Below are 115343 nucleotides of genomic sequence, written 5' to 3'. Positions count from 1 at the left end.
ATGAAAAAGTTACGGATTCCATTATAAGCCTTATTCAAGAAAAGGCCCATATAGTCAACCAAGAGCTTACGGATAAGTATTTGCAAGGTATGGATACAATGCTCTTTGTAAATATGATTAAAAACCTGGGCCCGGGATCCTCTTCGGCCAGCTTGGAAATCAACCTTTTGCCAGGGGAAGAACGCCCAGATGGTATCCGTTCAGATATGGTAACCACCAGATTGCGAGAACTAGTTGGACCTGTGATCGGTGTTGAAAGTTTGATATATGGGTCCGGCGGTAATTTTGGGGGTAGCCCTGTTTCCGTATCCTTGTTGGGAAATAACATTGCCGAGTTAAAAGCCGCGAAGGAAGAACTGAAACAGGCAATGGAGGCCAACGCCAATTTAAAGGACGTTACCGATAATGACCCTGCCGGTATCAAGGAAATAAGGTTACAACTAAAGGAAAATGCCTATTTGTTAGGATTGGACCTTAGAACGGTGATGAACCAAGTAAGAGGTGGATTCTTCGGAGCGCAAGCACAACGTTTTCAGCGAGGCCAAGATGAGATTCGAGTTTGGGTCCGATACGATAGAGAGAATAGATCTTCAATTTCGGATTTGGATGAAATGAGGATTTTGGCACCAAGTGGAGATCGTATACCGCTTAAGGAAATAGCAACCTATACTATTGAAAGAGGAGATGTGGCCATCAATCACCTTGAGGGAAGAAGGGAAATCCAAGTATCATCCGATTTAACGGACCCTGAGACCACTAGTGGAACGGATGCCATGTTATGGATACGAAACGAAGTTTTGCCAGAAATTTTATCAAAATACCCTTCCATTACACCTTCTTACGAAGGACAGAACAGGGAAGCCAATAAGCTGATCGGTTCTTTAGGTTTTGTTGGGCCAATTGTAATATTCCTGATTTTTATAGTAATCGCCTTCACCTTTAGAAGTATCAGTCAGCCGTTGTTGTTGATTTTTATGGTGCCATTTAGTTTGACCGCTGTGGCATGGGGGCATTGGATACATGGATTCCCCATCAATGTACTTTCCATGTTGGGAATTATTGCCTTGATCGGGATTATGGTAAACGATGGGTTGGTGCTCATAGGTAAATTCAACATTAACCTGCGCAGTGGGATGACGTTTGATGATGCACTATATGAAGCCGGCCGTTCCCGTTTTAGAGCTATATTTTTGACTTCCGTTACTACCATTGCCGGTTTGGCACCATTGCTTTTGGAAAAAAGCCGTCAGGCACAATTCCTTAAACCTATGGCTATTTCCATTGCTTATGGTATTGGTTTTGCCACCATATTGACATTGCTCATGCTTCCATTGCTGTTATCTTTCGGTAACAATGTGAAGGTTTTGGCCAAAAGGTTATGGAGTGGAGAAAACGTTACAAAAGAAGAAGTGGAACGAGCCATTCGTGAACAGCAGGAAGAAGAGGAAATGGAAGCGGATAGCTTTGCTTTAAACGGAACTGGTGCTAAAAATGTTACCTATAATGGGGAAGAAACCTCAAAAGTTGTAGAAGAAGAGACCACATAATGAAAAGTATTTTTTATACCCTATTCTTAACATTGGTTTTGGTTGGCCCTTTGGCCAATGCACAGGACCAGGTCCTAAGTAAGGAAGAAGCCATTGATTTGGTCCTGGAGAACAACCTGGATATCCAGGTCGCTCGGAATACCAAATTGATTGACGATAACAACGCAGATATTTTAAATTCTGGTTATTTACCATCGGTGACAGGGAATGCCAGCGGGAGTATAGATAAACAAAATTCCGAAGGGGTTTTGGGCAATGGTGATACTAGAACAGCCGAGGGAGCCGAGACCAGAAGGTATAGTGCTGCTGTAAACGTTAATTACACGTTGTTCGATGGACTTGGCAGATATTACAATTACAAAAATTTCAAGGAACGCTCCCAACAGTCGGAACTTGAAGTGAGGCAGACGATAGAAACTACCATTTTGCAATTGTTTACCGTGTATTATGAAGTGGCCCGCCTTACCGAAAATACAAATACCCTGGAGCAGGCATTGGAAATTTCCAAGGATAGGCTTAAAAGGGCACAGTATCAATTTGAGTTTGGACAGAATACAGGTTTGGATGTATTGAATGCGGAAGTGGATATTAATACGGACAGCATCAATTTATTGAACTCACGTCAACAACTGAGAAATACCATGCGGGACCTGAACCTGATCTTGAATCGGGATCTTTCCGCACAATTTGCCGCAGATACTACTGTTGCTTTTGTTTCTGAACTTCAAATGGAAAGCATGTACAATGAAGCCAAATTGAACAATGTAAGGCTTCAGATCGTAGAAAAGGACCTTAATATGGGACTCAACGATATTAGGGTGGCCAAAAGCGGTTACTTGCCTACCATTGGTCTTACGGGTACTTACGGTTGGAACGAGTCCAATAACAACAGTCCGCTGGCCTTTGTGTTGCAAAATACGTCCACAGGTGTAACGGGAACAGTTAATCTCACTTGGAATTTATTCGATGGCGGAACTACCATCACAGGCATAAAAAATGCCAAAATTGCCTATAAAAACCAAGAGATTGCCAAAAAGCAGATTCAATTGGAGGTGGAAAGGGATATACGTAACGCTTGGGACAGTTATACCAACGCATTATATGTGTTGGAGGTCCAGGAGAAAAACTTGCAGACGAATCAAAACAACTTCAAGAGAACCGATGAGCGCTACAAACTCGGACAGGTAACGTCCATTGAGTTTAGACAGGCCCAGTTAAATCTATTGAATGCAGAATTGGCCAAAAGCCAAGCCAAATACAATGCAAAATTGGCCGAACTTCAAATGCTTCAAATCAGCGGCCAATTGCTCAATGTGAATTTTTAAGTCATGTACGAGCATTTTTTTCAATGCCCTTACTGTTGGGAAGAAATTTCCTTTCTATTGGATAGTTCAGTGGCCGAGCAGACCTATGTAGAGGATTGTGAAGTGTGCTGTAACCCCATAGAAGCAACGGCCAAGTTCAACAATCAGGAACTGGTTTATTTTGACATCAAAGAACTAGGGCAATAAAAAAGCCGAAGGTATAAAGCTCCGGCTTGGTCTATTCAATTTTTCCAAAATTTTGAAATTGGTTTGATATCGGTGATTTATTTCTTTTGTCTACTGATAAATCCTTACGTAATCGATTTCAAAAATGTCTTCTGTAAAATTTGCTGGCACATCACCACCAAGGTTACCTCCTAAAGCAATGTTCAAAATTAAATAATGCTCATGATTGTAGGGTTTGTTGGTTGAGTTTGGCAATTCAAAAACCAAAGTGTCATCCACATAGGTTTTAATGCTCTCACTATCCCATTCCATGGCATAAATATGATATTCCGATGATGCTTGGGCAACAGCGGTTTCCCCCCCTGTGTCCATATATTCTTCGGTGTTGAGGTCACCCCAGTGGAAGTGGGATATTGTTTGGTTTTTGTCCCAACCGGTTTGTTCCATAATGTCTATTTCCCCGCACAAAGGCCAGCCAACACTACCATATTGGTCCCCAAAATAGTTTCCGGTTTCATCTACATTGGCTCCGAGGGTCCAAATAGCTGGCCAAGTACCAGCAGTACTGGGCAGTTTTGCTCGAACCTCTACACGGCCGTAGGTAAAGGCAAGCTTTGCATTAAGCCTGGCAGAAGTGTACTCTTTTGTACTTCCATTGTAGGAATATTGTTCTTTGATAGCCTTAATTTTTAAAGTTCCGTCGCTCACGAATGAATTTTCTTCCCTATCCGTATAGTGCTGTAATTCCCCATTATGCCAACTACCGTTGTCGGGTGGAATTACTTGATGGTGCCATTTTTGATTGTCTGGGCTACCTTCATATTCAAATTCATCTGAAAATACTAAGGTGGCAAAAGCCTCATCAGACTTGAACACATCCACTGGATAACTCTCATTGATAAACGCTCCGGATTGCGAATAGGCCCATACAGCTATATTGTATGTATTTGTGCCGTTTTGTAGAAAAGTGTATTCCATTGTTCCTGTTTCACTAGCAATTTGGTCGCCATTTCCAAAACGAAATGCATACCGAACAGCATTGTTGGCAGATGCGGAGACCACAACAGTACCCGAACCATTTCCGTTTGGATTATTTGTGTCGGAGCCGATAATGGAAATATCCACATTTAAATTGGTGGGAACATCGTTGGAATCGGAGTCTCCTGAACTGCAGGAAAGCACAAATACCAAGGATAATACGGATATATTGAAAATGCTCATTTTAAATAGTTGAAAGATGTTTCTGTTATTTTTCATAGAAAGAAGGATTAATGCTCCTTTCTTAAAAAGAAAGGAGCCCATCCATTAATTAACTAAACTCAAATAAATTTAAGATTTGTTTTCTACTTATTACTTGTGGAAATACACATTATCTACAAATACGGTCATAGATCCAGCAGGTTGACCTGCGTAAATCAGTTGAGCAATATTTGCTTTTGTAGTCAGTCCCGTAAAGTCTGAAAGCGGAATGTCCAATGAAATCCAAGTGCTTTGTTCCGGGTTGGCTATGGTAATTTCATGCTCCACATCATCGTCGCCACCAAAGGCCCCGTCTGCACCAAAATCCACAAGTTTTATTCTGATTTCAGTAGCGTCTGCTGTCCAAACATCAGTATGGAAATGGGTCATATCCGTTGCATCTATTTGGTTGGCGACCGTTTCGATCCCTACAAAATTCAACTCGCTATACTTTTTAACATCGTCTCCATCCACGATAATGTCTTCCAGTACCGCAGCAGACCAATCTGTCCTCCAAGTATCAACCGGAACGTTGGTGTAAGCGTTGCTGAAAAGCGATATCACATCTGCTTCCACGACTGTAGGAGCTATTGCAGCAGTCGTTGGCTCTGTTGCAGGTGGAGCATAGAAGTAAATGTTGTCCAAATAAATGGTTCCGTTACCATCAAACTTTAGTTGGATTACATCGGTTAAATCTACAATATCGGAGAATTCGGTCAATGGTATATCCACGCTTACCCATTCTCCATTTGTTATCGCAAAGGAGTGTGCAGTTTCAGCGGGACCTGAGCTTATAAGATATCCGTTGAGTTCGGAGGAATCGGCTGTCCAGTAATCAACGTGCATCATTGTCATTCCAGATACGTCCAATGGAGCTGCAAACTGAGTTCCTTGATAATTAAGGTTTTCATACTTCAACGTATTATTTCCATCGATTACTTCCTGTGTAACTACAGTGGCCTGCCCCCAATTCGGGTTAAAATCGGTACCGTCCACATTGGTATAGGCATCACTGAATACCGAAATTACATTGGCTTCTGCTACTGTTGGTACTGGAGCTCCTGATATTGGTTTGTTGGAAACCCCTGCCTCATTATAGAAGAATACATTGTCTACAAACACAGTGTTTGCTTTGGAAGGTACTCCAACAAAAATCAATTGGGCGATATGTCCTCTTGTGGTCAAACCTGTGAAATCGGAAAGAGGTATATCTAAAGTCACCCATTCTTGCTGAGCTGGAGCTTCGAATACCAATTCGTGCTCTACATCATCTCCACCATCGAAAGCGCCATCAGCTCCAAAATCAACCAATTTTATTCTAAGCTCTGTGGCATCACCTGTCCAGATATCGGTTCGGAAGTGGGTCATGCCAGTGGCATCGATAGGAGCGGATACTGCTTCAACGCCCACAAAACTCAGTTCACTATATTTCTTGACTGCATTGCCCTCAATTTCTATGTCTTCCAATATCGCATCGGACCAGTCGGTTCTCCAAGTATCCACAGTGACATCGGTATATGTATCGCTAAACAAGGAGATGACTTCAGCTGGGTCTATTGTTGGGTCCGGAGCAGGAACAGTAGGTGTGCCAGTTTCAACCGGTTCCTCGACCTCACCGCCTTCGCTCATCACAATGTCATCAAAATAGTGGGTGCTTTCTGAGCTTTTTTCACCATTAAAATCAAAGAACAATACCAATCTGTCGAATTTATCGGAATCGCTAGGTGAAAAAACAAACGACAATTCCTCCCATTCTCCTGACACAGTTGTGGTAGCTTGTACTTCTTTTGAGATTGAACCATCGGCACTATCCTCAAATTTTAGTAATACAATTTGATCTGCAGCTGGTGAGTATACTTTTATTTTAACCGTCTGCATTACCGTAAAGTCCACTTTGCTCGCTAAATCAAAAAAGAAACCAGACCAAGGCTCAACACTTGGTGTTTGTGTATACGCCACAACGGTCTCAGAGGTATTGATGCCCGAAGGATCGGGGTTTTCCACGTATTCCAGTGCAAGTGATCCATCAATTTCCCCAAAAAAGGATACTTCTGGTCCACCACATTCAAAATCCAATCCATCTGCCAGCTCTGGTACTATAGTTGTGAACGTACAACCATCACCTGGCTCTGGTTCCGGTTCCGGTTCTGGCGGAACGTAGGCTGAGGGTGGGGGTAGATCATCCTCGGTTTCGCAAGAAATAATTGTGCCCAAAATACCTATGGCCATCAACAGGAACAAGATAGGTAACCTTGCATTGTTGCGGTTCTTGTTGTTATTATACTTTTTCATTTTTCAACGTTATAAGTTAATTCTAGTTTGCGCTCATTTAGTTATACCCATCGTTTTGTGGGTAATTGGGTCCTAAAAGGTCCATCTGTTGCTGTGGAATGGGCCAGTTTTGCATGTATTCCCTTAAGATGTCCTTTGGGTTTCCTTCTGGGTAGGACTCATTCATATTGTCATTGTTCATATGATCCAATAAGAAATCGTAGAGTAGTCCGGTTCTTTTCAAGGTATACCATCGTTGACCTTCGAATGCCAACTCCCTTGCCCTTTCATCCAAAATGGTCTGAAGGTCAATGCTGTTTACAGGAGCAGCATTCGCCCTTGTTCTTACCTCATTTAAGTATTCCAATGCTTTGGAGGAGTTGCCCAGCATCATATGCGCTTCAGATCCAACCAAATAGGTTTCGGCCAATCTGTAGATCATGATGTTCTTGAAATGGTTCCTATCGGTTGGCTCAACGGTTTCATCAAAAAACTTGATTACACCGGGGTTTTGCCTTCTGTAGTATAGCATAAACTCATTTTGGTCCGTCTCACTGTTTTCATACAGGTCAAGAGGGTCGCCTAATTCTTTTCCTTCGGGCAGGGCGGTTTCATCATTGTATGCATACTCAAAAATGTAGTATGTATTGTTCTTTCGATCATCGTTGGGATCTTCATTCAGCAAGCCTATGGTATATTGGTTCAATGAAATAAATCCGGCGCCTGCACCACCATTTTCGATAGATTGTACAAGACCTGGAGCATCTGCGTAAGAGGATACCATGTTCCAGTTCATAATATGCGGGCTTCCCCCACCAATGGTCTCTCTTTCAAAATTGATAGCAAAAAGGGTTTCTGGATGATTGAGTTCTCCCGCAAATACCTCTGCTGTAGAAGCTGTCAAGCTGTGACTTCCACTTGTGATCACTGCGTCGGATTGGGCAGCGGCTTCGGTCCAGTCGTTTTCCCACATGGCCACTTTGGCCCTAAGGTGCCTTGCAGCTCCCTGTCCCCATCTTCCAAATTGTTCTGGGGCATAGTCCAAATTAGCAATTGCAAAGTCCAAATCGGAGCGGAGGAGAGAGAATATCTCATCCACAGAGGATTTGTCCTGAGGTACATCGAATGCATTTTCTGGAGTAGTGGGTTCTGTTGTGATAAAGATGTTGTTGAAAAGACGATAAAGGGTAAAGTATGCATTGGCCCTCATACATTTGGCCTCTGCGATAATTTGATTCTTTCTACCTTCCTCTATTCCTTCCAAGTTTTCTGCTCCTTGGATTACGGCATTGGCCCGGTCAACTATTCTATAAAAATGGACCCAATAAGCATTAATGCCGGAAGCGGTTCCGTAATCGCCCAGACTGGCACCCCACAGTAACCGGCTATAAAGGGAAACTTCCCCTGTAATCCCAACTCCAAGGTCGCTCTTGGCCTGTAGAATAAGTGGAATGGTCCCGTTCAAGCTCAAATCTTGATAGATGTTTCTGTTTAGGGTGTAAAGGCCAACAACGGCATTTTCCAATCCCTCGGGAGTAGTGTAAAGAAAATCAACTGAAGTGTCCGATAATAATTCGTCTTCCAACAAATCTTTTTCACACGAGGTGAGCGTCGCAATAACAAGCAAGATTGTCAGTGCCTTTTTTGATTTTAAATAGTGAAATATGGTTTTCATGACAATTTTTTTAGAATCCTAATTTTACACCTAGGGTTATGTTTCTTGTTTCTGGGAACGCAGATCCTTGGTTGTTAGCCAAAGGTGTTTGTTCCGGGCTGTATGATTTAAAATCGGTAAATGTGAACAGGTTGGTTCCGGTTACATATACTTTTGCCCTTTGTAATCCCAGTTTGGAAAAAGCATCTTTAGGAATGTTGTATCCTAATGTCAGCGTTCTTAATCTTAGGTAAGAAGCATCTCTTACTGCAAAAGGGAATAGGTGCAGATGTGTGTCCGGTTTTGGTCTTGGGTACTCGGTAGAAGGGTATTCAGGGGTGTAATACTTTGTCCTAATACCATTTATAGCACCTTTCCAAAGCTCTCCATTGGCAAGAACCGGATTCAGCTTTGTTGCTCCTTGTACAATATAGATATCCGCAAACAGGTCGAAGTTCTTGTAAGTGATGGTGTTGGTAATAGAACCGTACCACTCTGGATCCGTATTGGTAAAGATATTGTCGCGGTCATCTATTTGTCCGTTTCCATCTTGGTCGATTACACGTACATCGCCAGGTTGGGCCAATGGGTTTCCAGAGCCTTCGATATCATCGCCTACTTGATAAATCCCATCATATTTGGGCAACCAAATATTGTTGATGGATTCACCTACGGACAATCTTCTTCCAGAAGTGTCGGTAATGTCAATCGGGTTGCCATTGTCATCCAATTCCCCGGTCAATGAAATCACTTTGTTTCTATTTCTGGAGAATACCATTCCCAAGGACCAACGAAAGTTTTCCTTACGGATGATGTTAGAGGTCAAAGAAGCTTCGATACCTTGGTTCTGTAGTTCACCGGAGTTAAATCGAATTACGTTGAAACCAGTGGTTCCGGCAATGGACCTGTCCAACAAAAGGTCGGTTGTATTGGCCTTATAGTACTCAAAGGTTCCTTCAAAAAAGTTGTTGAACAACCTAAAGTCCACACCTGCGTTCAAGGTGGTCGTGGTTTCCCATTTTAGGTCGGGGTTGGGCAATCGCGATGATGCCGTTGCACCGGACACTGTTTGATCTCCAAAAATGTAGGGTAGGTTATCCGCAACACCCAGAGATTCCAATGGATTGATTCCTTGGTTTCCTGTTGCACCATAACTGACCCTCAATTTCATTTCGTTTATGGCATCCACATTTTCCATAAAGGGTTCATTGTGCATTTTCCATGCTACCGAAACTGCCGGGAAAAAGCCCCACTTGTTGTTCTCTGCAAAAACCGATGCACCATCGGCACGGGCAGTGGCTTCCAAAAGGTACCTGTCCAAATAACCATAACGGAGCCTTCCCAAGAAAGAGAGTAATCTACGTTGAGATACGTTTCTAACGTTGTTCAGTAAATTGGTGGCATTTCCGTTAAAGCGCAATGCATCGTTGGTAAAGCCGGATTTGTCCAACTGCGTGTATTCCGTCCGCTGCTCATCAAAGGCTTGCACTGCCGTCAGGTCCAAGCTATGGTCATCATTTATTTGAGGTGTATAGTTCAGGATGTTTTCCACAAGCACTTGCTTAAAGAGTGTGTTGGATAAAACCCCGATTCCATTGATCCCTTCATCTCCTACGGAATGAAGGGATGACCTATATACGCCTTGGTTAGTGTTACGGTTCCTTAAAAAAGTTTTAAGGGTATAGCTTAGGTTTGGTGTAATATCATAAATGAGGCTCAGATTAACATCCGTGAGATTGATTTTGGTCTCATCCACGGATTCTCTCTGGTCCCACAACGGGTTAACTGCTGTATTTGATGGGCCTAAGTAAAATTTCTGAAGCTCACCATCCGCTGTGTATGGTTGTGCCAACGGAGTTATTGTGGTAAAATTGATTCCGCCTGTTTCACGGTCTTGTTTTGCATTTTGATAGTTGATGATTCCTCGGAACATCAATTTATCCGTAAGTTTTTGCTCTAAGTTTAGTTTGAATGTGCCTCTATCAAAACCTGAATTTGGGATAATACCTTCTTGTGAAAAATAGTTCACACTGGAGAAGACCTTTGTTTTTTCATTACCTGCAGAAAAGCTGAGGGCGTGGCTTTGGATGATCGCATCCTGAAGTACCAAGTCTTCCCAATCCACGAAGTTTTTGTTTTCTATGGCCTCGAGCTCAAAAGGAGAAAAGATGTTTTCATCGTTTAAGTAGGCGCCTGTGAACCTGTTCCTATTAGCCTCTCTTCTTAGGTCTATGAATTGCTGCCCGGTATACTGGTTAAAGTTTTTGGTAAGAGTCTGTACAGTAGTATATCCGTGGTAGTCTATAGATGCTTTTCCAACTTTACCTCTCTTGGTAGTCACCAAAATCACACCATTGGAGGCCCTTGACCCATAAATGGCGGTCGATGAAGCATCTTTTAGAATTTCGATGTTGGCGATATCGTCCGGAGCAACATCATTTAAGTTGTCAAAAGGTAATCCGTCCACAATGATCAATGGGGAGTTTCCGCCCGGTGCAACGGATACATTACCACGGATTACGATATTGGAGTTACCACCTGGTCTGGCGTCACCCAAGTTTACTTGGACACCGGCAGCTCTACCTCGCAACATTTCCGATACGTTTGTCGTGGGAACATTGGTGGCTTCTTCAACTTCAACACTGGCCACCGACCCTATTACGTTACTTTTCTTTTGTGTACCATATCCAACAACAACAACCTCGTCCAAGGCCTGAGTATCCTCCTCTAAAACAATATTGATTTCTTCTTGGTCGCCAACTGTAACTTCTTGGGTCAAGAATCCAACATAGCTAAAAACCAAAGTGTCATCATTGGAAACGTCATCGATGGTAAACTCACCATCAAAGTTGGTTACCACACCATTGGTGGTTCCTTTTACGAGTACGTTAACACCTGGCATGGGTCCCATATTGTCAGAGACGGTACCGGTAACGGTTTTTGTTTGTGAATACCCATAAGAGGTACATAAAAGTACCAATAAGGTTAAAATGCCATATCTCATTTTGAGTGAATTTGATTTGGGATAAATGTAGTCGGCTTAACGTATTCTTAACAAATGAACCACCTCTATAAAAAATCTACATTTTCAATTTAATAGTGTTAAAATTGATTTTTTATCACTTAAACCCTATAAAATATGAGGATTTGAAAATATTTATAGGTCTAGTGATAAAGTTGGACATAGGGGTGAAATGTCGTTTTTTATCCGATCGTAGTGTTATTGTAGGGGTAATTTTAAGATTTGTAGGGCGATGACGGGCAAAAGTAGAGTTGCCTAAAAGTTTAAAATGTAGTCTATAAGGTTATCGTGATGGGGCAAATCGAATTTTTTCCGCAGTCTATACCTTTTCATTTCCACACTTTTTACAGAAATGTTAAGCAGCGGGGCTATTTCTTTTGAGGATAGGTTGAGTCTTAAATAGGCACATAAACGAAGGTCGTTATTGGTAAGGCTATCGTGTTTTGCTTTTATTCTTTTTAAAAAGTCCCTATCCGCATTATTGAATGCATCTTCAAAAAACTTCCAGTCGTCCTCGCTGTTTATATTGTTGTCTATTTCCTTAATTACAGTTTTTATACTTCTGTCCTTATTTGGAACTTCCTTAAGTTGGGATTTTAGCGAAGAAAGGAACTTGTTCTTTTTTACAAGGCTCATGGTGGAAATGGCCAGCTCCCGGTTTTTATTTTCTATTTCGTTTTGGAGTTTCTCAGTCTGTATTTTAGCTATACGCTCTTTCTCTTCAAGTTCCCTGCGTTCTAACTCTTTTTTGTTTCGTTTTATCAACGACTCTTGCTTTCTCTTATAGTAACTCTTGTAAAGCCTATGTATCAAAACAAACAGTAGGAATAAACCAATCGTGTATAGTGCTAGAGCAAGGTTAGAAAGATACCAGGGCCGTGATATCGTGAAACTGTACGAAGCCGTGTTTTGGCTAATACTGTTGCCGACCATCGCCCTTACCGTAAAAGTGTAGTCGCCAAATGCTAAATTTTTGAATGTAGCCTCGGACGATTCGGACCATTCGCTCCATCCATTGTAGAGATTCTCCATTTTATACTGGTACCTTACCTCAGTATATTTATCGTACTCGGGAACACTAAATTCGAATCTTACGTTGTTGTTGGCGTATTTGAACTGTTCATTATTACTGTTTATAGGTGCCTTTGAGGACAATTCTTGATACCCACCATAATAAATGGAGTTTATATGTATTTCCTTGTCGGATGATTCAACTTTGGCCAAGTCTAGCGATACATAGCCGTTGGAACTTCCGATCAAATATTTGGACTCAGCAATTTTGGAAATATTTTCAAATCCAGAAACTCCCAAATTCGATCTAATATCGCTAGGTATGGAAATGTTGGAGGAATTTAATTTGTTGCTCAAGGTGCTTTGGGAAACATATTGGATACCACTATTAGTGAAGAACCACAAACGCTGTTCTGATTTTTCGGGAATTATGATGCTTATCTGCCCGTTATTGTTTGCAAGAACCATTTGGGTCAATGTACTATCAATTTTAATATCATTTTCGTTTTTTATGGTATAGACCCCTGAGTTGGTCTTGTAATGTATCTGGTCCTGAAAACTGAAAATGTTGGAACTGTGGCCAAACCCTTCCTTGTTTATAACTTGCTTTGTTTTCCTAAAGTCGGATTGTAATTCAATAAAATATAACCCCTTTTGTTCGTGGTTTACAACTACTTCCAAAGAATCTAATTCAAAAAACCTACTGGAAACCGTAAACCCTTCAATTGAGTTTCGAAAAGTCCAAGAACCTTTTTTCTTTTCTAGGATACTTAGTCCGTTATAATTGCCCTGCAATAAAAGATTGTCATGGTTTTGTATTGGTTTTATGCCCCAAGTACCTGGAAAATCCGAAATAAGTTCGGCCTCATCATTTTTTACGACAAAGGTTCCATTGTTGTGTCCGCAAAAAACCGTGGAGTCCAAAAGTTGTAGGTTCCAGACCTGACCTTCCGTCCCATCAATCATTCGGAATGGATTTGAAGACTCTGTTTTTCTATAGAACAATCCTTGGTTGGTGCCAAGGTAGAGGTACCCATTATGGTTCAAGGCGGAATATACCAGACCTAGATTTCCCAGTTTGTCGACATACTCATTAAAAGGAGCGTATAAATTTATGATGCTTAGGCCATTGTCCAAACCTAGCCATAGGTTATTATCGGAATCTTCAAAAAGCGATAGTACGGTATTATTGTTAAGGCCTTTCTCCTGATCAATATTTTCAATAATGGAATCTCCATTTTGTGAGAGATGGTAAAATCCGTTGGAAATGCTTCCCAATATAAAAGAACCATCATTGAGTTGAATACTACTATAGAGTTTGATGTTTATGGTATCCATCGCCGTTTTCCATGGCTCAAGGGACTCTGAATCGAATTTGTAAAAACGGGAACCTTCCGTTACCGCTAAAATATCATTGTCTATCCCATATAGCCCAACAATGGGTTCATCCGTAAAAACGGGATCATTGCTCACTAATGCAGATTCGCCATTTTGAATGGTGAAAAGCCCTTTTCTGGCAATTTGAAAATATACATTGTTGTTAACTAAACTTAGATTGGCCTTGTCGGAATTCGCTTCAATAACTTTAAAGGTATCTTCGGCATGATCATATATATAGATCCTGTCCAAAGATTGGAAGAGTACCCATTGCTCCAACACAAGAATATCCCAAAACTCTTCGTCTTCGGCCATGGGTATTTCCATTTTTTGGGATAATGAGGTGTAAACAAGTTCACCATTATCCTGTTTGGTCCAATAGCCGAATTCGCGATAGGAGCCTGTATAAATTTTATCTCCAGCTGCTTTTACCGACCTTATAATGGGGGAAGTAGGCAATTTGTACTGATGCCATTTGCTACCATCGAACTCCAAAAGACTGGTATGGTTGGCTATATAAATATTGTTTGATGGGGATTGTGTTATTGCCCAGTTCTGAAACTCACCATTGTATTCTTTTGTGGTATAATTTTTTATGGGAGGCAGTTCTTGACCCAGCATTGTTGAGCAAAGCAAAACCAGTAAATAAAAAATATGTGGCCTCAATATGGATCAGTTTAATTGTACACCAAAAACATAAATTTAAGCACTATTTAATAATTGGTGTTTTTACAATATACAAAGTATTTTACATGGAATTCAAAGTTTGGGCAGCGAGGTTGATGGGATAGGTTTCTTCAAGGTTTACTGGAAGTAGGTGAAAAAGGGAGATTGTTCCCAATACCGATTTACCCCTATTTCTTTTTGCTTTTCTGGGTATACAAAATTGCAATCCCGATGCAGGCGCCAATAAAAGCCAAAATACTTCCAACAACACTCGCGTAGTTGAAACCAAGCCCAAATACCATGGGCAACCCCCCTAAATAAGCTCCTGAAGCATTTCCCATGTTAAAAGCACTTTGGTTCATGGAAGAGCCCAGTTTCTCTGCACCTTTGGCCGCCTTTATGATTGCAATTTGAATAGGGGCCGTAATGGAGAAGGTAATAACCCCTACAATAAAGCTTAGCACAAATATGGCAATCTGGTTACTGGCAAAAATGGAGTTCAAAAAAAGTATGGTGGTCATGCTGAGCATACTAATGACGACTGATTTTACAGGGTTGAAGATTTCTACCATTCGTGCACCCAAAAAGTTGCCAAAGAACATTCCTACCCCCGCCACTATCATGATGTACCCAACATTTGCTTCTGGGAGTTTAGTTACATTGATCACCAAAGGTGCAATGTAGCTATACCAGGCAAAAAAGCCTCCCGTACCAACTGTTGTCAAAATGATCAAAGCCCATAGTTTTTTATTGCGCAGTCCAGGCGATGGACTTTGTGATTTGGGATTGTCCGCCTCTTCCAATTCTTTTTTTGGCATCCAAAAATAGAGACTGGATAAGGTTGCGATTCCTGCAATCCCGACAAGCATAAACGAATAGCTCCAATGTAATTCTTGACCAATATAGGTTCCCAGCGGTACACCCAGAATATTGGCAACGGTCAATCCGGAAAACATTATGGCCATGGCTTGTGCGGACTTTCCAGGTTTGGCCAAGTAGCCCGAAACTACTGCTCCAATACCAAAAAAAGCACCGTGGGGCATGCCGGATAAAAAACGGAACAACATCATCACCCAATAGTTGCCAGAAAAAGCGGACAGCGTATTGAACAGCGTAAACCACAGCATTAGAAACAACAAGGTTTTTTTGGGATTTAGATTGTTTGTGATTCGTGCCATTACAGGAGCACCAATAACCACACCTAAGGCATAAATGGCGATAAAATGGCCTGCTTTGGGAATTGATATGTCCAACGAATCCGCAATGTTGGGCAGAATCCCCATGATCACAAATTCAGTAAGACCTATTCCGAACCCTCCTATGGCAAGAGATAAAAGGGCTTTTTTATTGGTAGATTGAGGGGTATTGTCCAAGCTTGTTTTCTTAAGGTGCAAAGGTAAGCCCTAAGAATTGAAAGTGGCGCAAGGATTTTTGCTTAATTCTATTTTGAATTACCTCACGCAAAACTAAAGAAAACAGCCTTGAGGATTGGACTAATTCAAATACATTCAAAAAATGAAACAAATACTTTTGAAAAGATATTTTGGGTTTCAAGGCTGTTTTGAAGATTGTTTTTTTTTAGTTACCTCTAAACTACATCAACACCTGGTTTTTTTCGGAAATCCTCAACAACGAGTACTCATCCCGACCGATAAGAACCATTTTTACGACAAAACAAAAGACCCGCTCCAATTGGAACGGGTCTTTCTTTTGAACAATATGTAAAAATCAATTGATACATGGAGATGGGTTTGGGCCAAACGGACCCAGTACTTCACCCTCCGGTGTCTCAATAGTGTAAACGTGTTCTTCTTCAAAAGCCCCACTCGTGTATGAAATCACCAATTCACTTGTACCTTCGGGAACATCAACATTGAATGTTGCTGCATCACCGGCGGTAAAGGTGTAATCCGTGGCTACGCCGTCGATTTCGAAAGTCACAAAGGCACCATCCCAGCCATCACCAAAAAGGTCTTGCATTTCTATAATCCATGTGCCGGGTACTGTGGTTCCCGAAATAGGGGAGCACTTTACCAAAACGATAAAGTTAAACGCTTGGAGTTGCTCTGGTTGGCCCGTTACGGTGGCACTATAATTTTCTACAGTGGTCTCTGTGCCGTCAACCCCTGTTGATTTCCCTAAAAAACGGATAAAATCACCTCCAGAAATGTCATCTACCGTTATGCCCAAAGCACTTGCGATGTCCGTATAAGGGATGGAGATATCACTTGGAAACTCCGTAATCGTCGCCAGTTGTACAGTATCTGTGGAGACACCTCCTGATTCCAAGGTTACGCTCAGTTCCCAAGAAGCGACATTGTCGCTTGGGTCGTCAACGGTCCCTGAAAAAGTGGAAGAGGCAAGGTCGCCTTTGGCCACAATGGTCTCGTCCAAAAGGATTCGCACATACGGAGCAGCCGAATCATCGAGTTCGAACACATTGAGGGGATTTTTGTCACTGTCCTCGCATGCAGCAATTCCCAAAACTAGGAGAACAAGACCGAATATATATTTAAAGTTACTTTTCATCTGTATTGTTTTTTAGTTAGAAATCAATCAACGAATCCTTCAGGGTTTGTGTCCCAGAACACTGGGGTACTTGGAGCACTTTTCTGTGTGATGTTCGTGTTACTGTCCGCTGCTGTCTGTGAGTACCACATAGATCTTAGGAACGTTCCTGGGTCAGGTGTGGTAAATGCAGGGGTGAGATTGTCCGGTTGACCGGTTCTTCGGTAAGTGTTGTAAGCTTCTATACCATTGCACCACAGTGCTATAAAATATTGCTCTACAATAATGCGGAGTTTGTCCGTATTGTCCCCAGCATCGTAGCTGGCCAATATTTCGGCAACATGATTGTCGATTGCCGTTGCATTTGCCTCGTAACCCGTACCACTGGCCAACGATGCTCCGAAGTTTGCGACGGTACCCATGGATTGTCTGATTCCTGTTTCCAGATAATCCCTTGCATTTCCTGTTGTATTCAATGTCAACGATGCTTCTGCCAACATGAAATAGGTGTAGGAAGACATTAGGATAGGTGAAATACCTGCGCCTGCCAAGCCTTCGTTAACTGCGCTGGAACCGGATACATTTCTAAAGGAGTTATCATCAAAAGGACCTCCAACGGGATATGTGCCATGTAATGTTCTAAAGGCATCATCTGGTGGAATACCATCGTCATCCAAGTGGTTTCTTCCCCAATATCCGCTCAAGCCATTGGTAGAGGGTACCAAACAATAAGGTTGGGTAGGGTCCCACCACGCTGGAAGGGATATTTCGGTAACACATTCTTTGGTGACTACATCTGCACCCGAAAAATCCGATTGTTGTCTGTAGAAGTAATACCTGATTCTTGGGTCGGGCTCACTGTACTGATTGGCCATCAAATCCATATAATAGTTGGAAGTGTAAAAGTCGGAACTTGGCCCGGCACCATCATAATTGGCATCAAAATAAGGATGTCTACTATCTGGTGAGGCATTGTTGGTGCCCCACTGGAAGAAGAAATCATCGGAAGCATCCAAAATCAGTTGGTTACCACTGATCAACTCGTTGATTCGAGAAGTGGAGACCGATGCCCCAAAACCTTCGGCACTGGCCAAACGAGTTTGCAAGTAAAGTTTAAGGCGCATGGTATTGGCCACTTTCTTCCATTGTCCTTCGTTACCATTGTAGAAAAGATCATCCAATGGCAATGAAGTTTCATCTTTGTTGAGATTGGCTATGGCATCAATCAAAAGTTGGTCTGCGGCCTGATAAATGGAAGCTCCTGAATCCAAGGAGGGATTTAGTATGCCTTCGCCACCTGCCACTGCTTCTGAGTAAGGTACATCTCCGAAGAAGTCCACCATGGACATCATAATGTACGCCTCTAAAATTTGACCGATGGCGATATGGGTATATTGCCCCGCTTCTTCAGCCAAGGGATTCATGGTTCTGATATCAATCAATGCTCGTGCATAAACGTTGTCCCAAACCCTATCAAAATCCGATGGGTCGTAATTCTCACGATAGGTCGGTCCAAAACCGTGTTGCATTCTCACCGGCTCCATACCAAACTGGCTGAGGCCGTTTTCCGCACGTCCCTCTTCACCAGAGTGGATTTGTGCTGTCATCAGCTGTATTTGATTCAAAAAGAAATCAACGCTTGCCTGCGACGGATTTAATGCGTTAGGACTCTCCACAACATCCAAAGAGGTTGTCTCACAGCCCAACATAACTGTCAGTGCAGCGATTAGGAGACTTAGTATATTTGATATTTTTTTCATAATATATTTTTTGATTCTGTTAGCTGCTATTAAAATGATGCCCTTACGGTAAGACCATATCTTCTTGTAGATGGTCCAGTGAAGAAATCAATCCCTTGTCCGTTACCTACACCGGTACTAGATGAGTTGGTGTCGTAGCGGATATCATCCGGGAAGTTCACCGCTTTGTACCATAGGTTGGAACCGGATAGTGTTAAGGATAAGCTGCCAAAAGGTGTTTTATCCAACATTTTCTTTGGAATGGAGTATCCTAAAGAGGCTTCCTGTAAACGAATGGTTGTTCCGTCAAAAATATTTACCTCGTTGATGCCACCGGCGAAAAAGGTGTTGAACCCAAACTCGGTGGAAGATATGGCAACATCGTTCGGTGTGCCATCGGCAAAAACACCGGGTAGCACATAATTGGACTCTCTGTGAATCGGGTCATCGGCATCAACCACTCCACGACCAATCAAACCTGCTGTGGTCACGGAATAGACATCACCTCCGTGACGATACTGTAGGTTCGCCGATAGGGTGAAGTTCTTGAACGTTATCGTTGGGATAAGTGCTGTGGTCCAATCGGGGTTGGGATCACCTATTTCGGTAATGTTATTGTCCACTAAATAGCGCCCGTTACTACCTACCACTTTGTTTCCATTGTCATCTCTTTGAATAGTGCTTCCCAAGAGTACGCCAAATGGCCTGCCTTCCACGGCATAGTTTGCTGCTTCACCGGAAACGGCAAATGTCAAAAGGATGTTATTTGTGCCTTCGGCCAGGTCGGTTACGGTAGTTTCACTGGCTGTAAAGTTTCCAGCGAGATTAAATCCAATACCATCTTCACTTTCTCTAAGAATATTCAGATCATAGTCGGCCTCAATACCTTTGGTTTCTACTTCACCAATGTTCACAAAAGTGGAACGGAAACCGGTTGAACTATCCAAAGTACGATTGGTGATAAGGTCTGTAGTCGATTTTTGGTACAAACTCAGATTAAAATTAAGTCTGTTGAACAAACGCGTATCCAAACCAATTTCCAACTCCTGTACTCGCTCTGGAGATAAATCCCTGTTGCCCAGCACATCGGAAACGGTATTTCCGGAAACAACATTTCCGTTGAGGTCCACAAATGTTCTTGCACCCAACGATAGTACATCCCTTGTGTTAAATGGGGTTGGGAAACCTGCAGAGGATCCATAACCCACCCTAAGTTTGGCGTAGTTCAGTACATTGCCCTGTAAGGCTGGAAAAGCTGTTGTCGGGATAAAGGAAAGACTGGCTCCAGGATAGAACAATGAATTGTTTTCCCTTTCCAATGTGGAGGACCAATCGTTTCTTCCTACAACATTTAAATAGAGCAAATCTTTATAGGATAATGTGGCATCCAAATAAACACCGACCAAGTTTTCTTCAAAATTCTGGTTCAGGTTGCTGCCCGAAAAGGAGTTGACCGATGAAGGTGTTGTAAAGTTAAAGTGCTCCAGTACACCAAAAACCAATTGTCCCTGACTTTCTATACCATCTTGTGCATAGGTATCCCTTCGACTATTGGCACCAAATGTTGCGGTAAGATTCAAATCTTCGGAAAGACTTTTTTCTGCACTCAAGATAAGGTCGTGGTTCCAAATGGAATTTCTTACGGAGGTTGTTCTCAAAATACCCAATGTAGGTCCGTCGACACCACCTCTGTTCTGTCCGTAGAAGTTCAACTCGGTATAAGTATCCAAACCAACACGGTAGGTAAGGTTCATCCAGTCGTTTATAGCATAGCTCATGGAAACATTACCTGTAAAGCGGTCGGTTTCCTGAGATGTTTTTGAGTTGGCTACGGTCCAGTACGGATTTTGGATGTCGTTTCCAGATCTGTAGTAAAGACTTCTACCATCCGCTGCTTGAAACGGAATATTGGTCAAATCCACACTTCTTGGCGTGTAAAGGACATCACCAAATATGGCGGAACCATTAAATGCGGCACCACTACCTGTACTTACAGCATTAGGAGGGGATTTATATCCTGTTCTTGCAAAATTGAAGACTCCAGATACGGTCAAGTTATTTGACAGGGTAGCATTACCACCCAAACTAAAGTTGTTACGGAGCAATCTGTTGCCCGGGGTGACCCCTATGTCTTCGGTACGTCCGTAGTTGGCGTTATAGTTTACTTTTTCTGAACCTCCGCGAACATTTACAGATGAGCTGTACACATAACCTGTCCTAAAGAATTCCTCTACACCATTATATGGCTTATATGGGTATTCAGTATTCAAAAGGTCTTCGTAACCGGCTATTAACGTTGGGTCTGCAATATAGTTGAACGGGTGTCTGAGAAGTGCCACACCGTTGGCCCCCGTACGAATAAATTGTCCCGCTTGGGCTATTCCGTCATCATCGGTACGATCAAAACGTGGTCCCCAGTTACTAAAGAAAAATCCGAAGCCTTGGTGGAACCCACCTCCGTAATTATCTTGGAATTTTGGGAGTACTGCATTGGACATAAATACCGATTGGGTAACGGATACCTCGGTTTTAGAGGGTGCATCTCCAGTAGCGGCACCTTTGGTGGTAATTAAAATAACCCCGTTACGCCCTCGGTTACCATATAATACCGTTGCACTTAGTCCTTTTAGTACACTTACACTTTCTATATTGTTTGGGTCGAGGTCCAAGAATCTACTGGATTCTGTATTTCCATCCAAAAAGTTGGTTTGTGTATTGGTTCCGGAATCAAACGGAATACCATCCACAATAAACAAGGGTTGGTTGGATTGTGTTGCGGACGAATACCCTCGAATGATGATGTTGGTACCTGAACCGGACATACCGTTGTTCGAGGTAATGTTCACCCCGGCAACTTTTCCGTTCAAAACACGAGCTACATCAGCTTCTGGTCTTGATTCCACTTTTTCTGATTCCACTGTGGTCACCGAATATCCCAGGGAGCGTTTCTCTCTAACAATACCCTGTGCAGTTACCACCACTTCTTCAAGTTGGGAAGCGTCTTCTTGCATTTGCACGTCCAATGTACTTGCTGCGCCAACACTTATTTCCTGTGTTCTTTGTCCCAAATAGGAAAATACGAGCACGTCTCCCTCATTGGCTTCAATGGCATAGTTGCCATCAAAATCGGATTGTGTGCCCCTTACGGTACCCTTTACAATAATGTTTACACCGGGCAAGGGTACCCCTTCTTGGTCGGTGACCGTTCCGGTAACCGTTTTTTCTTGAGCATGGGCAAATGCTATCGATAGACACATAGCCATCAGTGCTCCAAACAGTTTCTTTACTTTCATACGAATAAAGTTTTGTTAGTAATTTGACATGAGTTAGGGCAACTGAGAAAGGTGGACGGCGCTAGGAAAATGATAGCTAATTCAAATAATACTTCTGGGAAGTGAACAAAACTCAATGGATTTTGTTTTTTAAGAAGTAGAGCCTCTCACCGCCCTACCTTTACAATTGCATAACAAATCAACTTATAAGCGCATTGTGTCAGGTACTTTTTAAACGGCGAGAACCTTAAAAAAAGGGATGCCCATAGGGAAGTACCTTTTTTAACAGATACGGATAGATATGGTGACCATTTGATAATAGGGTGTAAAAAAAACCTCTTGGAATTCCAAGAGGTTTTTGCAAATAGCTTAAACTATGTAGGGGGCGCTGCTACGCCACCTGTACTTCGTGTTGCCTGACGAATCCAATATTTGTAGCAGCTCTGTAATCGTTGGGACTAAGCCCTGTGATTTTCTTAAAGGCACTGTAAAAGCTGTTTTTACTATTAAAACCAACTTCGTACATAATGGCCTTTACGCTTAAAGAGGGTTCAGAAACCAATAGCTTTTTTGCCTCCCTTATTCTATATTCATTTAAAAAAGAATAAAAGTTTTTGGAGAAATAGGTGTTGATCACTTGGGATACCTTATATCTATTGTCTTGAATATGGTCCGAAAGGATATCCAAACAAATGGTATTGTTCCTGTAAATCTTATCTTCCTCAAAGGCTTTTTTAATTTTACTGCGAATTACCAAGGCTTCTTCTTCCGTTAATCCAGACTTCTTGTACTTTTCATGACTGTTTACAGGTTGGAGTGTCTGGTCCTCCTGCCCCTTGTACTTAAAAACGAATTGTTTTAGTAGTCGTTTCATATGATTGATGATTTTTGATTGATGACTACTAGATTAGCTATAAAATCCTTGTTTTTCGGTGTTCCCGATAAGAATTTACCCTTGTTTTAGGGTGTTGAGGTATTCGCTTGGGGTAAGTTGGGTGTCTTTTTTAAAAGCTTTGTTGAAAGATACTTTGTTATTGTACCCAACTTCATAGGCAATGTCAATAATGTTGAGTTCGTGTTCTTTTTCAAGAAGTTCTTTGGCCTCTCGAATACGATGGGAGTTTACAAACTCCCTAAAGCTCATATTAAAGTGTTCATTGATCAGCTGAGATGCATTATGGCGGGTGGTATCCAGTTTATCGGCTACCATATCCAAGTTGATGTCGTTGTTCCGATATAATTTTTCTTTTTGGAAAAGGTCGCTCAAGTGTTGCTTGAGTTCTTGGGAAAGGCTCTCCGTGAGTCCGGATTTCACGTATTTTGGGAATAAACGGTTGGTATAGGAGTAGCGTCCACTAAATACGTCGGGCTGCACGTTTGCCGCGTACCCGATATAAAGGACCATGGTACTCATCAAAACTATGGGTGCGTGATAGAATATACCACTGTTTATACCAGCAATAATATACGCTCCATAAACTAGATACACCGCTACATAGCTAACATGGATCAAGTAGATGTTTTTCTGCCAAATCCTGGTTTTTTTATTTAATCCTTCTTTGTTTTTGGTCAGAATCCAATGCACAAATAAAGCATAAACACCCAAAGAAATTGCTTTTAAAGCAACCAATAATAATAGTTTGGTCGAGTCTCCTGGGTTTAAGCCTTCTTCCAGTCGCTGCAACATTTGTGTTACCTTTTGGGAACCGGAAAAGCCATAAACTGTGAAAAATAAATATATGGTAAGCACAACGGCAGGTAAAAAGTGCCAAAGATCTTTTTTGTTAAGGTCGCTTGATTTGGATACCCTTTTGTAATATAAAAAAAGGAGCGGGCCATATAAAAAGGAGGACCAAGTGGACATGAGGTAGGTATGTGGAAACTCGAATACATAATTGGTTTGGTTGACACATATGTTTAAAATAAACAGAGAGTGAATAAAGACAAAAGTTGCAATAAGAATCCGGGCCTGCTTGTCGATCTTTTTATTGATCAACAGGACAAAAGTGACATAAAAACCAATTAAGCAAACAAAAAGGTAAAAAATGGACCAACCTGTGAATTTCGGTAATATGGTTCCGGATAGTTTTTCGAAGCTTTTTTCGCTTCGGATACTATCAAAATCCTCATGCAACAAAAATGTCGGCTGAAAATCTATTTTAAAATAGTCATAAATGTAAGAGATGGACTCTTCTGTATTGTCCAATGCGGCCTCACTAAGTGCCAACTTTTTTAGAATATGGATTTTCTCTTCCTTATTGGTTGCCTCAAGATTCTTTTTGTATAGGAAAACCGCTTTTTCAAAACGGTGGATATTGAAATAGTAGTCGGCCCAATCCAGGGAATCCTTAAAAGTTTCAGCGGTAGGCGTAGGTATGCCTGCATAACCACTGCTAACGGTAATGCCAAAGGCCAACATGGAGTTTAGCCATAGAAACAGTAAGACAATATAGTTGGTTAATTGTCTCATTTTTGATTGATGATGAATTAGGCATCAACAATTTATGAAAATAAGACGTTAAAAACGTTAACAAACTATTAAACTAGGTAAGCCCCGATAAAAGTTTACCTTTCAAACACGAGTAATAGCAAGGTTTTCTAAGGTAACCCATAAAAAAAGCTAAGAAAATCTTCTCAGCTCTTTTAAGGCGATTTTTTATAAAATCTTAATCATCCTTCATAAATGAATATGTGATGTTTTTTGGAATTTCGGGAAGTGTTGCATATTCAATCTCCTGCGGATAGGTCTTACCATCTTTATCTTTAAAAACTTTTTTGATTTCATATTTTACGACGTTCCAACCCTCTTTAAACTCCAGATTATAGGTTGTATTCTTCTCATAAATTTCCTCTTGGTTAAGTGCGTAAGCTTCTTGTTTACAGTTCCCTTTAACCGAACCCGGTTGACCCACAAAATACCAGTCTACATAATATCCCGGTGAAAAGGCATAGGTGCCAATATTCATTAAAGATTCTGCAAACGCTGCTGAGTTTACCGCAAAGAAATACCCCAATCGTTTTTTTTCACTCATATTCACTAACATGAATGCTCCCATTTGGGATAATTTTGAAATGGGTTGGTTGCCGTTTTCCACCATTAGGGAATCTCCAAAACAGTTGAACAATTTGTCAACGGTCATAAGGGATGCCGTCCAGCCATCGTTATCCTTTTTGTTTTCTTCTTCCATTTCCTTTTTTATATCATCCAAAAAATTGGGGTTTAAAGGAATTTTGAAGTTACCTTGATCATCAACGGAACCGATTACTTTTGGTTGCATCAGACCTGTTATAATGTCCCCGGAGCCAACTTCCCAATCGAGAATGGTTCCTGTAAAATCTTGTTGGGCTATTACGAATTGTACGATCAGTAAAAGTGGCAATAATAAGGCTGTTTTTTTCATATCCTTTAAAGTGTTGTAAATAGAATTGTTTAAGAGGTTTCCTGATTATTGATTGCCAAAAGTGGAATAATCAGCTTTTTTAATCGAGAATGGTTGCTCTTCCAATTGTACACAAGTCATCGTCATGTTGTTTTTGTCATTCTCTTTGTCCTCCATGATCATTTCCATGACCAAACCTTCATTGTCGCCTTCTTTTAACCAATCTACTTGGAAGCCCTTGGGCATCTGATTGCTCTTACCGTATATGTCGCTAAAACTTACTTCGGTATCAAAAGTATTGTAAAGGGTAAACTTGTATTTGTCATTTTCCATCACATAGCCTTTACAGTCATACCCCAGTACTGTTTTACCAGCTATTTCGGTCATGGTGTAATTGGAAATATCCATATCCTCGTTCATTTCCTCTACATTGATATCATCAGGGATTTTTGTCACGGAGGCGAATTTATTTCCATCGTTCTCCATAAAGATGACCGTTAGTAGCTTGGACATATCATAAATCATGAACATATCCATGCCTTGGTTCATTTTTGCACCCCAGTAAGGCGCATCTTTTTTCAGGTAATATGCAATGTCCATATCGCTTTTGGACCTGGCAGCATCAATTTTCATTTTATATACCCACTCAAATTGGTATTCATCGGCAACATCATCCATGTTTCCCATTTCTCCACCTATTGGTACAGGGCTGTTTTTGTTGAATTCAGGATCCAACATTTTGTCCATTGCCTTACTGGCCTTTTGGGCAGCTTTGTCGGCAACTTTATCCGTTACGGTCCGCTCAACTCTATCGGAAACTTTTTTCTTTAGTTTTTTAAAGAATTGGGCGTTAGCTCCTTGTGCAACAAATAATACAATCAAGATTGAATAAATAACTTTCTTAGTGTTCATTGTTCTGAGGTTTTAATTTTTAGTGTTCCCTGTATTTTTCAATTACAGGAGTATGGTTAATTTTTCACCATCAAATGATTAAAAAACAAATAGATATCCATTTGCATTAACCTCCCATTAAGCGATCAGGTTCGTGATAAGTACTAAAGTCCAATTTGTTTTTTAACCGTGACCCTTAGCGAGATTTCAAGAGTATTTGGAGACACCATAAATCAAAAAATGAAATTATGACTCTTTGAAAAATCGCATGGTCAACGGTTTAATATTGTGTTTGTTCGGTAGGATTGGAGGCTGTTCGAAACATCAATGTATTTAGATTACTATATATTTTTATAGTCAATGGCTTACTACAATAATAAGCACCATTACCCATTAGTGATATGCAATATGTAACAATTGATGGAAGAAATGTAACAATGGTTTGTTATTGATTATGAATGGATTGGCTGTACTCCAATGGTGTTTTGTTGTAAGTCTCCTTAAAACATTTTATAAAATAGGAAGGGGTGTTAAAGCCAACGGAGTAAGCAATCTCATTTATATTGGCTTTTGAATTCTCCAACATGGCCAAGGCTTGTTTCAATCTTTGTGATCTTATAAAGTTAGAAGTTGATAGGTTGGTATAGGCCAATAATTTCCGATGCAATTGCATTCGGCTGATTCCAAGCATTTCACTTAGTTTGGCGGCATTAAAATCTGAATTGGAAAGTTCTTTGTCCAAAATCTTTTGAATTTTGTTCAAAAAGGCCTCCTCTGCAGAGGTTATGGAAATGTCATTTGGTTTTAAAACAAACTCCTTACTGTATCTATCACGAAGAGCTTTTCTTACTTCAATAAGGTTAGCCAACCGTTTTTCCAAAATCGGCAATTTGAAAGGTTTGACGATAAAATCGTCCGCCCCGGATTTTAAGCTTTTAAGTTCCTGTTCTTCGCCTACTCCTGCCGTAAGCAACACAATTGGGATATGACTCGTTCTTTGGTCCTGTTTTAGTTTATTGCACATTGTAATCCCATCCATTACCGGCATTTTAATATCGGATAAAATTACATCCGGGATCAACCGTAATGCTTCCTCAATTCCGAATTGGCCATTTTTAGCTTCATAAATGGAATAGTTGGTCTTAAGCGAGGACTTTATAAAATCCCGTACATCTTTATTGTCCTCCACCACAAGTAAAATGGGGAGCCCATCCTTTGTTTCCTCCAAATTAGAAGACCGATTTTCTCCTGGCCCATTATTTTCTACCATTAATTTTGGAACCTTTTTTGGAACAGGTACAATATCATTTGGTGAGAACGATGTTTTGCCTATAGGAATCTGAACGGTAAACTCAATGGTATTGTCTTCTTTAGCCGAAACATCAATACTTCCTTTGTGTAATTGCACCAGTTCCTTGACCAATGATAACCCAATTCCGGCTCCCTCAGCGTACTCATTGTTTTGGTAGAACCTGTTGAATAACTTATCTAGGGGTATTTCGGAAATATCATCTACCGAATTTCGGATTTTAAGAAACAGTGTCTTATCCTTTTTCGATGCGTCCAGTTCACAGATGCCATTTTCAGGGCAATATTTGAGTGCATTGGAAAGTAAATTGGTAACAATTTTTTCTATGATGTCCTCATCAAACCATGCCTTTGGGATTGATTGAATATTGTAGGAATACTGTATTTTTTTAGCACTTGTCTTGAATTCAAAAGAGCTGGCTATAAAGTTTATGAGAAGACCTAAGTTGCCCTGGTTGATTTTTAACTTTAACCTTCCCTTGTCGAGCTTTGCAAGATCAAGTAGTTGGTTCACCAAAGACAAAAGACGACTGGTATTACGTTTTATCATGGAAAACAAGTTGTAATCGGCATCGGATAGATTGCCTTCCCGCAATTTTGCTTCGGTCGGTCCCGAAATTAATGTCAAAGGGGTTCTAAACTCGTGGGAAATATCTACATAGAGCTTGGATTTTAATTGTTGTTCCTTCTCCAATAAAGAGGTTTTCTTTTCCAGTTCCTTTGTTCTTTCCGCTACGAGTTCGGAGAGTTCCTCGTTTAATTTTTTGGAGACCTCTTCATTCTCCTTAAGCTGCTCAATATATTTTTGCTTTACCTCATCCTTTTCTTTTTCGATTAAACTAAACTTGTATCCAAGCCCTAAGGAAAAACATATCATTTCCAAAAATGTACCCAATTGGGAGGCATTAAAAGTGTAAAAGCCCAAAAGATGATGGGAAGTAACGTTTTCCGAGAAATTATGTCCTTGTGCGGCATAAACTCCTAAAATGGAGAAGGCAAACAGAAATAGGTTGGCAAAGAGCACATAGTACCTCAAATTTGACTTGATTACCAAAAATGCCCTGATCAATGCCATTAAAGTATAAAGGTGCATGGGTATCATCACAAAATGTTGGTACCGTTCCACAACCTCCAATTGATCGGTAAAAAGGGTAAACAAAAAAATGAGTCCGGCAATCGTGTACAGTAACTTGGAAAATATATTGAGCCTGGACGCGAAGTCCCTGTCATATTTTTCAATCTCCGCAAAAATATTGATGAACTTTACATACACACCCGTAATGACCAATAGAAGAGGGGTGAGTAAATAGTAGTAATAGGATTGCCCCAAATTGAACAAATCAAACTTTACAACGGAATCTGTTCTCAGGAAAAAGTAAATAGTGAAAATTATGAGGTAAACTGCGTAGTATAGATAATCTTTTTTCTTGTTTTGGATATACAACAACAGCATATAAAACCCCATGACCAAAAAGGCCCCCAGAAAAAATACAGAGGTGAATATGGCTTTGGAGGCAGCTCTATATTCGTTTAGGGTGAATAGTTGTGCGCCTGACTGTTCTTGTGAAAACACAACAGTGCAGCAAAACAAAAGCAATATGGATAATAGTGTTTTTACTTTTATTTGTAAGCCTGCAATTTTCAAAGTACCGGTTTGTGTGAGGATTTGATTGAAATTTTAATCGATTATACACCAATTGGTGCAAAATCAATGCATTTACATTCCTTATAAATGTAAAAAATAAAAACTGGCTTATTTGTTAGGTAGGATTTTCTATAAAGGAAAAAGCCGTCAACCTGCGCTGATGGCTTTCTTTGTAGCTAGTAACGGTTTAGATTGTGGCAATTGTTTATTTGAACTTTTATTCAATAAATTTTATGGGTTGTCTGTTTTTATTACTTAAGTCTTAATTCCTCCTTTAATTCAAAATGATCAGCAGTTTTATCATACCTTTTCAATATACGTTTTGCATTATCAGGGATATATGCTTTGTTATAGGATTCCCCTGCAAATTTTTTCACTGAATCAAGGGAATCGAATTGAAGAACAAGGAAAAACTCCATCTCATCATTTTTCTCCATTGTGGAAATACTAACTTTTTCCAATCCATCAACTCCCTTCTTTTTTACGGCTGGAAAAACCTCGTTAATTAACAAAGCTTCATAAATTGAGGCATTTTCCAATGTAGTCCAGCCTTTCCACGTACGTATTATTTTCATCGTTTATTTAAACTTTTTGATTCCGAGCAATAGTATTCCTTTATTCGCGCGCCGATTTAAACTCACTGCCATCGTACCATTTTGGAAAATAATCTTCGGTGGCCAATTTCAATCCGACCTCAAAAAGTAACTGTAGGTCCAATTGCACTCCACTTAATTCCGTAGTTTCAGCATCGTATTCATCGGATGGCTGATGGTACTTGTGCAAACGGTAATTATCGTTATACTTTTTTATACCATCAATGCTAATATCAAATCCTTCATAGGCACCACTTGCATACAAGGCAGGGATTCCGATTTTGGCAAAATTAAAATGGTCCGATCTAAAGAAGTATCCCTTTTCCGCCTCTGGATCAGGGATAACGTACCTATCTTGTTTTTCGGCAGCTTCCTTGGCATATTCATCCATTTCAGAGTGACCATAACCAGTAATGGTCAAGTCTTTCATTTTTCCTGGACTATCCAGAGCGTCAATATTAATGTCCGCCACTGTTTTCTTGGGGTCGTAAATGGGGTTTTCGGCATAATAGGCGGAGCCTAACAGACCTTGTTCCTCTCCAGTAACGGCAATAAAGACAATGGAACGTTTTGTGGGGCCATTTTTCTTGAACGCCTCTGCTATTGCCAATAAACCTGCAGTCCCGGATGCATTGTCCACAGCACCATTATAGATTGAATCGCCATCAATGGCTTTACCAACACCAAAATGATCCCAATGCGCGGAGTAGATGATATATTCATCCTTTCTTTCGGTTCCCGGTATAAGTGCCACAACATTTTTAGAGTCATCTTTTTTGATTTCATTTTTAATGTCCACCGTAACATTTAAGTCCAACGGAATCGGTTTAAAGTCCTTGTTCCTGGCAAGGGTTTTGTAATCCTGACCCTTCATGGAGGAGGCATTGAACATTTTTTCGGCACTTTCCCCACTTATCCACGATTCGACATTTAAAAGAGGCAGATCACTTTCTATGGTCAATCGAGCACCGCTCCAGCCAGATTCTATCACATTCCATCCATAAGCGGCCGGTTCGGTATCATGGATAATGATTAGTCCATCAGCACCTTGCCTGGCAGCCTCCTCATATTTATATGTCCAACGTCCGTAATACGTCATTTCATTGCCTTTGAACAGGGTTGAATCCCCAGATTCAAAACCTGGGTCATTAATCAATACCACAGCCGTTTTACCTTTCCAGTCGATGCCTTCATAATCATTCCACCCATATTCGGGGGCAACAACACCATAACCTGCAAAAACAAGCTCTGAATTCTCAAGACCGACTTCAGTTTCGGGTTTGTTTGTTGTAGCCACAAAATCTTTTAAGTATTCCAGATTGATGTTTCCATTTTTACCGGAAATCACCATGTTCTCGGAGGGTGTTCCTGTTATTTCCACCATAGGAACATCTTGAAAAAAGCTATTGTCATTACCGGGTAAAAGGCCCAATTTTTCAAATTCTTCCTTTAAATAATTCACGGTCTTCACTTCACCTTCCGTAAATGGTTTTCTTCCTAGAAATTCATCCGATGCCAGACGTTCAATCTGTTTGCCAATCGTTGTTTGGTCAACCTGAACGATGTCTGCGTTTGACTTTTTGTTGTTGTCACAACTACAAAAAACTACGGCTACCACTAAAATTTTCAAATAGTTCTTAATCATATGCTTTATAAATTGAAGTTAGGTTTGATCATTTCCAATTTGTTCATTGCGTTGTATGTACTGTCTGAACATTTCCAAACTGATCTATATTCGATGTATTGATCTGAAGCGCCAATAAAATCCCAATGAACACAAGAAGAATTTTACCAAGAGCATAAATCAGATATCCGCTGAATCTGTTTTCAGCCAATAAGGGTTGCCTTATTCTTCTAAAGAATTTTATCACTGGAGGTTAGTTTCCCTAAAGATATGATATTTATAAAATTAGATGGATCGATGCATAAAGTTCGGTAAAAGCCAATTGTACCTTATATTTCTCGAAAATGGAACATTAACAACGGCCCAAAACGACTGTCGGTTTCGGATTTTGTTCAACCCCCAAATGTCCATACAAAAAAACATTATGGGAAATGGATGGCGGCAATGTTTCGAATGTTGTACCTTTTTATGGTCGAGGACAAACCTTGCTAGCAAGAAAAATGAATCCCAATATTGCTTTTATTGCGAAATAGGGAACCTTGACATCCTAAAAAAGAATAATAGAAAAATATAAAACCAACCATCCCCTATGATTCGTAATCCTATTTTTTTCCTGTTGCTGCTCGTCGCTTTGATTGGATGTAAAACCAGTGAACCCACCGAACCGATCGATGTTACGGAACTGACCATTTCAGAGATTCACGACGCTTATAAAAGCGGCACTTTCACTGCAGAACAATTGACCAAGGCCTATTTGAAGCGCATTGCCCTGTTGGATAGCAACACCAATGCGTTGACCGCCATTAACCCGGTGGCACTGGACATAGCCAAACAGTTGGATGCCGAATTTGAAAAAACAGGTGTGCTGCGTCCCCTCCATGGCATTCCGATCATTGTTAAGGACAACATAAACACAGTGGGAATGCCTACCACGGCAGGTTCCTTGGCTTTAGTGGATTACTATCCCGAAAAAGACGCTCCCATCATCAAAAAACTGAAGCAAGCAGGTGCCATTGTTTTGGCAAAGTCCAATATGGCCGAGTGGGCCTTTTCGCCCATGCACTCGGAAAGTTCCACACATGGGACTACACGCAACCCATACAATCTGGATTACGTTCCGGCGGGATCCAGTGGCGGTACGGGAGCTTCGGTGGCGTCCAATTTTGGAACTGTAGGTTTGGGAACGGATACAGGGAATTCCATTCGCGGACCATCTTCCCACAACGCCTTGGTCGGCTTTAGGACCACCCTTGGATTGATCAGCAGGACGGGAATAGTTCCCCTGTACCTAAGAAACGATGTGGTGGGGCCCATGTGCCGTAACGTGGAAGATGCCACAAGGGTAATGGAAATTATGGCCGGGGTTGACCCAGATGATCCCATTACCGAGCTTTCCAAAGGAAAAACATATACCGACTACCAGCAATTTCTTGTGAAAAATGGGCTCCAAGGTGCAAGAATAGGGGTGCTGCGTGAATTGAGCGAACATGAGGTGGACCCAGAGGTAAAAGCCTTGTTTGAACAGGCGCTACTGGACTTGGATGCTTTGGGAGCTGAAATTGTAGACCCTTTTGATGTGCCCGGTTTTAATACCTTGCGCCAAGATCAATGGTGCGCAACTTTCAAGAAGGATTTGGAGCAATTTTTGGCCACCTATGTAAAACGGGACACCATACAAACCTTGGAAGACATTGTTCGGATAGGTACCCAATCTGAATTTGCCAAACAACGCCTATCCTCACAAAAAGACCACGATGGTAGGTGGGGCGATTCGGAGGTGCCTTGTGGAGATGCGTATCACGATATGAAAAGAATCGCTTTTAGGGAAGCCATAGAAAACGCCATGGATTCCTTGAAACTGGATGCTGTGGTTTACCCATCGTGGAACAACAAGCCAGCACATATAAACAAGTTTCAGGAAGAGTATAAGGGCGACAACAATCAGGTCATCTCACCCCATACCGGTCAACCTGCGTTTACGGTGCCCATGGGATATACAACTGGGAATTTGCCTGCGGGCATCCAGTTTTTGGGAAGGATGTACGCCGAACCTATTTTGATAAAACTGGCCTACTCCTACGAGCAGGGTACCCATCACAGAAAACCGCCACAACTTTGATTATGGATTGACCCACCGTAAAAAATAATCGTTTAGTTGAACTTTAGGATTAAATCATTAATGAATATTAGTTATCGTTTTTTGTTATCTTTCAAAAGTGGATTTGTGATGAATGGCCTAAGTACAACTTAAATGAGGTCTGGTGCTTTAACCAATTAATAATATCAATAGTTATGAAAAAATACTCATTGTTTCTTCTGTGGCTTGTTATCAATAGTACACTATTTGGTCAAAGTAAGGTCTTGGAAAGCCAGATTATGAAGAGTGCCCTTTTGAATACAGAGGTCAAATATTCAATTTACTTGCCAGATGGATATGAAAATTCCGAACGCTATTATCCAGTAGTTTATCTCTTGAACGGTTATACGGGTGACGAAACAAGTTGGATTGAATCTGGAGCAATGCAATGGATAGTTGATCATGAAATCGAACAAGGAAATATCCAAAAAATGGTGATTGTAATGCCGGATGGGGATGACAGACTCTATATGAACAGAACGGACGGCACTTATCCATATGAGGATATGTTTATGAAAGAATTGCTTCCCTATATTCAAAACAATTACCGTATTCGTACAGGAAAACGATATACGGGGATTAGCGGCCTTTCCATGGGCGGGGCCGGTTCCTTAAAACTGGCATTGAAATATGACGAACATTTTGGGGCATGTGCCGCATATAGCTCTGCTATATTTACGGAGGAATCCGTTACTGCTTCAGACCAAGAAGCCATGGATGGATATATTTCAAAAGCTATACCCGATATGGTAGGCACCAAGGGTAAAAAAAGATTAGGTGAAAGCTATAGGGAGTATGATGTCCTTCAGTTGGTAAAAAACAAGGATCCAGAACGTTTAAAAACAGTAAAAATATATTTTGATTGTGGGGATGACGATTTTCTTACGCTCGGAAATGCCCAGTTGCACAAAGAACTGGTAGTTAAGCAAATACCCCATGAATACAGGGTGCGTGATGGTGCGCACACTTGGCCTTTTTGGCGTGAGTCTTTGCCAGTGGGCTTAAAATTTATAAGTGATTCCTTTTGGAAATAGGCAATACTATACGAACGCTTTTTTCGATAAAAAAATAGGGTCACATTACATAACAATCCAAAGGGTATTTAATTTAAAGTTTGATTGTGGAATTCATTACTATGAAATGTAAGCTTCCCTTAAATGGATTGTTCTAAAATTTCATCCAAATTATCGTTTAGTTGAACTTTGACGCTTTGTATCGTATAGTCCAAGGAAGGTAATTGAGTTTTTGGAAATTTGGAATTGACGATACCTTTCCCAAATGATTTTCACAACTACAGGAAGAGCATTCGATTATTCTTCTATGATTTCAAAAATGGCCTTAATCCTTATAGTGGTATAAACAGGGTTTATATCACAAGGAATCAAGGAAATGGGATTTTCTTCCCTATCCGCTATTGGAGCCAAGTCCCATTTTATGAACTGATACCCATCTGTAGGAATGGCAAAGTATTCGATAACCTGAAACGGCATTAACCCGTTTAGCCCAAATGAATTGACATATTCGGATCTAGTGACAATTCCAGCTCCTTGGGGTATTACTTCAACGATGAAGTTGATATTTCGACCACATGTAGGGTCTGGTGAAAATTCAAATGAGTCATCGCCACTACAATTGGAAAAGGCGAATAAAGCTATGAATGCTACAGCCATGTATGTGAAAAACCTCCGAGACATTTTACCGTTATTATTTGATAAAAATATTTTCGGAGTTTAGAAAAAACAATGACCTGCATCACATCGTTTTTTTGAACTTTAAATTGAATTGGTTTTTGTATTTCTCCACGAAATCATTACCATCTTTCACATCTATGGGGTATCAACCTTCAATTAAAATCGGATTGTACTTGGCCTAAAGATAAGAGATGGTTTTGTTGTCTTCAGGGCATTAAAACCGTATTAAACTCTTTTCTCAATTCCTTATCAATTAAATAGTGCTGTACGTAATATCTATATAAGATATGGTTGGATTATTTATTTGATTTTAAATAACTTAAATCCAATTTAAATCCGTTACTTTACGTCACATTAAAATTATGGACGAAAATTATACCTGTCCTTAAATAAAAAAGACTGCCCAACATACTACCTTAATTCAAAAAGGGCCACTTCTTAATTATTTTTCGCTTGTACCAATATTCGAATTTCGTAGCCTTTTAGGCTGTTCAACGAAATTATAGCTGTTATCCACCTTAAAGTTCCAAAACTATACTGGACTCTTTTTTGCTTTTCAGCTTCATAATGATTTGTACATCATTTCTAAAATATGCTATATGCTTAAAATTAAAATTGTACCTGGAGAGAATATTGATAGAGCTCTCAAAAGATATCGGAAGAAAGTTCGAAATACCAAACAGCTGAAACAAATTCGGGACAATAAAGAGTTTACAAAAAAATCAAAGGCAAAAAGGGAACAGATGGCCAAAGCGGTTTACCTCAATGAATATAAACTAAAGACAGAGGAATAGAATAATGGAAAAGGATTTAAACTTGGCCGTTTTAATAGATGGCGATAATATTCCATCGAGATATGTAAAGGAAATGTTGGAGGAAATCGCAAAATATGGAAACCCTAGTATCAAAAGGATTTATGGTGATTGGACAAAACCAAGTCTGGTGAAATGGAAGGATGTACTCCTTAAAAATGCCATTACACCAGTTCAACAGTATGGATACACCACTGGTAAGAATGCCACTGACAGTGCGATGATCATTGATGCCATGGATATACTTTACTCAGGTAAAGTCAATGGGTTTTCCTTGGTCTCTAGTGATAGTGACTTCACTCGGTTGGCCATTCGATTACGGGAGGCAGGGATGACCGTTTTTGGAATAGGTGAACGTAAGACACCTGACCCTTTCATTGTTTCCTGTGATAAGTTCATATACCTTGAAATCCTTCATAAAACCAGTACTGATGAATTCCAGACAATTAAAAAGACGAAAATCGATCCTGTTGATAAAATAACCCAACAGGTCATCCATTTGATTCTCGCCACTATTTCGGATTTGGAGGATGAAGATGGCTGGGCCTTTTTAGGAGAGGTAGGGACCCTATTGCAAAAAAAGCAACCCAATTTCGATGCTCGGAATTTTGGATTCCGAAAACTGACTCCACTGGTAAAATCAATCAATCAAATTCAAATTGAATCACGTAAAAATCCCAAGGGCAATGGAAACCTGATTTATGTAAAGTCATTGGTTTAAAATTTAATTTATGAGAGCACTTACCATATCCAAACAGATTACCAACAGGGAAAATCATATCCTGTCAAAATATCTCAATGATATAAGTCGAATTCCCATGATCACAGCGGAAGAAGAAGTGGAACTAGCCGTTCGCATTAGGAATGGTGATGCCAAGGCATTGGAAAAACTTATTGTTTCAAACCTGAGGTTTGTGGTTTCAGTTGCAAAACAGTATCAGTCTCGAGGGCTCACTTTACATGACCTTATCATGGAAGGTAATCATGGATTGGTGAAGGCTGCCTCCAAATATGATGAGACCAGGGGGTTTAAGTTTATATCTTATGCTGTATGGTGGATTCGCCAAGGCATTATTCATGCCGTCTCTGATAAATCTAGAATGGTACGGTTACCTTTGAACAAAATAAATGTGATAAGTAAAATAAATGAGGTAACAACAAAGTTTGAGCAATCACACCAAAGATCTCCAACTGCCGATGAAATTTCAGAATTAATTGATTTTTCGCTTTCTGAAATCCAACTTTGTTTGGAACATTCTTCTTGGCCAATTTCCATGGACAAGTCACTACGACCTGAAGAGGAAGGATTTAGTTTATACGATCTTATTGAATCTGATGGTTTTAATAGTCCAGATCAAAGCTTAGTAAATACATCTTTACAAATAGAAGTTAACGGAATTTTGGAATTACTATCCAATAAAGAGGCTTATGTAATTAAGATGCTGTATGGGATTTGCGGAGAAAATCCTTTGGGAATCGAGCAAATCGCTCATGATTTGGACTTAACAACAGAAAGGATTAGGCAGATTAAAATAAAAGCATTGAAAAGATTACGTAAATCCTCAGAAATAAACCTTCTAAAGGAGTATATGGATTAAGTTCATAATCAGGATTAATCTAGTTTTAGCATCGTTTAATTGAACTTTTAAAAATAATCAATACTAGATGTTGAAACACTAAATCATATGTTACTTACAGCATCTTCAAAACACCTATTTAATTTGGTTCCAACCCAATGATCTGCCTTTAATATGGTCATCTGTAAAACTATGGTCACCTTTACCTATCCGTTTTTCAGCAAACTCCTTATCAATTAGCTTCCTTATTTCAGGCCAAAACGCTTTGGGTACATGTTTAAAGAATAGCTACTGGAGTTGTGTTTTCAGGGCAATTAATATCTGTGTTGTTCACCCAGCCTCTTTTTTATTGATCAACATGGATAAAAGTCATGTTTTTTTTAAATCCGCACCTTTATTTTTAACGATGCGAACTGAAAAAACAAATAACAATCATGAAAGTTTATGATGACAAGCATATCAAAAATGTGGTATTCGTAGGTGCCCATGGAAGCGGTAAAACCACGCTCGCTGAAACCATGTTGTTCGAGGCTGGCCTGATCAACCGCCGTGGAACGGTAGAAAACAAGAATACCGTATCGGATCACCATGATATAGAACACGAACGCGGGACTTCGGTCCTTGCCACCCCACTGCATACCGAGTGGCGCAACTACAAGATCAACATTATCGACACCCCCGGACTTGACGATTTTATCGGAGAGATCCTTTCTTCCATTCGTGTGGCCGATTCTATCGTGACCGTTATTAATGCTCGGTATGGTGTGGAGATAGGCACAGAGATCATTTGGAACTATATTGCCCGCTACAACAAACCCACCATATTTGTCATCAATCAGATTGATCATCCCAATGCGGATTTCGAGCATAGTTTTAAAGGAATCCGCTCCCTTGTCGGATCCAATGCCGTAAAAATTCAATATCCATTGGTCATCGATGGGGCGCAGTGTATTGTGGACGTACTTAAAATGAAGCTTTACAAATTTGGTCCCGACGGCGGAAAACCCGAAAAATTGCCGATTCCCGATAACCAAAAAGAACTGGCAAACCAATTGCACAACGAATTGGTTGAAAAGGCCGCTGAAAACGACATGGACCTATTGGAACTCTTTGTGGAGAAGGGAACGTTGAGCGAAGAAGAACTGCGACAAGGCATTAAACTAGGCATGCTCAATCATGAACTCTTTCCCGTTTTCTGCGTTTCGGCCCTTCAGGATATGGGCAGCGGCCGACTTATGGGCTTTATTGATAATGTGGCCCCGGCCGCGGCCGATATGAAACCAGAGCAGAGCGTCGAGGGTAAGATCGTAAAGCCATTGCCTACGGAACCTACGGTGCTTTTCGTATTTAAGACGGAATTTTTGCCAAATGTGGGCCAGATTACGTTTTTTAAGGTAAAATCCGGAGAACTCAAAACAAACGACAAACTGGTCAATGCCCGTAACGATGAAACGGAGGCATTGAATCAATTGTTTATCATGGACGGCAAGGAGCGCCGGCCCGTTTCAAAATTGAGCGCCGGTGATATCGGCGCCTCGCTCAAACTAAAACATACCGAAACCAACGATACTTTGCACACCCAAGGGCATCAGGTAACCATCAAGCCTGTTCAATATCCCGAGGCCCGTGCCCGGAGGGCGGTGGCCGCTGTTGAAAAGCATGATGAGGAAAAAATGATGGAGGCCCTTAAAAAAATACAGAGCGAAGATCCCACGGTGGTGGTTTCTTATTCCAATGAGTTAAAACAGCAGATATTGGCCTGTCAGGGAGAGTTGCAACTATCCGTGATCAAATGGACCTTAGAAAACGGGTATGGAGTCAAGGCCGATTTTTCGCCACCCCGTATTGCGTACCGCGAAACCATAACCCAGCCTACTACGGCTAGCTATCGCCATAAGAAACAATCGGGCGGGGCCGGTCAGTTTGCGCAGGTACATATGAAGATCGAACCCTGGTACCAGGATATGGCCGAACCCGAAGGCTTTAGTATACGGGGCAAAGAAGAGGTAGAACTACCTTGGGGCGGTAAATTGGTCTTTTATAACTGTATTGTTGGCGGCGTTATCGATCTGCGGTTTTTGCCTTCGATAAAAAAGGGAATTTTGGAAGTGATGGAATCCGGTCCTTTGACCGAATCCTATATCCGTGACGTTCGTGTCATGGTCTACGATGGCAAGATGCACACGGTCGATTCCAATGATATTGCTTTCAAGATCGCGGGAGCTCATGCTTTCAGGGCCGCCTTTTTGAATGCAAGGCCCAAACTTCTGGAACCCATCCGTAATCTTAATGTAAAAGTACCGGAAGATGCTGTTGGGCAGGTCATGACCGATCTGCAATCGCGTCGGGCCGTTATTTTGGGAATTGAAAGCGCCGATCAGTATCAGATTCTGCGGTGTACCGTCCCTGAAGCGGAACTTTACGGATATTCTACCGAGCTAAGGTCACTTACCCAAGGTAAAGCCACTTTCCAAGCTACCTTTTCGGGATTTGAGCCCGTTCCAGGAAACATCCAGGAAAAAATCGTAAAAGAAAAAAATCAACCTGTGAATGCGTGATTCGGATTTAGCCCCCAAATAGAGTTTCGAACGCTACGGTCGACACTTACTGGCCGGGCATAAAAAAAGCCATTCATCTGTTTTTCAAGTGAATGGCTTCTCGTTTAGTAGCGGGGACTGGACTCGAACCAGCGACCTTCGGGTTATGAGCCAAAAGGTATGCTCTGCTATATAGATGCAATACATATATAAATAACTGATAATTAGAGTTATAAATATTTTTGAATATTAAATGAATTCATTTGAAATGATATTATTCTGTACTTATTCTGTACTATAATTTGATGAACCGCTTATCTTTGTAGAATTAACTGGATTAATATGGCAAGTGTAAAAATTGTTCTCAGAAAAAATATGATACGAAAGGATAAAACCATTCCTTTGGCGATACGTATTAGTGCGAATTACAAAACGAATTATAAGTGGTTAGGTGTTTATGTGCTTGAAAAAGATTGGGATCGACGCTTAGGACGAATAAGAAGCAGTCACCCAAATTATAAACGTTTGAATAATCACCTCCTTAAAAAGCTTACAGAAACTAACGATTTATTTCTAAACTCAGAGAATAATTTAACTCCCAAGCAAGCCAAACAAAAATTAAAGGGTGCCAGTGGTTCTAAATCCTTTTTCTCTTTTGCTGCGGATAGGGTTAAGGATAAATATGAACGAGGAATTTTTTCAGTAGCTAAATCCGAACTTTCCATTCTCTACAATATCCAAGAGTTTCTAAATTGTGATTTATCAGAGGATAAATTAACTGTAAAAACTGAGATTAGGAAAAGACGCATTATGCGTATAAGCAAAGGTAGAAAGGGTGAATATAGTTTTTCCGATTCAATTAAGTTGTTTAAAAAGAGTAAGGATTTAATGTTTCAAATGATAGATGAAGCATTTCTTGAAAAATACAAAAATTTCTGTGCGATTTATTTAGACCAAAAGCCTCGGACTGTTACAAATCAGCTAATTTTTATACGAACGCTTTATAATAAAGCAATCAAGAATGGCTATGTGGACGCAAAATTTTATCCCTTTGGTAACGACAAAGAACAAATTAGGGTTGGAAACAGTCACAAAATTGGTTTAACCAAAGATGAAATTGTGAAAATTGAATCTTTGGTCCTTGAACCAAACACCTCTATTTGGCACACAAAAAATGTATGGTTAACTGCTTTCTATTTTGCGGGAATCAGAATTTCCGATGTTGTGAAGCTAAAGTGGACTGATATTAAAGATGGAAGACTAATTTACATAATGGACAAAAACAAAAAGTCTGTAAGTTTAGCCGTCCCAGATAAAGCAACCAAGATATTTGAATGTTACAAGACGTTTAAAGCTGATAATGATGGATATATATTTCATTTTTTAAAAGGTGTCAACCCTAACAATGAAGAAGAAATTTTCAGAAAAACGAGGAATGCAACGAAACTATTGAACAAGTATCTCAAAAGGATTGCTGTCCAATGTGGAATTGAAAAGAATTTAAGTAATCACATAGCTCGCCATTCCTTTGGAAATATTGCTGGGGACACTATCCATCCTCTAATGCTCCAGAAATTATATAGGCATAGTGATTTAAAAACCACTATTAACTATCAGGCCAATTTCATTCATAAAGAAGCTGATGAAGCTCTTGATAGTGTGGTTAATTTTTAGAACTTATCGTCTCTCCTTTGAATTGAAATGGTCTATTCCCTTTGTTATAAGTTAAGTTTCGGGCATTTTGAGTGACGCGCTAAATAATTTACGTTTTTGGGAAGAAGAAGAGCAAGAGGGCAACACGGCAGGCCAATGTTGCTGGTTAGAATAAATAATAAATCGTTGTTATACAGGGATATAGAATTGAATTAGTAGCGCAAGAATATTTTCTTAAAGTGAAATTTGCGGCAAATGCCCCTGTAACCATTGTAAAAAGGCTTGAATTTGCGGCATACACATGGATTTCACATATGTTATTTTACCATGATTATGGGTAGAACCTTTTTAATCTTTCATGTTGGTTATCTTCCATTAGTGAATTTCTTTCAACACCTTCCAACAAAGGAACTTCCCTTTCAATCATAGGATCGAACCATTCGATCTTCTCATTCGCCCATTCCAACCAAAGCAATAAATCCTCTGTCAGCTCACCGTTGGATTCCTTATGGCTTTTGAATTCTTCGACATAACTTCTCAGCCTTACGGTCATCTCATGTCTTTTCATGTCCTTGAAAAGCGATTTTAGGGATTTTAGTTCTTTGTCCTTTCTATCTTGAAGTTCCTGTTTGATTTTTTGTTCTTCCTGAAATTTTTTGAGCCATTCCTCCCTTTCGATTCGTTCTTTTTTCAATTGCTTAGCCGTCAACTCCAGTTTGGTCAGTATTTTAGCGAGTTGTTCCTCCAAAAGTTCATTTTTACTGTCTGCCCAATCTTTTCTCAAGATGTAATCTGCTTCCATCTTTAACATTAAAATATCGCTTGCGTGGTATTCATAATTTGTCCACCTATCACTTTTGACCATGACTCGTTTTGATTTTTCGCGACAGCGTATGTTGATTTTTTCGTCAAACACAATGGCATAAGTACTATATCCATCTATTTCAATGTCATGACCTCTTTTCCTAAGCAATTTGATTAGGGCATTCATAAACCTCAGTGCCCTAGGAACCATTTTTTTTGAAACCTCAATGTTTAAATATCCTTTGGTTGTATGGATTATATCTTGATATTGATGGTTGGGTTGATAGTTTGAAGTTGCTAGGTCGGATTTTGCCTTTTGAACCAGAATATCGGGTTTGTACATTTTTGTTGGAACGGAAAGGGGTAGGGAGGGGTCGTTAACAATTTCGTTTTTTAAGGCACTGTACTTGCTATTGAAATGTGCTTTTTTATCATTTTTTCCTGTCCTCTCGTAAAGTTTGATGTCATCTAGTTTTTTCTCTGTTTTTTTCAAAGGGGTTCTGGCAACTTTTTTGCCAAATTTTACCTTTGACCAGTGTCCGGCCTTGGGAAGCGGTATTTCATGTTTGATGCAAATTTTTCTCAGGCCGTTGTCTGAAATGTTATATTGTTTGGCCAACTGTGTCAATGGGGTTGTCCATACCAGTTCATAAAGTTCTTTTCTTGATATCGTTTTAGACTTCATAATTTGAATGGTTTACTGATAGATTATCTAAAAAAGCTAGACCAAAATAAAGGCAAAACTCAAAACACAATGGATTTTAATCTGACTGAGCAACATAATTATCAGGAAAATTTTCTGTTGGAGATATCGAATTATCTTCGCGAGTTTTTAAATCCAAATGTAAATAGCTATTTTGCTGTAGTAATTTTCTCCCACATACTAACCAAACTAATTCATGACATTCAACGAAGATTCCAGAGTCAAATTACCGGCTATCTTACACCTCACCCAACTTGGCTACAAATACATTTCACTTAAGGAGCATCAATGGGACGAAAACACCAACGTTTTTGCAGATATTTTTAAGGAATCGGTTCACCAAATCAACCCCGAATTGTCTAAACAAGATATAGAGCGTTTATATCAAGAAATTAGTTTGGATTTAGAGAATGAGGACTTGGGAAAGGTGTTTTACGATAAACTTACCGAACGTTCCGGTGTCAGACTTATTGACTTTGAGGACTTCGAAAATGGGAATACTTTTCATGTGGTCACGGAACTCACCTATAAAAATGGAGAAGATGAATTCAGGCCCGACATTATTTGTTTGATCAATGGAATGCCCTTAGTTTTTATCGAAGTCAAGAAGCCAAATAACAGAAATGGGGTTATTGCGGAACGGGACAGAATCAATCGAAGGTTTCAAAACAAAAAATTCCGAAAATTTGTCAATCTTACCCAATTCATGATCTTTTCCAATAATATGGAATATGATGACAATGAAATTGAGCCTTGGCAAGGTGCTTTTTATGCATCTTCTTCCTATCAAAAACCCATATTCAATTATTTCAGGGAAGAGGAAGGCTTCAACTACACCCAATTGTTGCAACCTCTAGAACCTACGGTTGAAGAGTTTTTGCTCAAGGACACTAATTATATCAGTGTAAAGAACAACCCCGAATATCAAACCAATAAAAATCTTGACACTCCGACCAATCGTATTCTTTCTTCAATGCTGTCCAAAGAACGGCTACAATTTATCCTCCAGTATGCATTTGCCTACGTTAAGGAACATGATGGCCTCCAAAAACATATCATGCGCTATCCGCAGTTGTTTGCGACCAATGCCATTGAAGAAACCCTAGAAAAGGGCATTAAGAAAGGAATCATCTGGCATACACAAGGTTCCGGGAAAACGGCCTTGGCCTATTACAACACCCATTTTTTAACAGACTACTTTCAGAGGAAACATATTGTCCCCAAATTCTATTTCATTGTGGACCGTTTGGACTTACTGACCCAGGCCCGTGATGAATTTACCGCCAGGGGGTTAAAAGTGCATACCGTAAATTCCAGGGACGAGTTTGTGGCTGACCTCAAGAAGAACACCGCAGTTTATAATGACAAAGGCCAACGTGAAATCACTGTGGTAAACATCCATAAGTTCAAAGAGGATTCCAAAGTTAGCACCTCAACGGATTACAACACCAACATCCAACGTATCTACTTTTTGGATGAAGTGCATCGGAGCTACAACCCCGAAGGCAGTTTTTTGGCCAATCTCGAAGAGTCCGATCGTAATGCCATTAAAATAGGACTGACGGGAACTCCTTTAATCGGTGGAGATGTACGTTCCAAAGATTTGTTTGGGGATTACATCCATAAATATTACTACAACAAATCCATTGCAGATGGATATACCCTTAAACTGATTCGCGAGGAGATAGAAACCGAATATAAAATCAAGCTGAAGCAAATCCTGGATGATTTGGAAATCAAAAAGGGGGATGTGGAAAGAAAATATATTTATGCGCACCCCTCTTTTGTTGCCCCGATGTTGGAATACATCATCAACGATTTTCAAACTTTTAGACAGCTCAAAGATGATAGCTCCCTCGGTGCCATGGTCATTTGTGATAGTAGTGACCAAGCCGAAACGCTCTTCAACATTTTCAATGAAACCTATGCAGAGCAAGAGGCCGTAGTACCCGAATTAGGCCAAGCCGCTGAACCTGATTTGAAGTATCTTGCAAAACGCAAAGACGATTTCAAAGTCAAAAAAGCAGCCTTGATACTTTACGATGCTGGAAGCAAAAAAGAACTTGAAGCGTGGCGGGATGATTTTAAAGCAGGGAAGATTGACATTCTGTTCGTGTACAATATGCTGCTTACGGGATTTGATGCCAAACATTTAAAAAAGATATACTTAGGCCGTGTAATCAAAGCCCACAATTTATTACAAGCATTAACCCGGGTTAATCGGAGATATAAAGATTATCGCTTTGGCCATGTGGTTGACTTTGCTGACATTTCCAAGGAGTTCGACAAGACCAACCGTGCCTATTTTGATGAACTACAAGGCATTTTGGGAGATGAAATGGCCAGCTACTCCAATTTTTTGCTGTCCAACGAAGAGATTGAAGCCTCGATTCAGAATATAAAGGAGTCATTGGCGGATTACGACTTGCTGAATGCCGAAAACTTTACTTCCCAAATTTCCCAAATCAACAATCAAGATGAGGTACGCCGAATCAAAAAAGCCTTGGAAGAAGTACAGGCCCTGTACAGTCAGATACGATTGAAAGGAGAGTATGAACTCCTGGAACGGATGGACTTTAAAAAATTGAACCGATTGCGTATTGAAGCTACCAATCGGTTAAACCTCATCAATGCCAAGGAAGCTTTTGAAAACAATGAGGAAGTAGGCAACCTGCTCAATATGGCTTTGGAAGATGTTGTGTTTGGTTTTAAAAAAATAGGTGAAAGCGAATTGGTACTGGCAGGAGAGCTCAAGGATATGCTGAAAAAGACCCGGGAGGCCTTGGGAAGCAATTTTGACCCCAAAGACCCGGAATGGATTAGCCTGTATGAAGAATTACGCCGATTGTTTGACCATAAAAACTTGAGCGAAGTATCGCAAGCAGAGATGCAGCACAACATTGGTTCCTTGAAGGCCATCCACGAAAAGGTGCAAGAACTAAATCGCCGAAACGAACTGTTGCGGGACAAATACCAAGGCGACCCTAAATATGCACGGGTGCATAAACGCTTATTGGAAGCGGGAAAACCTTCCAAATTAAAAACGGTGATCATTGCGGCCCTACAAAAAATCAAGGAACAAACGGACTTGACTGTGCTTACCCGTAATGATAGTTTAAACAACGAGAGCTATTTTAGTAGTCAAGTGGCGCGATGGGTGTTCGCGGAATTTCAAAAATCCATGAACGCCCCTATGGATGTGGCCACTACCAAGTTTATCACACAAATTATAGTAGACGAATACCTTAACGAATATCACGGAAGAACTGCATGACGACGAACAATACATTAACGTTTACCACAAAGACCAAAGAGCTTATTGACGAACTCAAATCGGTATGTGCCAGCTACGGACTGGGCAACGATGGCAATGAGTTTAAAATTATAAGCCAAATATTTCTGTATAAATTTTTAAACGACCGCTTCGCCTACGAAATCAAGGAATTAAAGCCCGAATTGGCCGAGGCCGAGGATTGGGCGGAACAGTTGGCGCAATTGCCCGAAGAGGAATATGAAGTGTTGCGTTTCCAAATGAAGGCCTCCACCGCCTTTTTAAAACCGCACCAATTGATTGGTTATTTGTTCCAACGACAAAACGAACCTGATTTTGCCAAACTCTTGGATGACACTCTAATGGACATTGCCGTTAGCAACAACGAGCTGTTTGCGGTTAAGACCGAAGATGGGCAAAAAGTACCCCTATTTGACCGTATCACGGAGTTTGTTCGTAGTAAACGGGATGGCTTTGCCAAGGCCTTGCTGAACAAATTGGTGATTTTCAACTTTGAAAATATTATGGAGGAAGGTTTTGACTTCTTCTCTACCATTTTTGAATATTTGATCAAGGATTATAACAGTGACTCTGGAGGGAAATACGCAGAGTACTACACCCCCCATGCGGTTTCCAAAATCATAGCCAATATTTTGGTGCCCGAACCCGTGAGCAATGTCACCATTTATGATCCCAGTGCGGGTTCCGGAACGCTGTTGATGAACCTGGCCCATGCCATAGGCCCTGATAAATGTACCGTGTACTCCCAGGATATCTCGCAAAAATCTTCCAACCTATTGCGTTTGAACTTGGTACTGAACCAATTGGTGCACAGTATAGAAAATGTGATACAGGGGAACACTATGACAGACCCTTACCACAAAAAAGATGGTGACCTTCGAAAGTTTGATTATATCGTGAGCAACCCGCCCTTTAAACTGGATTTTAGTGATGATGTGGACACTTTGAACAAAAAGGAAAACAAAGACCGCTTTTTTGCAGGTGTACCCAATGTGCCAAAAAAGAAAAAGGAAAGTATGGCCATATACACCTTGTTTTTACAGCACATTATGTACAGCTTAAACGCTACAGGAAAAGCCGCTTGTGTTGTCCCCACCGGGTTTATTACCGCACAAAGTGGCATTGAAAAAAAAATACGCCAAAAACTGGTGGACCATAAAATGCTGGCAGGTGTGGTAAGTATGCCTTCCAATATTTTTGCGACCACAGGTACCAATGTCTCCATCGTGTTTTTGGATGCAGCCAATAAAGAGGATGTAGTTTTGATTGATGCCTCCAATTTGGGAACCACAGTAAAAGACGGTAAAAACCAGAAAACGTTATTAAGTGAATCGGAAGAAGACCGGATAATTGAAACCTTCACCCACAAAACCGAAGTAGAGGATTTCTCGGTAGTGGTAAAGTACGACGATATCAAAGCTAAAAACTACTCATTTAGTGCAGGACAATATTTTGAGATTAAAATTGAATATGTAGACATTACAGTAGAAGAGTTTGATAATAAAATCCAAGATTTTGAAAAAAATTTAAGAACACTGTTTGATGAAGGAAAAACATTAGAAAATGAGATAAACGAAAATCTTAAAAATTTAAACTTTCAAAATGTTTAGCTGGAAAAAAGATAAGTTAAAGAATTTATGTTCCAGAATAGGTGATGGTTTACACGGAACGCCTGAATATATTGAGGAAGGAACCGTATTTTTTGTTAACGGCAATAATCTCAAAAATGGACAAATAATTATAACACCAGACACAAAAATTGTTTCTGAAGAAACTCTTGAAAGTAATTACAGGGAGTTAAATGAGAATACTCTTTTGCTCTCAATTAATGGAACTTTAGGAAGTATGGCTTTTTATAAAAATGAAAAAGTTATGCTAGGAAAAAGTGCCGCTTATCTAAATTTCAAGTCTGGAATTAATCAGTTTTATTATTATTTCTTTCAGCTGAAAGGTGTGCAAGATTACTTTTATAATGTAGCAACAGGAAGCACCATTAAAAATTTAGGTCTAAAGTCAATTCAAAATTTTGAAGTTCCTGTTCCAGATGAAAATGAATGGCAACAAATCGCCAAAGTCTTATCCGATTTAGACGCCAAAATAGAAGTCAACAACAAAATCAACCAAGAATTAGAGGCACTCGCCAAAACCATTTACGACTATTGGTTTGTCCAGTTTGATTTTCCAGACCAAAACGGTAAACCCTATAAATCCTCTGGTGGTAAAATGGTGTATAACGAAGAGTTAAAAAGAGAGATTCCTGAGGGGTGGGAAGTTGAATTGATTTCTGATTGCTGTTCCATAATTGACTGTTTACATTCAAAAAAGCCAGACTATAATTTTGAAGATGAAAATTCATATCTGTTACAATTGGAAAATCTCAAGGATGATGGTTTAATTGATTTAATCAATAAATACTTTGTAAAAAAAGAGGACTATGATATTTGGACAAAACGAATAGAAGTAACAGATGGTGATATTGTAATAACAAACGCAGGAAGAGTTGGTGCAACTGCACAAATTCCAGAAAATGTTATCACTGGAATAGGAAGAAACATAACAGCAATAAGACCAAATACAATATTACCGACATACCTCTATTTGGCATTTCAAGGCGAAGATATGAGGCGACAAATCTTATGGAATACAGATTCTGGAGCATTTTTCAAAAGTTTAAATGTCAAAGGGATAAAATTACTCTATGTTTCAAGACCGAATAATGGGTTGGAGGAAAAGTTTGAAAATATCGTCTTACCAATGCGAAGAAAAAGAGAAAAACTTCAAGTTGAAAACCAAAAACTCGCCGAGCTACGCGATTGGTTATTGCCTATGTTGATGAATGGGCAGGTGACTGTAAGGAGTCCCGAAGAAGTTCGGGATCAAGGCGAGGCGAAGGCGCAGTTGGGGATGGTTGCGGAGGAGAATGGTAAATATGGTGAGGGATGAGGTTAGCAGCTATATTCTTAGACTTTCATGATTATCTGTTTGATAAATCACAATTTATAAATCTAGGTGGTAAGTATATTTACGAGTTTGTAAAGAAAGATGAGGCCGTTCATGTTTCTAGACAAAAAAATGCAGAATACATAGATTCATTTTTCGATATCACAAACTTAGATTGCCGCCTTTTAAGTATAAATGCAGTTGTCGGGCAGAATGGTGCAGGTAAGTCATCACTTCTCGATTCCATCCGTAGTTTGTTCGTAAGAAATCCAAACGCTCTACCATCAAACAACACCTATTTATTTTTTGAAACAGAGAATGAGAAAGAACTAAAGTTCATTAGTTCAATTTACGATGTTGGCAACATGACTTCATTGAATTTTAAATCATCAAATGATGATTTTGCAATAGATGAAAATCGGTCAAACAGTTTATGTCAGACCATTTATTATTCACCTCATTTCGATTTTAAGTTTAATCCGAATTTTGATGAAGTTGATAATAATGATATTTCATTTGACCAAATCCTTGAAGAAGATCTTGCGGATTTGCAAAACAAAAATAGTGTTTCTGTAAGTCAAGAATTGGTTTTTAAAAATAGCATACGACAAATACTCTTTTCAAATTCTAAGATTGTTCAAGAGCAAAATATTTTTAAAGACTTATTCAATTTTCCAAATCATGGGGACGCAAGACTAACTGTAAGGGGGCATAAACAACAAAATGAAAGAAATATACCTACTGCTTTCAGGCCAAGTTTAAAAATTGTAAAGGATAAACTTAAAAGAGAGTTAGATGAATGGGACAGAATTAGAAAATTTGATAGTCCAGGTCGGGTCTCTAACCAAATTGATGTAAATAAATATCTTTTAAAAAGATATATTCTAAGAGATTTATTATCAGTCATAGAAAGGCAGATGGAAAAGGATAATACCTACCTGTATGAGGGGTCTTTTGAAAATAGATATTTTTTAAGAGATAGTAATAGATTAAATGCGTATGATTCTTTTTTGTTGTTTATTCAAAACTGTTTTTTAGACTTTGACAAAGGAAAAAGTCCTGTTTTTAATATAAAAACAATCCAAGAGCTGCTGGAAAAACTGTACTCTGCAATTGATGCAATTGAGGACTTAAACAAAGTAACTAATAATGTTTTTATTATAAATAGTAATCAGGCAATTGAAATATTACAACTTCAAAATCAATTCTTAAATAACATAATCAACTATTATCCAAGCCATAAGCCTAAAAACGAGGAAAGGGTAATTGATAAAAGCAATCTCATTGATGGGTTCATATTTTATATGCCTTCTAAAAGAAAGTTAAGTTCAGGTGAAAATGCCTTTCTCAACTTATTTTCAAGATTGTACGATTTCTTAAACACGAAGCTGTCCTCGGACATACAAGTTTATGAGCAGGTAAATAACTACATTTTGTTACTAGACGAAGCAGATCTTGGTTTTCATCCTGTTTGGAAAAGGAAATATGTCAATACTCTCGTAAAAACTATTCCTTATTTTTTTAATCATCTTGATAAAAAGCCAAATATTCAGATAATATTTACAACTCATGACCCTTTAACTTTGTCCGATTTACCAAATAAGAACATTGTGTATCTGTTGAGAGATAACTCTAAAATGGAAACTAAATTTCTCAAATACGAACATGTTGATAGACCTACAAAATCATTTGCTGCTAACATTACGGATTTATTAGCTGATTCTTTTTTTGTTGAAGATGGATTAATTGGTGATTTTGCCAAAAATAAAATAGAAGAAGTTATTAGTTGGTTAAGTTCTGAAACTGTTGAAGGACAAGAACTGAATGATGATAGAGAAAATTATAAAAATATAATAGAGATAATTGATGAGCCTATTTTAAAAACCAAACTATTAGAAATGTATGGTGAAAAAACGGGAGAGAATGTACGAGATCAAATATTGGATGAACAGATTGCCTATTTAAATAGTTTAAAAAGTGATAAACATAAACAATAAAGAAGCTTCCAAAGCAAAAATTATTCATTTAGTCGAACTCAGAAATAAAGTTCTTAAATCTCAACATATTAACAGCTTGCCTTCTTATCTCGTAAATTTCATCAAGGATAATATAGATGATATATTACAGGGTAACCCAGAAGAATTGGCTACATTGAACACCAATTATTATCGTATTCAAAAGTCAAGAAATAGACGCAAATATGATACAACAATTAGGAAAATATTTTCATATAAGAATTTTAGCAAGAATAAAAAGGAATACAACCTTAACGATTTATCTAATAACGTTTCAATTAAATATTGTCCTTACTGTAATAGACAATCTACAGTAAACGTTCGATTTAACTCCATAAAACCAGATTTTGATCACTTCTTTCCTCAATCAAAATATCCAATACTCGGGTTATCGTTTTATAACCTAATACCATCTTGTACAATCTGCAATAGCAGATTTAAACTCTCCAAAACACTACGATTAAAATATTACCCACATCCTTATTTGGATAATATATTAGATGACTTTAGATTTTCTTACAAATACGATATAAATTCAAAAAATACCATTTCCATCGTTTTAGATAAAAAAACTCCGATACCGAAGAAAGTATCAAAATTTATGGAGCTCTTTAAAATAATAGAAATTTACAATGCTCATAATGATGAAGTTTTTGATTTAATCAAATTAAAACAAATTTATACGGACAGGTATTTAAAAATATTATCGGCCCAGACATATGCCGGTTTAAGAGTTTCTCAAAAGGAATTGTACAGATTAGCTTTTGGAGTTTATTATGATAGTGCCGATTTTAGCAATAGGCCATTTAGCAAACTTAAAAAAGATATTCTCGAAGAATTAAATATGATATGACCTTCCACGAAACCATACTTGCCAAACTTTTAACGTATCGCGAATCGCATCCCGACTTCAATTTTTTAATGCGTCAGCGTACTGGAGCTGGACAACGATTTGAAAGCGGTCATTGGTTTCAAGGCAACGAAGAATATGCTTTTGTTGGATTGATAAATGCCAGTGGCGGAATTACCAAAACACGAAGTGTAGGATTCTCATTATCTCCAAAAGAGGATGGTTTTGATTGTAGGTTACATGTTAGATTCACCAATGAAAAGCGAAGTGAATTAATAAGCGCCTATGAAGAAGTTGTCTCAAAAATTGGAGGTTTTATAGAAAAGGGTAACAAACGTTTTGACAAAAACCTGGGAAAAATCACCAAAGATTTATCAGAGCTTTTTGATTTCATTGATCAAAACTATCAATCAATCATATCAATCTTTAAAAAGCATAATTGTGAAGATGTTTTGGTAACCGACACAAAGTTTGATGCAATGTTGAAAAATCTAAATGAATACAGACTTTCTGATGATTCGATTAAATCCAATTCTGATAATCAGTCAACTATCGAAGCAAGGGTTATTTATGCTTATCTCAAAAAAGCCTTAAGTCATAGGGAAATACAGAAGAGTATTCTGGGAGAAGATGCACCTGCTAGAGGGGGTGGATTCTTGACCATGCAGATTTTACATAAATATGAAATACAAGGGAACAAAAAGGGAGTATTATCCAGAGTGCCTTTCAATGAAGAATACCAAAATGCTAAAGGGAAATATCTCGAAGCATTGATACTTTTAAAAAATCACTATTCCGAATTTACAGACGAAACTAAAAATATAAGAAAAATGGACCAGCCATTAAATGTTATTCTTTACGGTCCTCCAGGAACTGGAAAAACCTTTAAGTTGAAAGAAAAATATTTTCAACAGTTCACCCTGAGTGAAACCTCACTTTCCAAGGAACAGTTCATAATCAATTTGGTTTCCGATTTAACCTGGTGGCAAACCTTTGCCATTGCTTTATATCAAATGGGAACAGCAAGTGTGGACCAACTATTGAAACATGAGATTGTAAAGGCCAAAGCCAGTTTATCCAAAGCAAAGAATATTCGTCCCATAGCATGGAGCAGAATGCAGGCTCACACGGTACCCTATTGTCCTAACGTAAATGTTTCCGATAGCAGTGAACCGCCGCTCTTTTATAAAGAAAAGGATTCCCAATGGAGAGTTGTAAAAGAGGATGTAGAGCAACTATATCCAGAAGGAATTGAAATACTGGAGCAAATACTTAATTTTCAGCCAAGCCAAGATAAAATGGTCAAGAACTATGAGTTTGTCACTTTTCATCAATCCTATGGGTATGAAGATTTTGTGGAAGGAATCAAACCAAAGTTGGAAGATGAAAGTACAAAGCTCGAATATGAAATTACCGAGGGAATTTTCAAAAAATTGTGCAATCGTGCAGAGAAGGATTTGGATAACAACTACGCCATTTTTATTGATGAAATCAACCGAGGGAATGTTTCAGCCATCTTCGGGGAACTTATTACGCTAATTGAACCCGATAAAAGACTGGGCGAATCACAAGAATTAAAAGTGAAGCTGCCCTACTCCAAAATGGAATTCGGCGTCCCTCCCAACGTATATATCATTGGCACCATGAATACGGCTGATAGAAGTGTGGAGGCTTTAGATACTGCATTAAGGCGACGCTTCGTGTTTGAAGAAGTTATGCCAGACCCAAAGCTATTATCCCATATAAAATTTAATGGGTTTAATCTGGAAGAAGTCCTAGACACCATAAATAAAAGAATTGAGGCACTGCTAGACCGTGACCATACCATTGGACACTCCTATTTCATTAAACTTCACAGTGGAGACACGGCTGGGCTTCTGAAGGTGTTTCAAAACAACATTATTCCACTGTTGCAAGAATATTTCTTTAATGACTATCAAAAGATTGCATTGGTACTTGGCCCTGGGTTTATTGAGGAAAAGGAACCAGAAAAATCACTTTTTCCAAGCTTTAACGATATTGACGAACCACAGTTGGAAGCAACCTATCAACTGATTCCATCCATTGAAGATATAGAGGAGGCTGTCTTAGCCTGTTTGGGTAAATCCAATGAATAGCCCAAGACAAAAGATATCCGTATTTGAACATCAAACCATAACTTATGGAAAGTCGTACTTTGGAGTAAAGTTTAAGGAAAGTCATTTCAATGCATTGGCCAAACTCAACGAGCTTCATGACAACAAATACTTCACATTAGTTCACAAGGGGGTTAAGTTTTCAAGTTATGTGGGGGTAATCCAAATTGGAGATTTAATACTTGAGGTGCTGCCGAAGATTGACCGTTCCGAAGAATCACCAGTCCTATGGAAGGATGTTTTGATAGAAATGCTACGGACGACCAGAAAACTGAAGGTCAACAATATTGGGAATGCATTTGTGGCCAAGCAGCACATCCATCTTCTTGATATATACTTTGAATGGTTTTTGAATGAAGTACAAGCGTTGATTCACCAAGGATTGATTAAAAAATATTACAAACAAACTTCCAATGTAAAAGCATTAAAAGGCAAATTGGAGTTTGCAAATCACATCCAAAAAAACCTGGTCCATAAAGAACGTTTTTATACTACGCATCAAATATATGGGACCAATCACCTCGAACATCAAATTTTAGGATTGGCATTAAAGATTATAGCGCAATTTTCCAATGGGACGTATCTCTACTCCAAATGCAAGACGGTACAATTGGATTTTCCAGAAGTAGACCTCGTAAAACCTCATCCGGGGCTTTTCTCAAAGCTCGTTTACAATCGGAAGAACAAAGCCTATAAAACAGCACTGGAAATTGCTAGAATCATCATATTAAATTTTGCTCCTAGTGTTTCATCCGGTAATGAGAAGATGCTGGCACTTTTATTTGACATGAATGACTTATGGGAGGAATATGTACTTATAAAATTGAAATCGTTGAAAATTGAGGGGCTTAAAGTTATTGGACAATCCTCCAAACGCTTTTGGCACAATGTCTCCATTCGTCCTGATATAATCATTCAAAAAAATGATGAGGTGTTTGTAATCGACACCAAATGGAAACATATTCAATCCAACAAACCCTCAACCCATGACCTAAGGCAAATGTTTGTTTATAATCGATATTGGGGTTCTTATAGGGCTTTGTTGCTGTACCCTTCCAACAGAACAGAAAAACCAAGCTTTATGCCTTTTGAAGAAGAACAGCAAGAATGCGCAGTTGGAAAAATCAACATAATTGAGAATGATAGCCTGAAAAGTAACTTGGGATTTGACATTATCAATTGGCTAACAAAATAAACTTAAATCCAATTTTAGAGGCTTTCATTTTTTCCCGCTTGCGGGACGAGAAATGTAAAGCAAGAGGATAGCACGCTGGCGCGGTGCTATTGATTCATTTTCCTTCGGAAAAGACCATTTTCAGTGTGTTTTTCGCAAATATAGATTATTTATAATTGAATCATTTTTCACGGAAAAGCACTCTCAGCCCAGCAAAATCAATAGATTTTTCACGGAAAAATTGTTTTTTGAAGTTTATTCAAGTACATCTATAGCAGAATATCTATGCGCAATTCATTTTAGCGGCCATTCTCCCATTTTTGGTGAAAAAATCCTCTCAGCCCAGTAAAATCAATGAATTTTTGATGAAAAAATGAATGTTAGGTTTATGGATCAAGTGTCGATTCGTCATCAATCTTTTTACCATCTGAAAATTAAGGATAAATGCTGTTTTTAGCTTAAAAACGCGTTTAGCCCAGTAAAATCAAAGAATTTTTAGCGTAAAAATCATAAAAACACCTGCCTTTTCGAGGAAAAATGCTTTTACATTCCTTAATCATTCCTCTTTTTGGTCTTTCTTTTCTTCCCTGTAAAATAGATTCAAATGGTCCATCAAAGCCTCTTCACCAACTGGCATCAACCGGTTGGCTATGGTCATCGCCTGATGGATAAATTCCTCTTCGTTCCTATCTATTACATCGTCAGAGCCAAGATCGGGATTTATAGCCCTCATGGAAAGGTATATCAATGCACGAACGGTCAATAACAAATCGGCATGACCATCAAGATAAAAGAAGGTGGGTTGGAACTTACCCTTGAAATATGGATGGGGGTCAAGGGTCGGAGTATGGTCATTTGAGTGTTGCCTCAAATCCTTTATTAGTTTTTCTTCGTTTGGTTTCATGTATTCATTGTTTGTTTTCCAGTTCCGATAATTTTTCTTCCAGTTTGTCCATAAAGTACATTTGACTCTCTGGCAGAATGCAAAGCACCAATTCCAATACCTGGATGACACTATCCTCCTTGGATGCGTTTTTATTCTTAGGAGACAGCATGATTCCATCTCCGTCTAAAGCGAATACACAGACTTCCAACAGACTGATGATCTGCATCAAAAGATGGTTGTTGTCCCTGACCTCGAAGCATACATGGTTTCCTTTGGGATCAATGGACTTTTGATTACCCAGCAGCCCGATTAGATTTGTTCTAAGGTCTTGGATTTCCTTTAAGGTTTTGAGTTGCTTCTTTTTCTGTTTCATTGTTGAAGTATTTGGGTTGACAATGATGTTTATTCCTTCAAAAGGAGTTTTTCAATTCGATCGTAACTGTCCAATTGGTCATCCGGGAGAATATCAATGACCAACTCCAGTATGGTAATCACTGCATCATCCTTGGATAGAAAGGGAAGTCTTGGGGAGTCCAGTTCGTTTTCATTGTCAATGGTGGACATGCACAGCCTTAACAGGCAAGAGATGACATAACGAAGCTCTGAATTGTTTTCCACCTTGAATACCACTTCTTGGGCCTGTGGTTTATCCTTCCCATGATATCTTCGTTTTCTGGGGTTCAACAAACCGATTACCTTGTCCAATAGTTCCTTATCGTTGCTTTGGCCTTCTTCGTTCTTTTCCATGGCTGCGTTGTTAAGTAGTGGTTTCTTTATCGGAAAGCATGAGTTTTCGCATTTCATCCAAATAAATGCCTTCTTCGAGGGGAACAAGATTCTTCGTGAATTCCAATACGGTCTTTACATCCTCTTTGACGTTTTTGATGTCCAAGGTCATATCACAATGCTCATCCAAGGCCAAAATACATACATTAAGGGTCGACCGTAGGGAGCAGAACAAGCTAAAGTGACTGTGCATATAGACATGGTTGAGGTAATACCCTTTTTTGGTCCACCGATTTGCAGGTCTCATCATTGCAAAGTTATCCTCGCCCAATTGTCTTATCGCATCCAATAGGTTGGGCTCTTCTCTGTTTTGGGTTTCAGGGGAAGTCTTTTTTCCATTTGTAACGATTGTCTTTAAAAGTTCAAGTTCCTCTTCGAACAATAGCCTGATCTCATCCAAAAAACATTCAAGCTTTTGTTCCAAAATGTCCAATTGATCCCGTTCAATATGGAAGGAGTTATCATACCTTGAACTGGAATAGGCCCTATCCAATCGTTCCAATAATTCCATCTCCGTATTGTCATCAAGCTTGAACATTCCCTTTGTTCGATGTATGCTCCTTTCCATGAACTTTTGATGAACCTCTATCTTATGGCAAATTTTGACCTTTCCGCAGAGAAAGCCCTCTAAGACCCGATACCCTAGTTCAAAGGCTTGATGGGCCATAAAGGCAGCTTGGGAAAGGTTGTTATCCGACATGAAGTACTTGAAACCCTTTTGAAAGGCCAAACAGCCTTTCAAGGATGCCCGAAAGTTACTTTGGAATTTCTCATTGGTTTGATTTTCAAAATAGATCCCAGGAAAGTTAATTTGCTGATTTCCAAATATGAGATGTTCCGTTCGACAATGGTTGATGAAATAGAGGTTGCCATTTGCCAATTCCGTTTTGGCATAAACAAGGGAAAAGACATTATGGAAGTCATCTTTATGATCGTGGAACAGCCCTTGGACAATCGGAAGAAACTTGTTGCTAATGTCACTTTTGGGTGCGTCAATAAGGATGTTCCATCGGTACCTAAAAGGATTTCTTTTGTCATGGCCCTTGTTCAGATAGACCTGTACGACACTTGGAATTACCTTGATGAGATCTGATAAAAGCCCTTGAATCCGAGGGTCTAGCTGTTTCTTTTTTTGCTTTAGGGAGTCCATATTTCGATGTTTTGAGGTGAATTTCAATCCAATTGTGTAGATATTCTATACTAATGTATAAAATAAATACTTATTTTCTGTACAGATTCAATAAAATTTTATATAGGTGTGCCTAAAATCTATCTTTATGTATCAAAATTTTACATCATTAAGATGACAGACCTAGGATTATATTTGGCCAAAAAGTCCATCAACAAAGCGGAAGTGGCGAGAAGGACCGGTATCAGTAAATCAAGGATTAGTCAATTAAGTTCCAACCCTACCACGAAACTACGAGCGGAGGAACTCTATCTTATATCATTGGCCATTGATGTAGACCCCTGTGAAGTAATGAAAGAATTGTATGGAGATGTGAAGCTTCCAAATTGACCTTTTGCCTCGCTCAGTAAATTAGTTATGGTAAGATTTGGGCTTGCAGCACTTCGCTATGCTTCGTTCGCCATTACTTGATTTTCATTTGAAAGCTGCTTTTGTAGGATATGTTAAAACAAGTACCAGGTTAATTAAATGGATTTTTCAGAGATAATTAAACAAATCATACAGTCTACCTCATTTAGAGAAGGGTTAGAAAGAATTAGTGATAACTATTCTAACTTAAAGCAGGAGAACCATATCCGGGATTTGATTTTGGAAGAACTTAACCAGAGATTTGAACAGACCTTTAAAGCATTTGCAGAACATCCAAGAATAAATAACACTAGGGTAGACCTGAGTATAATCAATCAAAAGGATACTTTGAATCCATTTAAAATTGAATTCAAATATCAGTTTAGCGGAGATTATAAGCAATTATCTGATTACCGATTTGTAATTAGAAGGGATTTTGAGGAGAGACAATCCGACTTGTTCATTCTTGTAATTTCCCATTGGGACCGTGAGAAAAAAAGAAGTTTTGATAATCTATGGGGGATTAAAACAGACCTATCTAAAAACATTGCTTCCCAATCAGACTGGAAGGATAATATCCTCAATAGTTTTCGAGGGTTTGAAAACACTGAACTTAAGACAATAGAAAAAATAGTAGTTCAGACTCCATTTAGAGCGGAATACTATTTTTATTTGTTAAGAAGAACTTAGAATTTGACAAACAATAGACAAGCCAACAATTTTTCTACGGCCAAACAAAGCCTATAAAAGATACTTTTATAGAAAAGTAACTATTCTTTGATATCAAATGAATTTAATCGTTAAGGACTTTAATTTTGATAAAAGAAGTTCAGTAATTCTGTACTTATTCTGTACTGAGGACAAAAAAGAAAGGCTCCCAATTTCTCGGAAGCCTTGCCTGCTCTAGTAGCGGGGACTGGACTCGAACCAGCGACCTTCGGGTTATGAGCCCGACGAGCTACCTACTGCTCTACCCCGCGATGTGGACGGCAAATATACAACCCTTTTCATATCATTTCCAAACTAAACGTAATATTCCTTTTCATTTGGGACTAAACCGAGCAAAATCCATAAATTCGGCATTTTGACTTTATGGACGCGATCAACGATTTTATATCCTCACTTTTGCCATATACGGAGTGGCCTATGTTCATTTTGCTTATTGGCGGCGGGCTTTTTTTAGCCTTCTATTCAAAATTTGCACCCTTTAGGCATTTTGGCCATGCAATAGCAGTGGTATCCGGTAAGTACGATGATAAAAACGCCAAAGGGGATGTAAGTTCGTTCCAGGCATTGTCCGCTGCGGTTGCTGCCACGGTGGGCTTGGGGAATATATCCGGGGTGGCCATTGCCATTCACGATGGAGGCCCTGGTGTGGTCTTCTGGATCTGGATGACCGCACTTTTGGGTATGGGCATCAAATATTATTCGGGCAGTTTGGCCATTATGTATCGAGGTACCGATTCCGATGGGCATATGCAGGGTGGCCCAATGTTCTATATCACTCAAGGGATGGGTAAATGGGCAAAACCCATGGCCATCTTTTTCAGTATTTGTGGGTTGTTCGGATTTTTGGGCGTCTTTACCGCCAATCAGTTTACCGAAGCTTTTATGGGCGTTGTGCAACCCCACGAAACTCTTTTGGCCACCAGCGAATACAATTGGAAACTAGGAATAGGCTTTTTTCTTGCCATTATCACCTCCATTGTCATTTTTGGCGGACTCACCAAGATAGCCAAAGTAGCTTCGGCAATAGTGCCTTTTATGGTGGGTATTTATCTTTTGGCGGTCGTTTTTGTAATGGCAAGTCACGCCGGGGAGGTTTGGCCCGCCCTAAAAATGATCCTGGTCGAAGCTTGGAATTTCGACTCTGCCGTTACGGGCGGATTCTGGGGTCTAGTTATCGTTGGGGTACGTAGGGCAATGTTCTCGAACGAAGCAGGTCTCGGTAGTGCGCCCATGTACCACGGGCAATCCCGTAACGACGAACCGGCAAAAGAAGGTCTCGTGGCCATGTTGGGTCCCTTTATCGATACCATATTAGTGTGTACCTTTACGGCGGTGGTCATTATTTTAAGCGGGGCCTATCTCGAGGATGGTAGTGGAATTACCATGACGATGACCGCTTTTGAGACCACGCTATATGGAATAGGAGATGTGCTTCTTATGGTCATTGTGGCCGCATTTGCCTTGTCGACCCTGTTTACGTATTCGTATTATGGCGTGAAGAGTTTGTCATTTTTGACCAACGCCAAAATTGGAAAATGGTACAATGTATTTTTTATAGTGATGATTGTTTTTGCGGCAATCGCATCTTTAAAATTGGTAAAAAACCTGATTGACCTATCCTATGCATTGATGGTCATTCCCAATATGATAGCTGTGTTGTATCTTTCACCAAAAGTGAACGCAGCATCCAAACAATATTTTGAAAAAAGAAAGAAAGGTGGCGCATAAATCAGGATTTGTAAATATTATCGGGAACCCAAATGTGGGCAAGTCCACATTGATGAATGCCTTCGTGGGCGAAAAACTGTCCATAATTACCTCCAAGGCACAGACCACCCGTCATCGTATTCTGGGGATAGTCAACGGAGATGATTTCCAAGTGATTTTGTCCGACACGCCTGGTATCATAAAACCCGCATACGAACTGCAAAGTTCCATGATGGATTTCGTGAAATCCGCTTTTGAGGATGCCGATGTGTTGCTCTATATGGTGGAAATAGGGGAGAAGGCCCTCAAGGATGAAGGCTTCTTTAAAAAAATACAGGACAGTAAAATACCGGTGTTATTGCTCCTCAACAAGATAGATACATCCGACCAGGAAAAGCTTGAAGAGCAAATGCAATATTGGCAGGAACAATTGCCCAATGCGGAGATCCATCCCATTTCCGCTCTGGAAAACTTTAACGTCACCGAAGTGTTCAACCGTATTTTGGAGCTATTGCCCGAAGGACCTCCATATTATCCAAAAGACCAAATGACGGACAAGCCTGAGCGCTTTTTCGTGAACGAGACCATCCGTGAAAAGATATTGCTCCATTATAAAAAGGAAATCCCTTATTCCGTTGAGGTGGAGACCGAGGAGTTTTTGGAAGACGAGGATATCATCAGGATCCGTTCTGTGATCATGGTGGAGCGCAATACCCAAAAGGGAATCATTATTGGGCATAAGGGCAGCGCGATTAAAAAAGTAGGTGTGGAAGCCAGAAAAGACCTTGAAAAATTCTTTGCCAAACAGGTCCATATCGAACTTTATGTAAAAGTAAACAAGAACTGGCGAAGCAATTCCCAACAGCTCAGGCGCTTTGGATACAATAGCTAGGCATCGTTGTTGATGCGTTCAAAGGGAGCAATGGTGTCCCGAACAAATTGTTTTAGCTGCTCCATTTGTCCTTTTCCTTTCGATTTTCCCATACGGCCAAAGGCGTAAAGTGCGAACCAAATAACCACTAAAAAGAACATGCCCACTAACCAAAGGGTAATGTCCTTGCCCAAGGAATAGTTGGAATAAGCAAAAATCCCAAGAATGATAAAAACCGTACCGACACCAAAATGCAGGAACATAAAAAAGGTCCAAAGGGTGGGATTGGGGCCAAAAACACCGCGAATATTGCTCACACCCTCCTCAAAAGAGGAGAGCTCCAGATGAAGTTGCGGCGTCCAAAAGGTAGTTTCAACCTTTTTGAACTTGACAAAAATGTGCTCGTCCAGTCTCTTTACCAAAAATGGATTCGCCGAGGCGTTATCAAAAATGGACTCCAATTGTTCTAAATTTGCCTTCAGGGAGACACGAAAACGGGGCCGTAAAACTATCTCGTTGGTCAAGTCGCTCATAATCATTTGAAAATGATGAAAAAAGGTATCATTTTTTCTTCATAATAAATGGTATTTTTGCCAAAAAATAAACCTAATGGGAGCTATCGTAGCCATTGTAGGAAGACCCAATGTTGGGAAGTCCACTTTTTTTAACCGACTCATTCAGCGCCGTGAAGCGATTGTCGATGCTGTAAGTGGTGTTACACGGGACCGTCATTACGGCAAAAGTGATTGGAACGGCAAAGAGTTTTCTTTGATTGATACCGGTGGTTACGTGGTAGGTAGCGACGACGTGTTTGAAAAAGAGATTGACAAACAAGTTGAACTGGCCATTGATGAGGCGGATGCCATCATTTTTATGGTGGATGTGGAGTCGGGAGTAACAGGGATGGACGAAGATGTCGCCAAGCTCCTGCGAAGGGCGGATAAGCCTACTTTTTTAGCTGTCAATAAAGTGGACAATAACAAACGATTGGCCGATGCCGTAGAGTTTTATTCTTTGGGATTGGGTGAATACTATACCATATCCAGTATCAATGGTAGCGGTACGGGAGACTTATTGGATGCCCTTGTGGAAGTGCTTCCCGACGAAGTGGAAGAAGAAAGTGAGTTGCCTAGGTTCGCTGTTGTGGGAAGGCCAAATGCTGGAAAATCATCCTTTATCAATGCATTGATAGGAGAGGATAGGTACATTGTAACCGATATAGCTGGAACTACGCGCGATAGTATCGATACCAAATATAACAGGTTTGGATTCGAGTTCAATTTGGTGGATACTGCGGGTATACGCAGAAAATCCAAAGTAAAGGAAGACCTGGAGTTTTACTCCGTAATGCGTTCCGTTCGTGCCATAGAACATTGTGATGTATGTATTTTGATGTTGGATGCCACCAGAGGTTTTGATGGACAGGTACAGAACATATTTTGGCTCGCGCAGCGAAACAATAAGGGCATAGTGATCTTGGTGAATAAATGGGATTTGGTGGAAAAAGAGACCAATTCGGTAAAAGAGTACACCAAAGGGATTAAAGAGGTGATCTCCCCTTTTGAAGATGTACCGATTTTGTTTATTTCAGTTTTGAACAAACAGCGTATTTACAAGGCTATCGAAACGGCCGTAGAAGTCTATAATAACCGTTCAAGGCGCATCCCGACACGCAAGTTGAACGATATCATGCTTCCCATCATTGAAAAAACACCGCCACCATCCACCAAAGGGAAGTATGTAAAGATCAAGTTCTGCACCCAATTGCCCACACCATATCCGCAGTTTGCCTTTTTCTGCAACTTGCCCCAATATGTGAAGGATCCTTACAAACGGTTTTTGGAGAATAAGATCAGGCAGAATTTTGATTTTACAGGAGTTCCGATGACCATTTTTATGCGAAAAAAATAATCATTCGCCCGAAGCCAATCGAACTTGAATATTTTGTTGAATCCGGTTGCCCTGATCATCTACGGCTGTGAGCATATATTCCCCAGGTTCGATGGGTAGCATCAGCTCGTGAAAATTCTCGGTCTTGCCCAAAAAAGTTTCATCCAAATACCAATAAATGATGGCGCCGGATTGCTGGTGCGCCAGTTTTAGAATGATTTCCGATGTTTTGGTGCCCAAATCCTTCGGAAGTAGCACGACTTCGTTTTTCTTCGGGTAGATGAATTCCATCAAATTGTTTTCCAAAGTGGAACAACCTTCCAAATAGGGTGGTAGAGGTTTATAGTTTGGATTTGAAGAAGCATAATAATATTCCAGAATAGGGGGGAGCACCAACCAGTTTTTGGCTACCATATCTTCCAAAGGATAGCACGCTGAATTTACTCTATACTGTTCAGAGGCATCCAAGAATACCTGTCGATGATAGGGGCACGGCCCACTTCGTGTCCCATGTGTGGGGACCCATTCTTTTTTGATGTCATCACAATAAACCGAAGCACGAAACCCACTTTGGGCACAAACTTCCAACTCAACAAGGTCGTCAAAAGGTTCTTGGAACCAACCGCTTTGTGGTAGTGCATCCAGCACATCAAAAAGCAAGGGTGCGGCAGCCGTGATTCCCGTAAGTCCAGGCCTGCCTTCACCATCGGCATTGCCCGCCCATACCCCAATGGCGTATTTTGGCGTGACCCCCACGGCCCATGCATCTTTAAATCCGAAACTTGTCCCGGTTTTCCAGGCAATGGGTTGGGAAGAATCAAAAAACTGCCAATTTTCGTCGCCTTCAGGTCGGTTGACCTCGTACATGGACTGAAAAGTATTGTAGATGGCCCCTGCACCGAAAACCAAAGGGTCAAATTGTTCCTTGCCAAAATCCTTGGTCTCATTTTGTAAATAGGTAGCCTCGGTAAATTCTTGGTTTCTATACGTGCTGGAATGTGTCAAAAAATAATTCAGACTGGAGGCCATCGCGGCATACGTTGAGGTTACTTCCCATAGGGAACTTTCCGCACCACCGAGAATCAACGAGAGTCCATAGTAGGATGATGGTTTGTCCAAAGATTCCATTTTCATTTTGTGAAGCTTGTTGTAAAACTTTTGAAGCCCGTATTCACGTAACAAGAGGACAGCGGGCACGTTCAGTGAACGGGATAGTGCTTTGCTTGCAGGTACCGCCCCAACATGGCTCAAATCAAAGTTTTTGGGATTATATCCGTTGATCACCGTTGGGACATCTTCCACCAGACTGTTCGGTAACAATTGACCTTCATCCAACAAGGAAGCGAATAAAAAGGGTTTTAACGTACTGCCCGTACTTCTTTTTTTTGTGATGATGTCCACATAGTTGGCGTGTGTCTCTTCCGAAGGCGAATTCCCCACATACCCGAGCACTTTACGGGTTTCTACATCCATTACCAAAATGGCCAAATTGTGTATCTCATTGCTTTGCAATTGGCGATAATGCCGTTCTGCCAAAAGATTCAACCGTTGTTGCAATGGTCGTTGCAGCGAAGTGGTGACACGTTTACCGGGATGCTCGTTTCTGATACGTTCGGTAAGATGGGGCGCCATATCGGGCAAAGGAAAAGGTTTTTGAGGTAGAGGTTCGGCTACCGCCAATTCGTAGGTAGTCTCATCAATGACTTCTTTTTCCCATAGCTTCTTCAACAATCGGTTGCGCTTTTCCAAAAAGGCCTGTTCGTTTCTACCGGGGAAAATCAGGGCAGGTGCATTGGGCAAAACGGCCAAAGCGGCGGATTGTCCCCAGCTCAATTCATGTGCTGGAATCCTAAAATAGCGCCAAGCTGCTGTCTCCAATCCTACGACATTACCGCCATAAGGTGTGTGGGATGCGTATAGCTTCAAAATTTCTTCTTTGGAGTAGCGTAGTTCCAGCCGGGTCGCCATAAACACTTCGATGAGTTTCTCCCAATACGTCCGGCTTTGGTTTTTTCTACTCAATCGTATCACTTGCTGGGTGATGGTACTGCCGCCCCTTCTCGTTTCTTTGGTAAGATTATGCCCGATAGCCTTAAGGATGGAAATCGGATTAAACCCTGGATGCCGATAAAAATACTCATCCTCAAAAAGTAGGATACTCTGCTTAAAGCGTTCGGGAACAGCGTCCATTTTAGGAAATCGCCATTGGCCATCGTCGGCAATTCGTGCCCCGATGAGCGAGCCCTCGGAGCTTTCAACGACAGTGGATGTTGGGTCTTCGAACAGATTATTGGGTAGGCAAAACAACCATAAAATCAAAACGATGGAAAATACACCGAACTTGATCTTATGGTTGACCAATATTCTCTTTACTGGCGATAAAAATTCACTCATTCAACAATTACTGAACTATTTTCACCCATTGCCCTTTGTTTCTGGCTTGGTAGTTGTTGTTGTACATCGCTTCAGCCTGGGCACCGGGCAAATAGTAATCGCCCAAGAACGATGCGTTCAACTTGATAGTAAAGGTTTTGGATTTTTTCGCGTCCAAATCAAAATACAAATGGGTTCGGTCATCCCGAGTATCCACATAATCCGCTTTGGATGCATTTTCATTATCACCGCTTACAAAAGAGTTGTCTACGATTTCCCATCCGCTGGGTACAATATGGGTCAAGGCTACATTGTCGATATAGTCGTCGGAACTGTTGAAAATGGTCACTTTTGCTTCGAACTCCGTTCCCTGTCGCAACTCGCCCACATTCACCGAGTTGCCAAGCGGATCTACGTAGTTCACCGATAACCGTAGGTTTTGCTGCTGTGCCAATTCCTCACCAACTGGCAATTTTCCAGTTTGCGTAAGGGTAACGTAGATGATATTTGCTTCGTTGTTGTTCACTTCAATGTCTTCTTTAAAGGAAGTAACGGAAAGTTCCCGTTGCGCTATGGCCCTGTCGGTTTTAACATTGATATCCTTTCCATTATTGGTAAAGGTGAGGTCGATGGACCTGCCTCCATTTTTCAGTACCATTTTTGACATGGCCAAGAGAGCAAAAGCTGTTTCTTGGGTGCTGTACCATCGTTGTGATGATAAATTTTTGGCCAAGGAAGCGGCTAGTTCCCGTTGTTGTGAGTCGCCCAATATGACCATGGTTTCCAACGCCATGGCTCGGTTTCGGAATACGGAACCATAGGTTCTGTAGTTGTAACTATTGGGTGTAAAATTGATGTTTGCCTTTTGGGCAATGGCTTCTGCGACCTCTTTTTTGCCAACCAAGGCATAAGCAGCGGCCAATCTCCATTTAGCCTCGTTGCTGAGGTTTGCGGTTTCCCGTAAACGGTTCATTGCGGCCAGTTCGGGTTGTTGTGCCAAGGCCAAGGTGTACAAACGGTATGCTTGCGAAACATCATCGTTGTAATAGGTGATTTGGTTGCTCCATTGGCGCGCGGCATTTTTTTGATATCTCAACCAATTGCTCAAGAACGTCAAGGGGAGCTGGCACCCTTCTTTTTTGGCTTCCAACATAAAATGTCCTGCATACGAGGTTCCCCAATCATCGGCATTGCCATAACCGGGCCAGTAGCTCAATCCTCCATTGGGAATCTGAAAATCACCCAACTTATCAATGGCAGCCTTTATGTTGTTCTCAATGTCCTTTTTTCTGTCAAAAGTGATATCCAATACATCCGCCAAGAACAATTGAGGGAAGGCTGCGGAAGTGGTCTGTTCCACGCATCCGTGAGGGTAGCGCAACAGATAATCCATCCGTTTGGAGAAATCCATAGGCGGAAGCGTTGAGAATTCTATGAATGCTTCATTGGTGCCCGAAGTGCCAAAAGTTTCCATTGAGATGGTTTGAGAATCATTGGCCTCTAAAGTGTACAACTCACTTTTGGTGGTAACAGGATTTGGGTTTTCCACATCGATTTCGGTCTCGTTGGATGCGCTTTCCCCAGCTCCCGAAGCAGTAACTTTTATGGTTTGGAACGATGCTGTTGGATTGACTTTAAAGTCAAAATTGACGATCTGTTCCCCAACCGCATTGAAGGTGATGTTTTTGGATGTTCCATTGATGGGTTCCAATGCCTTTCCTGCATCGATATTGACCGTTACGTTTTTTACTTTGGACTCCATTGCAAATACGGTAACGGGAATGGTCACCGTCTCTCCGGGAGATAATTTTCGTGGAATCGAAGTCAATACCATCAATGGTTTGCGAACAGGTGTGGTTTTCTCTGCATTGCCGTAAGCGCTATTCAAATTTCCTGCAACTACCATGGTTCGGACAGAACCGACATAGTTGGGCATATCAATGGTGTGTACCGCTTTTTCTCCTGCTTTCAAGGTAAACGGGCCTAAATATGTTACCACGGGCTTAAAACGTTGTGCTTTTCGGTTTTTGCCACCTGCGCCAATGCTTCCACCACCAATGGCGTAAATATTGTCCACACTCACTGAGTAGGCTCCCATCACATCGTCAAATATATCGAAAGTCTTTACGCCCAGTGCTTGTCTAGCATAGAAAGAACTGTGAATGTCAGGAGTACTAAAACGGGTGAGGTCCAAAAGGCCATCATCCACAACGGCCAACGAATAGGTCATTGGTTTTTCGCTCGCTTCTGAAACTGTCACCTTGTATGATGTTTCCGGTTGCAGCACATCGGGCATGCTGATCTGTGGCTTCAAAAGTGTTGCGGGGTTTTCCACTAGGAGCGGAACAACGCCATACAATCGGATGGGCAGGTCATTTTTAGCCTGGCTGTGTGGTTGCAATAAGGAAACGTTCACGTAGGCATTCGGTGCCATTTCCGCTGTAATAGGGATGGTGACCCTAGTTTCTTTGGTAGAGGTTTCTATCCATTGTTGTGAGAGTACCTCGGTTCCATTTTCGATACTGATCAGCGCACGGCCGCCGTTATCCGATGGAAAAGTGACTATTGCTTCTTCTCCAAGGGTATATGTTTCCTTGTCGGTGGAGAAAATCAAAATTTTGGAGCTTTCGGCATCCGCAGATGCTGGTCTTCGCCACCAATTGCGGTAGAAATATGCCGTACGACCTGTGGCGTGGCCCGAAACTTCATCGATTACCCGAATCAGAAAACGTCCGCCTTGCTCATCCGGTACATTGATATTAAAATTGGCCTTGCCATCGCTTCCCGTAGTGATCTCCATTTCTTTGAAAGGTCGGTGAACGGTGGCATTTTCATAACGTGATAGGTTGTCATACCCGCGGTTCCACCACCAGCGCCATTCAATTTTGAACACCTGTACTTTTAATTTTCGGTTACCTGATGGGTTTCCTTGGGCATCAACCGTAACCACATCAAATGTATTGTCATCGTCCGTTAAGAAAGAACCATATTGTTTTGCTTCTGGTGAACGGAGCCCTACAAAATTGGAAAATGGAGCCAAATTCTTGGAGAACACATCAATGGAAAAGTCACCGCCCCCTTCAAAAACCTTTGTGGTAAAGGTGGCCTGTAACATTCCGGGAGCGTTGCCGTTCACATCTATTTTTTTGTTGATATCCAGTACGCCATTGGCATCCAAATTTGATGAAACCCATTGCAATTCGGTCTGGTTGAAGGTTCGTACGGGATCTTGGAAAATGTAATTTTTATATTTTGGAAAGGCCGTGGAAGTTTGACTCAAATTGGCATTAATGTCGATTTTCAGGTTTCGGGCGGGAGCACCGTGCAACCATTTCACCTCGGCTTTTCCTCTGTTGAAGGAATTGGCTTCCAGTACTTCGTCATCAAAAGTGAAATCCACTTTTAATCGATTCGGCTTTACCGTGGCCACTTTTAGGGTTTTACTGAATTGCGCTCCCCCCACAATCACTTTGGCCGACCAATTCCCTGTTGGGGCCGTAGCTTCCGTTGAAATGGGGAAGTAGTAAAAATTCTTATCTTTTTTGGCATATAAACCATCGGCAACTGGAACATTTCCCTCTTTTAAAACATTTCGCTGTATCAATTTGCCGCGCGCATCGCTAACTTCCAAAGTCACCGGATGCCCTTTGGGCAAGGGATTGGCATTATCATCCAAAACAAAGGTCAAATGGATGACATCCCCTGGTCTGTGCACCCCTCTTTCGGTATATAAATAGCCTTGTAGGCCTTTCTGGAGCTTTTCACCCGACACATCGAATTTACTAAGGGACAATGCATTGCCGTCCGCAAGTTTAGCATAAGCGAAATTGTTATTGTGCTCGGCTACAGCAAAGGAAATGACTTTGTCGCTATCGTAAACGGAAAGGCCTTTCGCATCGGTCATGGTTTCGCCGACAAGTTGTTGCTGGTAATTATAGAGCTTTATTTTGGCGCCCGCCACGGGTTGGGTGGTAAGCAGATTGGTCACTGCAAAATGATGGGAGCGGTTGCTTCCCTTTTTAACGATGAACCCTAAATCGCTTCCCAATAAATTGGTTGCGGCTATTCTATCGTAGTTGTAGTAAGCAGAGTGGCAGGGATTGTCCCGCTGTTCCCAATTGTAGTCGTAGTTTCTGTAATCGTAGATTTCGTTGTCCCAGTAACGTTCTTCTTCCGAGGCCTCATCGGAGCTTTGTTCTAAGGCATAGGCCGTAGGTGTTCCTTCGGTTGCTGCACTGTCCCCGCAATCGTATGTAGTGTGTTCTCTCTTAAAACTGAACTCGACCCGATATAGCGAACCCGGATGTATTTTGATCAATTCGGATAAATCCAGACCGTGTGCCTGCCAATAGCTGGTATTTTTGTTTCCATCTTCCGTCAGTGGGATCACTTTGTAGGCAACCCTGCGCCCCACTGGTCTAAAATCTGGACTGTAGTTTTCAGTTAAGTCATGGAATTGGAGGTATTGAAGCATGTTGTCCTCGTACACCTGAATCACTCGAACTTCAACTGCCGCAAGGTTGACTGTTTCAAAATAAATTGGGGTGGAAGCTGCATTGGGAAGTATGGTCCCTTTGGAAATCAATCGAACGGCGGGTTTTAACTGCTCAAAAGAGACCAATTCGGAGAAATTATCCTTCAAGGTAAATCCATATTCGCTTTTGATACCTTGAAAGGCATTGACGCGTACTTCACCCAAAATCCGGTTGGAAGGGTATATGCTCAAAACGTTTCCGTTGATTTCGTATCGTAGGCTTTCGGCATTTTCAATGGTTACCAAACCATTCAGGTTTTGGTCCTGCTCCAACGGTTCGGAAAAATTCAGGGTAAGTACCGCATTGGGTGCAGCTGTGGTTTTGGCATCAACGATTACAAATTTGTTCTTGCCCGGTATGGGATAGGTTTCCGAACCTTTGTTATTAATATTGTAGGCATCGCCTGTCCAGTCAATTGTAAGTTCACTATCGTCCGTTTTTCTGGAAATGCTATCAATTTTAAAACTGAAATATTGTGCATTTTCCGAAGTGTTGTCCCATTTTACAGGGATGTTTTTTTCTCCTTGCTTTACACTCAGTACCGATTTTATTTTTGAGGCATCCAGAATGTCCGAAGCATCCAAAGTGCCCGTGAGGTACTGCCAATCTTTGCTGTAAGATTGCAAATCCCCCAAATTGATTCTGAAATTCGGTGCAATCGTTTTGAAACTAAAGGTATAGGTCTTGAATTCGCTCTGAATTTCCTCGAAGAGTTTGTTGAGCTTCAAGCTAATAGTGTATTCGGTGTTTGGTTTTAGGTATTCTGTTGGCAGGAAGGTGAGTTCCCTACCGTTTTCGATGATCAACTTGCCATCCACCTTCGGTGAAATGTCCATATACTCCATGGGAAGTTCTTGGGTCAATTCAAACTGCTCCAATTGCTGGGCCAAGGCTATGGTAATGGGAGTGGAAATGCTTTGGTTGCCATGGGTATGATAGCTGATATAATCCTTGAACTTAAACAGGTTGTCCGTTTCGGAACCGTTCTTGTTTTTACAGGATGTGAAGAGGATAAAGAGTGCAATTAGGAGTGTTTTATAGGACTGAAACATGTAGAAGAGAATATTTAATTCAGAATTTTATCTAATAGCAAGATAGTTAAAAATGCCCATTGGAAAACCTGATAGTTTACGGATGGTCTTTTTGAATTCATGAATGGAATAAGCCTCCAGCCTTTTTCCTTTCCATCGATTATTTTTGTGCAGGATTTACAAGTAACCGTTCTTAAAAGATACTTTATGCGAAGTTTAACCATAAAGTTTGATTCCTTCGGTGGTAAGGGAGATTCAAGTATAAGAGGTGGGCCTCGGCTTATGAGGTTTTAATCAAGATTTTGAATATGGACAGTACTGAAAACGGGCAGAAGCGAAGGTTCCACCAATTCATAGGAATAGTTGTCTAGGTCAAAACCCTCTACAGTGGTATATGGGCCGCAACATTCTCCATCTTCGACGAGACTTGTTTTAAAACTGACAGTGAACGAATCTCCTTCGCCAAAATCCATTATGAAACTTTTTTGACCAAACGATTCCGTTGAAACGGGAATGATCAAAAACATGCCCATATCAGGATATTCTTCAACCGTAAAAGTCACATCAGCACTTTTTTCATTCACTATTTCAATTAGGGAGGTGTCGATACTTCCATTGGCCAATAAGTCCTCATCGTTTTCTGGATTCAAAAACTTAAGATAAAGCATATTGTCCGCTGCAGCACAAAGAACGGCTGAACAATCTAAATCTATTGAATCATCATCATCAGCATTGCATGAGAAGGCCAGCACCGTAACCAGTAGAAGAAAGATTTTTTTTGACATAACAGCTTTACCGAGAAGATGATGACAAGATGTTTTGGTTGCTTTCGCATGGATTTACCATCCGCCAGAGGCACCTCCACCTCCAAAGCCTCCACCTCCGAAGCCTCCACCGAAACCACCGCCGCCGCCAAAGCCTCCGCTGCCAAAACCACCGGAAGACCCCGAACTACGGCCCATGTTGCTCAATATGATCATGTCCCAAATATCGAGACCCCGACCTCTACGGCCACCGCGACCACCGCCACCCTTGTTTTTTCGACTCCACAGGATAATAATGATCACAATAAAAATAATGATGGGAAAGAGGGCGTCTATCGGGATTTTTTTGCCGCTACCAAAGGAGCGGTCCTCGGTAAATTCACCAGTTAAAACTTTAAAAATGGCATCGGAACCTTTGTCCAGACCGCCGTAATAATCGCCCTTTTTAAATTCGGGGATAATAACGGTTTCTATAATGCGTCTCGACATTAAATCGGTAAGCCTGCCTTCCACACCATAGCCTGTGTTGATGGCAATTCTACGGTCGTCACGGGCCAAGAGTATAAGCACACCATTATCCTTATCCGCTTGTCCAATACCCCACTTTTGTCCCCACTGTGCTCCCAAGAAATTGATTTCCTCACCTTCGGTAGAGCTTATAATGGCAATTACTATTTGGGTAGATGTACTATCGGAGTAACGCACGAGCTTTTGCTCCAGTGCATTGCTCTGTGAAGGGGGCAACAAGTTCACATAATCGTAAACACTCGTTTCTTTTTGCGGCTTTTCGGGTATGGTGAACTGCCCCCAAGCTAGGGAAACACATAAAAAAAACAGTAAAAAACTACCCTTTGGATATAGCATCGTTCAGTTCATTGGTGTCATCGTGGTCCCATGGGAAATGGGTTTGTAGTTCCTTGCCCGCTATTAGAATACCTTCAACAATACCTTGTTTAAAATTTCCTTTTTTAAAGTGGGAGGCGATTACATCCTTGGTGGTGTCCCAAAATGCTTTGGGAACGGCCCTATCAATACCTTCACCCCCATAAATCACAAATTTTCTATCGTCCACGGCTACGTATAGTAACACACCGTTTCCTTCTTTGGTGTTATCCATTTTCAGGAAGTGGAATAGCTGTTGTGCCCTACTAAAGTGGTCTATTTTTGAAGTTGCCTCAATGTGCACCCGTATTTCGCCCGAAGTATGGTTTTCGGCCTCAACAATGGCATTTACAATCTCACTTTCTTCCTCTGCGGTCAAAAACTCTTCTACGTGCGACATAATTTAGTTGAATTCGAAGTTCACATCGGGGGCATTTTCCGAACCTGCATCTGACGCAAAGAGTGCCATAGGGTCAAAATTTCCAATGCTGGCGACTATGTTTGTAGGAATCTGTTGAATCTTAATATTGTATTCACCCGCTAAATCGTTAAAACGGTTACGTTCCACATTGATCCTGTTCTCCGTGCCTTCCAATTGCGATTGAAGCTCCAAAAAGTTTTGGCTTGCCTTAAGGTCGGGATAACGCTCCACAGTAACCAATAATCTGGACAAAGCAGATGATAGCCCTGATTGCGCCTGTTGAAACTCTGCCAGTTGTTCTGGCGTAATATTGTTTGCATCAATATTGGTGGATGTAGCTTTGGCCCTTGCTTCGATAACGTCCGAAAGGGTCTCACGTTCAAAATCTGCCGCGCCCTGGACCGTTTTCACCAGGTTTCCGATCAAATCGCTTCTACGTTGGTAAGAACTCTCCACATTGGCCCATTGTTTGGTCGCCTGTCCCTTCATGTTGATGAGGTTGTTATTGGTTCTTACATACCAGCCCACGATGATTACCCCCAATATTCCAAGGACAATAATGGCTATGATACCTTTTTTCATTTTGTATTGGTTAAAGTGTTATAGTTGTTCTTTTATTTTCAGGAGCTCTGCTTTTACCTTTTGCAGTTTTTGAATCACCTCAAAATTGGATAGTGCCTTTTGTTTCTCCTCTTTCAGATGGATTTTGGCTCCTTCCAAAGTAAATCCACGTTCCTTGACCAAGTGGTAGATCAATTGAAGATTTTGGATGTCCTGTGGCGTGAATTTACGATTTCCTTTGGCATTTTTTTTGGGCTGGAGCACATCAAACTCTTTTTCCCAAAAACGAATCAGGGAGGTGTTTACTCCAAAGGCCTTGGCCACTTCACCAATGCCATAATATCGTTTTTCGGGTAGATCTACGTGCATTAATCCAGTGATTGGTTCTCTTGGTTTGCCAACCTGAGCATATTCTCGAATTCTTCAGCAGACAAACTTCCGTAGTAGAAGTTTATCGGGTTGATGCGTTCCCCGTCCTTGAACACTTCGTAGTGTACATGTGGGGCTTGGGAACGTCCCGTGCTGCCAACAAAGCCGATGAGGTCACCTCTTTTCACTTTTTGGCCTACGGTAACATTGTATTTGCTCATGTGTCCGTACAAGGAGATGTAACCATACCCATGATCTATACGAACGTGTTTTCCGTAACCGGACGATCTATTATCGGCACGTACCACCTTTCCATCACCGGAAGCATATATAGGGGTTCCCCTTGGAGCGGTAAAATCCATCCCCCAATGCATTTTACGGGCCTTGGTAAACGGGTCGGAACGCCATCCATAACCGGAGGCCATCCGTGTAAGGTTTTCGTTGCTTACCGGCTGAATAGCAGGAATGGAAGCCAATAGCTTTTCTTTCTCTTCAGCTAATTTGGCGATTTCATCCAAAGATTTGGATTGGATGACCATTTCTTTTTGAATGATATCCAAGCGTTTGGTAGCATCGATTATTATCTCGGAATTGTTGAAGCCTTCAAGGTCCTTGTAGCGGTTTACCCCTCCAAAACCAGCTCTTCGCTGCTCCTCGGGTATGGGGTTGGCTTCAAAATATAATCTGTAAATATTGTTGTCCCTTTCCTCAATGTTTGCCAAAACCTGTTCCATTTGGTCCATTTTTCGGCTAAGGATATCGTATTGGAGCTCGTAATTACGAACTTCACGTTCCAAGGAAAGCTCTTTTGGGGTATTTACCCATCGGGTGTTCAAAAGGATGATCAGTCCAAGGAAACCGAACAGCGCAGAGCCCAACAAGAACAGGAAAATATTCCTATATCGCTTGGATTTTTTTGGCTCGATCTTTCTGTACGAAAGTGTATCGGGATCGTAATAGTACTTTACTTTAGACATGAATGGATTTTATCCTATTTTTGCTCACTGATTTTAAACAGAACAAACAAATATAAAAATTGTTTTGCTTAAACTGTTAAATTTAAGAAAACCCTAGGAATTCAATGACATCCCAAGAAGTTAGAAACCAGTTTTTAAACTTTTTCAAAGAAAAGAACCACAAGATTGTACCATCGGCACCCATGGTGATGAAGGACGACCCTACCTTGATGTTCACCAATGCAGGAATGAACCAGTTCAAGGAGTACTTTTTGGGAAATTCGGTTCCTAAGAGCAAACGCCTTACCGATTCCCAAAAATGTTTGAGGGTCAGCGGTAAGCACAACGACCTCGAGGAGGTAGGGAAAGATACCTATCACCATACCATGTTCGAGATGTTGGGGAACTGGAGTATTGGGGATTATTTTAAAAAAGAAGCCATTGCATGGGCATGGGAATTGCTCACAGAGGTATACAAGATTGATAAGGATAGTCTATACGTTTCTGTTTTTGAAGGAAGCGAAGATGATGGATTGCCACTGGATCAAGAAGCATACGATTTATGGAAGGCGATTGTGCCCGAAAATAGAATTATCAAGGGAAACAAAAAGGACAACTTTTGGGAAATGGGTGATCAAGGCCCTTGTGGACCCTGCTCCGAAATTCATGTGGATATTCGTTCCAAAGAGGAAAAAGCGAAAGTTGATGGTGCTTCCCTAGTGAACCAAGACCATCCGCAGGTAGTGGAAATATGGAACTTGGTTTTTATGCAGTTCAACCGCAGGGCCAACGGTAGCTTGGAGCCACTTCCGGAAAAGCATATTGATACGGGAATGGGTTTTGAGCGTTTGTGCATGGTGCTGCAAGGCAAACAATCCAATTACGACACCGATGTTTTTACCCCTTTGATTCGTGAAGTGGAAATTATTACCGGAAAAAAATACGGAAAGGACGAAGAAACCGATATTGCCATCCGTGTCATATCCGATCACGTGCGAGCTGTAGCCTTTTCGATTGCCGATGGGCAATTGCCGAGCAACACCGGTGCCGGTTATGTGATTCGAAGGATTTTACGCCGTGCCATTCGCTACGGATTTACCTTTTTGGATACCAACAAACCGTTTATTTACAGATTGGTAAGAGTTTTGAGCGAACAAATGGGCAAAGCCTTTCCGGAATTGAAGGAGCAATACCAGTTGATAGAAAATGTGATCAAAGAAGAGGAAAGTTCCTTCTTGAGCACCTTGGAACAAGGGTTGGTGTTGTTGGATTCCGTGATAAAATCATCAAAGGATAAAACCATTGCAGGGGATAAGGCTTTTGAACTCTACGATACCTTTGGATTTCCGATAGATTTGACCGCGTTGATTTTGGAAGAGAAAGGCTATCAATTGGACAAGGAAGGATTCGAAAAAGCATTGAAGGCGCAAAAAGACCGTTCCCGAGCAGCATCGGAAGTGTCCAAGGACGATTGGAATATTCTGAAGACCGATACTGAGCAGGAGTTTATCGGTTACGATAGTTTGGAAGCCGATGTGAAACTGGTAAAATACCGTAAAGTCACCAGCAAAAAAGAAGGGGACCAGTACCAAATGGTGTTCAATCTTACCCCGTTCTACGCCGAAGGCGGTGGTCAGGTTGGGGATAAGGGTTATTTGGAAGCATCCAATGGTGATGTAACCTATATCGTGGATACCAAAAGGGAGAACAACGAGATTGTACATTTTGCAAAATCCTTGCCCAAGGAAGTTTCGGGAACCTTTAAAGCGGTGGTGGACAAAAAACAACGTTGGAGAACGGCCTGTAATCATACCGCTACGCACTTATTGCATCAGGCATTGCGTGAAGTTTTGGGAACCCACGTGGAACAAAAAGGATCCGCGGTGCATTCCAAATATTTGCGATTCGATTTCTCTCATTTTTCAAAATTGACCACTGAAGAACTCCGAGAGGTTGAAAACTTTGTGAATGCCCGTATTGATGGACACCTTCCTTTGGAAGAAAGCCGTAATGTTCCGATGAAAGAAGCTATGGAACAAGGTGCAATGGCACTTTTTGGAGAAAAATATGGCGATACGGTGCGAACCATCCGTTTTGGACAATCCATTGAGCTTTGTGGTGGGACCCACGTGAAGAACACGGCCGATATCTGGCATTTTAAAATTGTTTCTGAAGGGGCGGTTGCTGCTGGAATCAGAAGAATTGAGGCCATTACGTCGGATGCCGTTAAAGAATTTTACTTCAACAATAACCGCATGCTCTTCGAGATCAAGGACATGTTGAAGAATTCTCAAGACCCTGTAAAATCCGTTGCCAGTTTGCAAGAAGAAAACCTGGCCCTTAAAAAACAGGTGGAGCAACTGTTGAAGGATAAGGCCAAAGGACTCAAAAATGAGTTGATCGCCGAACTGGAAGAAGTAAACGGAATACATTTCTTGGCTAAAAAAGTGGATTTGGATGCTGGAGGCATTAAAGATTTGGCCTTTGAAATGGGTGGTCAAGTGGACAAGCTATTCCTATTGCTTGCTTCTGAAAATGATGGAAAAGCCATATTGTCCTGCTACATTTCCAAGGATTTGGTGGCAGAAAAAGACCTGAATGCAGGCACCATTGTCCGCGAACTTGGGAAGTACATCCAAGGTGGTGGCGGTGGGCAACCCTTCTTCGCGACCGCCGGGGGCAAAAACCCTGCTGGAATTCCCGAAGCACTCGACAAAGTGAAGGAATACCTTTCTTAATGGAACTACAAACAAGGATACCTTTAACGCCCAGCGATAATCCCATCGATTATCAAAGTAAGCTGGTGCTGTTAGGGTCTTGTTTTGTTGAAAATATTGGAGCTAAGCTGGATTATTTTAAGTTCCAAAACTTACAGAATCCCTTTGGGATATTGTTTCATCCCGTGGCCATTGAGAATTTGGTTCAACGAGCCATTGAGGAAAAAACATATCAGCAAGAAGAGATTTTTGAACAGGATGGGATTTGGCGCTGTTTTGATGCGCATTCCGATTTGCGTTCAGATAATCCCGAAGCAATGTTGCACCTGCTCAATCAACGATTGAAGGGTGCCAAAGTTGGATTGGAGACTTCATCCCATATTGTCATCACCTTGGGAACAGCTTGGGTATATGGGCATAATACATCAGGCAGAATGGTGGCCAATTGCCATAAGGTTCCACAGAAGCAATTCACGAAAAGGCTATTGAGCGTTACAGAAATTGAAGCCAGTCTTGACCAAATGGTGAAATTGATTCAAAAAGTAAATCCAAAAGCACAAATCATCTTCACCATTTCGCCCGTTCGCCATTTAAAAGATGGTTTTATAGAAAATCAACGGAGCAAGGCGCAGTTAATTACCGCTCTGCATCAAATAATAAATGGGCACAATGTGCCCTACTTTCCATCCTATGAAATTATGATGGACGAGCTACGGGATTACCGTTTTTATGGAAAGGATATGGTTCATCCGAACCAATTGGCGGTAGATTATATTTGGGAGCGTTTTAGGTCTGTTTGGATTTCTGAAAATGCCTTCTCCGTAATGGAGGAGGTGGATGCTGTTCAAAAAGGACTGCTGCACCGACCCTTTAACCCAGATTCCGAAGCCCATCAAAAGTTCAAAACATCGCTCAGGAATAAAATTACGTATCTTCAAGAAAGGTATCCTTTCATGAAATTCGGTTAAATGAAGAAAGTATTATTTGGAGCACTAATAGCATTGGCGTCGGTTTTGATCTATAAATCGTGCACCGATGAGCGTGATCAAAAATCAATTTTAGAAGAAAATTCGATGCTGATTCAGCAGGAGTTGCAGAATGTTTCCAAATTGGTGGTCACCGAAGGGCATTTTGCCGAGGTGTACAACTACAAGGATTCCAAGGAGCTGTTCGGTCCCTTGGTCACAGCGCATAAAAAGGCTTTGGTAGTGGTCAATGCCGATGTATCCATTGCCTACGATATGTCCAAAATAAAATACGAAATGGACGAAGAGCAAAGATTGCTCAGGATTACCCGGATTCCAGAGCCGGAACTAAAAATCAGCCCCGATTTTGAGTACTACGATGTTACGGCAGACTATTTGAATCCCTTCAATGCAGATGATTATAATACGATAAAGCGAAATGTAAACGCATCTTTGATGGGGAAAATTGAGGCTTCCGCTCTGCGTACCAATGCGGAGAATCGCTTGGTGAGCGAACTTTCCCGAATTTTGGTACTGACCAATACCATGGGCTGGTCGTTGGTATACGACAACATTCCTGTGAAAAATACCGAGCAGTTAAGAACTTTTATCGATTGAGCTGTCACATTTCTTGATCTGATGCGTCTATTAGATACATCAATCAATCAAAACCATGTTTAAAAGAGTACTACTAACCGCCCTTTTAGCCACTTTTTTATTTTCCTGTCAGAAACAATCCGAATCTGATATCAGCTATGAAATATCGCCCGTAGTGATCGATAGTATTCCACAACTTAAGATTAAAATGACACTTGAGGCCAGTCCAGATGGCACAACGGAATTGTCATTTCCGGATGATGCATGGGGACAGGAAGGACTTTATAATTCCCTGGGAAAAATGGAGCTGTTGAATGTTGAAGGCGCTGTTGAAAAAGATGCGGATAGCGGACGCATAGTTTTAATGCATCCGAAGGATATCAAAGAATTGGTGTTTGAATATTTTTTGAAGCAGGATTTCGAAGGGGATATATCTACGGATAAAATTTACCGTCCCATCATCAACCAGGACTATTTCCATGTGTTTTCCCACAATATGTTCATGGTGCCCGAAAATGTGGGAGATCATCAGGATATTCTACTGGATTGGTCTTCGTTTCCAACGGAATATACCATTCACAACAGTTTTGGGAGCAAGGAAAAAGTTCAAATGTTGAACGACCAAAATATGGATTTGTTCGGAAGTGCGATTTTTGTCGGAGGTGATTTCAGGGTCTTCAATAGTGAGATTCAGGGGAACCAAATCAGTTTGGCTACGCGTGGTGAATGGATTCCGTTTAAAGATGAAGAAGTCTTTAAGGTGCTGGAAGAAACATTGGCCTATCAACGTGATTTCTGGAACGACCATTCGCAAGAATATTTTACAGTGACCATGCAACCTTTTCCACAAGAAAACGGCAGTAGTTTCCAAGGAACGGGATTGACCAACTCTTTTGCGACCTCTGTTTCCAATAACGATCAGACGGATATTGGCCAAATGGTGTATCTCTTCAATCACGAGTTGATGCACAATTGGATCGGCCATACCATCGAGAACGATAACGAAGAAGAACAATATTGGTTCAGTGAAGGGTTTACCGAATATTATACCTATAAGAACATTGCAAGGAACAGGATCAATGGTTTGGACGCCACTTTTTTTATTGATGAATTCAACCGAACCATTCGAGATTTGTATGCCTCATCGGTAGGAGAGGCCCCCAATTCTGAAATCAATTACGAAAATTTTTGGACGAACTACGAGTATTCCAAACTGCCTTATTGGAGAGGGGCGATCTTTGCCTTTTACCTTGATCAGAGTATCCAACAAATGAGTGAAGGCAAACAAAGTTTGGACGATGTGATGCATCAAGTTTATGCGGATGCGACCACCAAGGATCAAAAACTGACCCATGATTATTTTATGGGGGTGATGGATGTATTTTGGGACGGAGATTTTGAAACTGTTTTCCGAAAATATATCGAAGAAGGTCAAAAAGTGGATTTAGTTGCATTGTTTGATGAACTGGAATTGGAATACAGCCCAGAAAGTGATGTTTACGAGCTTGGATTCGAGTTTACAGAGGACCGAAAAGGCATCGAAAGCGTAACCGAAGGAAGCAAAGCATGGGAAGCAGGTGTGCGAGCAGGGGATGAAGTGTTTTCCCGAAGCATATGGCAGGGCAGTATCGACCATGAAGTTGAGTTGGGCCTAAAAAGAAATGGTGAAAAGCTCAACATTTCCTTTTACCCTATTACAAAAGCTACGGTACCCCAATTGGAGCACACTTCGGAGAATATTGAAAAACTGGGGTTTTAGCTTACCAAAGCAGTGTCTACCAATTGTAGGCCGTCATCAATTAAATGCCCAACTTTTGGATTGTCCCGTTTAATATGTTCCAAGTGATCCAAAATCTCTTGCTGAAATTCCAGATTGTTGTCCTGCTTGGCAAGTTCGTACAATTCTATGGGCAATAACCAGTCCTTTGGGTGGTCTTTTTTTAGGGCCTGGAATACTTTATTTCGGGAAACCGTGGTGTTTTTTCCTTCTCTATAATGTCTTATCTGCTCATAGAATCGCTCCAGTTCCAATCGTTTTTCATCTTTTTTGGATTTGATGGTGCTTTCCGTGATCTGATGGGTGATCAGGTCGAAACTGTTCAAATCGGCAGGGCCGTTATAAGCCGATACGATGTTTTGGCCAACTGCCATGTGGTATAAGCCCCATTCAGGTTGAAATAGCACTTTATCGTTGTGGGTAACGGTGCAATCTTCAAATGTGATCAAGATAATTTTTCCCATTAAGTTTCGGGTTCCTGTAATGATGGTTCCTTCAACTTTTACACCCCCCTCAAACTCCATGGCAATTTGTTCACCTTCATAAATTTTGTAGGCCTTAAGATCACGGGGTCCCATATCCTCAATGGCAATGTTGATGCCCTTCAACTTTCCGATAGGGGAACCAAAACCATCTGCATGGTGGGCAATACTATGTCCTACCAACTCTTTTTCGCGATAGGCCAATGCTGTTCCGCCGGTAGTTTGGATGTAAATGGGTTTACCATCATTTTCCAAGACATTGCTGAATTCCCCCGAGATTTGTAGCCCCGTGCTCAGCTCAATGGTTCCCAATGCTTTGGAACCTATCAATTTTTTGATTCCGGACAACCCTCCTGTCCGCACGGCCATGGTATTGGCAAAATCCTCCAACACCTGACTCAAAAATGCAAAATCGGGGGTCACAAATAGCTGTGGTTGCGGTTTGGTGATGTCAAACTCCGTGTGGGCCGCTTCAATGGAGTACGGAATCTTTTTCACTTTGTCCGTCATGCACCACGTACTTTCCCCAATGGACGAAAGCAGTCCTGCACCATAAATTTTAGGATTGTCCACAGTGCCGATCAAACCGTATTCCACAGTCCACCAATGCAGGTTTCGAATAAGGGCCATCTCACTGGGCTCGCCCATATTTTCTTGTAGGTGCTCAATGTATTTTTCGGCCTCATCGATCTCACTTTGGGGCGTGCCGTTGGCTTCTTTTATAATGGAAAGGTGGCGCACCGCGTTATACAGTTCATAATCCTTCGCGCTGGAAATGGCCTTGCAGCCAATTTCCCCGAATCTGCGCAGGTACTCTGCATATTCTGGATTGGCGATAATGGGTGCGTGTCCGGCCCCTTCGTGAATAATATCTGGGGCAGGCGTATATTCAATATTTTCAAGCTGACGAATATCCGAAGCAATTACCAATACGTTGTAGGCCTGGAACTCCATAAAAGCAGAGGGCGGAATAAAACCGTCCACCGCAACGGCCGCCCATCCGATTTCTTTCAGGATACGGTTCATTCCATACATATTGGGAATATGGTCAATGGAAATCCCTGTCTTTTTTAAGCCGTCCACATACGATTTATGGGCCACCTTGCTGAGGTAATCCACATTTTTTCGCATTACATAGCGCCAAACCGCTTGGTCAATGGCGGTATACTCTTCATAATTCTGTGGTTTTATGAATTGTTTAAGGTGCTTCGGTAGTTTGTCCAGTATAGGATTGGATTCGTAGCTCATACGTCGTTTTTTGCGCGACTTAAAGATACGAAATAGGGAACGGAAATTCTCTTAAGGAAAGTTAAGGGAAATAAAAAACCGCCCAACGGGGCGGTCTATATTTTAGTTAGAGGCCACTGCCATTTGCGGCGGGTACTCTTCTAGGATCTGCGAAACAAATTCTTTGATGCGCTGTTCCTTTTTTTCAATGTTTTTGGTGTTGTTCAACGTTCCTACGCCACGACCTTGCCATACCAACTCTTTCTTGTTCGCATCTATTACGTCGATATATAAGGAGCCTTCGGTGCGGGTACTCACATTGTTGCCGCCCCAGCCCCAGCCCCAACCGGGACCCCAGGCCCATGGGCTATAAAAACCGCCCCAGCCCCAGCCGTAGTTGTTGTATACATCCACGCGTTCGCGTTCTTTGGTAAAAATGCTGATCAATACATCGGGATTGTCGGATTTTACGAATCCGCGGGAACCCAGTTCGGCCTCAATGGCCCTTAAAATTCTTTTCTTGTCCAAATCCGATATTTGGGCCTTGTCTATACCTGTTTTGTAAAAAGCATAGCTTTTATAGTTGTTAAAGTCAGCTTGTCGGTCGTAATCCGAAACCACTCGAACAGAGGAACAGGAAGCCAACAAACCAAAGGAGAAGGCAAGGAGTGCAAAGCGTTGTAATGTTTTCATAGCGTTATTTTTAAATTCTTGAGATATCTTTAACTAACCCACAAATATTATGCCGAATCCCTAATTTTGCGTGTTGGTTTTGGCATTGTATCCATAGGGACAATGGCGGCAACCGCTCTCGCAACAATAACCACGTTTTAAATGGTATTTTTCGGTAAATACCTTATACCCTTGTTCCGATAAGTAATAATCCCCCTCTTCCAAGGGAATGCGCTCTTTCATGTATAGCAACCATTTTTACTAGATAAATTTACTGTTTTCATGGGAAAAGGACGAAGGTTTTAACCTTTTCAAAAGAACGTTGTTCACCGAAAATGTTGATTGATTTCTGCTAACTATCCAATTTTGAGCGGTTTTTGCAGTTATATTTGTTAGGAAACCTAATGATAGCAAACAGGTGATACTAGTCTTTAAACATTTCTTTTATAAAAATTATGTGGGGCTCTCATTGTGGCCTTTCATTATTCTAAAGGAAGACTCCTTAAAGGCGGATGAGGTGCTCATCAATCATGAGCGTATCCATTTAAAGCAGCAGAGAGAACTATTGATCCTGCCTTTTTACATTATCTATTTGGTAGAATGGTTGATCAGAACCGTACTCTATTTGAACAGTTATCGCGCTTATCAAAATATTAGTTTTGAACGTGAGGCCTATGCCAACGAAAAGGATATGCAGTATCTTACCAAACGCAGAACCTTTGGTTTTTTGCAGTACTTGACCCGTTAATTTCTTGTGTTGAAGAAACCCAATCAGCATATTGATATGCCTCTTTTTCGAGAAAAGAAGGTTCGTCTTTACCTGAAAAGGGAAGATACCATCCATCCGTTTATTTCCGGGAACAAATACCGAAAACTCAAATACAACCTGCTCGAAGCCAAAAAACAGGGCAAAGATACCTTGCTCACTTTTGGCGGTGCTTTTTCCAACCATATTGCGGCTACAGCCTTTGCAGGGCATGAGGGGGGCATAAAAACGATCGGTGTGATTCGTGGTGAAGAGTTGGCGGACAAATGGCAGGACAATCCGACCCTAACATTGGCTCACGAACACGGTATGCGGTTCCATTTTGTGTCCCGTAGCGATTATCGGCTCAAAAACGAGCCATCGTTCATTCAAAAATTACAGGAAGCGTTTGGCGATGTTTATGTTTTGCCCGAAGGGGGAACCAATGCCTTGGCAGTAAAAGGTTGTTCCGAAATATTGACCGAAGAAGATGGAACATTTGATTACATCTGCAGTGCCGTGGGCACAGGTGGCACCGTGGCAGGGTTGATCAATGCTGCCCAGCCCCATCAAACCGTTTTGGGGTTCCCGGCACTCAAGGGTGATTTTTTAATCGAGGAGATTCGTACCTTTAGCCAAAACAAGCGTTGGCAACTCGTAACCGATTATCATTTTGGAGGTTATGCGAAGGTGGACCAGCAATTGATTGCATTTATCAACCTCTTCAAAAGTGAAACAGGCATCGCATTGGACCCCATTTATACGGGTAAGATGCTTTTTGGTATTTTTGACCTTATAAAACAGGATTTTTTTGAACCAGGAACCCAAATCTTGGCAATACATACAGGAGGATTGCAAGGCATAAAAGGAATGAACCTTGTACTGAAAAAGAAGAATTTACCGTTATTGAACGTATGATCAGGCGAATAGGATATATATTGATAGCAGCACTTTTGCTTACTAGCTGCGGTGCCAAAAAAAGACGAACTACCCATAGAAAGGGAGCTCCCGTAATCAGTAATTCGGAAAACACCAACACCAATAGTAGGGAGGATACCAAAGAAGACGATGGTTTGTACCCTATGCCGGAGGATACTGGGCGTTTTGAACGTTTTCCTATTTCCGATACCCAAGACTATATTGAAACTTTTGCCGAAATTGCCCAGTACGAAATGCGTGCCTATGGTATTCCTGCCAGTATTACCTTGGCGCAGGGTATTTTGGAAAGTGGCTCTGGCCGAGGGGAACTCACCTTAAAGACCAACAACCATTTTGGTATTAAGTGCCATACGGGTTGGCAGGGCGAGTTCGATTTTCATGATGATGATGCGAAGGGAGAATGTTTCCGTAAGTACAACCACCCGATGTATTCTTTCCGAGATCATAGTGTTTTCCTTTCCACACGGTCGCGCTATGCGTTTTTGTTCAACTACAAACGGAACGATTATAAAAAATGGGCCCACGGCTTACGTCAGGCAGGGTATGCCACGGACCGCAAGTATCCGCAAAAGTTGATTGCGCTTATTGAACGCTACGATTTGGATAAATATGATGAAGAAGTGGTTCATAGTGGATTGGCAACAGTGCGGGAACCCAAAAACTACGAGGTGTTTACCCACGAAGTGCAAAAAGGGGATACCCTGTATGGGATTTCCAAACGATATGATATTTCTGTGGAGGAACTTCGCCGCCTCAATAATTTGAACGACAACATTATTTCCATAGGACAAACGCTCAATATCCGAAGGGCGCAGTAAACCTTGGGGTTTCGAAATTGGATTCATAGATGGTTCGATGGTTGGATTGTTCGTTAGTAGGTTTTTTGTTTGATGGTCAATGGTAGCTAATACTTTCGTAGTTTATTTGTCATGCTGAGCGGAGCGAAGCATCTTCTTAACCATAAGAACCATTTCCCAAAACGAAGGATCCTCATTACCTTTGCGGGAAGAATGTCATTCCGCACCTGATGCGGAATCCATTGGATAAAAATGGATTCATGCTCGACTGCGCTCGAACTGACAATCACCTGTCATGCTGAGCGGAGCGAAGCATCTTCTTAACCATAAGAACCATTTCCCAAAACGAAGGATCCTCATTGCCTTTGCCAGAAGAATGTCATTCCGCACCCGATGCGGAATCCACTGGGTAAAAGTGGATTCTTGCTAGACTGTGCTCGAACTGACAATCGCCTGTCATGCTGAGCGGAGCGAAGCATCTTCTTAACCATAAGAACCATTTCCCAAAACGAATGATCCTCATTACCTTTGCAGGAAGAATGTCATTCCGCACCTGATGCGGAATCCACTAGGTTAAAATGGATTCTTGCTAGACTGTGCTCGAACTGACATGATTAATTGTGCCCTGAGCGGAGTCGAAGGGTATTGGACAAAATACTAAAATAGATTCCCGTCATTCACGGGAATGATACAGAACATATATGATCTACCAACGAAGCAGTGCCTTGTTCGCAGAGGCCAAAAAATACATTCCTGGAGGAGTAAATTCACCTGTACGAGCGTTTAAAGCCGTAGGGGGCGACCCTATTTTTATCAAGGAGGCCAAAGGCGCCTATCTGTACGATGAGGATGGCAACCAACTCATTGATTACATTGCTTCGTGGGGTCCGCTAATTTTGGGTCATGCCTACCAACCGGTGATTGATGCGGTGGTGGATAAAGCCAAAAAAGGAACTTCCTTTGGAACGCCCACCGAAATTGAGACAGAAATCGCCAAACTGGCGGTGTCCATGGTGCCGAACATTGACAAAATCCGTTTTGTGAACAGCGGAACCGAAGCATGTATGAGTGCAGTGCGACTCGCGCGTGGGTACACGGGCAAGGAGAAGATCATCAAATTTGCCGGTTGCTACCACGGCCACTCCGATTCTTTTTTGATACAAGCGGGAAGCGGTGCCGTTACGTTTGGTAGCCCCAACAGCCCTGGGGTAACACAGGGTACGGCCAAGGATACGCTATTGGCCGATTACAACGATTTGGAAGGCGTAAAAGCCTTGGTGGAAGCCAATAAAGGTGAAATTGCCGCTATTATTTTGGAACCCGTGGCAGGGAACATGGGTTGTATTATCCCCAAAGAGGAATTTATAAAAGGATTGCGCGAACTCTGTACTCAAGAAGGCATTTTGTTGTTGTTTGATGAGGTGATGACAGGCTTTCGTTTGGGAAAAGGGGGGGCGCAAGAAGCCTTGGGCATTGATGCCGATATTGTAATGTTCGGGAAAGTGATCGGTGGTGGACTGCCCGTTGGGGCGTTTGCGGCCCGGGCCGAGATTATGGCACATTTGGCGCCCGAAGGACCCGTGTACCAAGCAGGAACTTTGAGCGGAAACCCTTTGGCGATGGGTGCCGGACTGGCCATGCTGACCGCCTTGAACAACCAGCCTGAAATTTTTACCAGTTTGGCCGAGAAAACGGAGTATTTGCACAAGGGCATTGCTATGGTACTGACTAAAAAAGGCGTGACCCACCAGATCAACCGTTATGGCAGTATGATCTCCGTACACTTTACGGACGAGCCTGTTGTGGATTTTGCCAGCTCCGCCAAGGGCAACAACGATACCTTTAAAAAATACTTCCACGGGATGTTGGAAAATGGCGTGTACTTACCACCCTCTGCTTTTGAAAGCTACTTTTTAAACGATGCCCTCAGCTATGCCGATTTGGACAAGACCATAGAGGCGGTGGCGAAGGTTTTTTAAAGTCGGTTTTGGTATTGCAATTTACAATAGTGTATATGTAAAAGGTTAAGGGTGCATGGTTGAAAGGTGAAGGGATAAGGGTGATGGGTTATAGGTGAAGGGTGAAAGTCTAATGGTGAAGGAGGAAGGAAAGGACTTAGCTTTGGTCCTCTTCTTCCAAAAATACCATTACTTCCGAAGGGGTATCAATTTGTACGGCTTTGTCTCCCTGTACCAAAATAGGTTGGGTCACTACTTTGGGATTGTTTTCCAACACTTTAAGCCAATCTTCGTCGCTTTGGAGGTTGTGGTTTTTTCCGTAGTCGTTTATAAAATCAGGATGTTCCGTATTGATCAATTCCTTAATGGACTTGCCCAAACGTTTGGCAAGTTCGGTCCATTGGGTACCCGTTACCTTGGTCTTGGACAAATCCACGTCCAATACCTTATTCTTGGAAGATTGCAAATAGGCCAAGGTCTGCATGCCTTTATTAGTCTCGGCGTTGTAGTATAGGTTTATTTCTCTGTTGTTCGTTGCTATTACTCCCATGTCTTCCTTCATTTAAAACTGTATTTACCGTAAACTAACACTTTTTTGATGGTTGCGATTAACGCTATCCAATTTTTTTGTGTCGTAAAAACATACAAAAAAAGCGGGACATGGCCCCGCTTTCCACTTAAACTAACTCAATAGAATGCAAAGAGATAAAAAAGATTGCCTTGACACTTTTCCTAGATGCATCTGACTACAAATTTAAATAATTTAAAATAATTCTAAATAAAAATTTTTAAGTACCTTTATACAGATGTTATGATGCTCCAATGCCATACATACAAAGTGTTTTAATAAAGTAGATTTTTTATTCGGAAAGAGCCGTCCCTTTGGGACGGTTTCTTTGTTTAGGTGGTAGGCAGGTCTTCCAGATACAAATAAAGCATTCCCGAAAGTATCGCCAGGCCAAAACTCAATAGTGTACCAATAAGCACATACTCGGTGAGTTTTCGGTTTTTGCCCTTATTGAGGTCCCCGAACCGGAACACGGATTTTGCAGCGATCAGCAATCCAATGGCGGCCCACTGCTGCATTAAAATAAACCCAAACACAAAGAGGCGTTCCAGCATGCCAATGTAGGTACCGGCATTTTTAAGGGAACCACCCTCTCCAGGTTCGTCGCTTTTGGCCACTTCATCAATATACGGTGCCAACAACATGCGCATAATAATACCGGATACGTAGGTGACAAAGACCAAAAAAGTAATTAACAGTAACGTATTCTCCGTGAAAATTGCTTTAAAATCCAATGTAAAAGGGGATATCCAATACAGCATGCCGCCCAATACCAACAAATGAAGTACTTGGTCCACCACAAAGAGCCATCGGTAGTTTTTAGGATTGGTCAGGGATAATTTTCCGAGGTCTATGAGGTAATGGGTCACGATAATAACCGCAACGGCGCCCAAATATTGAAATTGCAGTAGGACCAAAAGTGCCAATGCGTGCACCCCAATATGAAAGTAGAGGTATTTGGACCTGCCCTTGTTTTTGAGTTTGTCCGCTACCCAATGTGCCGGTTGTAGTACAAAATCCCCTATAAAATGGGCAAGTATCAGTTTTAGGGCTAAAAGCATCATAATTGGGCGAGTTGTGTTCTGTAAAATTGAATCATTTTTTGGACTTCATCAAATCCGGCCCTGATCAATGCTTCGCTTATGGTGCTTTGGGATTTGCCCAGCAGAGTTGCCAGTTCTTTTTGGTTGGCCTCGGGGTGTTCCATGGTGGTTTTCACCACGGTAGCGGTAGCGGGCAGCCAATTGTCCATGCTCAATGCGGCCAAGGACAACATGGTATTTAGGGTTTCATTAAAAGTGGCAGCGTTGGATTTTAGGGCCAAGGTCTGTTTTTTTAACTGGTCGAAACATTCGCCGGAATTTACAAAAGCTTCTCCGTTGGACTCCGTGATTTTGGCCGCGGTATGGTTTTTTTCGCCGAGACCGATAGCTATCCGTACATCCAAGTGTCGTATTTGTTTGATACTGGCCTTTATAAAGATGGCGGCTTCCAAGGCTTTTTCGGGAGCGGTTTGCAGCTGAAAGCTGTCTCCCCTATAAATCTCCCAGTCCGATGGTTCGGAACCATAATGCTCCAATGCCGCTTTTAAAACGGGCAACCATATGTGGGCTTCATGATCTTTGGAGTTTTTGATGTCTCCTGTAAGTACGGCTATCATTTGTTTATTTATCGTTTAATTTGACGATTATATCAAATATCGATAAAAAAACCGATATATCAAAATATCGATAATAAAAGCGATAAAAAAAGAAACCGCGACCATGGCAGGCGCGGCTTCTTAAAATCAACAAAAAACACTATCGTCTTCTCCCTCTCTCCTCCATTCTCTTTTTGCCGTGTTTGGCTTTTCTGCTTTTCTGCATTTTTTGCCAAGTTTCGTATTGTTTTTCATCCAGTACTTTTTTCATTTTTCCCTGCATCGCAATTTGACGGTCCAATCGGGCATTTTCCATTTCAAATCGCTCCTCAGAAGATGGCCTTTTCCAATCGCCGCTCTCTTTTAAAGCTTTTATCTCATCCCATTTGGCTTTTCTAAATTGGGCATTTTCCAAACTGATCTCATACACCTTATCCTGTTGTGCCTTGGTCAAATCCAGTGCCAAGGTCATGTGTTTTGTCTGCAATGTGGCCATTTGCTCCGCGGTCATGTCCATTTTCGGACCTTTACGCATTCTGGGGCCATCATTTCTTTGCGCGGCCATGCCAATGCTCATGAGCATAACCAATACTACTGTTAATCGTTTCATATGTCTAAACTTTAATGATTTATTCCTTGGACAGATACGGTGTCCAAAGGTTTAATCATTGCAACATAGTTTATGAAGCATTTAACAGTACAAATGTGTTTTAGGGAAATTACTTGAGTTCTTTTTCCAAATCTTCCTTGGTATCATCAGTATAATCGTCGGCATCTTGGAAGTTTGTTTCGACGTAAGTTTCTGAACTGACTTGATTTTGGAATTCATCGTGCTTGTCCACAACGTAGTAAAGTGTGGAAGCTGCCACGAAACAAATAAAATAAATAAGGCTTTTTGTCTTGTAGGTCATGATGTTGAGATTTGGGGTTACTAAGGTAATCAAACCTAACGGGATTTTCAGCGATATGTTGTGAAACGACCTTGAATAGATGTGTATGTTTAAAAAAACAAGGTGTAACCGATAAACGAATCGGTTACACCTTTGCAATTTGTACATTGTATAAAAAGTCGCCTATTTAGCAGGCTCCAAAATAAGATCTATACGTTCCAAAGCGTCCTGTAAATGGTAACGGCTCATTGTGTCCGAAATCCTGGCAAGACCACCTCTGATATCTCTTTTTAAGTTATTGAGCTCAGCACGTGCAACCGAACGAATATCGGATTGGCTTGTATTGATAGGAGTGGATTTTCTATATCCTCCAAAATCTGGTTGCTTACTTTGGCTGTCCGCCGTCATTAAATACTCCAAACGGTCGATATGCGCCTTTTGAAGGTTTCTGCGGTAGGTGTCTATGGTTCTGCCACTTCGTGTCTCGGACCATATTCCCCTGCGGAGGTCGCGCATCATTTCTACCAATCCATAGGCTTCATCACCGTTCAAGGTCTCGTTTTCAATAATTCGAGCCAATTTGCCCAATTGCAACATAGTGTTCAAATAACGTTCTTGGGTAGCACGGATACGCTCTACCGAACCAGAGTATTCGATTTTATTGAAAATGTTTTGGTCAATCAACCATTCAGGGGTTTCAAAGAGCTGTTCCTGCATAAAGTCCATCGCATTTTTTTGGTGTTCCTTGCTTACATGGGTATAAACGGCTCCCTCTTGGTCGGCTGTTTTGTGATATTCGTATACCCCGCCAATGTTGTTGGATACGTGGCCCATATATCTGCGGAATTGTGCGACTACATGTCCGTACATAGTTTCCAGGTCATCATAGTTTTCACCGTCTTCGGTGGTCCATTCCATTAACTTGGGAACAATACGCTTTAAGTTTTCGATACCATACAAGCTAGCTTTTATGGCATCATCCCCTAAATCCTCGGTTTGGGAACTTGGATCATGGATGTCGCCAACTTGCTGGTGGCCAAAACGGTACATGGGGTCTCCAGCGTGCTCCAAAATCCAACTGTTCAGGATAGGTTTTTCTTCTTTGGCCGTTTTGTCCAAAATGGGTTTGTATCCCCATTTTATGGCATATTTATCGTAAACGCCAATGTTTGGCATTAATGCTACGCCTTCGTCACCTGGTTGGGCCACGTAGTTGAAACGGGCATAGTCCATAATGGAAGGAGCGGTTCCATACTTTTTGGTAAAGCTGGCCGAACGTAAGGAATCAACAGGGTAGGCAACGCTGCTTCCCATATTGTGGGGCAATCCAAGGGTGTGGCCTACTTCGTGGGAGGATACAAAGCGTATCAAACGTCCCATGACTTTTTCTTCGAATTCTGTTTTCTGCGCAGCCGGATTAATGGCCGCTGTCTGCACAAAATACCAACCGCGCAGCAAGCTCATTACATTGTGATACCAGTTGATATCAGATTCCAAAATCTCACCACTTCTTGGGTCGCTCACATGCGGACCATTGGCGTTTGGAATAGGAGAGGCCAAATAACGCACCACGGAATACCTCACATCTTCCGGGGACCACTCAGGGTCTTCTTCCGGGGAAGGAGGGTCCTTGGCGATAATGGCGTTCTTAAATCCAGCCGCTTCAAAGGCAACTTGCCAATCTTCTATGCCTTGTTTTATGAAAGGCACCCACTCTTTTGGAGTAGCTCGGTCTACATAATAAACAATTGGTTTCTTTGGTTCGACCAATTCACCGGCCTTATATTTTTCGATATCCTCGTCTTTCACCTCGAGTCTCCAACGGTCCAAATAGGTGACCGTTTTGCTTTCTTGGGCATCAAGACCGTAATCTACCTGTCCTCTAGCGAACCAACCTACACGTTCGTCGAAATAACGTCGTTTCATCGGTTCTTTAGGTAACAAGATCATGGAGTTGTTGATTTCCAATGAAATGGAACCTAGGCTTGAATTGCTGGGTGGTTCGTTGGAAAAGTATGTTTTTACGTGACGGGCCTCAATATTAAGAGGGTAACTTTTAATGGATTCGATATAGCTTCGATCTCCATCCAGTCGCGTAATCTTGTACCTTTTTCTGTATCGGTCCGGAAATCCAAGGGCTTTTACATCTTTGGAGAACAAGGGGTCAATTTCTATCACCGTAGCTGGATTCAAAGAATCTTTTTTATTGATGGCCTTGATGTCAAAAGAATAAAGTACGGGTTCAAAGTTGGAGTTTACCACGGCTTCGTGAACTGGCAATGAATCGGCAGCCACGTTTTCGTAGGAAGCTACGCGAACCAGTACCTTTTTGTCCTTTTTCTCCCAGCGCAGCACTTGGGTGTTTATTTTTCCGCCACCAAAACCAATTCCTGTGGCAGTTTTGGAGATTCGGCTTACCATGAGCATTTCACGGTTGAACAGGGAGTCGGGAATTTCGTAATAATGTTTGTCATCCACGGTATGGACGCTAAAAAGTCCTTCGTCGGTTTTTGCGTCTTTGGTGATTACCTTATCGTAAGGCTTTATATCACCAGGTTTGGACTTGTCGTCCTTTTTTTGTTCGGTTTGTTTCTTTTTCTTTTTGAAAAGTTGGGCGTCCAAATTTTGGACGGTTCCCAATAGAATAAAGACTACTAATAGTCGAGGTAGTAAATTTTTAATCATTTTTTAAGTCCGTTTGAATAAGTAAGAAGATTCAAAGAACCTAAAAATCGAGAAAATTAACTGTTAAATATATATTAACAGTCATTTTTTTAACGGAATGCCCCAACCTTTGGGAGTCCTGCGTTTTACTGATGGTTTGGAGCGAATCGCCCTGTATGGCTGGGCTCAGGGGGTATTTAAATTTCGTAAAAAAATCCTAAAGACTGTAACGTTTTGGGTTTTGAGTAGTCTTATAGGCATAACATCAATCATAAAATTCAATCAAAAAATGAACAAGTTATTATTAATTTATGGAAGTGTATTATTAAGTAGTACCGCCATAGCAAACGACCAACAAAATACCAAGGTTGTCGAGGTTCAATCCGAGACACCCGGTAGTTTAGAGAACAGTTTAACCACATTGAACATCAGTGCTGAGTTAAACGATTCAACTTCAGAGATGACGGATTATGCATTGTATGAATTGAATTTGAACGAAATAGTGTATTTAGAGGAAGAACCTGATTTGGATTTAGGTTTTGACACCACTGATTACCTTCCCGAGGACTTTAATCCTTACGAAAGCTATTTTGATTTGAATTCCATCATATACCTCGAAAACAAAGTTGAACCAGCATTAGGTTTTGATACCAAAGAGTATTTGCCGGAAAATTTTGACCCCTACACAGAGGTGGTGGATGTGCATTCCATCAATTATATGGAGGAGGAGGACATGGACCTCGGTTTTGATACCAAAGATTACTTGCCAGAAGATTTCTCTCCTTATGAGGCTTATGTGGATTTAAAATCGATTTCATATGTAGAGGAAGAATTTGAACTGGAATTGGGAATCAACAGCAAGTATTTGTTGCCAGAAGGTTTTGATCCTTACACCGATGTGATAGCGATTACTTCCATCAACTATATGGAGGAAGAAGAAATGGATTTGGGTTTTGATACTTCCGAGTATCTCCCAGAAAACTTTGATCCTTACTCTGGATCAATACAGTAAGATGTTTTTCATTTTACAACTTATTTGAGTTAGCTATAAAACCCCTCGACCGAGGGGTTTTTGTTTGTTAATAAAATCCTATAAAGTACTGGTTAACAAAAAAATAACATTGAACCTTCATTAGGTGGAATCTTTAGTAAAAAGCTTTTTAGTGTGCAGAATGTTCAACGTTTTTAACTGTAGGCTGAAATTAATGCACTCTTTTTTGTTTAACACAGAAAAATGAACCACCCTGTTTTTTGAATGGCTACGTTAACAAAAATCTAATTACAATAATCTTTCCCAAAAAGAGTTATAACTTTGTACCTAACAAAGAGTTACGCCACACTTGCATAAAAGCGAGTAGCGTTAGTTAAGTTAGTTTCTTACATTTTTTTGAGTTAGTTAGTTTGTAAAAATGCCCTTCCGCCCGGAAGGGCATTTTTAGTTTAGAACAATAGTGGAATTACAAACTGAAAAACCAAAATAAGAAGTACTACGGCAATAAGGTTTAAGATGACCCCAACGCGTGCCATTTGAGGAATTTTCACATAGCCACTCGCAAACACAATGGCATTGGGTGGCGTGGCCATAGGTAGCATAAAGGCACAGCTACTGGCAATGGTAACCGGAATCAATAAGTGCAGCATTGGAATATCCAGACCAATGGCAATACCGGCCACTACAGGTGCCAAAACGGCCACTAAGGCTACGTTGCTCATCAACTCCGTCATAAACAGCATCAAGAAAATCAACAGTGCGGCAGTGAATAAAACACTTATTTCACTTTGTGCTATGGAATTGGCCACCATGTCCACAATCCCACTTGCAGACATTCCCTGGGCAAGGGCCAAACCTCCACCGAAGAGCACTAAAATACCCCAGGCCAATTTGGATGTATCTTTCCAAATAATTATAAAATCACCTTTTTTAATGTTGTAAGGTATCCCAAAGAGCGCAACAGCTGCCAAAATACTGATCATCGTATCGGTCAGTCCCAAATTGGGAAAAATATTATTGATCAAGGTTCTAAATATCCATAGGAAAACGGTAACGCCAAAAATGATGAGCACCATTTTTTCTTTTCCTGAAGTTGGGCCCAACTTTTCCAGCTCGGTATAAATGACATCCTTGGAAGCGTTGAACTTTAAATCTTTGTTCGGGAACATCCATTTGACGAGGACCACGTAACAGATTCCAATCATAATTATTGAAAATGGCAACCCAATGGTCATCCATTTTAAAAAGGAGATCTCTGTGTTGTATTCATTTTCCAGCAAACCGATGAGGACGGAGTTCGGAGGTGTTCCGATTACTGTTGCAATTCCTCCCGCATTGGCGGAAAAAGCGATGCCCAGCATTACACTCAAAGCAAAATTCTGGTCATTTTTGGTAAAACCATCTTCGTCATTGATCAAAAGATTGATAACCGAAACAGCGATGGGCAGCATAACCACTGTACTGGCCGTATTACTGATCCACATACTTAAAGTAGCGGTAGCGATCATAAAGCCCAAGATCACCTTGTTTGGGGTGGTCCCCGTGAGTTTTATGATGTTTAAAGCGATTCTCCGGTGCAGATTGACCTTCTCCAAGGCCAAGGCCATTACAAAACCACCAAAAAACAGGAATACGATAGGGCTACCATAATTGGCGCCGACCTCTGCAATGGGCAGTACCTTTAAAATAGGCAACAAAAGCAAGGGTAAGAGTGCTGTTACTGAAATGGAGACTGCTTCGGTAATCCACCAAATCAACATCCATACCGCAATTGAAATCACGGGGTCACCTTTTTCGGATACCATTTCAAAAGGCAACAGGTTCAATACAAGGAAGACAACAGGTCCAAGGACCAGCCCAATTTTTTTGCTTAGTTCCATTGGGGTCCTAAGCTAGGATTTTTTGATAAAAGATAAAAATAAAGAAGCCCCTTGATGGGGCTTCAGTTTCAAATGTTTAAAATTTGATAGTTTTATTTGATCTTGAATGTCAACCTGCCAAACACATAACGTCCGTTTTGTCCAAACTGAACGGACCTTCTTGAGTAGATAAATCTTCCACTAGATCGGAAGGCCGGATCATTCTTGTCTGGGTAAACATCCAATAGATTGTTTGCTCCAATCGTTAATGTAGCGCTTTGGGTGAAGCTGTAACCCACTGTTAGGTCGGTAATAACCTTTGCGCCAAAAGTATAATCAATCGTTGGGTCAATTTCGTTGGTTGCCTCCCTAACTTCACCAAAATATCCGTTCCTTAAAAAGAAGTTCCAATTGTCGCCTACTTTTACATTGTGCGAGAGGTTTCCTTTGGTGGTAGGAACAGCGGATTCCAAATAGATTCTACTGGTAGGGTCAAAATAAGTATCACTGAGGCCCGCATTGGCAATTGCTTCGGGCACTTTCACTTTCTCCACACTTGTTTCTGAAAAAGTAAAGGCAAGTGTATTGGTCAAGGAAACATTGTCGGATATATGTGCTTTATGATCCACTACAAAATCCAATCCCATGGTTTGGGTGTCTACGGAATTAGCGAAGAAAGCGGCTTGGGTAGCATTGGACTGCTGAAAAAGATTTGCCAATTCAGCATTGCCATTGTCATCAAACTGTCCCGTTAATATTACACGGTCATTGATATTGATCAGGTATCCGTCCAAAGTGAACTTTAGGTTAGCACTGGGAACCCTGGCTGTAAAACCTGCTGTTGCCCCGATCGATGTCTCTTCTTTTAGAGGTTCAATGCCCAAAAGTCTGGCAACTCTGGATGTATTGGGAAATATACCCACTTCGTTGGGAATCCCATCCACAAATAGGGTAGAAGTGGAGCTGTAATGGATTTGGTGAAGGGATGGCGCTCTAAACCCTGTTTGTCCTCCTCCTCTAAAATTAAAGTTCTCCGAAATTTTAAGGCGTGTTGCTAATTTAAAATTCAAGGTTCCTCCAAAGTCGGAGAAGTTTTCATAACGAACAGCTCCGCTTAGTAAAATTGACTCGGTAAAATCAGCTTCCACATCAAAATAGCCTGCAATTGTATTCCTGAATGCATTTATCTCATTATCCGGTTTAAATCCTGGAAATACTTGAATGCCACCAGGTCGCGAGTTTCCAAAAAAATCGGTCGGAACCAATGAATTTGGGTCTGTAGGGTCATGCGGATTTCCCAAAGTGTTGTATTGGGTATATGATGCTTCCTCTCCAGCAATAATTGCATAGTTTTCCACACGATATTCTGCTCCAAAGGCAATGTTCAATCCAGCCATACTATCTTCGAAGAACCGGTTCATGTCAAAATTGGTTGTGTTTTCACTGTAGTTGAATCCACCAGAATCTGCTTCAAAAGGAGTAGAGTTTACCAACGATGCATTGTTGGAATTGGTGACACGATACAGAAACTCGTTTTTTCCATAGGAATTACTGAAGTCCACATTCCAGTCTCCTAACATTCCTTTAATTCCCACAGCGGCCGATTTATCCACGATGTTGGAATTGATTTTCGGTAAAAAACCATTGGGGTAGGCGGGAGTATAGCTTCTGGATTGATTGGGCAAACGGTAAAAACCAGCAGCATTACCATTTTTAAAGCTCAATCCGCCGAAACCATAAATTTCCAAGGTTTCGTCCAATGGAATGGAAATATTAGCGAAGAACTGCGCTCCTCTAAGTTCAGATTGACCAACTCGCATGTTGAAATCACTCCGCTCTAGACCTCTGGCGGATAATTCGGATTCTGTTACGTCGGCGCTAAGAATATTTTGTAATTCCTCCTTGGTTTCATCTCCGTTCAGGGTTATGCCTGCTGCTCCTGCAAATTGAAAAATATCGACCAAATCATCATCAAGAAGTAATGAAGTGTCATAATTACTTGCTGCTGCAACTCGTTCTATGGAATTGTACCCATTAAAAATGGAGCCTTCCCATTCTTGCATTCGATTGGTGTATCCACGGAAATTAAAATTTCCTGTAAAGTTGATGAAGCCACCATCTTTTCCAATGGGTAAACCGTAGTTCAGCCCCAAACTCACTTTTTCACCATCGATGGTTTTTTGTGGACTATGTTCACTGGTGAAGTTAGCTCCGGTATTAATGTCAACCTGCAGTTCATTCACGGTGTTTTTTAGGACAATGTTGATGACCCCTGCAATGGCATCGGAACCATATTGGGCCGCAGCACCATCCCGAAGAATTTCAATTCGAGCAATGGAATTGGAAGGGATAGTTGTCATATCCGTTCCCACACTTCCTCGCCCAAAGGTTCCGTTTACATTTACCAATCCTGTTTTGTGTCTCCTTTTTCCATTGATGAGCACCAAAACCTGATCAGGTCCAAGTCCACGCAGTGAAGCAGGCGCTATGTGGTCGGTACCATCGGAAATGGTCTGAGGGTTGGAGGTAAATGAAGGCGCTGCATAGTTTAGGATTTCGGTGACCGTGACCTGCGGAGTGGACTGTGTCAGTGCAGTGACATCCAGTACATCCACTGGAACTGGCGTGTCCGTAGCTGTTCTGTTCGCGTTTCTGGAACCAACGACCACTACATTCTCCAACTCTAGACCTGCTTGGAGGGTTACATTTAACGTGTTGCCCGTTACGGTTGCTTCTAGGGTGTTGAACCCAACGTAGGAAAACACCAAAATGTCTCCTGTGTTGGCTTCGATGGTGTAGTTGCCATCAAAATCGGTAATGGCTCCTGTTTGAGACCCTTTTACTTGGACCGAAGCTCCCGGCAAGGGTACATTTTGATCGTCATAAACGGTTCCGGTTACCTCTTGTGCCATTCCGGTAAACGATACCAACAGCACGAAAAGGAATGCTAATTTCATTCTTTTCATATAAATAGGTTTTAGTAAGATTATTGGGGTATGCTGCTGGAAATTCCCTTCCGTTTAGAAAGGAAATTGTCGAAAGATAGAACTTTTTTTAAAAAAGAAATTCCCTGAACTTGATTTAAGATTTCAGGGATTTAGGTTTTATTTGAATGGAAATTTTGATCTTATCCCGTATACTTTACAAGAAGGGCGTCCTCTGTTTTTTCTACCTTGATCAAGCCATGTTTGGTAAGCCCTTTGGTGCTCTTATCCCATTTTTTGTTGCTCAAACCTGCTTTTTCCTTTAGGTCGGCCAAATGCATTTCACCCTGTGGTTTAAGAATATCTAAAATGGATTTTTCCTCTTCGGTCAGCTCCACTTGCTTTTTCTCCGGTCGCATTTGCGGGAAGAACAACACCTCTTGGATAGATGAATTATTGGTCATTAACATGACCAGGCGATCTATCCCGATACCAATACCTGAGGTAGGGGGCATACCATATTCCAATGCACGCAGGAAATCCTGGTCGATGAACATGGCTTCGTCATCTCCTTTTTCGGAAAGTTTAAGTTGGTCTTCAAAACGTTCACGTTGATCGATAGGGTCGTTGAGCTCGGAGTAGGCATTGGCCAACTCCTTGCCGTTCACCATCAATTCAAAACGCTCCGTAAGCCTTGGATTGGTTCGGTGCTCTTTGGTCAACGGGCTCATTTCCTTTGGGTAATCGATGATAAAGGTGGGTTGAATGTAGTGGTGCTCACATTTTTCACCAAAAATCTCATCAATCAATTTACCGGTGCCCATGGTCTCATCCACTTCAATGTCCAATTTCTTGGCCACCTCGCGAAGCTCATCTTCTTCCATTCCGGAAACATCATAGCCCGTGTGAATTTTAATGGCCTCCAAAATGGGAACCCTTGGGTATGGAGCTTTAAACTCTATTTCGTGATCGCCCACTTTTACTTTGGAGCTTCCGGTGGCATCAATGGCCACTTTTTCCAATAGCTTTTCAGTGGTGTCCATCATCCAGTTGTAGTCTTTGTAGGCCACATAGAGTTCCATTACGGTAAACTCCGGATTGTGGGTACGGTCCATTCCTTCGTTACGGAAATCCTTGGAAAATTCGTATACGCCATCAAACCCACCGACAATCAATCTTTTTAGGTACAATTCGTTGGCAATCCGCAGGTACAAAGGAACGTTCAATGCATTATGGTGCGTTAAAAACGGACGTGCCGCCGCCCCACCTGGAATGGGCTGTAGAATTGGGGTCTCCACTTCCAAATATCCTTTTTGGTTGTAGAATTCCCGTATACTGTTCGTGATCTTTGTCCTTTTAATGAACGTATCCTTCACATGCGGGTTCACAACCAAATCCACGTACCGCTGACGGTACCGTAGCTCGGGATCGTTGAATGCATCGTACACTTTTCCTTCATCATCTACCTTTGGTAGTGGCAATGGTTTCAAACTCTTGCTCAAAAGCGTAAAGTTTTTAACCATTACGGTTTTTTCACCTACTTGAGTTGTGAAAAGCTCTCCCTCGATACCGATGATATCACCGATGTCCAACAATTTTTTGTACACATCGTTGTACAAGGTTTTATCATCACCTGGGCAAATTTCATCACGGTTAAAGTAGATTTGGATACGGCCTTCGCTGTCTTGTAGTTCGGCAAAAGAGGCCTTACCTTGAATTCTTCGTGACATCAATCTACCGGAAATCACTACTTTTTTCCCTTCTTCAAAATCATTCTTGATGCTCTTGGAGGTGGCATCAACAGGATACAATGCTGCGGGATATGGGTTGATGCCCATTTCCCTGAGTTTGGTCAATTTTTCCCTTCGAACGATCTCTTGTTCCGATAGTTGCATAGTCTGTAAAAAATTTAAAGCGCAAAATTACACTTTTGTCTATTAAATCCTTGCCTTTGGTGTGGTTTAATGTGTGCAATTTGACATAGAATGTATTTGCAAGGGGTTACCCTCTTTAAATTTCTTGTAGAATATCTTGGTATTCCTGTAACAAAATATGCATTTTGACTACCTATAAGTGTCATCAATCAAATCTTATAATCATGAGTTTTTGGAGAGTATTACTGGCCATTTTATTCCCTCCGTTGTCTGTTATAGGCAAGGGGTGTGGCTCTATTCTTATCGTTTTTTTATTGACCCTTTGTGGTTGGGTCCCAGGTGTAATTGCCGCTTTGGTAATTTTGAACAATCCCAATTAAAATTGGCGATCAATATTACTGTTTCTTCAATATGGTGATTCAACTAGGTGCCATTTGTCCAAAATAGGTCCATTGCATTTTGGATATACACGGATTATGGTATTTTTAACCAATAGTCAATCTATTCAGCCTTAAAAAAATATTTAACAGCACTAACCATTAAGAAAAATATCATGAAGAAAATTCATTACGCAATCACTGTGGCAATCATTTTTTTGGCTGCATCCTGTAATTTCACGGAAGAGATTCATTTAAAAGACGATGGTTCCGGAAAGCTTTCCATTAATTTTGACGGTTCCGAGATGATGGACATGGCTGGGGATGAATTGGCCAAGACCGATGAAAAACCCATTGATTCCATAATTTCTTTCAAAGACTTTTTAGAGCAGAAAAAGGACAGTATTGCCCAATTGCCCGAAGAAGAACAAGAAAAACTAAAAAAGTTGGAGCCCTTTAACATGCGCATGGTGATGGATCCTGAAAAAAAGGTAATGATGTTCGATTTGTTCAGCGAATTTAAAAATGTGAGTGAGGTGAACGATGCTTTCAGTGCTTTCCAAGACGCTAGTTCCATGGGGTCGAAGACGAATCCGCAGCAAGAACAAATGAAACCTTCGGAACAGCCCACAGAAGTACGTTATACTTTCAAGAAAAATAAGTTTACCCGTACCGCCAAAATTGTGGACCAAGCTTTGTTCGAGCAGCAGCTGGATAGCTTGCAGGGAGCAGAGATGTTCCTTTCGGGGTCAACCTATACGCTTAAATATCATTTTCCTAAAAAAATAAAATCCACGACCGCCGAAGCGGCTACTTTTAGTCAAGATGGCAAAACGTTGATCTACGAAGTAAATTTCTTGGATTTGATGAAAGACCCATCCGTACTGGATTTAGAGGTGGAGCTGGAGAAATAGTTTTCCAGTAAAGAGCTTCGTATCTTTGTGGCATGAACAAGAAAGTTGCCCTACAAGATTTAGGATTTAAGGATTACAAGGAAACTTGGGATTACCAAGAAGCGCTTTTCAAGGATATTGTGGATACCAAAGTCCGTAACCGACGTGAGGATGCCGGCCTTGAAACCCCAAACCATTTTTTGTTTGTGGAGCACCCACATGTGTACACTTTAGGCAAGAGCGGTGACATCAACAATTTGTTGGTAGATGAAAAAAAACTGGCCGAAAAGGGCGCGACTTTTTACAAAATCAACCGTGGCGGCGATATTACCTATCATGGTCCGGGACAAATCGTGGGGTATCCGATCCTAGATCTGGATAACTTCTTCACGGATATTCACAAATACCTTCGTTTTTTGGAGGAAATGGTCATTTTAACACTGGCTGAATACGGTCTAAAGGGCGAACGGTCCAAAGGAGAGACCGGGGTTTGGTTGGATGTGGGCACTCCCTTTGCCCGTAAAATATGTGCGATGGGCGTTCGAGCCAGCCGTTGGGTGACCATGCACGGTTTTGCACTTAACGTAAATGCCGATTTGGGATATTTTGATATGATGATTCCCTGTGGCATCAAGGACAAAGCAGTAACCTCCCTCAATGTCGAACTGGGCCAAAAGGAAGTAGGCATGAACGAAGTGAAGCAAAAACTGCTCAAACATTTCACTACACTTTTTGAAGCTGAATTGGTCAAAGAAAAGGCCGGGGTATAGATTGTCCGCTATTCGTTGGTTTAAAGGACCCATTGGTGAATTGGGAGTGTAGTTTTTTCAAAATGATAACTCCACACATCGTACGCCAAAAATCATTGAAATGATATTTTGCTAATCGATAAGTACATCCCAAAAAAACCTTGTCCCAAAAATTCTTAACTTACTACTTGCACAAAATAGGTACAGGTGGGTATCATCGGTGGAATGGATTTATGTTTGGCCGGCTCCCATCATGTTGTCGATAACTAAACTTAAATACTATGAAAAGATTTCTTTTGACCATTGCCTTGGTAGGAAGCCTAATGGCCTGCAAGAATACTGGCGAAAACAAAAATGAAGCAGGTGAATCCGCTGTTTCAGAAGCAATGGAGAATAATACTGCCGATCAACCCAAAGTCAACTATGTTCCCATTGATTCTGACGAAGCCTTGATTGCCGCATCGTTAATGGCTGCTCCGGAAGAGAGTCGAGATGGGTGTAAAGTCATTGGGTATAATATGGCAGGTGAGTTTGTAACCCTCAAGGAAGGAGATAACGAATTTATTGTCCTTGCCGATAACCCTCAACAATCGGGATTTAATGCGGCCTGCTACCACAAAAGCTTGGAACCTTTTATGGCAAGGGGTCGTGAATTACGGGCCGAAGGTAAAACAAGTCCCGAAATTTTTGATATCCGCGAAGAAGAGGCGAAATCGGGGAAACTGGATATGGGAAAACCGGGTGCCACACTTCATATTTATTATGGGGAAAGTGATCAATACAATCCTGAAACCAATGAAGTGGAAGGTGCACATTACCGCTACGTGGTGTATTTGCCATTTGCTACAGCCGAATCTACCGGGCTTCCAGAAAGACCGATAGGGCCAAACCACCCTTGGATCATGAATCCGGGAACGCACAGGGCTCACATTATGATATCCCCTTTACAGGACGATAAAAAATAAAGAAAAACCGAGGTGCTAGCCTCGGTTTTTTTATCTCTGGACTTCGGATTAGTTCATTTTGTACACAATCAAGGAATTGTCTTGGTCTTGGGCCACCAATTCCAGTTTCCCATCGTTGTCCATATCGGTAAGGTCAATTAAAGAACTGCCGAATACAGGGAAATTCGGAATGGGTTCCGCTTGGCTGTCATATAGATAAATCTGGTGGTTTTGAATATCCGTCACGGCAACATATATTTTATCGTTGATGTAAAATATTTTGGGTTTGGAATAGACACCTAGCGCCAACTCTACTTTTCTTCCTTTTATACTTAAGACGTTATCGTCCATAAATACCAGCGTATTGCTTGTGGCATAGAACCCGTGGTCTGGATTTAGGTTAAAATTAGTGGCAACGAGTTTCCCATTCGTATCAATTTGATGCAGTACACCAGATTTATTGGTCACGGAGAATTTATTTTTATAAAGGAACACTTCGTTGTTGGAGAAGTCTATTTTTTCAGACACTTTTATTCTGTCACTGCCAACCCGATGTAAAATTCTTAGGGTGCTATTGTCTTGCTTAAATACCAAATAATCCCGGTTTCCCACTCTAAAATGTTTTGGAGCGCCCAGAATGTTGGCAGGGGCCTCCGTAAAGTTGAATCCACGTACGATTTTACCTTGGTTGTTGTACATGTAAACTTTGCGTCCTTGCGTCACCACAAAACGATAGTTTCTGCTGCCATCGTAATCAAAAACGGCCAATGGATTTAAGTTGCCGCCCTCAAACGCTATAGTAAACGGGGCAACTTCGTCGCCATTTCGGTCTAATATCAAAAATTGATCGTTGGTGGTAAAAGCGAGTTGTAGTTTTCCGTTTTTGTAAATGTCCACTTGTTGTATTTTCCCTTGAATCCTACCCTTCAATTGTTTGGTCCAAAGAACTTTTCCGTCGGTGGAAATTAAATAGAGCACATTATTTTGATCTTGTACCACAATTTCTTGTTGCTTGGTCCTGTGGTTTTTTACAAATTGGGGTTCTGTGGCCAGATCGGTATTCAGCTCCAGTGTAAATAGGGGCGATACCGTATTCCTCTCCTGATTCTTTTCAATTTTTGATGCCAATATGTTGAAATGTCCGAAACCGTTGTCCATGACCATTTGCGAAGCAAAGACCTGTTCCTTTAAATCATCTCCATTGATATTTTCCGATATTTCGGGAGCAAGTGTCCGTTCGGAAAAAAATCCAATACCGGATGCGTTGGAAACGAAAAGCATACTGGATTCGCTGGCCAAAGAGGCTTTTGCAGTTTTGTACCCTTGGTCGTTTTCAAAAGAAGAAGAGCTTTTGTGATTGCTTATAATGGTCTGAAGCGCCTCTTTTTCTTCCGAGAAGATAAAACTGTTTTCCAAGATGGTGCAATAGTTTGATTTAAATTTGGTCACCAATGGAGTAAAACCTTCCTCGATCAAGTTGGGTTCGTCAAGAATCAAGATCTCGCTGCCCTGATATTCTTCCGCCCCCATTTTTTTACTGTCCAAATAATCGTACAAGGTTTCCGTGCCAAAGGATTTTAAAAGCGTGACCTTTTCGTTGTTCAAATAAATTATCCCGACTTCCTCAGTGGTGTTGAAGAGGGAATCAGTTTGTTTGACCCTGTCCAAATAGGCATTCTGGTTTTTGGCAAATACCTGGTAATCATCAAACGTATAGGATACCGTAGCTTGGGCATTTAAAGGAGCATAGGTTGGGGTTTTGTTGGCCAAAGGAGAGGTTCCCTTAAACAGGTTGACAAAATTCTTGGTGGAATCAGGTGCCATGGCCACTCCGTTCAGGTTGACTTCGTCCGAGTTTGCTGTAAAATCCAGAGAAATCCAAGAAGAGAACGGGGTCTCTAGTGCTTGGTCTGGTTTTTTTAAGGATAACAGGGAGATGTTTTCACTGGGATTGATAAAAAAGGTTGCCGATTTGTCGGGCGAACTTGCTTCGTAAAGTCTTTTTAAGGTGGCATCCATGAGTGTAGTCTCACTAATTCTGATGAGGTTCTCCATGAGCATCATCGAAGAGCTCATCAAGATGTCCTTGTTTTTTTGAAGACTGAACACTTCAATCCCATTTAAATTATACTTGGTGATGTTGGCACCTTCGTAGGTGAGTGTTTCCACCTTTTTGTTGGAGATACTGTCAATATTAAAAAGTCCTGAAACGTTTTTAGTGGCGAGTATGTAATCGTAGTTGTCCTTGCCGATTTCATAAAGGGCGAGCACGCAGGTTTTGTCTGTAGACAGCTGGTTCAATCCCTTAATTTTGTCCGATACTTCGCTCAGGGTGGGGAAACCATCGATATTTTTAAGTAGCGCATTGTTTTTGAGTTCGCTTTTAAAATTGGTAAGGTTGTTGATTTTTAGAACGAGTGCAGGGTTGGGGGGTAAATGTTCCAAAAGGGAGTCTTTGGTTTTCACCTCTTTAGTACAGGATGCAATAAAAATGGGGAGCAAACAAAAAAGTACCTTTAATCTCATTCTTGAATTTTGACACAAAGTTAGGATTTTTAAATATCCAAGGTCAATTGTTCGGGCAGTTGTCTAAAGCTTTTTCGGTGATACTTGGTGAGTCCGTATTTTTTTATCGCCTCGCGATGCTCTTTGGTGGGATATCCCTTATTTTTTTTCCAATTGTACATAGGGAATTCTTCGTGGATCTTTGCCATATAATCGTCCCTATATGTTTTGGCCAAAACAGATGCTGCGGCAATGCTCATGTATTTGCCATCTCCCTTAACGATGCATTCATGTTCAATATTGGGGTAAGGTTTAAAACGGTTTCCATCAACAATGATAAAGTCGGGAGCAGGTTCCAGTTTTGCTATGGCACGGTGCATGGCCAAAAAGGAGGCGTTTAAAATGTTTATTTCGTCAATTTCATCTTGAAAAACGTGACAAACGGAAAAGGAAACCGCCTCTTTTTCCAAAATTGGCTTTAGTGAAGACCTTTTACTTTCAGAAAGTTGTTTGGAATCATTTAGTATTGTATTGCTGAAATTTTCTGGAAGTATGATCGCCGACGCCGTTACTGGGCCTGCAAGACAGCCTCTTCCCGCTTCATCGGTTCCCGCTTCATCGGACGAATGGTAACATAAATTTAACATAGTGACTGAAATTTCATTAAATCAACCATGCAGAATAATGTAATTATCAATAAAACAGTTAAAAAATTTCTTACATGTAAAATAATTAATCGTTTACATAGATATTTTATGTTAAAATTATGAAAAAATGTGATTAACATGGTTATTTAAGTGGATGTCTGGGGCTGTTAATTTTTTTGAATATTAAGTTTTTATTTTGATTTTTGAGCTGACTAATTCAAAAAATGAAATAAATGAGAGCTAAGTTAGCATGGATGCTGACACCTTTCTTGGTGTTATGCATGTCTTTCTCTTTTGGACAAGAGAAAACAGTTTCAGGTAATGTGACGGACCAAAACGGTTTGCCATTGCCGGGTGTTTCTGTTATGGTGGTGGGAACCTCCAACGGAACACAAACAGATTTTGATGGTAATTACTCCATCTCGGCCTCAAACGGCCAAGTGTTGCGTTTCAGTTACATCGGTCAGAAGACCGTTGAAAGAACAATTGGTGCTTCAAATACCATCAATGTACAGATGGAAGAAGATGCACAAGCGTTGGAAGAGGTGGTAGTTACAGGTTATACCTCTCAAAGACGTTCCGATATCACAGGTTCTGTGGTAAAGGTGGATTCAGAAAAGCTTGGAGAGATTATCGCTCCATCTGTGGATCAGGCCCTTCAGGGAAATGTTTCCGGTCTTACTGTATCGGCAACTTCTGGTACACCGGGTTCTACCGCAAACATCCGTATTCGTGGTATCAGTTCCATTACAGCGGGTAATGAACCTTTGTATGTTATTGACGGTGTTCCGGTATCCAATACCAATGTTGGTACAAGTGGAGCCTACTCGTCTTTGTCAGCCTTGGCAGGTTTGGATCAAAACAACATTGAGTCCATTACTGTGTTAAAGGATGCCTCTGCGACAGCACAATACGGTGCTCGTGGATCCAACGGTGTAATCCTTATTACCACCAAGGATGGTAAAGCTGGCAAAACCGTATTTAGTATAAACAGTACTTACGGTTTCCAAAATGACGCCATCACCGGTCCAGTGCCGTTATCAGCGGCTAATCGTCTGGAACTTACAGCGGAAGCCTATTTTAACGATGGCATTTTTCCATCTAAGGCCGAAGCCCAAGATTATTTGTTGGGTGCCTCATTTGCCGATTGGGATGCCAATGGACGTCCTGAAGCTCGTTGGGACCAAGTAGTTCGTAACAAGGATGCCGTTATACAACAGCATAGCTTTTCTGCTTCAGGTGGGGATGAAGGACATACTTTCTTCGCTTCCCTTGGATACATGCAGCAAGAGGCTACCGTAATCGGTTCGGATTTCGAAAGAATCTCAGGTTCCTTGAACTTTTCCAAAGATTTGACGGATAACATTACGTTCTCAACCAATAACCAGGCTTCCCACATGCTTCAAAATGCATTCTTGGAAAACAGTGCTTATTTTGAGAGCCCACGTACAGTGAAGTTCTTCCTTTCTCCTTTGGTTCAGCCATACAACGAGGATGGAAGCATCAACGAGTTTGGAGGATCTTTGCCAAACCCATTGTATTTGACCAAAAACAATACGGCCGAGAACAGATTGACCCGTATTGTAACTAATAATGGATTGACTTGGGATTTGACAGATAACTTGACTTTTGGTTCTACGTTCAACGTAGACTTTCAGTTATATAACTTTAGATCATATTCCAACCCAACATACGGTTACGGCGCGCCAACCAGTGGTGATGCCAGTCAGTACGACAGAACAAATGTGTTCTACGTATTCCAGAACTATTTTGATTACAACTGGGAATTGAACCCAGATCACAGATTCAAGTTCAAGGTTCTTCAAGAATACCAGTCCAACAGACGTTACTTTGTTGGTGGTGCCGGTCAGAACTTTGCAGACGAAGGTCTTGAGTTCTTGGACAACTTGGGAACTCCAACATCTGTAAGCTCTTCCTACAACGATTGGTATGTAGGAGCTTATATGGGATTGGTTAACTATTCTGCTTTCGATAGCCGTTATGTATTGGATCTTTCCTTCAGAAGGGAAGGTAACTCACGTTTCAGTAAAGACAACCGTTGGGGTAACTTCTGGTCGGTAGGTGCTGCGTGGAACCTGAATAAAGAAGATTTCTTGGCAGATTCTGATATTGTGAACGCCCTTAAGCTACGTGCTTCTTATGGTGTGACCGGTAACGCGAACATCGGTTTGAACAACTATCAATCTTTGTTCGGATATTCTGCTGATTACGCTGGTGAAGGTGCCCAGTATGTAGATACTTTCGGTAACGAAGACTTAACTTGGGAAACTTCCAACACATTGGATATCGGTGTTGATTTTGGATTGTTCAACAATACGGTAAGTGGTAGCTTTGCTTACTTTAACAGAGATTCCAAAGATCTTCTCTTGGATGTGCCGTTATCAAGAACTACCGGTTTCACAAGTCAAGTTCAGAACATTGGTGAGTTGAACAACAAAGGTTTCGAATTGGATTTGAACTTCAACGTGGTTGATACTGAGGATTTCGGTTTGAGTGTTGGAGGTAACCTTTCTTTCGTGGAAAACGAAATCACCAAATTGCCTCTTGATCCAAATGGAGAAGAGAGAACCATTACAACTGTTAGAACAAGGATAGAGACTGGTCAACCAGCATATGCTTGGTACATGCCAACATGGGCAGGTGTTAATCCTGATACTGGTGTTGAAGAATGGTACATAAACGGTGTTGATGGTGAAACCACTACCAACTTTAACGAAGCTGAAGCTGTATTCCAAGGAGGAAATGCGATTCCTAAAACAACGGCAGGTCTTAACTTGAACCTTAGGTTCAAAGGATTTTTCTTGAATGCCAACGGATATTATGCCGGAGGTCACAAGATTTATGAAGGATGGCACAGATATTTGAACGAATCAAATGCTTATCCAATTTTGGCTTTCCAAGGGTATACTTCCTTGTTGGATAGATGGCAACAGCCTGGGGATATTGCAAGAAATGGTGCATTTACCACTTCTGCAACACCATGGCAGAGACACTCCAAATACCTTTACGATGCAGACTTCATGAGATTGCGTTCTGTAACGGTAGGTTACAATGTACCTTCTAAAGCACTTGAAAAAATTGGTTTGACGAAGTTGAGCTTTTTCCTAAGAGGTAACAACTTGGCTACTTGGGTTAAAGATGATAATTTGTTGTTCGACCCTGAAGTGGATATCTCTAGCCAGAATGGTACGGTAGATCCAGGGGAAACAGGTCTAGAAACTCCTCCTGCCCGTTCAATTTCATTAGGTGTAAACATAAATTTCTAAGAAAAAGAAGATGAAAAGAACATTTTATAAATTTAATATGATGCTGTTGGCCGGTGCCGGACTTATTTTAGGGTCTTGTACAGCGGACAGTCTTGAACCAACCCTTACGCAGAACAAAACTGTTGAGGGAAGTATTACAAAAGTTGACAACCTTTATAGTGTTTTAAAAGGTGCCCACAACATTATGACAGGTGCCGGTTATTATGGTAGAGACATGATCGCCACAAGCGAGGTTCGTTCGGATAACTGTTTCTCCAACGGTAACTCGGGAAGGTTTACCACCCAAGGTGAATACGAACAGAATGCAAACACCGGTTTCATATGGGAAGAAGCTTATGAAACCATTGCAAACGCCAACATTATCATCAGTACAGATGTGACCACATTGGAAGGTGATCAAGCCTATGGTGAGCACTTGCAAGGTGCAGCCATGATTTTGCGTGCTCTTGCCCACTACGATTTGTTGAGGGTATATGGTCAGCAAAATGCTGCGACCAGTGGAAACTTAGGTGTGCCTGTGGTTACTGAGTTCAAGGGTGAGAATTTGGACCCAAGCAGAAATACCATTGATGAAGTGAAAGCTGCCATCTATAACGATTTGCAAACTGCTTTCAATATGATGGATTCTGCATATGACGGTGACAAGACGATTGTTTCCAAATATGTTGCCAAAGCTTTGGAAGCTCGTGTTGCTGTATATTTTGGTGACTGGAGCAGAGCGGTATCTGCTTCCGAAGCTGTAATCAACTCAGGATTGTATTCCATTGTAAGTGCTGATTCATACGTGAGTAGCTGGACAGCAGATGGGGGTTCCAATGTATTGTTTGAATTGGCTTTCACCAGCGCGGATAACCGTGGTTCAAACGCATTGTCCTATATCTATCGTTTCCCAGAGGATGCACCTGCAGGTTATGGTGATATCGAAGTAGTGAGCACTGTAATTGATCTATTTGAGGATGGAGACGTTCGTGCAGACATTCTTGGGTATCAAGATGGAGGTACACGTTTGAGAAATATGGGTAAATATCCTGATACAGCCGTTGGAGCCGATAACATCCCACTTTTCCGATATGAAGAGGTGATCTTGAACTATGCAGAAGCATTGTTGGAAACGGGTGGCGACGCTCTTACACAGATCAACTTGATCACGGCTAACCGTGGAGCATCTGCCTACACTACTGTTACCAAGGATGATATCATTAACGAGAGAAGAAAGGAGTTGATGTTCGAAGGATTCCGTTTTGATGACATGATGAGAACAGGAATGGACATGCCTTACTGGGGTACTGCACAAAATAGTTTGGGTACTTTGAGCTATCCTAACAACTTGTTCCCTTGGCCAATTCCAATTGGTGAGATCAACGCGAACTCTAACATTGTTCAGAACGCTGACTACTAATAATTATTTGAATGGCTATGTAGCCTTACATATTAAAGCCCCCATTTTGGGGGCTTTTTTTATGCCCAAACTTTTCACATTTCTTTAGAAACAAAACTTTTACCTTTGCCCAACCAATATCGTGGAATGAGATTTATATTGTTGACCCTACTTTTGTTTTTTGCCCAATCTGCCGTAGCGCAGAAGGATTCAATTCCCGCTACAAAAAGGATGGATTCGTTAAGTACTGGAAAAACTAAACCAGACGTTATTAACCCAAAGGATTCAGTACAGGGCGGTCGTGTTAAAATTGGGAGTAAAAAAGCGGGAAAGTCAAAATCCACAAAGCAGGATTCAATAAGTATACGTGACTACAAAATAATCTCATATCAGCGGGATACAACTTATCTGGACACAACCCTTACCATAAGAAAAGAATACAAGTACAACTATATACGGGAAGATGACTTTGAATTAATGCCTTTCACAAATATGGGGCAACCATATAACGAACTCGGCAAAACTTTTTCTACAATACCATATTATCCCCGTATTGGGGCAACTGCAAAGCACCCAGGTTATTTTGAAAAGGAAGATATTGACTATTATAATGTCCCTACTCCGATGACAGAGCTTATGTTTAAGACTACCATGGAACAAGGACAGTATTTGGACGCTTTGCTGACCTTTAATCTCTCCGAGCGATTCAATGCCTCTGTGGCCTATAATGGATTTCGTTCCTTGGGAAAATATAGGTATGAGGAGGCTCAAGATGGAAAATTCAGGGCAACCTTCAATTATCTCTCTAAAAATGGGAGGTATGGACTAAGAGGGCATATAGCTGCCCAAGAAATGCAAAGTGAAGAAAGTGGGGGGTTGTTGGATAGGAGTCAATTTGAAGATGATGCACCGGATTTTCAGGATCGAGCAAAAATTGATTTGCTGTATACCGACGCCAACAATAGAATTCTGGGAAAACGCTATTTTCTGGAACAACAATTTAAATTGGTCAATCATAAAAAGGACTCGATCGATAACGATCCTACCACTTTGGCAATAGGGCATGAGTTTAGTTATGAATCTAAAATATACGACTTCGAGCAAACCAGACAGAACGATGCTTTTGGTCAAGATCCCTTTTTAACACCTATCGAAGATCGGGCCAGGTTAAAAACGATGTTCAACAAAGGAACCATAGCGTTTTCAAACAGGACATTGGGTAGGTTGTCGGGTAACGTGAGTTTATACAGTTACAATTATTTCTTTAATAGTCTATTGATTACCGATGAGCAAACTATTCAAAACAAGCTAAAAGGAGAAGAAATTTCAGTCGGGGGTTCCTATAGCAATACAATAGGTCCTTTGTTGCTAAAAGGAAATGTCAACTATACGGTGTCGGGCGACCTTACGGGTAATAATTTGGAAGCCTTGGCCACTTATAGATTAAATAGCAATAACTCGCTAACGGGAGCCATACATGTTTCTTCACGTATGCCGGATTTTAATTATTTGCTGTATCAAAGTGATTATCGAAACTTTAATTGGCAAAACAACAATGATTTCGAAAATATACAGACTCAAAGTCTAAGGTTTGGTTTGGATTCCAAAAAAATAGGTCAACTTGAAGCTGAATACAGTTTGGTCGATAACTACACCTACTTTGCATCTACGGCTACTCAAGAAGAAATAGAATTGAATCAGGAAACGGCTTTTGTCAGACCGTTTCAAGAATCTGGGACCATAAATCATCTTAAGGTAAAATATAGCAAGGAAATCAGTTGGCGAAAATGGGCGATGATGAATACAGTAATGTATCAAGAAGTAACCCAAGACAATCAAGTGCTCAATCTGCCGCAAGTTGTTACAAGGAATACCCTGTACTTTTCAAGCGATGTATTTAAAAAAGCTATGTTTTTACAGACGGGGCTCACCTTTAAATATTTCACGTCGTATAATATGAATGCATACAATCCTTTGTTGGGTGAATTTTATATTCAGAACAATGAAGAGTTGGGAGGGTATCCCTTATTGGATTTTTTCATCAATGCTAAAGTGAGGCAAACAAGAATTTATCTAAAAGCGGAACATATAAACTCTATTTTTTCTGAGCCTAATTACTATTCCGCACCAAATTACCCTTACCGGGATTTTGTGATCAGATTTGGGTTGGTCTGGAATTTCTTTTCATAAAATATGTTAAGGCTAAAAAAAGGAAAACCTGAAAAACAAGCAGTTATAAATTAATTGATTTTTTTTCGAAAAAAATATTGAAAAACATTTTGTGGAGACAAAATAACGTGCGTATATTTGCACCCGCTTAGCTGATAAGGCAGGGCGCTTCTGAGACACCGAGAGGGGTTTTCGGAAGTAAAAGACAAGAGAAGAAGTTCATATACATATTGTAACGACAGCGTAGAATTAAT

Annotated in this window: 83 protein-coding genes and 1 tRNA gene (1 of these 84 running past the window's edge); 38 read left to right on the top strand and 46 right to left on the bottom strand. The window is 41.1% G+C overall.

Going from position 1 to position 115343, the window contains the following annotated elements; translation table 11 throughout:
- The 3 genes in view from J0654_RS15735 to J0654_RS15725 are tightly spaced (at most 3 nt apart) and all read left to right on the top strand, a layout consistent with a single transcriptional unit that may run on beyond the window.
- Positions 1 to 1547 carry the end of an efflux RND transporter permease subunit gene (locus J0654_RS15735; RefSeq protein ID WP_207030073.1) on the top strand. The gene continues 1747 nt to the left of window position 1, outside the view, so only the last 1547 of its 3294 coding nucleotides appear in the window; its start codon lies beyond the left edge, outside the window; it ends in the stop codon at positions 1545 to 1547.
- On the top strand, positions 1547 to 2872 hold the full coding sequence (locus tag J0654_RS15730; protein ID WP_207030072.1) for a TolC family protein: 1326 nt from the start codon (positions 1547 to 1549) through the stop codon (positions 2870 to 2872). Before J0654_RS15735 ends, J0654_RS15730 begins: the two co-directional genes overlap by 1 nt.
- 3 nt (positions 2873 to 2875) lie before the next feature.
- Positions 2876 to 3058 carry a CPXCG motif-containing cysteine-rich protein gene (locus tag J0654_RS15725; RefSeq protein ID WP_207030071.1) on the top strand — a complete coding sequence of 61 codons (183 nt, stop codon included), beginning with the start codon at positions 2876 to 2878 and terminating at the stop codon, positions 3056 to 3058.
- A 90-nt stretch (positions 3059 to 3148) separates the two neighbouring features.
- On the opposite strand, the gene J0654_RS15720 is transcribed toward J0654_RS15725, so the two are convergent.
- From J0654_RS15720 to J0654_RS15645, 16 genes are all read right to left on the bottom strand, one after another.
- On the bottom strand, positions 3149 to 4294 hold the full coding sequence (locus J0654_RS15720) for a glycoside hydrolase family 16 protein (protein ID WP_237686027.1): 1146 nt from the start codon (positions 4292 to 4294) through the stop codon (positions 3149 to 3151).
- A gap of 93 nt (positions 4295 to 4387) precedes the next feature.
- Entirely contained in the window at positions 4388 to 6568 is a 2181-nt protein-coding gene (locus J0654_RS15715) for a hypothetical protein (RefSeq protein ID WP_207030070.1), read from the bottom strand.
- A 37-nt stretch (positions 6569 to 6605) separates the two neighbouring features.
- A complete protein-coding gene (locus J0654_RS15710) occupies positions 6606 to 8222 on the bottom strand; it encodes a RagB/SusD family nutrient uptake outer membrane protein (RefSeq protein WP_207030069.1) in 1617 nt (538 codons plus the stop codon).
- A gap of 10 nt (positions 8223 to 8232) precedes the next feature.
- A complete protein-coding gene (locus J0654_RS15705) occupies positions 8233 to 11205 on the bottom strand; it encodes a SusC/RagA family TonB-linked outer membrane protein (protein ID WP_207030068.1) in 2973 nt (990 codons plus the stop codon).
- Positions 11206 to 11478: 273 nt separating this feature from the next.
- Complete coding sequence (locus tag J0654_RS15700; protein ID WP_207030067.1) at positions 11479 to 14232, bottom strand: helix-turn-helix and ligand-binding sensor domain-containing protein; 2754 nt, start codon at positions 14230 to 14232, stop codon at positions 11479 to 11481.
- 233 nt (positions 14233 to 14465) lie between these two features.
- On the bottom strand, positions 14466 to 15650 hold the full coding sequence (locus tag J0654_RS15695) for an MFS transporter (RefSeq protein WP_207030066.1): 1185 nt from the start codon (positions 15648 to 15650) through the stop codon (positions 14466 to 14468).
- 355 nt (positions 15651 to 16005) lie between these two features.
- A complete protein-coding gene (locus tag J0654_RS15690) occupies positions 16006 to 16806 on the bottom strand; it encodes a hypothetical protein (protein WP_207030065.1) in 801 nt (266 codons plus the stop codon).
- 23 nt (positions 16807 to 16829) lie between these two features.
- On the bottom strand, positions 16830 to 18545 hold the full coding sequence (locus J0654_RS15685; RefSeq protein WP_207030064.1) for a SusD/RagB family nutrient-binding outer membrane lipoprotein: 1716 nt from the start codon (positions 18543 to 18545) through the stop codon (positions 16830 to 16832).
- A 29-nt stretch (positions 18546 to 18574) separates the two neighbouring features.
- Positions 18575 to 21817 (bottom strand): SusC/RagA family TonB-linked outer membrane protein, encoded by a 3243-nt coding sequence (locus J0654_RS15680; RefSeq protein ID WP_207030063.1) that lies wholly within the window; start codon positions 21815 to 21817, stop codon positions 18575 to 18577.
- 370 nt (positions 21818 to 22187) lie between these two features.
- Entirely contained in the window at positions 22188 to 22670 is a 483-nt protein-coding gene (locus tag J0654_RS15675; RefSeq protein WP_207030062.1) for a helix-turn-helix domain-containing protein, read from the bottom strand.
- A gap of 75 nt (positions 22671 to 22745) precedes the next feature.
- Positions 22746 to 24266, bottom strand: coding sequence for a helix-turn-helix domain-containing protein (locus J0654_RS15670; protein WP_207030061.1), 1521 nt, complete (start codon positions 24264 to 24266; stop codon positions 22746 to 22748).
- 196 nt (positions 24267 to 24462) lie between these two features.
- The gene (locus J0654_RS15665; protein ID WP_207030060.1) at positions 24463 to 25197 is read right to left on the bottom strand and encodes a hypothetical protein; all 735 of its coding nucleotides are present in this window, start codon (positions 25195 to 25197) and stop codon (positions 24463 to 24465) included.
- 45 nt (positions 25198 to 25242) lie between these two features.
- Entirely contained in the window at positions 25243 to 26088 is an 846-nt protein-coding gene (locus J0654_RS15660; protein WP_207030059.1) for a DUF4412 domain-containing protein, read from the bottom strand.
- Between the two features lie 424 nt (positions 26089 to 26512).
- A complete protein-coding gene (locus tag J0654_RS15655) occupies positions 26513 to 29020 on the bottom strand; it encodes a response regulator (RefSeq protein WP_207030058.1) in 2508 nt (835 codons plus the stop codon).
- A 251-nt stretch (positions 29021 to 29271) separates the two neighbouring features.
- Positions 29272 to 29595: an antibiotic biosynthesis monooxygenase gene (locus J0654_RS15650; protein ID WP_207030057.1), complete on the bottom strand. Its 324-nt coding sequence runs from the start codon at positions 29593 to 29595 to the stop codon at positions 29272 to 29274.
- Positions 29596 to 29635: 40 nt separating this feature from the next.
- On the bottom strand, positions 29636 to 31258 hold the full coding sequence (locus tag J0654_RS15645) for a M28 family metallopeptidase (RefSeq protein ID WP_207030056.1): 1623 nt from the start codon (positions 31256 to 31258) through the stop codon (positions 29636 to 29638).
- A gap of 568 nt (positions 31259 to 31826) precedes the next feature.
- On the opposite strand from J0654_RS15645, the gene J0654_RS15640 reads away from it, so the two are divergent.
- Both J0654_RS15640 and J0654_RS15635 read left to right on the top strand, forming a co-directional pair.
- A complete protein-coding gene (locus J0654_RS15640; RefSeq protein ID WP_207030055.1) occupies positions 31827 to 33356 on the top strand; it encodes an amidase in 1530 nt (509 codons plus the stop codon).
- A gap of 173 nt (positions 33357 to 33529) precedes the next feature.
- On the top strand, positions 33530 to 34408 hold the full coding sequence (locus tag J0654_RS15635; protein WP_207030054.1) for an alpha/beta hydrolase: 879 nt from the start codon (positions 33530 to 33532) through the stop codon (positions 34406 to 34408).
- Between the two features lie 276 nt (positions 34409 to 34684).
- Here the strand turns inward: J0654_RS15635 and J0654_RS15630 are convergent, their stop codons facing one another.
- Positions 34685 to 35068, bottom strand: a complete 384-nt coding sequence (locus J0654_RS15630; RefSeq protein ID WP_207029647.1) for a hypothetical protein — start codon at positions 35066 to 35068, stop codon at positions 34685 to 34687.
- Positions 35069 to 35664: 596 nt separating this feature from the next.
- Here J0654_RS15630 and J0654_RS15625 point away from each other — a divergent pair.
- The 5 genes from J0654_RS15625 to J0654_RS15605 all read left to right on the top strand — a co-directional run bounded on the left by J0654_RS15625 (position 35665) and on the right by J0654_RS15605 (position 41665).
- Positions 35665 to 35859, top strand: coding sequence for a small ribosomal subunit protein bS21 (locus J0654_RS15625; RefSeq protein WP_207030053.1), 195 nt, complete (start codon positions 35665 to 35667; stop codon positions 35857 to 35859).
- A gap of 4 nt (positions 35860 to 35863) precedes the next feature.
- Complete coding sequence (locus J0654_RS15620; protein WP_207030052.1) at positions 35864 to 36598, top strand: NYN domain-containing protein; 735 nt, start codon at positions 35864 to 35866, stop codon at positions 36596 to 36598.
- Positions 36599 to 36608: 10 nt separating this feature from the next.
- A complete protein-coding gene (locus tag J0654_RS15615) occupies positions 36609 to 37475 on the top strand; it encodes a sigma-70 family RNA polymerase sigma factor (protein ID WP_207030051.1) in 867 nt (288 codons plus the stop codon).
- A gap of 413 nt (positions 37476 to 37888) precedes the next feature.
- Entirely contained in the window at positions 37889 to 40012 is a 2124-nt protein-coding gene (locus tag J0654_RS15610) for an elongation factor G (RefSeq protein WP_207030050.1), read from the top strand.
- A 321-nt stretch (positions 40013 to 40333) separates the two neighbouring features.
- Positions 40334 to 41665, top strand: coding sequence for a tyrosine-type recombinase/integrase (locus J0654_RS15605; protein WP_207030049.1), 1332 nt, complete (start codon positions 40334 to 40336; stop codon positions 41663 to 41665).
- A 310-nt stretch (positions 41666 to 41975) separates the two neighbouring features.
- Here the strand turns inward: J0654_RS15605 and J0654_RS15600 are convergent, their stop codons facing one another.
- Positions 41976 to 43133, bottom strand: coding sequence for a hypothetical protein (locus J0654_RS15600; RefSeq protein WP_207030048.1), 1158 nt, complete (start codon positions 43131 to 43133; stop codon positions 41976 to 41978).
- Between the two features lie 214 nt (positions 43134 to 43347).
- On the opposite strand from J0654_RS15600, the gene J0654_RS15595 reads away from it, so the two are divergent.
- From J0654_RS15595 to J0654_RS15565, 7 genes are read left to right on the top strand one after another with little or no spacing between them, the layout of a single operon-like run.
- Positions 43348 to 46425, top strand: coding sequence for a type I restriction endonuclease subunit R (locus J0654_RS15595; protein ID WP_207030047.1), 3078 nt, complete (start codon positions 43348 to 43350; stop codon positions 46423 to 46425).
- Complete coding sequence (locus J0654_RS15590) at positions 46422 to 48053, top strand: HsdM family class I SAM-dependent methyltransferase (RefSeq protein WP_207030046.1); 1632 nt, start codon at positions 46422 to 46424, stop codon at positions 48051 to 48053. Before J0654_RS15595 ends, J0654_RS15590 begins: the two co-directional genes overlap by 4 nt.
- Positions 48046 to 49386 carry a restriction endonuclease subunit S gene (locus J0654_RS15585; protein ID WP_207030045.1) on the top strand — a complete coding sequence of 447 codons (1341 nt, stop codon included), beginning with the start codon at positions 48046 to 48048 and terminating at the stop codon, positions 49384 to 49386. The genes J0654_RS15590 and J0654_RS15585 overlap by 8 nt, the downstream gene beginning before the upstream one ends.
- The gene (locus J0654_RS15580) at positions 49383 to 51380 is read left to right on the top strand and encodes an AAA family ATPase (protein WP_207030044.1); all 1998 of its coding nucleotides are present in this window, start codon (positions 49383 to 49385) and stop codon (positions 51378 to 51380) included. Before J0654_RS15585 ends, J0654_RS15580 begins: the two co-directional genes overlap by 4 nt.
- A complete protein-coding gene (locus J0654_RS15575; protein WP_207030043.1) occupies positions 51361 to 52251 on the top strand; it encodes an HNH endonuclease in 891 nt (296 codons plus the stop codon). The genes J0654_RS15580 and J0654_RS15575 overlap by 20 nt, the downstream gene beginning before the upstream one ends.
- Positions 52248 to 54365 carry an AAA family ATPase gene (locus tag J0654_RS15570; RefSeq protein ID WP_207030042.1) on the top strand — a complete coding sequence of 706 codons (2118 nt, stop codon included), beginning with the start codon at positions 52248 to 52250 and terminating at the stop codon, positions 54363 to 54365. The genes J0654_RS15575 and J0654_RS15570 overlap by 4 nt, the downstream gene beginning before the upstream one ends.
- Positions 54358 to 55578, top strand: coding sequence for an McrC family protein (locus tag J0654_RS15565; protein ID WP_207030041.1), 1221 nt, complete (start codon positions 54358 to 54360; stop codon positions 55576 to 55578). The genes J0654_RS15570 and J0654_RS15565 overlap by 8 nt, the downstream gene beginning before the upstream one ends.
- 535 nt (positions 55579 to 56113) lie before the next feature.
- Here J0654_RS15565 and J0654_RS15560 read toward each other — a convergent pair.
- The 4 genes from J0654_RS15560 to J0654_RS15545 are packed head-to-tail and all read right to left on the bottom strand — an operon-like array spanning position 56114 to position 58379.
- Positions 56114 to 56461: a hypothetical protein gene (locus tag J0654_RS15560; RefSeq protein WP_207030040.1), complete on the bottom strand. Its 348-nt coding sequence runs from the start codon at positions 56459 to 56461 to the stop codon at positions 56114 to 56116.
- A gap of 4 nt (positions 56462 to 56465) precedes the next feature.
- Entirely contained in the window at positions 56466 to 56816 is a 351-nt protein-coding gene (locus J0654_RS15555; RefSeq protein WP_207030039.1) for a hypothetical protein, read from the bottom strand.
- Positions 56817 to 56845: 29 nt separating this feature from the next.
- Positions 56846 to 57190, bottom strand: coding sequence for a hypothetical protein (locus J0654_RS15550; protein ID WP_207030038.1), 345 nt, complete (start codon positions 57188 to 57190; stop codon positions 56846 to 56848).
- Between the two features lie 10 nt (positions 57191 to 57200).
- Positions 57201 to 58379, bottom strand: a complete 1179-nt coding sequence (locus J0654_RS15545; RefSeq protein ID WP_207030037.1) for a hypothetical protein — start codon at positions 58377 to 58379, stop codon at positions 57201 to 57203.
- Positions 58380 to 58532: 153 nt separating this feature from the next.
- Between J0654_RS15545 and J0654_RS15540 the strand changes: the two genes are divergently transcribed.
- Both J0654_RS15540 and J0654_RS15535 read left to right on the top strand, forming a co-directional pair.
- Positions 58533 to 58748 (top strand): helix-turn-helix domain-containing protein, encoded by a 216-nt coding sequence (locus J0654_RS15540; RefSeq protein ID WP_127139958.1) that lies wholly within the window; start codon positions 58533 to 58535, stop codon positions 58746 to 58748.
- A gap of 138 nt (positions 58749 to 58886) precedes the next feature.
- Positions 58887 to 59456, top strand: coding sequence for a hypothetical protein (locus tag J0654_RS15535; RefSeq protein WP_207030036.1), 570 nt, complete (start codon positions 58887 to 58889; stop codon positions 59454 to 59456).
- A 217-nt stretch (positions 59457 to 59673) separates the two neighbouring features.
- Here J0654_RS15535 and J0654_RS15530 read toward each other — a convergent pair.
- Positions 59674 to 59746, bottom strand: a tRNA-Met gene (locus J0654_RS15530).
- A gap of 112 nt (positions 59747 to 59858) precedes the next feature.
- Here J0654_RS15530 and J0654_RS15525 point away from each other — a divergent pair.
- Together J0654_RS15525 and era are read left to right on the top strand one after the other, a co-directional pair.
- A complete protein-coding gene (locus J0654_RS15525) occupies positions 59859 to 61223 on the top strand; it encodes an alanine/glycine:cation symporter family protein (RefSeq protein WP_207030035.1) in 1365 nt (454 codons plus the stop codon).
- Positions 61213 to 62094, top strand: a complete 882-nt coding sequence (gene era, locus J0654_RS15520; protein WP_207030228.1) for a GTPase Era — start codon at positions 61213 to 61215, stop codon at positions 62092 to 62094. The genes J0654_RS15525 and era overlap by 11 nt, the downstream gene beginning before the upstream one ends.
- Here the strand turns inward: era and J0654_RS15515 are convergent.
- Positions 62091 to 62606 (bottom strand): GTP-binding protein, encoded by a 516-nt coding sequence (locus J0654_RS15515; RefSeq protein ID WP_207030034.1) that lies wholly within the window; start codon positions 62604 to 62606, stop codon positions 62091 to 62093. The genes era and J0654_RS15515 overlap by 4 nt on opposite strands.
- A 76-nt stretch (positions 62607 to 62682) precedes the next feature.
- On the opposite strand from J0654_RS15515, the gene der reads away from it, so the two are divergent.
- Positions 62683 to 63984: a ribosome biogenesis GTPase Der gene (gene der / locus J0654_RS15510; protein ID WP_207030033.1), complete on the top strand. Its 1302-nt coding sequence runs from the start codon at positions 62683 to 62685 to the stop codon at positions 63982 to 63984.
- On the opposite strand, the gene pbpC is transcribed toward der, so the two are convergent.
- The 8 genes from pbpC to J0654_RS15470 form a co-directional block, all read right to left on the bottom strand.
- A complete protein-coding gene (gene pbpC / locus J0654_RS15505; protein WP_207030032.1) occupies positions 63985 to 66357 on the bottom strand; it encodes a penicillin-binding protein 1C in 2373 nt (790 codons plus the stop codon).
- A gap of 7 nt (positions 66358 to 66364) precedes the next feature.
- A complete protein-coding gene (locus J0654_RS15500) occupies positions 66365 to 71923 on the bottom strand; it encodes an alpha-2-macroglobulin family protein (protein ID WP_207030031.1) in 5559 nt (1852 codons plus the stop codon).
- 269 nt (positions 71924 to 72192) lie between these two features.
- On the bottom strand, positions 72193 to 72687 hold the full coding sequence (locus J0654_RS15495) for a hypothetical protein (RefSeq protein WP_207030030.1): 495 nt from the start codon (positions 72685 to 72687) through the stop codon (positions 72193 to 72195).
- A 54-nt stretch (positions 72688 to 72741) separates the two neighbouring features.
- Positions 72742 to 73530, bottom strand: coding sequence for a TPM domain-containing protein (locus J0654_RS15490; protein WP_207030029.1), 789 nt, complete (start codon positions 73528 to 73530; stop codon positions 72742 to 72744).
- On the bottom strand, positions 73511 to 73948 hold the full coding sequence (locus J0654_RS15485) for a TPM domain-containing protein (RefSeq protein ID WP_207030028.1): 438 nt from the start codon (positions 73946 to 73948) through the stop codon (positions 73511 to 73513). Before J0654_RS15485 ends, J0654_RS15490 begins: the two co-directional genes overlap by 20 nt.
- Positions 73949 to 73951: 3 nt before the next feature.
- Positions 73952 to 74551: a LemA family protein gene (locus tag J0654_RS15480; protein WP_207030027.1), complete on the bottom strand. Its 600-nt coding sequence runs from the start codon at positions 74549 to 74551 to the stop codon at positions 73952 to 73954.
- Between the two features lie 18 nt (positions 74552 to 74569).
- Positions 74570 to 74899, bottom strand: coding sequence for a MerR family transcriptional regulator (locus J0654_RS15475; RefSeq protein WP_127137505.1), 330 nt, complete (start codon positions 74897 to 74899; stop codon positions 74570 to 74572).
- Positions 74899 to 75876 (bottom strand): M23 family metallopeptidase, encoded by a 978-nt coding sequence (locus tag J0654_RS15470; protein WP_207030026.1) that lies wholly within the window; start codon positions 75874 to 75876, stop codon positions 74899 to 74901. The genes J0654_RS15475 and J0654_RS15470 overlap by 1 nt, the downstream gene beginning before the upstream one ends.
- 104 nt (positions 75877 to 75980) lie before the next feature.
- Between J0654_RS15470 and alaS the strand changes: the two genes are divergently transcribed.
- Genes alaS through J0654_RS15450 form a run of 4 tightly spaced genes read left to right on the top strand, consistent with a single transcriptional unit; the run spans position 75981 to position 81893 of the window.
- On the top strand, positions 75981 to 78593 hold the full coding sequence (alaS, locus tag J0654_RS15465; protein ID WP_207030025.1) for an alanine--tRNA ligase: 2613 nt from the start codon (positions 75981 to 75983) through the stop codon (positions 78591 to 78593).
- Positions 78593 to 79540, top strand: coding sequence for a GSCFA domain-containing protein (locus tag J0654_RS15460; protein WP_207030024.1), 948 nt, complete (start codon positions 78593 to 78595; stop codon positions 79538 to 79540). The genes alaS and J0654_RS15460 overlap by 1 nt, the downstream gene beginning before the upstream one ends.
- Entirely contained in the window at positions 79541 to 80155 is a 615-nt protein-coding gene (locus tag J0654_RS15455) for a DUF4230 domain-containing protein (RefSeq protein WP_207030023.1), read from the top strand.
- A 55-nt stretch (positions 80156 to 80210) separates the two neighbouring features.
- Positions 80211 to 81893 (top strand): M1 family aminopeptidase, encoded by a 1683-nt coding sequence (locus tag J0654_RS15450; protein WP_207030022.1) that lies wholly within the window; start codon positions 80211 to 80213, stop codon positions 81891 to 81893.
- On the opposite strand, the gene J0654_RS15445 is transcribed toward J0654_RS15450, so the two are convergent.
- The 3 genes from J0654_RS15445 to J0654_RS15435 all read right to left on the bottom strand — a co-directional run bounded on the left by J0654_RS15445 (position 81890) and on the right by J0654_RS15435 (position 84535).
- Positions 81890 to 83641, bottom strand: a complete 1752-nt coding sequence (locus J0654_RS15445; protein ID WP_207030021.1) for an aromatic amino acid hydroxylase — start codon at positions 83639 to 83641, stop codon at positions 81890 to 81892. The two genes, J0654_RS15450 and J0654_RS15445, sit on opposite strands and share 4 nt — an antisense overlap.
- A gap of 102 nt (positions 83642 to 83743) precedes the next feature.
- Positions 83744 to 84313 carry a DUF4136 domain-containing protein gene (locus J0654_RS15440; RefSeq protein ID WP_207030020.1) on the bottom strand — a complete coding sequence of 190 codons (570 nt, stop codon included), beginning with the start codon at positions 84311 to 84313 and terminating at the stop codon, positions 83744 to 83746.
- A 60-nt stretch (positions 84314 to 84373) separates the two neighbouring features.
- The gene (locus J0654_RS15435) at positions 84374 to 84535 is read right to left on the bottom strand and encodes a DUF5522 domain-containing protein (protein ID WP_207030019.1); all 162 of its coding nucleotides are present in this window, start codon (positions 84533 to 84535) and stop codon (positions 84374 to 84376) included.
- A gap of 175 nt (positions 84536 to 84710) precedes the next feature.
- Between J0654_RS15435 and J0654_RS15430 the strand changes: the two genes are divergently transcribed.
- The 4 genes from J0654_RS15430 to hemL all read left to right on the top strand — a co-directional run bounded on the left by J0654_RS15430 (position 84711) and on the right by hemL (position 88752).
- Positions 84711 to 85040: a hypothetical protein gene (locus J0654_RS15430; protein ID WP_207030018.1), complete on the top strand. Its 330-nt coding sequence runs from the start codon at positions 84711 to 84713 to the stop codon at positions 85038 to 85040.
- Between the two features lie 36 nt (positions 85041 to 85076).
- Positions 85077 to 85955, top strand: a complete 879-nt coding sequence (locus tag J0654_RS15425; RefSeq protein ID WP_207030227.1) for a 1-aminocyclopropane-1-carboxylate deaminase/D-cysteine desulfhydrase — start codon at positions 85077 to 85079, stop codon at positions 85953 to 85955.
- Entirely contained in the window at positions 85952 to 86794 is an 843-nt protein-coding gene (locus J0654_RS15420; RefSeq protein ID WP_207030017.1) for a glucosaminidase domain-containing protein, read from the top strand. Before J0654_RS15425 ends, J0654_RS15420 begins: the two co-directional genes overlap by 4 nt.
- Positions 86795 to 87474: 680 nt before the next feature.
- Complete coding sequence (gene hemL, locus J0654_RS15415; RefSeq protein ID WP_207030016.1) at positions 87475 to 88752, top strand: glutamate-1-semialdehyde 2,1-aminomutase; 1278 nt, start codon at positions 87475 to 87477, stop codon at positions 88750 to 88752.
- 136 nt (positions 88753 to 88888) lie between these two features.
- Here hemL and J0654_RS15410 read toward each other — a convergent pair whose 3' ends face one another.
- From J0654_RS15410 to J0654_RS15385, 6 genes are all read right to left on the bottom strand, one after another.
- Entirely contained in the window at positions 88889 to 89293 is a 405-nt protein-coding gene (locus tag J0654_RS15410) for an arsenate reductase family protein (RefSeq protein ID WP_237686026.1), read from the bottom strand.
- A gap of 338 nt (positions 89294 to 89631) precedes the next feature.
- The gene (locus J0654_RS15405) at positions 89632 to 90363 is read right to left on the bottom strand and encodes a DUF3307 domain-containing protein (RefSeq protein WP_207030015.1); all 732 of its coding nucleotides are present in this window, start codon (positions 90361 to 90363) and stop codon (positions 89632 to 89634) included.
- A complete protein-coding gene (locus tag J0654_RS15400; RefSeq protein WP_207030014.1) occupies positions 90360 to 90959 on the bottom strand; it encodes a transcriptional regulator in 600 nt (199 codons plus the stop codon). Before J0654_RS15400 ends, J0654_RS15405 begins: the two co-directional genes overlap by 4 nt.
- 139 nt (positions 90960 to 91098) lie before the next feature.
- Positions 91099 to 91548: a hypothetical protein gene (locus J0654_RS15395; protein WP_207030013.1), complete on the bottom strand. Its 450-nt coding sequence runs from the start codon at positions 91546 to 91548 to the stop codon at positions 91099 to 91101.
- Between the two features lie 109 nt (positions 91549 to 91657).
- Positions 91658 to 91849 (bottom strand): hypothetical protein, encoded by a 192-nt coding sequence (locus tag J0654_RS15390; protein WP_207030012.1) that lies wholly within the window; start codon positions 91847 to 91849, stop codon positions 91658 to 91660.
- Positions 91850 to 92011: 162 nt separating this feature from the next.
- On the bottom strand, positions 92012 to 94513 hold the full coding sequence (locus J0654_RS15385; RefSeq protein ID WP_207030011.1) for a zinc-dependent metalloprotease: 2502 nt from the start codon (positions 94511 to 94513) through the stop codon (positions 92012 to 92014).
- Between the two features lie 268 nt (positions 94514 to 94781).
- On the opposite strand from J0654_RS15385, the gene J0654_RS15380 reads away from it, so the two are divergent.
- Entirely contained in the window at positions 94782 to 95504 is a 723-nt protein-coding gene (locus J0654_RS15380) for a hypothetical protein (RefSeq protein ID WP_207030010.1), read from the top strand.
- Positions 95505 to 95932: 428 nt separating this feature from the next.
- Here J0654_RS15380 and J0654_RS15375 read toward each other — a convergent pair whose 3' ends face one another.
- The 3 genes from J0654_RS15375 to lysS all read right to left on the bottom strand — a co-directional run bounded on the left by J0654_RS15375 (position 95933) and on the right by lysS (position 102161).
- Positions 95933 to 97363 carry an SLC13 family permease gene (locus tag J0654_RS15375; protein ID WP_207030009.1) on the bottom strand — a complete coding sequence of 477 codons (1431 nt, stop codon included), beginning with the start codon at positions 97361 to 97363 and terminating at the stop codon, positions 95933 to 95935.
- A 92-nt stretch (positions 97364 to 97455) separates the two neighbouring features.
- Positions 97456 to 100308, bottom strand: a complete 2853-nt coding sequence (locus J0654_RS15370) for a TonB-dependent receptor (RefSeq protein ID WP_207030008.1) — start codon at positions 100306 to 100308, stop codon at positions 97456 to 97458.
- Between the two features lie 161 nt (positions 100309 to 100469).
- On the bottom strand, positions 100470 to 102161 hold the full coding sequence (gene lysS, locus J0654_RS15365; protein WP_207030007.1) for a lysine--tRNA ligase: 1692 nt from the start codon (positions 102159 to 102161) through the stop codon (positions 100470 to 100472).
- 203 nt (positions 102162 to 102364) lie between these two features.
- Here lysS and J0654_RS15360 point away from each other — a divergent pair, with 203 nt between their 5' ends.
- The 4 genes from J0654_RS15360 to J0654_RS15345 all read left to right on the top strand — a co-directional run bounded on the left by J0654_RS15360 (position 102365) and on the right by J0654_RS15345 (position 105124).
- Positions 102365 to 102520 (top strand): YqaE/Pmp3 family membrane protein, encoded by a 156-nt coding sequence (locus J0654_RS15360; protein ID WP_090291467.1) that lies wholly within the window; start codon positions 102365 to 102367, stop codon positions 102518 to 102520.
- A gap of 173 nt (positions 102521 to 102693) precedes the next feature.
- A complete protein-coding gene (locus J0654_RS15355; protein ID WP_207030006.1) occupies positions 102694 to 103431 on the top strand; it encodes a hypothetical protein in 738 nt (245 codons plus the stop codon).
- 32 nt (positions 103432 to 103463) lie between these two features.
- Positions 103464 to 104180 (top strand): lipoyl(octanoyl) transferase LipB, encoded by a 717-nt coding sequence (gene lipB, locus J0654_RS15350; protein WP_207030005.1) that lies wholly within the window; start codon positions 103464 to 103466, stop codon positions 104178 to 104180.
- A gap of 260 nt (positions 104181 to 104440) precedes the next feature.
- Positions 104441 to 105124, top strand: coding sequence for a hypothetical protein (locus J0654_RS15345; RefSeq protein WP_207030004.1), 684 nt, complete (start codon positions 104441 to 104443; stop codon positions 105122 to 105124).
- A 48-nt stretch (positions 105125 to 105172) separates the two neighbouring features.
- Here the strand turns inward: J0654_RS15345 and J0654_RS15340 are convergent, their stop codons facing one another.
- Both J0654_RS15340 and J0654_RS15335 read right to left on the bottom strand, forming a co-directional pair.
- Positions 105173 to 107629 (bottom strand): ribonuclease HII, encoded by a 2457-nt coding sequence (locus J0654_RS15340; protein WP_207030003.1) that lies wholly within the window; start codon positions 107627 to 107629, stop codon positions 105173 to 105175.
- Between the two features lie 29 nt (positions 107630 to 107658).
- Entirely contained in the window at positions 107659 to 108255 is a 597-nt protein-coding gene (locus J0654_RS15335; protein WP_207030002.1) for a ribonuclease HII, read from the bottom strand.
- A 233-nt stretch (positions 108256 to 108488) separates the two neighbouring features.
- On the opposite strand from J0654_RS15335, the gene J0654_RS15330 reads away from it, so the two are divergent.
- From J0654_RS15330 to J0654_RS15320, 3 genes are all read left to right on the top strand, one after another.
- Entirely contained in the window at positions 108489 to 111542 is a 3054-nt protein-coding gene (locus tag J0654_RS15330; protein ID WP_237686025.1) for a SusC/RagA family TonB-linked outer membrane protein, read from the top strand.
- 10 nt (positions 111543 to 111552) lie between these two features.
- Complete coding sequence (locus tag J0654_RS15325) at positions 111553 to 112941, top strand: RagB/SusD family nutrient uptake outer membrane protein (RefSeq protein WP_207030001.1); 1389 nt, start codon at positions 111553 to 111555, stop codon at positions 112939 to 112941.
- 126 nt (positions 112942 to 113067) lie between these two features.
- Positions 113068 to 115110, top strand: a complete 2043-nt coding sequence (locus J0654_RS15320; protein ID WP_237686024.1) for a putative porin — start codon at positions 113068 to 113070, stop codon at positions 115108 to 115110.
- Positions 115111 to 115343 lie beyond the last annotated feature (233 nt).

This window comes from Flagellimonas profundi, from assembly GCF_017313275.1.
In the GTDB taxonomy this organism is placed as follows: domain Bacteria; phylum Bacteroidota; class Bacteroidia; order Flavobacteriales; family Flavobacteriaceae; genus Flagellimonas; species Flagellimonas profundi.
This window is presented reverse-complemented; position numbering and strand designations above follow the sequence as displayed.

Bases quoted from the DNA above. Each gene is read 5' to 3' on its own strand.
- J0654_RS15650 (WP_207030057.1), bottom strand. From the start codon at position 29,595: ATGAAAATAATACGTACGTGGAAAGGCTGGACTACATTGGAAAATGCC.
- J0654_RS15555 (WP_207030039.1), bottom strand. From the start codon at position 56,816: ATGAAACAGAAAAAGAAGCAACTCAAAACCTTAAAGGAAATCCAAGAC.
- J0654_RS15570 (WP_207030042.1), top strand. From the start codon at position 52,248: ATGACCTTCCACGAAACCATACTTGCCAAACTTTTAACGTATCGCGAA.
- J0654_RS15595 (WP_207030047.1), top strand. From the start codon at position 43,348: ATGACATTCAACGAAGATTCCAGAGTCAAATTACCGGCTATCTTACAC.
- J0654_RS15340 (WP_207030003.1), bottom strand. From the start codon at position 107,629: ATGAGATTAAAGGTACTTTTTTGTTTGCTCCCCATTTTTATTGCATCC.
- J0654_RS15700 (WP_207030067.1), bottom strand. From the start codon at position 14,232: ATGCTGGGTCAAGAACTGCCTCCCATAAAAAATTATACCACAAAAGAA.
- J0654_RS15435 (WP_207030019.1), bottom strand. From the start codon at position 84,535: ATGAAAGAGCGCATTCCCTTGGAAGAGGGGGATTATTACTTATCGGAA.
- J0654_RS15635 (WP_207030054.1), top strand. From the start codon at position 33,530: ATGAAAAAATACTCATTGTTTCTTCTGTGGCTTGTTATCAATAGTACA.
- hemL (WP_207030016.1), top strand. From the start codon at position 87,475: ATGATCTACCAACGAAGCAGTGCCTTGTTCGCAGAGGCCAAAAAATAC.
- J0654_RS15615 (WP_207030051.1), top strand. From the start codon at position 36,609: ATGAGAGCACTTACCATATCCAAACAGATTACCAACAGGGAAAATCAT.
- J0654_RS15355 (WP_207030006.1), top strand. From the start codon at position 102,694: ATGAAGAAAATTCATTACGCAATCACTGTGGCAATCATTTTTTTGGCT.
- J0654_RS15335 (WP_207030002.1), bottom strand. From the start codon at position 108,255: ATGTTAAATTTATGTTACCATTCGTCCGATGAAGCGGGAACCGATGAA.
- J0654_RS15360 (WP_090291467.1), top strand. From the start codon at position 102,365: ATGAGTTTTTGGAGAGTATTACTGGCCATTTTATTCCCTCCGTTGTCT.
- J0654_RS15725 (WP_207030071.1), top strand. From the start codon at position 2,876: ATGTACGAGCATTTTTTTCAATGCCCTTACTGTTGGGAAGAAATTTCC.
- J0654_RS15610 (WP_207030050.1), top strand. From the start codon at position 37,889: ATGAAAGTTTATGATGACAAGCATATCAAAAATGTGGTATTCGTAGGT.
- J0654_RS15540 (WP_127139958.1), top strand. From the start codon at position 58,533: ATGACAGACCTAGGATTATATTTGGCCAAAAAGTCCATCAACAAAGCG.
- J0654_RS15680 (WP_207030063.1), bottom strand. From the start codon at position 21,817: ATGAAAGTAAAGAAACTGTTTGGAGCACTGATGGCTATGTGTCTATCG.
- alaS (WP_207030025.1), top strand. From the start codon at position 75,981: ATGACATCCCAAGAAGTTAGAAACCAGTTTTTAAACTTTTTCAAAGAA.
- J0654_RS15445 (WP_207030021.1), bottom strand. From the start codon at position 83,641: ATGAGCTACGAATCCAATCCTATACTGGACAAACTACCGAAGCACCTT.
- J0654_RS15320 (WP_237686024.1), top strand. From the start codon at position 113,068: ATGAGATTTATATTGTTGACCCTACTTTTGTTTTTTGCCCAATCTGCC.
- lysS (WP_207030007.1), bottom strand. From the start codon at position 102,161: ATGCAACTATCGGAACAAGAGATCGTTCGAAGGGAAAAATTGACCAAA.
- J0654_RS15525 (WP_207030035.1), top strand. From the start codon at position 59,859: ATGGACGCGATCAACGATTTTATATCCTCACTTTTGCCATATACGGAG.
- J0654_RS15600 (WP_207030048.1), bottom strand. From the start codon at position 43,133: ATGAAGTCTAAAACGATATCAAGAAAAGAACTTTATGAACTGGTATGG.
- J0654_RS15450 (WP_207030022.1), top strand. From the start codon at position 80,211: ATGTTTAAAAGAGTACTACTAACCGCCCTTTTAGCCACTTTTTTATTT.
- J0654_RS15640 (WP_207030055.1), top strand. From the start codon at position 31,827: ATGATTCGTAATCCTATTTTTTTCCTGTTGCTGCTCGTCGCTTTGATT.
- J0654_RS15565 (WP_207030041.1), top strand. From the start codon at position 54,358: ATGAATAGCCCAAGACAAAAGATATCCGTATTTGAACATCAAACCATA.
- J0654_RS15545 (WP_207030037.1), bottom strand. From the start codon at position 58,379: ATGGACTCCCTAAAGCAAAAAAAGAAACAGCTAGACCCTCGGATTCAA.
- J0654_RS15515 (WP_207030034.1), bottom strand. From the start codon at position 62,606: ATGAGCGACTTGACCAACGAGATAGTTTTACGGCCCCGTTTTCGTGTC.
- J0654_RS15390 (WP_207030012.1), bottom strand. From the start codon at position 91,849: ATGACCTACAAGACAAAAAGCCTTATTTATTTTATTTGTTTCGTGGCA.
- J0654_RS15480 (WP_207030027.1), bottom strand. From the start codon at position 74,551: ATGAAAAAAGGTATCATAGCCATTATTGTCCTTGGAATATTGGGGGTA.
- J0654_RS15385 (WP_207030011.1), bottom strand. From the start codon at position 94,513: ATGATTAAAAATTTACTACCTCGACTATTAGTAGTCTTTATTCTATTG.
- lipB (WP_207030005.1), top strand. From the start codon at position 103,464: ATGAACAAGAAAGTTGCCCTACAAGATTTAGGATTTAAGGATTACAAG.
- J0654_RS15705 (WP_207030068.1), bottom strand. From the start codon at position 11,205: ATGAGATATGGCATTTTAACCTTATTGGTACTTTTATGTACCTCTTAT.
- J0654_RS15490 (WP_207030029.1), bottom strand. From the start codon at position 73,530: ATGCTATATCCAAAGGGTAGTTTTTTACTGTTTTTTTTATGTGTTTCC.
- J0654_RS15345 (WP_207030004.1), top strand. From the start codon at position 104,441: ATGAAAAGATTTCTTTTGACCATTGCCTTGGTAGGAAGCCTAATGGCC.
- J0654_RS15560 (WP_207030040.1), bottom strand. From the start codon at position 56,461: ATGAAACCAAACGAAGAAAAACTAATAAAGGATTTGAGGCAACACTCA.
- J0654_RS15720 (WP_237686027.1), bottom strand. From the start codon at position 4,294: ATGAAAAATAACAGAAACATCTTTCAACTATTTAAAATGAGCATTTTC.
- J0654_RS15495 (WP_207030030.1), bottom strand. From the start codon at position 72,687: ATGTCAAAAAAAATCTTTCTTCTACTGGTTACGGTGCTGGCCTTCTCA.
- J0654_RS15375 (WP_207030009.1), bottom strand. From the start codon at position 97,363: ATGGAACTAAGCAAAAAAATTGGGCTGGTCCTTGGACCTGTTGTCTTC.
- J0654_RS15710 (WP_207030069.1), bottom strand. From the start codon at position 8,222: ATGAAAACCATATTTCACTATTTAAAATCAAAAAAGGCACTGACAATC.
- J0654_RS15405 (WP_207030015.1), bottom strand. From the start codon at position 90,363: ATGATGCTTTTAGCCCTAAAACTGATACTTGCCCATTTTATAGGGGAT.
- J0654_RS15485 (WP_207030028.1), bottom strand. From the start codon at position 73,948: ATGTCGCACGTAGAAGAGTTTTTGACCGCAGAGGAAGAAAGTGAGATT.
- J0654_RS15380 (WP_207030010.1), top strand. From the start codon at position 94,782: ATGAACAAGTTATTATTAATTTATGGAAGTGTATTATTAAGTAGTACC.
- J0654_RS15425 (WP_207030227.1), top strand. From the start codon at position 85,077: ATGCCTCTTTTTCGAGAAAAGAAGGTTCGTCTTTACCTGAAAAGGGAA.
- J0654_RS15400 (WP_207030014.1), bottom strand. From the start codon at position 90,959: ATGATAGCCGTACTTACAGGAGACATCAAAAACTCCAAAGATCATGAA.
- J0654_RS15420 (WP_207030017.1), top strand. From the start codon at position 85,952: ATGATCAGGCGAATAGGATATATATTGATAGCAGCACTTTTGCTTACT.
- J0654_RS15630 (WP_207029647.1), bottom strand. From the start codon at position 35,068: ATGTCTCGGAGGTTTTTCACATACATGGCTGTAGCATTCATAGCTTTA.
- J0654_RS15460 (WP_207030024.1), top strand. From the start codon at position 78,593: ATGGAACTACAAACAAGGATACCTTTAACGCCCAGCGATAATCCCATC.
- J0654_RS15675 (WP_207030062.1), bottom strand. From the start codon at position 22,670: ATGAAACGACTACTAAAACAATTCGTTTTTAAGTACAAGGGGCAGGAG.
- J0654_RS15395 (WP_207030013.1), bottom strand. From the start codon at position 91,548: ATGAAACGATTAACAGTAGTATTGGTTATGCTCATGAGCATTGGCATG.
- J0654_RS15500 (WP_207030031.1), bottom strand. From the start codon at position 71,923: ATGTTTCAGTCCTATAAAACACTCCTAATTGCACTCTTTATCCTCTTC.
- pbpC (WP_207030032.1), bottom strand. From the start codon at position 66,357: ATGAGTGAATTTTTATCGCCAGTAAAGAGAATATTGGTCAACCATAAG.
- J0654_RS15440 (WP_207030020.1), bottom strand. From the start codon at position 84,313: ATGAAAACATTACAACGCTTTGCACTCCTTGCCTTCTCCTTTGGTTTG.
- J0654_RS15535 (WP_207030036.1), top strand. From the start codon at position 58,887: ATGGATTTTTCAGAGATAATTAAACAAATCATACAGTCTACCTCATTT.
- J0654_RS15605 (WP_207030049.1), top strand. From the start codon at position 40,334: ATGGCAAGTGTAAAAATTGTTCTCAGAAAAAATATGATACGAAAGGAT.
- J0654_RS15660 (WP_207030059.1), bottom strand. From the start codon at position 26,088: ATGAACACTAAGAAAGTTATTTATTCAATCTTGATTGTATTATTTGTT.
- J0654_RS15455 (WP_207030023.1), top strand. From the start codon at position 79,541: ATGAAGAAAGTATTATTTGGAGCACTAATAGCATTGGCGTCGGTTTTG.
- J0654_RS15410 (WP_237686026.1), bottom strand. From the start codon at position 89,293: ATGAAGGAAGACATGGGAGTAATAGCAACGAACAACAGAGAAATAAAC.
- der (WP_207030033.1), top strand. From the start codon at position 62,683: ATGGGAGCTATCGTAGCCATTGTAGGAAGACCCAATGTTGGGAAGTCC.
- J0654_RS15670 (WP_207030061.1), bottom strand. From the start codon at position 24,266: ATGAGACAATTAACCAACTATATTGTCTTACTGTTTCTATGGCTAAAC.
- J0654_RS15585 (WP_207030045.1), top strand. From the start codon at position 48,046: ATGTTTAGCTGGAAAAAAGATAAGTTAAAGAATTTATGTTCCAGAATA.
- J0654_RS15475 (WP_127137505.1), bottom strand. From the start codon at position 74,899: ATGCACGTAGATCTACCCGAAAAACGATATTATGGCATTGGTGAAGTG.
- J0654_RS15620 (WP_207030052.1), top strand. From the start codon at position 35,864: ATGGAAAAGGATTTAAACTTGGCCGTTTTAATAGATGGCGATAATATT.
- J0654_RS15325 (WP_207030001.1), top strand. From the start codon at position 111,553: ATGAAAAGAACATTTTATAAATTTAATATGATGCTGTTGGCCGGTGCC.
- J0654_RS15665 (WP_207030060.1), bottom strand. From the start codon at position 25,197: ATGAAAAAAACAGCCTTATTATTGCCACTTTTACTGATCGTACAATTC.
- J0654_RS15685 (WP_207030064.1), bottom strand. From the start codon at position 18,545: ATGAAAAAAATATCAAATATACTAAGTCTCCTAATCGCTGCACTGACA.
- J0654_RS15625 (WP_207030053.1), top strand. From the start codon at position 35,665: ATGCTTAAAATTAAAATTGTACCTGGAGAGAATATTGATAGAGCTCTC.
- J0654_RS15550 (WP_207030038.1), bottom strand. From the start codon at position 57,190: ATGGAAAAGAACGAAGAAGGCCAAAGCAACGATAAGGAACTATTGGAC.
- J0654_RS15645 (WP_207030056.1), bottom strand. From the start codon at position 31,258: ATGATTAAGAACTATTTGAAAATTTTAGTGGTAGCCGTAGTTTTTTGT.
- J0654_RS15690 (WP_207030065.1), bottom strand. From the start codon at position 16,806: ATGAAAAGTAACTTTAAATATATATTCGGTCTTGTTCTCCTAGTTTTG.
- J0654_RS15370 (WP_207030008.1), bottom strand. From the start codon at position 100,308: ATGAAAAGAATGAAATTAGCATTCCTTTTCGTGCTGTTGGTATCGTTT.
- J0654_RS15730 (WP_207030072.1), top strand. From the start codon at position 1,547: ATGAAAAGTATTTTTTATACCCTATTCTTAACATTGGTTTTGGTTGGC.
- J0654_RS15590 (WP_207030046.1), top strand. From the start codon at position 46,422: ATGACGACGAACAATACATTAACGTTTACCACAAAGACCAAAGAGCTT.
- J0654_RS15580 (WP_207030044.1), top strand. From the start codon at position 49,383: ATGAGGTTAGCAGCTATATTCTTAGACTTTCATGATTATCTGTTTGAT.
- J0654_RS15715 (WP_207030070.1), bottom strand. From the start codon at position 6,568: ATGAAAAAGTATAATAACAACAAGAACCGCAACAATGCAAGGTTACCT.
- J0654_RS15470 (WP_207030026.1), bottom strand. From the start codon at position 75,876: ATGTCTAAAGTAAAGTACTATTACGATCCCGATACACTTTCGTACAGA.
- J0654_RS15330 (WP_237686025.1), top strand. From the start codon at position 108,489: ATGAGAGCTAAGTTAGCATGGATGCTGACACCTTTCTTGGTGTTATGC.